We start from the raw sequence: 115343 nt of genomic DNA on the forward strand, positions 1-115343 counted from the left end.
AAATGCGCTCCAGCACCTGATCTACGGGCATGTTCACCACGTTGAGCGAGATGGTCTTGTCTGGCAGCAGGTCTGTATTATAGGCAATACCCAGTTTAGCCTGGGCGGCTACATCCGCCAGCGCCTGCCGGATAGTGACAGCCGGCTTATTGAGCGTAATGGGACGTTTATCCTGCGATTGCTGCAGTGGCGGCATAGCAAAGGCATACGCAGCCTGCTGCGGGTATAGCCACAGGTATGCGCATAACAGTCCGTAAAAGCAATACTGTTTAGTACGTTTTAATTGCATAGAAACCTTATTTCAAAAAAATGATGTTGGCCGGTAAGATTATTGGCGGGCGTTTATGATTGTTATTACTCCTTGTTGTTCTACATAGTCCAGGTCAAGGGATTGGCAGATAACGCGCAGCACATCATGCAGCGGCGCCCTGCGATACTGTAAGGTAAGGTGCAGTGTTTCCATTTCCCGTTGCTGCAACTTCACAGGTACATGATAGATGTTCTCCAGTTCCCTGGCCACCTGTTTTAAGGACGTGCCATCGAAAGCAATACGGCCACTGATCCAGCTCATGTAATTGGTAACATTGGAATGCGCATAGTGTAACGGCGCGCTGTTGTTGTTTAATTCGCCTGCTTCGCCGGCAGCCAGCAGCACCGCAGGGCCATTCTCCTGTAGTTTGTTGCGTAAGGAGATTAAACCATCCCGTACGGCTACTATCACGCTGAAATCCGGACGATGCACCGCTACGTTAAAACTGGTGCCCAGTACGGTAATAGCGGCTTTCCCGGCATTCACGATAAAGGGATGCGCCGCGTTTTTGGTTACTTCAAAAAAGGCCTCCCCTTCGAGCATTACTTCGCGGCGCGGTCCTGTTTCATACCTGCTGGTATAGGTAAGGGACGAGTTCTCATTCAGGCGGACCACGGAGCCATCTGTGAGTTTCACCATTTTTGATTCTCCCCGTTCAGTGGCAATAGTGAAGTGTTGCACCGGGCGGTACCAGATAGCGAATATCCCGATCAATAATACGGCTGCGGCAGCAGCTGCGGGCACTGCCCAATGCAGGCGCCTGCGTTTGCCGGTTTTCTGTGGCATTACATGATGGTGCAGGCGTTCCCCAATACGGCCCATGGCTTCGCTGATCTCTTCTTTAGAGAGGTCTGGCGTGTTGCCTGGCTGATACGTATTAAACCATGCATCAAACCGTTCTTTGGCGGCAGGATCATTGTTCCCTGCCAGGTATTCTTCCATTAAACGGCGCATGCGGTCCTTCTCCTGCTGATCCATATATTGTTTAACAAGTGTTTTAACCCGTGTCCCAGATATAGGATGCAGTTTTTTTCAGGTGGTACTACGCGGGATAAAAAAAATGCTAAAAAAAGAAGTAGGTGATGTGTTTTAGTTCCTTGCGAATGATGGTGAGGGCTTTGGTGAGCTGGTTCTTAACGGTTTGGTCTGCAATATCGAGACGGCCGGCGATCTCTTTTACGGAGAGGTCCTGCTGGCGGCTCATAATAAAGATCTCCCTGCATTTTTCCGGGAGTGCGTCAATAGTGGCAGAGAGCCTGGTTTCCAGGTCCTTGGCATATAAATGATCTGCTGTTCCGGCCTTGTCGCCTACTTCCACCGCCATCATTTCTTCTATAAATACGGTTTTGGATGTGGCCGAAGAGCGGAAATACTGCAAGATCTCATTGCGGAGCATTTTAAATAAGTAACCGGCTACATTTGACTGGATCTCTATCTGTTCCCGTTTTTCCCAGAACTTAATAAATACATCGTGTACCAGCTCCTCCGCAATTTCTTTACTCTGTAGTTTGTTGGCCGCTAACAGGTATAGCTGTGCAGCGTACCTGTTATATAAGGTCTCGTAGGCCTTGTGCTGGTGTAATTTCATCTCAGCAACAAGTTGCAGATCACTTACCTCTGAGTGTGATTCCATGACAGCGGGCTAATTTTCCGTAAAACTATCAGGTGGTTTTAATTTGAAGGGAATATTTGGGTTAACGTATTGTTACGTTTTGGGAGAGGGGGAATGAGGAGGGTTTGGGAGGGTTTGGGAGGATTAAAAAAGGCCGCCCGATGAGCGGCCTTTCAAATCTTTATGAAGAGATCTCATTAGCACCAACCAGAAAATTGTTTTGAATATTTATGGCTGTTATGCAAATATTATAAGCCATCCGGTTGATGGAAACTGTTTTTATTGCTATGAATTATTCCATGCGCAGGCTTTTCACCGGGTTGGCTATAGCGGCTTTGATGGCCTGCATGCTTACCGTCATTAATGTGATCATCACAGCTGCTACTGCGGCCAGCAGGAACATCCACCAGGAAAGTGCAATACGATATTCAAAATCCTGCAGCCAACGATCCATCACATACCAGGCAATAGGCGCGGCGGCGATAAAGGCGATACCCACCAGCTTCAGGAAATCTTTTGACAACAACGATACTATACCGGTTACGGAGGCGCCCAATACTTTGCGGATACCGATCTCCTTATGACGTTGCCGCGCTGTGAAAGTGGCCAGGCCAAACAGCCCCAGGCAGGCGATAAAGATCGTGAGCCCTGCAAAGATACCGAGGATACGGCCGGTGCTTTGTTCCGCGCGATAAGTGGCGGTGAAACGCTCGTTCAGGAAGGAATAGGTGAAAGGCGCATCCGGGTTTAATTTGCGCCAGCTGTGCTCCAGATCCGTGAGCAGGCCCGGGATATTTTTGGTCTTTGTTTTCATGATGAGCGCTCCGTAACCATTGTTAAAAGTCATCATTAACGGGGAGATACGCTCATGCAAAGACCTGAAATGAAAGTCCTTTACTACACCGATGATGTGATAAGTAGTGCTTACTCCCTCGTTATCTCTATGGGTGAGTGTTTTACCAATGGCCCCACTCCCCCAGCCCATGGCTTTGACAGCGGTTTCATTCACAATGGCGGCGGAGGAATCTGTGGCAAATTCCTTTGAGAAGTTACGCCCGGCTGCGAGCTGCATACCCAGCGTGGGAATGTAATTATTGTCTACCTCATAACGAAGGGTTTTTACCTGCTCCGCCATATCATCCTCATACACAGAAAAGTTATTGCCAAAGCTGGGTCCCGCGGGCAGGTAACCAGAGGAAGTAACGTTGGCGATGCGGGCATCCTGCTCCAGCTGTTGCCGCAGTACGGCTACATTCTTATCCCCCAATAGCCAGGTTTCCGGGAGCACCAGTACCTGGTCCTTATCATAGCCTAGCTTTTTATGCTGGATATAGGACAGCTGTTTGTATACCACCGTGGTGCTTACCATCAATATAATAGAGATAAAGAACTGGAACACTACCAGGCTGCTGCGCAGGCCAAAACTGCCTTTAGCGGCGGGCGTTCTGCCTTTTAATACGTTGATGGGCTTGAAAGAAGACAGGAAAAACGCGGGATACGCGCCGGCTAGTAATCCCGTGCCTATGGCTAATATTATCAGGGCCGGCGCCAACCAGGTACGGAGCGCCAGACCCAGGGATAAGGTTTTACCTGCCAGCTGATTGAACAAAGGCAACGCGCATTGTACCAGCAAGATGGCGAGCAACATAGCCATCAACGTAAGCAGCAAAGATTCCATCAGGAACTGGCCCATGAGCTGGCCTTTTACTACGCCCATCACTTTGCGGATGCCTACTTCTTTTGAACGATTACCTGCAGCAGCGGTACTAAGGTTCATAAAATTAATGCAGGCAATGAGCAGCATGAACACAGCAATGGCGCTGAAGATATATACATAGCGGATGTCTCCGCCCGGTTCGATATCGTTGGTAGAACTGGAATGCAGGTGGATGTCTGTAAGCGGCTCCAGGAAAATCCCTACATCATTACCACCCGCGCGGAACTGCTGGATACTTACCCCCATGGCACGCTGGATCTGCGGGCCCATGTATTTGTCTACCGCGCCGGGGAGTTTGGCTTCCAATTTATGATAGTCGTATCCCTCCGGTAACACCAGGTAAGTATTATAGTTGGAGGTCATCCAGGAATCTGAACGGGCATCTGCCACCCCCGTCATGGAAGCGAACAGGTCAAAATGGAAATGGGAGTTTTCCGGAACCTTGTCAATAACGCCGGTTACCTTGTAGGCGGTATGCCAGTTCTTGAACTGGAGTACCTTGCCAATGGGGTCTTCATTACCGAAGTACTTTTGTGCGATGGCTTTGGTGATGACCAGTGTATTGGGCGCAGTGAGCGCGGTCTTCACATCACCCCGGATCAATGGCAGGGTGAAGACCTGGAAGAAGTTAGGATCTGCATAGGCGAAACCATCTTCCTTGAATGTTTTCCCATTATAGGTGATGATGGGCGAGCCGCCGCCGGAAAGGCGGGTAGCTTCCTGTACTTCGGGATAATCGCGTAGCAATGCCTGGGCCACGGGCGGGAAGACATTGGCTTCGTTCATTTGTTCCCCCTTTATGTGGCCGCGGAAGACCACACGGACCATGCGGTTGGCTTTTTCGTTGAAACGGTCGTAGCTGAGCTCGTGTTGGACGAAGAGCAGGATAATGAGACAGGTGGCAATACCGATGGCGAGCCCGGAGATGTTAATGGCGGTAAAGACCTTGTTCCGCCATAGGTTACGGAGCGCGATGCGGATGTAATTCTTTAGCACGTGCGTTTGTTTTTGCTGTTACAAGATAACGGTATTGCAAGGATGGATGCGGGAGGAGGTGCAAATGGGATGCCGGAGATGGGGAGGGTTGGGGATCAATGGGTTGCGGGAGGGGGAGTGTCCGGAATGGGACGGTTGGTGTGCGGTTTTGGAGGGGATGGTGTGAGGCGATGGCAGAATGGCTTAGAATTGTCTACAGTTAGCATCATGCAAATATCATCCATAGTCTGTTGCGGGGTAGCCTGGTGTTATTCTTCTCATTACAGGTATCGTGTGGTGGTTTATTGGAGAAAATGGCCTGTTAGCGGCATTCTCCGAAGACATTAAAAAAAATTTAGGGGCAAAAGTTTGTTATTTACAAACAATTCCTATCTTTGCAATCCCAACAAAAAACAGCTCTTTAAAAATAACAAGCGGAAGTAGCTCATTTGGTAGAGCACGACCTTGCCAAGGTCGGGGTGGCCGGTTCGAGCCCGGTCTTCCGCTCATAAGCAGGGTTCCAAATTGCGCAAGCGGTTTGGAATTTTTGTTTAAGGTTCTTTTAGATTGATTATCTTTAATTGATCTAGGTACACCCGGGTGGTGGAACTGGTAGACACGCGGGACTTAAAATCCCGTTCCCCGCAACGGGAGTGTGGGTTCAACTCCCATCCCGGGTACGAAATGAAGCTGGCGCTTCGAATTAATTGAAAAGGCATCGCGAGCGCGGTGCCTTTTTTAATTATAGTCGTTTATTAGACTAACAACCACCTGCACAATAACCTCCTTTTCATCCGGATTGCTTTCCGCAATCATAAGTGTAAGCGCTACAAGCGCATTATCAGCAATTCGCTTGGTTCCATCCAAGCGATATAGAATATTATTCTTTTCAAGGAACCAAACGAATAGGAAAGCAGCAATTCGCTTGTTCCCATCTGAAAATGAATGGTTTTTAACAACAAAGTATAAAAGATTTGCAGCCTTTTCCTCAACGCTGGGGTATAGCTCCTGACCTCCAAAAGTTTGATAAATTGTAGCTATAGAACTGCGGAATGATTCATCTTTTTCATTTCCAAATAAACCGCTTCCTCCAAACTTATTTGCTAATCCATGAATTGCTTTCATTGCATCTTCATAGGTAGCAATGAAAATTTGCCGAATATGGATCGCCTCAATTATGAGTGTGCGATGATCATATTTATCCAATATGTCCAGAGCATAAGTGTAATCAGTAAGTACCTTAAGCAGTCCATTTGCTTCATCAGACGACAACTCACTATTATCCAGCACGTTGCCCATTAATCGCACGGTTTGTTTAAGTATCTCAAACCGGCCATTTTTTTCCTGCAGGCGTTTTTCATTCAGGGAGTATCCTTTGATGAGGTATTCTTTTAAAACCTTGTTAGCCCAAATGCGAAATTGCGTTCCCCGGATGGAATTGACACGGTAGCCAACAGAAATAATCATATCAAGATTATAATGTTCTAACTCCCTCGTAACAATTCTCCTACCCTCTTTTTGAACTGTTCGGAAAATCCGAACAGTTGCTTCCTTATTTAACTCATTTGAATTAAATATATGTTTAATATGCTCACTTATATTAGCCTTGCTACTTTGAAAAAGCGCTACTATCTGCGCTTGTGTAAGCCAGATAGTATCGCTATCAACTGTAACATCAATTGCTGTTTCCCCATCTGCAGTTTGGTAAATTACAATCTGACTATTTTCCATTAAAACTTCTTATTATTCAGCGTTAACTTATCAATAAACACAAGGTCGTTAAAAGTTAGTAAATCAGAACTAATTTGGTTAGATAATTCTCCCATCCCGGGTACAAAATGAAGCTAGCGCTTCAAATTAATTAAAAGGCATCGCGAGAGCGGCGCCTTTTTGTTTTATCCTATACCTGGGATATATTACTTAATCTCAATTCTACAACTTTCCCACCGGCACCACCCCTCTTTTCATCGCATTTACCTGTTCCTGTTTAAAAGCTGGTTGAAACATTTGTTCATCGAACTGATAACAGCGGAAAAGTTCTGTAATAAAATGCATACGGTCGGTAAGATCAGACCAATCTTCCGCGCCGCTTTCCTTTAAGCTATCAGGAGTTGCATCAATTCTTGCCATCAATTCAACCAGGTCTTTACAGGAAAGGTGGGTTAACGCCGCAGGGTAGGCATGCTGCAAATCTTTGGATAACAGCAGGTTTTCATGTGGCAGATTCAGTGTCATCAGACAGGCAGTAATCTGTTTTCTTACAAGGTGCTGTAACCCGGTTATCAATTTATCAATTGCAGCTTCCAGGCGGGATGTTCTTCCGATAATTTTCAGATAGATAAACCTGAGCTGGGAAAGCAAGCTTCCGGGAGGAAATAAGAAGTCAATAACTCCCTTGCGAAAAGCTTCTTTTCCGGTAAAAGCAGCATTAAGGGAGGCCAAAATCTCAGGTTGCAGCCTGGTTTGTTCGTGAAATCCGATCTCCAGGTTAGCCAACAGCAATCTTTCCAGACGCAATTGCTCATCCTGTTCGAAAAAGGCCATATAGTAATTTGTGAAAGCTCTTCTTAAGTATTGCTGTCCATCAGGCGGATCACCAGCACGCATTTCCTGGCAGAACAATTCACAATGTTGTAATTCAAATTTAGTATTCCCAAAACAGGTAGCGATAAACCGGGAAAACTCCAGGCCTATTTCTTCAAACACTTTTTTATTTCCCTTAGCAACGGCTTCGCTTGTTTGATCAACCACTCTTGTAAGCAGACTATTTTTTACAAGTGTATGAAGCCTGGTTTTAATGGAGGAGTCCATACCCAATTGTATGGCAATTGCAATAAGTGCCTGAAATTCCTCCAACAACTCAATATCAAGCTTTGCTTCAAGTGCCCGTTGAAGGTCTTCTTTCCGGATACTCTGCCCGGCCTGCCTGGATGCCCAGGTAGCGAAGGTGCACCAATTCGCAACCGGTCCCGTACGAGCCATGATGACTTGCGAGAGTTCATAATAAGATTGTGTTATGGTCAGATTGCGCAGTACAGGATCATTAATTAACGCTATCCTTTGAATATCGGTTGTAGTTGGGGCTTGCATAATTTGCTTTTAAGGAACAAAAATAATATTATTTATAGCGTCTTTAGGCTGCCGAATGGATTATTGCGGCAAGTGAATTTTAATATCAACTGTTCATAAAATAGCTGTTTAAATAAGTTATCAATTCATCCACAAAATTATACGGAGCAATGGTACCAATGTAACCGTCAGGTCTTATGGCATACATATGCTGGTCGCTTCCGAAAAGACTGGCAAATTCGTTGTTTAATAATATAGTCTCCATCCTGACCAAAGCTTGTCAGTTCAGTGCCGGTTTCCACTTCAATCCCAAATGTTCTCAATTTAGTTCGCAGTATGTCTTCTACCTTCCATTGCGGTAATATCAGCCCCTGTGGAAAGCGGGTGTCGGGTCTTAAAAACACTTCCCGCTTAATGTCCCCTATCAGTTCAGTGCCGTTATATTGCCGGATGACCAGGTCACTTATTCCAGCTTCCGCGAATGCTTCCGCCAGGCCCAGGTCATTATAATTTCCAGGCTGCGGGGTTGTATTCCCTTGGCTCTCGAGCCGTGGTAATACTCAGGAGATTTATCTATTATCCTGATGCGAACGCTCCTGCGCGCGAGCTCACACGCCAGGGTTAACCCGGTTGGGCCGGCGCCGGCAATCAATACCGGCAAAGTCTCCATCTCAGTCATTCGAAGATCCTTTGGTTTGATCACCTGTTTTCTCCCTATGCAGATCTCCCCAATTTGACATTGCTTCCAGCATCGGTCCCATGGTTCTTCCCAGGTCCGTCAGACGATATTCAACACGCGGCGGCACCTCAGGGTAAACGATGCGCTCGATCACCTTATCTTCTTCCAATTCCCGGAGCTGCGCTACCAGCATACGTTCAGAAATACCGTCGATGGATTTTTTTAATTCGCCGTAGCGCATCGTGGTACGGTATAATTTGTATAGGATCGCAGGCTTCCAGCGGCCTCCCACAATGTTTAAAGCCCGCCCCATACCACAGGTGTCATTTATAAACTTCTCATTAAGGGCGTTGGTTGACGTGTCCTTTCTCATTTCTTACCTTTTTGTTAGTACTAACAATTTCCTCAGTACCCACAAAATTACTAACTACTATCTAATTTTGTGATAGAAAATTTATTCAACCAATTTAATAGAACAGTGTCATGAAAACTTTCAAAAACGTAGTTTACTGGCTTTTACTCGCCTACTACATTTATGTGTTCGGTTATGCATCACTTGAAAAAGTATTTCACACCAAATCAATGATGGACGGGATGAATTTCCTGGGCTTTAACTATGTCTGGACCACGCTGATCGGTTATGGAGAATTGGGCGGCTGGCTTGTTGTGCTTTTCGGTTTGTATAAACCGGAGTTCAGGAACCTGGGTATGTTGTTGTTGTTCCCCTTTGCTGTTGGCGCTTTTACTGCCCATATGGCGCATCATGAATACAGCCACTATTTTAATGCGCTGTATGTTACGGTGACTACGCCGATCATGCTGTATCTTGATAAAAATTTCAGGATCAGTATTAAGTAGTTCATACGCAGCGCAGCTATCTGTCTGCAGACACAATGAAGCTGGCGCTTCAAAGTTTATAGGGTTGTTCATTAGCGGGCAACCCTTTTTCTTTTATTCTATTTAGCTATCATTATACTGCAACATGAAATAACCTGTATTTTTGGATAGCATTTTTATCATAACCCATATAGTTCATATTCCTCAAAACCATTTTTCACTCCAAAACCCAGTATTATGAAAAAGAAAACATCAAAATCCCTCAAATTGCAGAAAATCAGAATCGCGTCCCTTTCAAAGTCTCCACAGAATTATCCCATGGCTACGGAAGACGTAGGCTGTTGGAGCAACCGGCAGACCTGCGGCTCCTGCGTGCTAACCTGCACCACTAATTTGTGTTGATCAGCATAAAAAAAGTTGCAGGGGGTTCCTGCAACTTTTTTGTTTACGACGTGTATCCTCAATACCCCGGATTCTGCACAATCTTCGGGTTCCGGTCTATCACATCCTGCGGTACCGGGTTCAGGTACATTTTTGAACTGAACACATGCGGATGGTTGAGCGGTACAATTTCATATTTCCACACTCCTGAGTTGTTGTCAGGTACTGTGTTTGAGATCTTCATCGCGTGTTTATCCACGTTCATCACCGTACTGGCCGTTTTCCAGCGGATAATATCATAAAAGCGTTTGTTCTCAAAACAAAGCTCTACCCTTCTTTCATGGTAAATAGCGGTCCGCATATCTGCCTGGGATAGTCCTGGTGCAAGATCTGGCAGGCCAGCTCTTTTGCGGACCTGGTTGATGGCATTGTATACGGTAGCATCCGGCCCTACGGCCTCGTTCTGTGCTTCTGCGTAGCCCAACAATACTTCCGCGTAGCGGTAATAGATAAAGTTAGCGCCGCTTACTGCGCCGCCACCGGGCCGTACCAACGGGTTGAGGCGCTTTTTAAAATAGTAGCCGGTGTTGCCTACGTCATCGGTGCCAAAATCGATCTGGTTTTTGGAGGGACGTACTTTATCGATGCGGGTGTATATGGTGTCCATTTTATCCATCCAGGTCATTTTATAGGGCGCGCCGTCATATACGATCCAGTCGTAGAAACGTTTCTCGCGGCCTATGTAGGGGTGCTGCGGATCATAACCGGATGTGGGGTCTGTGATGGGCTTTCCGTTTGCCATATAAAATTGGTCTACCAGCTCCTGCGTGGGGCAGTAGTTGCCCCAGGTATAGTAGGCGCCATTGATCCACACGGGACCGCCATATTGTTCAAAGGAGGAGCCCATTATAATGGCTACTACCTGCCGGTCCCATACTACTTCTGAGTTGTATTCATTGGCTTCATACCAGATAGAGGAGGTTTCGGGAAACAGTTCGTATGCTTTGCCATTACCATACAGGTCAATGAACTGTTTGAATGTAGCGGCGGCCTTCACCCAACGTTGGGCATCGTAGTTATTGTAACCGGCTATTTTGTGGGGATCGCTGCCTGCGGCGGGTTGTGCGGCGTTGAATGCAGGGCTGGCGGCATACAGCTCCACCCATCCTTTTAAAGCCAGCGCGGCGCCAAGAGTAGCCCGGCCGGCATCCGCATCGCCTTTATTATATTTAGGCGGCAGGTAACCATTTTTCGAGATAGAATCCAGCTGCGTGGTAATGAAATCCGCTGTTTCCGCAAAAGTGTTCCTGGGCGTATAGATGGCGGAACTGTCCATAGTGCGCCTGTCTGCGGGAATGGTGATAATAGGCAGCCCGCCGATGTGCATCCACAATTCACTATAAAAAAAAGCGCGGATAAAGCGGGCCTCATCGAGCCGTTTGTTGAGCCATTCCGTGGAAAAGTTGCCAGCATTATTACGTACTTCTGTAATGAAGGTGTTGCATTTGCGGATGTTGGTATAGGTAGCTGTCCAGTTGGTGAGATCCCCGGAACCGGTGATGCCTCCCCATACGGTATAGTCATTGGAGGAGGGCTCTACTATACCTTGTTTCCAGTTATAAGAGGTATAATAAAAACCCGCATCGTTATCGTCCGTGAAGTTATCCAGGTTTTCCGGCTGGTTCCAGTAGTTGGGCAAGGCACTGTAGATATCGTTGAGGAAAAGGTCGGCATTGCCTTCTGTGCTCCACTGGATCTGATCGGTCAGTTTTGCCTTATCGGTATTTTCCAGGAATTCCTTTTTGCACGACAGAATACTGAGCAGCAGTACGGCAGCGGGCAATAGCTTTATGAATCTGGTCATAATATTTTTGTTTAACAGGATGATCTAAAAAGTGACATTTAGTCCAAACACAAATACCTTCTGGTTAGGATAGGCTGTTTCCAGATCGGTATAGCCTACTTCCGGGTCCATGAATTTCATCTTGCTGAAAGTGAGCAGATTTTGTCCGGAGAAATAACAACGGAGGCTCTGCATCCTCATCGCTTTTGAAATATGGGAGGGAAGGGTGTATCCCAGCACAGCTGTTTTTAAGCGGAGATAACCTGTTTTCATCATCCAGAAATCAGAATTCTGCGTGTTATTGGCGTAGGGCGACTGGTTAGCACGGGGATATTTTGCATCTGGCGTGTTGGGCGTCCAGCGATTGTTATAGTATTCATAGGCTGAATTACTATTGTTGTTGTTGAAAGGCACCGTTTGAAAACCGCGGAAGTTCAGGCTGGCCAATGCAGACCCCTGGAAGAATAAGCTGAGGTCAAATCCTTTCCAGGAGGCGCTGGGCGTAAAGCCGTAGGTGATGAAAGGATATACCGGGTTACCGATCACTGTTTCATCATTGGAGTCTATTTTCCCATCGGGCTTACCATCGGGGCCGCTGATGTCCGCATAGCGGATGTCGCCGGGATGCAGGACGCCAAACTGGGTAACATTGTATCCGTCATCGCCGTTGATAACACCATCATTATTCTTATCATCTGCCAGGGAAAATAATCCCAGCGCATGATAGCCGAATTGTGTGCCTGTGGGCCTGTCTGTTCTTCTGCGATTGGGGTTATCAAATGTGGCGGCGGTTTCAAATACCTGGATCATTTTATTTTTAGCATAGCTGAAATTGCCGTTCAGACTTAATTGCAAACCATTGTTGAAACGGTGGCTGGTACCGGCAGAAATGTCGATACCATGGTTTTGCATGATACCCTGGTTTTCATCAGAGAGATTCAGCCCGTATTCTACCGGCACTGTTACTGCCGGTGGCAGCAGCATGCCTGTTCTTCTTTCATGAAAATAATCCAGCTCCAGTGTCAGCAAACCATTCCACAAGGTAACATCCATCCCTACGTCTGTTTTAGTGGATATTTCCCAGGTGATGCTGGGATTGGCTTCTGTAGTGATGTTAGAGCCCTGTACCATACTGCCGTTGCCGAAAGCATAAGCATTACCGTACAAATTATAGCCGTTCAGGTACTGGAATGCGGCCCCGGCCAGGTTACCTGATTTTCCCCAGGAACCCCTTAATTTAAGATAGTTGAGTGCAGAGGGATGATCCTTCAGAAAGTTCTCTTCGGAGATCACCCATCCTGCGGAGAAGGCAGGGAAATAGCCCCAGCGTTTGCCGGGAGCGAAGTAGTAGTGACCGTCGTACCGGCCGGAGGCTTCAAAAAGGTATTTATGATCATAGATATAGCCAACACGGTATACAAATCCAAGCTGGCTGCCGGTAACGGTGGTGCCGTTATTGTCGAAATCATTTTTGTTAGAGCTGCCCATGCCCAACTCATCGATGTTTACCGCAAAATTATTGCGCCGGGCGGAGAAGCCAGTGGAATCATTCTTACGGGCTTCTGCTACCAGCAGCCCGGTGAAGTCGTGTTTACCAAAGGTGTTATGATAGTTCAGAAACCCCTGATATGTGTAATACTGGTTTTTGGAATACTCCTGGTTCAGCCAGGTGTATGGCGCGGCGCTTCCTTCCGAAGTGGAGATCTGCTTCGTATATGAGTAAGGGGTGGTAGATGTGTTCTGTGAATAGAAGTAAAATGGCGTATGCCATCCTTTCACCGTAAACTCATTAGGGTCGTAACTAAAGGTTCCTTTAACACTAAGCCCTTTGATGAAAGGCAGTTGCTGTTCCACGGCGAGGGTAGTCAAGAGGGAAGTGGCGTCACGATCGGAGTAACCTGCTTTGAGGATACCAACCGGCGAGTTACCTGCAAACTCACCCCAGAGGCCATTGCTGTAATAAAGATTGGTGATAGGAATTAGCTTGTATGCGCTACGGAACAACTGTCCCGGCGTAGTAGCCGCATCCACGCTGTTGGTATTTTCGATGGCGCCAATAACGGACAACGATACTTTAGTAGTATGCGTGGCGTTTACCTCCATATTTACGTTATAATCGTATCGTTTGTAATTTATCGGGTCAAACATACCATCCTGCCTAAGGAAACCGAGACCGGCATAATACTTTATTACCTCGTTGCCACCGCTTAACTGCAGGTTATAGTTCTGAATGGGCGCATGCATGCGTACCAGGTCCTTGGTATTGCTAATAGGATACCTGTCCGGATCCTTAGCGTTCAGATCTGCATACGTATTGATGAGATCTTCTGCGAAAGGCTGTTGCGTGCCACCTGGATTTTCATTCATATAGGCCTCATTACGCAGGCGCATATAGTCCTGTGCATTCAGCATTTTAGGGTAATAGGTAGGCGTTTGCAAACCGTAGTACGCATTGAGCGACAACGTTGGCATTCCAGTCTGCCCGCGTTTGGTAGTGATCAGGATAACACCGTTGGCGCCCCCTAATCCATAGGGGGCTACAGCAGCAGCATCTTTCAATACGGTAACGGAAGCGATGGAACTGGGCGCAATCTGGTTGATGTTGTTGCGGATGATACCATCTACTACTATCAGCGGTGCGTTGTTACCGGTGGTGGCAATCCCCCTTATATGTATATCCGGGTTATCCCGGCCGGGCTGTCCGCCATTAGGGCGCATGCTGATGCCGGAAACATTTCCTGCCAGGGAATTGGAGATGTTGGTAACCGGCGATTTTGCCAGCTCCTTCCCTTGCACAGCCGCTACAGATGCGGTAGAGGAAGTTTTCTTCTGTGTGCCGTACCCCACCACCACTACTTCATTTAAGCCACTGGCGCTTTCTTTGAGGATAATGTTGAGGGGATCCGCGGTGCTTACTATTTCGATCTGTTCATAGCCCACATAACTGAACACCAGCGTAGCACCGATGGCAGCCTGTAGTTCAAAATGGCCGTTTTCATTGGTCATGGCGCCAATATTGGTGCCTTTTATTTTTATGGATACCCCAATGAGCGGGTCTCCATGTTCGTTTTTTACGATGCCGCTGATCTTAGCAACATTTACATGCCCGGATGCGATCACAATAGCGTTGTTCTCCATTACTGTGTAACGGAGTGTGGTACCGGTAAAGGTTTGGGTGAGCAGTTGCTCTACCGTGGCATTTTCTGCATGAATGGATACCGGTGGTTTTTCCGGCAGGATGTCATCGTTGTAGATAAGCCGGTAATGACTTTTTTGTTGAATAGTTTTCAGCACTGTTTTAATGCTGACTTTTTCCAGGGAGATACTGATCTTTTCCTGGATGGCAGAGGTGGCATATAAGGGCGTGATACCGCTAAACAGCAAGGCCAGGAACAATATACCCTGTAGCCCGCCATGCAGACTTTTATTTAAAGTCCATAGGAACATTATTTTCATAACATGGAATATAAGAGGTGAAGAAAGTAAAGTGTGTGGATGTGTAAGGCTTTTATGTCATAGTATTTATTTTTAAAGATTAAAAATGTGGTATCAGTTGCTTATGCGCACTTCCTTCCCGTTGATCTGATAATTAAAGGGACGTGACATTTGCAACATTTTCAACGCCTCCTCTATTGATTCTGTATCGATGATACCAGAAAATCGCAATTGCTCCAAGCTGGCAGATTCAAAATGAAAACTAACACCGTACCATTGGCTCATTTTAGCTGCCAGTTCGCCAAAGGTATTATTGTCAAATGCCAGTTTATTATTCAACCAGGATATTTCAGCCAGCTGGCCGCTGCTATCCTTTTGCAGCCGCTTCTGTTGAAAAGCAGTTGCCAGCGGGCGTACGGGGACGGTTAGCTTCTCTTCGGGCTGCAGCACCACGGTCTTTTCCTGGAATGATACGGCAATTTTTCCCCGGACCAGTGTAGTGAACACTGCACTGTCACCCTCATAGGCTTTCACATTAAAAGCAGTGCCGAGCACACGGATGTTCACTTTTCCTGCATGGATGATAAACGGAATGCCGTCATTCTTTGCGATATCGAAAAAAGCTTCCCCCGTGAGGGTGATCTCGCGGTGTTGTTTACCGAAGCTGTTCTTTTCATATTTAAGCTGTGTATTGGCATTGAGCCATACTATAGAGCCATCCGGAAGCACTATCCGGGATTTTCCCCCAGGCGCCGAGCTTAGTTGCTGCAACACAGGCGCAGTTGGGCCCATTAACTGCCACCCGGTCCATGCCGCCGCCAATACCGCTGCGGCCGCAGCTGCCGCCACCAATCTGCGTATAATAGCGCGATGGCGGCGCGGATGGAGCTGCTGATCCACTGCCTCCCAGATGCGTTCCTTACTGCTACCGGTAGCGGCTACCTCTTGTACAGGCGTTTGCCAGATGGAGCCAGCCAATTCCCGGGAAGCGGCCGCCTCCGGATCATCTTTCAGCAGCGCTTCCAGTTCCAGCAGCTCCGCGGGCGATATATCGCCGCTGAGCTGTTTTCCGAGTAATATCCATATACGGTCGTTGCTCATATTATCATTGCAAATGGTTGAATAAGGGGTGCATCGGGGTAGAAGACACCAGGAAGGAGAAAATACCCCCAAAAGAGGGAAGGATTTTTTTTTTGCGTGAAGATCAGTGATTACCGGTGAGAGGGATGGTCAGGATCCCTTTCATCTGGGTGAGCTTTTTTAAGGCAATGCCCACCTGGTTTTCCACGGTTTTTATGGAGATATTCAGCAGAACGGCTACCTCGCGGTATTTGAGCCCATCTTCTTTTACCAGTTTAAAGATAAGACGGCACTGCGGCGGCAGCTCACCGATGGCTTTATTAATATGCCGCACCATTTCATTACTAATGAGTTGCGCCTCGGGGTTTATTTCATAGTCTGGCAAATACGATTCATCGAGCTGCAGTGTTTTTTTATGCGCATATTTACGGAGGTAGTTAAGCGCAATATTGCGGGTAGCAGCATAAAGATACCATTTCAGGTTTGTTACCTGGGGGAGGCTTTTCCTCTTATTCCATACGGCAATAAACACATCTGCTACTATCTCTTCCGCCATTTCCCTGTTATGAACCATGGCCATGGCTAACTGCAGCAATGAAGCGCAGAAGCAATCATATAATTCTTTAAATGCTTGTGTATCACCGTTATATACTTTGTTTTGCAATTCGGGGATATCGTCGCGCATGATAGTAAAAATACCCAAATTATGTAAAATTGCAAATGCTTAAAATATTGAGTGTCTAATTGACAAAACAGCTATCTACTAACGCTTTATGCTTAAAAATAAGGAAATATACGCTTAGTCAAAGGCTAATACACCTCGAGGATCTCTGTTTCCATTTTATTAAAAAGGAAATGGCCGCCTTTTTTCTTGCCAAACAACAGCCCTGCAAGCGGCGCCTGTGGTGAAAGAAAAAATACCGGTTGTCCATCCACCAGCTGCTTACCCAACCCGGCGGCAATAAAGAAAGAATACCCGGAACATCTTATAAAAGCGCCGGTTTGAACAGTGGTATAAACGATATCTGTATTTACTTTTAAAAGTTGCTCGAGCTCCTTTGTATTCTCTGCCTGTTGTTTTGCAAACATATCCTTTTGCAGGTGTCCCATTGCGCGCCCTGTTTCATATTTATCTCCGGCTGAACTTTTCTCTTCACTATTAGCGGCCTCCTGGGCGTTATCAATAGCCTGTTTGGCTGCCGCAATCCGCTCTCTGATGATAGACGCTCCTGTTTTTTTAAGACTGGTTTTAAAGTCAATCATTTCCTGGCTTGTCATGATCAGTACGATTTAGGCTTATTGGAAATCGGTGCATTTTTTGTTTATTCGTGTTTAAAATCATTAAGATATGTCAGTCTTCGAGGATCTGCAATTAAAATTAGAACAAAATAATGCCCCTATCTTACAATTCTTAAACCCCGGGCTGACAAGAGCGGATATCGAGGCTTCTCTGGCACGATTTAAATTCACTATATCAGCAGAGTTGTTCAGTTTATACGAATGGCACGATGGAGCAAAATTAGACGAGACCGTTATGGTGCGTGAGCAGTGGCTTTTTGATACTTACCTGTTTCCATCATTAGACCGTATGAAGGAATTATACAATGATACTGCCACAGATAAATATATTAAGCTAAGCCATTTGCCCATAATGGATGATATAGGAGGGCCCATGCTGCTGTTAGAATGCAATGAAAAATCCAAGCAGTATGGAATGATATTGGAATATGATGTTGAAGCTCTTGAGTACGATACAATTATTACCAAATACGATTCCATTACAACTTTGCTGCAAACGATCTCCGAACGATACCGCAGTAATCTTATAAATATCAAAAATGCAGATGATTACCTGGAGGTAGAAAAAATAGGAAAAGCCTTAAACCCCAAATCGAAGTTCTGGAAGCTGGCATAAGGCCGGTCTGCAATTGCCACGCTGCGTTAAATATCTGAAAGCTTTCCAAATTCTGTTGCAATATCGTCAGCAGCACTATCTGATTGTTTCTGCGTTATCAGGCCGGATGCCTTCTCTATTAGCATTTGGCTTTTGCCATTGTTTAATGAATAAGCCGTGAGCAGACCAGGGCTCAACTGTTCATCCTTGGGAACGATTTTGGCGATATCTTTAGCTTGCGCCGGCTTCGATCCGGTCAATCTTCCCGCCTCCAGTAAATTATTAAAAGCAGACAATATGTATGGGCTCTGCGTAGTTATAATAATTTGCAGATTATCTTCGCTTTTGTAGTTGAACGTTCTTGCAAGCAATTGTGCGATTGCTTTTTGTGCTACCGGAGATAGATACGCTTCCGGATCTTCAATATATACCACAGCATTGGGAAGGAAGGGAACGCTATTCAGCATATTTACCGCCACTATCAGCGGGAGTGCTTGTTGCTGGGCTGAGGAAGCATTTGACAGATTCACTTTGTAGTTATCATCGTGAATCAGGATGTCTTTATCTTTTTCTCTTTTATAAGTAACGCCGCCCAGAATTTCAGAAATAATCCTGCCAAACTTTTTGTCAGCTGTCTTTTCAAATGGCGCTTCGCTATAAAAGTATTTGTAATTCTCATAATTCTTACCAAATGCAACAAGAAATGGATCCAGCGATCCGTTCCCGTTTAAGATGGCGTATACATTAGTTGGTATATTGGCGAGCACACTTCTGCCAGCCGGCACAAAATATTGGTTATAGGTGTAAACGCCGGGAGCTTCATCGCTTAAATATTGTGCTACTTTGTCTTTGAGCTCCAGTTCTGCAAGATATGTATCGTCCTCTTCGCTGTTGCTCAATTTGCGCTTCTCTTCTGCATATGTTTTCTTTACTTTAGCCAGCGCCTTTTTTAGATTTTCCGAATAATCAAACCGGATCCGGCCATTTAGTTTTTCAACAACAATCCGGATATCATTAATGGTATATGTTACCTGGAAGTCGCCTTTTGGCCATGAATCTTTTGGAAAGAATTCCAGGAATTTCTCCTTTTGTTTATTGTCCAGTTCCTGCTTTGACGCTTGTGTTTCTATATTAGCCCTGATATCCGGGAAAATACTCTTGAAAAAGTAGAGCAATTTTGCTGTAACGCTTTTTCCGGATCCCTGGGGGCCGGTCAAAATATTAATGGCCTTAAACTCAAAATCCATGGCCTTTATGCCTGCAAAATTCTTAATGCTGATGTGTTCCATCTTAGGTTTGTTATATAGGGTTATGCCTGGTTTGCCGAAAACAGGGGTCTCAGGCTGCCGGCCCGCAAATTATAAAAAACCAAATGGGTTTTACAGCAAATCTGCACGCCCCTGTGTTATTTTTTTATGAAATGAACGAAGATCTCCTGTCTTGCTGTAAATCCCATTGATCCGTACAGTTTGATAGCCCGTTCATTTGTTTTTGCCACGTGCAAAAAGGGGGTCTCCCCTTTTTCCCGGATGCGGTTGATCTGACTCCACATAAGCTGTGCGGCATAACCTCTGCCGGCGTAGTCAGGATGGGTACATACCGCGCTTATTTCAGCATAAGGGACAGCATACATACGCTGCCCGGCCATGGCTACCAACCGGTCTCCGTCAAAGATACCCTGGTAGTGGCCCAGTTCTATGGTCCGCTCCCTGAATGGCCCTGGGTTGGTTAGTTTTGTTAACGCGAGCATTTGCGGGATGTGCTCATCTGTAAGGTTTACTAATGGTTCAGCAGCGGCTTTATTCGGCGCCGGCTGTTCGCAAATCATCTGTAGTACGGGTACAGCGGCCACCAGTGTCCAGGGCTGGGGGATATCTATCCTATTAACGCCATTTACGCTAAAAACGTCGTCTATATCAGGTGTGATCTCATAAAGGGTTTGCAAGTTGCCGGTTGTGTTCTCTTCCAGACCGGCAAATGGCGCTATATCCGTCCGGTAATATTTAACATGCCCGGTTCCCTGTGCTACGTTGTGATTCCCACTATTAAGTGCATTCCAGACCGCATTATCAAGCAGATGTGTCATTAGTTACGATGTTTTGGCTGAATTTCCGGCACAAAAATATACCAATAATCCTCCATAACAATAATTAACAAAGGAGAACAGTAGTTAACGCAGTTGCATATACCTGGCGTGTATATTTGTATCAACAACAACCAAGCAACTCACGTAAATATTCAACCTATGAAGCAGTTATTATTCGGCGCCCTGGCCGCTATGTTAATCACCGCCTGCCACAAAGACGCTCCTGTATACCCCAGTTCAGATGGCTCCTTCAGTGTTAACGGGGATAGCTACCGCGCAGACCACGCCTCCTGGAATACAGAAGGCCATTACCTCCTGATCGAAAACGAACCGCCAATGGATATTGATTCTGCCGGCGCCGCGGATTTCCTGTATAATTTTGTGTTCATTCAAATGGATGATTTTCAGCAAGGGGAATACACCGCTCAACCCCACCGCGGTAATAAAGGCGTTTTTGGCGAAGCTACTGTCATTACTGATAGATTAGCTAACAGCCATAATCCTGAAGAGGTGATGTATACAGGTGTGAAGCATGGTCAGTTATCTATAACCAGTGATAATGATGGCGGGACTTATACCATTGAATACAATCTTAATTTCCCCAATGGTGTTAATGTAAATGGCAGCTACACCGGCACGGTGGAACAGCAATGATGTGTTATTTATACTATCTAAAATTCAGTTTTAATGGATAATAAGGCCAGGATAATAAGTGATAGGGATAAGCGTGTCATTCTGTCTTTTTTACGTTACTTTTTTAACTCCGGGTGTAAAGTGATGTAAATATCTGTTACTTTTTTGCCTGGTTCATGCACGATCATGCTGGTACAGATCCGCTGTTCGCCAGCCTCCGCCACTTCAAAGGCAATGCCCTGGGAGGTTGCGTCATACAGGAGGATCGTCCTGCCTCCCTTTTCTTTGTATTTGCCTTCAAAACTGATTTCAGGATACACCTGCTGAATGCGGGCAAGATCGTTGTATACCTGCAGACTGTCAGTTGTCAGATAAAACGGAGAGGTTACCCGTATCTGCTTTACTACCCGGGCACGCATGGTACTGTCCGCATAGGTAGTATAGATATTCAATTCATTCCGGTTATTGTGTTCATCCATCCGCTTACTGTACCAGGTGAGCCATGCCTTGCCCATAGCGGCATCGGAGAAATCCGGCTTACCCAGTAATTTATCCAGTTCGTCTGCATTGCTACCCAGGTTTATCTTCCCAATGCCTTTTCCAGCGCTTGCCAGCTTTTCCGGCGGTATAGCTGCGGCGCTGGCAGCTACCGTATCATGAACGGGTTGGCTGGCGGGTTGCTGGTTAACCGTTACGGTTGTATCTGCTGCGGAGGAGGCACTGGGTTGTTGTTGACAACAGGTGAAGGCTAACAGGACACCGGCAGCAACGAATAGTTTTTTCATGGCAATCTTATTTAAAAGAGATCATTTCAATGCATTACTGTTTCAAAGATCGTATTTTAATTTAAACTGTCAATACTGCGAAACAGCTACCGAAAAGAGGAGAATTGTTTATATTTAGCGGCTATGGCTCGTTCAACAACTATTTTTCGTGCGGCCCTGATCGTTGCGGGGCTGATATCCGGCATAAAAAGCGCTGCTCAGCAGCCAACTATCTTCCTGGCAGATCCCACCATCTTTGCAGATAAGGGAATGTATTACCTATATGGCACCAGCAGCAACCGGGGATTTCTGGTATATGAATCTACAGACCTGAAAACCTGGCATCAGCCACAGGACAGCACCCGGCGTCTTGCCTTACAGCGTGGCCAGTCATTTGGCAGCAAGGGTTTCTGGGCGCCACAGGTAGTTCAATACAAGGGTAGCTATTATATGGCCTATACGGCGGATGAGCAGATAGCGATCGCTAAGGCCTCCAGTCCCGCAGGGCCATTCAAACAAGATCAGTTTGGCCCCCTGAGCGGTACCGGAAAACAGATCGACCCGTTCCTATTCTTTGATGAAGACGGCAAAATATACCTCTATCATGTTAAGCTGCAGGAGGGCAACCGGATCTTTGTAACGGAAATGAAGCCAGATCTGTCTGATGTGGTGACTGGCACGGAGAAGGAATGTATAACCAGCACTGGAGGATGGGAGAATACAGCCGGCGCTACGTGGCCGGTGGCGGAAGGGCCGACCGTACTGAAGCATAAAAAAACATACTACCTGCTCTATTCCGCCAATGATTTCCGTAATAAGGATTATGCAGTGGGGTATGCTACTTCCTCTTCTCCGCTTGGCCCCTGGAAAAAATATGCGGGTAGCCCCATCATTAGCCGGCATACTGTTGAACAGAACGGAACCGGCCATGGGGATGTATTCACTGATAAAAAGGGTCAGCTGAAATATGTGCTGCATAGCCATCGTTCGGAGGACCGCGTTTCGCCGCGTGCGACAGCGGTCATTGGGTTGCATTTTAAGTCTGTGAAGGATGGTCCTGATTTGCTGGAGGCGGATGCCGGCTCGTTCGAGTGGTTACAGGCGGGCGAGGTCCGATAAGCGCCTATATCGATAACAGCGGATGTAGCTATACACTACATCCGCTACTACCTATCCCTCCTACAATTTTACTACAATCTTTCCATGGCTGTTACCGGCTTCCTGCTGCTGGTGCGCTTTGGGCAAGTCAGTAAAGCTATAGCTGGTATTGATATGAGAGCGGAGCGCTCCTGTAGCCATCAGGGAGGCGATCTGCCGCATATCTTTCCCATTGGAGCTTACGCCCATATGATAGCCTTTTATGTCTTTGGCTTTTGCCTTTTCGCCAATGGCGCCGGTAAAATCCATTAGAAGGCTTATTATCCTGCCGCCTTTTTTGGTGGCATCTATGGAACGGAGCAAGTGATCGCCGTAGATGGGATCCAATACAACATCCGCATCGTTTACCAGCTGTTCAAATTGCTGCTGCTTGTAGTCTATGTACTCATCTGCCCCCAGGGACAATATGAAATCCTTATTAGCGGCGGAGCCTGTACCTATAACGTGCGCGCCCAGGTGTTTTGCTATCTGCACGGCATAGTGCCCTACTCCCCCTGCTGCGGCATGGATGAGGATCTTTTGGCCCTGTTGCAAGTTGGCATGCGTTACCAGGGCTTGCCAGGCAGTAAGCGCGGCCAGGCAGGCGGCAGCTGCTTCTTCAAACGAGGTATGCTCCGGTTTGAGCGCCAGTTGATCCGCCGGGGCGGCCACATATTCCGCATAGACGTTACCGGCGCCGCGGAAATTCACCATACCGAATACTGCATCGCCTTTTTTGAAATCTTTTACATCCGCGCCTACTTCTTCTATAATTCCTGCAAGATCCCAACCCAGGATAAATGTATCCTGTCCATCCGCCGGTTGCAAAAAGGCTTTTAGCGCGTTACTATCCTTTCTTACAAATACGTCTATTGGGTTAATGGCGATCGCCTGTGCTTTTACCAATACTTCACCGGGTTGTATGGCGGGCTTAGCCAGCTCTTCCAGTTTGAGTTGTTCAGCGCCTCCCGTTTGTCTTAATATGAATGCTTTCATGACGATAGTTTTTATTCCTTTTGCTTAAATTTATGCTACAAAAGTACCTGACTACGCTTGTACGATCCAAGATGGCGGGGAATTGTGAGGACCTTACAAAAATGTAAGTATGAAGAAGACAAAGCTTAGCTCTACTAACCAACTCAATAAGACTTACCTGGAAGACACCTGTATGGGCGCCTATGCGCTGGGAATAATAGGTAACCGCTGGAAGCTTTCAATATTCTTTTATCTGAATAAGGGGCCTATGCGCTTTACGGAGATCAAACAATCCCTTCAGGGTATTACTGAACGTATGCTGGCGCTAAACCTGAAGGAAATGGAAAGGGACCAATTAATCAGCCGTACCGTATTTGCAGAGGTGCCTGCCAGGGTGATCTATGAGCTTACCCCTATTGGCAGGGAGCTAACGCCTGTATGGGAAATGCTGGGGCTATGGGGCCGGAAACATAAACAGGCTGTGGAAGCGGAGGTAACGGTGAAAGCCGCTGTCGTTTAATTACCGGTCTTTACTTAACAATCCATCACCCTGCGCGTGCATTTTCAACTGTACAGGCTCCGCCACTGCATGGTCTGCCTGGAACTCCTCCCCCAATAGCATTGAAATAGTAGCGGCGATCTGTTGCTGCCACATTTGCTGCTCTTCCTTTATCTCTCCTGCGGGATAGATATCCGGTCCTATCACCGCCATCCACATTTCGCCTGAGCCTTTAGCCCAAAAGCCATGCGTTTGCCAGTTGCCGGGGTTCTGCCCCCTCCCATGGTCTGTAGTGATGATAAAGGTAGTATTGTCTTTATAGAAGGGATCTGTTTGTACATAATACCATAATTCGCCTATCATACGGTCCACATCTACCGCCTTTTGCAGGTAAAGGTCATAACGGCCTTTATGGGCGCACTCATCTGTTTCGCCCAGCCCCAGGAAGACCACTTTGGGATGATTCCGCTCCACATACTGTTGCATACTTAACCAGGTTAACATATCATAGCGGGTATGTCCTTTATCCGTAATATAGTCCTGCAGGCTGTTCACCACTGTGGCGGTGTCGCCGGTACCTGAAAGGGACTCATAGCCGGCATTAACGGAAAAACCGCCTGAGCGCTCATTCAGGATATAGGGTAAGACATTCCAGGAGCTGAATGCCACTACTTTGCCCTGATAGTCTTTTTGCTGGTTCAGGAATTGCAGTACGTTGGCACTCTTGTTCACCACCGGTATGTTTGCTACAAAGCGCCTGGTTGCATAACCGGTGAACATCTCGCTATAGCCGGGGTAAGATATTTTATAGAAATTCCGCACGTTCACCTTATTGTTCCACTGCCTGTTACCATACAGGCAGCCCTGTTTCGCGATCACATTCCAGAAAAAGGGCATCAGTTTCTGGCGGCGGACGTTAGTGGAGTCGTCCCAATATAATTGCCGCATGATAGCGGTATCCTTTACAAATTCCGGGTCCGACAGCAGGCGGGCATCTGCCCCGTTAAATACTTCCTGCCAGCGGAAGCCATCCGTAGTGATAATAAAGATATTCCGCTTCTTTTCGGGCTGTGCAGTAGCCACCAGTGACGAAAACAGGACAATTGCCCAGAGCCAGTATCTCATTTGTACGGAGTTTTTCAAAAGAACGTACAAAGTATGATCCAGATATTAACAGCAGGTTAAATTATTATTGTCTGTTACTGCTGCCCCAGTAGCATCAGGAGGTATTTATTCAGCTCTTTTAACCCGGCGCCGGGCAGGGAGAAGAATTTCGTATCAAATTGTTCGACGGTCACCACCGCTTTTTTTATGATCTTTTTCCCCTCTTCGGTCAACGCCACTTTTTTAGCCCGGGTATCGCCCGCATGTTCCTGCCGCTGTATCAGGCCTTTTTGCTCCAATGTTCTCAGGACAGTGGAGGTTGTCATGGGGTCAATTTTTGTATGGCCGGACAGGAGTACCTGTGTGACATCCTGTTTGTGGAGCATTAGCCAATGAATGCTGGCCATCAACACAAACTGAGAATGGGTTAAGCCGTATTTTTCCAATGCTTTTTTTATTTCCCTTTGCCAGAGGTTGGTTACCTGCCATAACAGGAAACCCGGGCTGTCCTCTGCTTTTTCTACACCAAATGTGTTGTCTTCTGATCTCATAGTTTTGCTGCTGCTTTTATCTGTTCCTGCATATCTGCCGGTAACGCATCTGCCAGCTTTTGGGCCACTATCTTTATCCAAAGAAAACCCAGTAGCCCTTTCATGCTGAGGGTATTTGTAATTTTCAGCCCATCCGGCGTGTCTTCAAAGGTATGGCGGTCATACATCTTTGCCAATGGGAAATGGGTACAGTCTAAAAAGCTTTGGTTCTCAACGGTTTCGAGCAGGGTTATTTTCACATTGGGGCCGCCTTGGGGCCGTAAAGTAAAGTGATTGCCTTTTTCGAACCTGCCTTCCATTTTGGCAAATTCAATACCGGCGTCCCAGGTATGCCAGTTGTTTACATCTGAAAAGAGTTTCCACATTTGTTCTTTGGTGACGGTGTTTGTCAGGATTGAATGAGATCTTGTCCACATAGCGTTATTATATTATAAGCGCAAATATAATAAGTGTACTTATTAAATAAAAGCTTGCTGGTAAAATAAAAAGGCATGATAGACTGTAGACGTATTTTATTTAAAGCTTATAAATGCTATCTTAGCACGAGAAAGCTATTGTAACTCAACGCTATGCATGCCACCATTATACAGGAATTCAAAAAGCATATTCAACTGACAGTTGAAGAAGAAGCACTTATAACAGCGTCATTCCGGTATAAGAAAGTGAGGCGGAACCAGGTTTTGGTACAACCGCCGGATATTGCCCTGTATGAGCATTTTGTTATTAGCGGCTGCCTGGTTGAATATTACCTGGATGATAATGGTACGCAGCATACGCTGTCTTTTGCGCCCCAGGGATGGTGGATGACGGATCTGCGGAGCTTTTTAATGAAGCAGGAATCCAGGTACTTTGTGGAAACGGTGGAGGATAGCGAGTTGCTGATCGTAACCAGGGAGCAGTATGATGAATTGCTGCGTAAAATCCCCTTACTCAATAACTATTTCAGGATACTGTATCAGAATGCCATTATAGGACAGGAGGAACGCCTGTTAAATGTATTAAGCACCAAGGTGGATGAACGTTATCTCCGCTTTTTAAAAAAGTATCCGCAGCTGGAGAACAGGTTACCACAGTACCTGATCGCCTCTTACCTGGGAGTGACGCCCGAGTTCTTTAGCCGGGTTAAGTCGAAAATAAGCCGGTAGCATTTTCTTAAACTAGATCAATTTTCTTTCTTAAGTTAGGTCATTGCCGGGTATGCCGTAAAGTCTCAATTTTGTTCTCATAAAAATCAAATAAAAAAATGAGAACACTGATCAACCGCATTACGGCAACCGAACCTAACACTGTACCTTTTATTTTAAGGATTGTATTTGCCATTGTTTTATGGCCGCATGGCGCGCAGCTATTATTAGGACTTTTTGGCGGATATGGGTTCTCCGGTACCATGCAGTATTTCACCACACAGGCTGGTTTACCTTCACTGATCGCATTCCTTGTGATTTTCATTGAGTTCTTCGGCAGTTTATTTATCCTGTTTGGATTATTTACAAGACTTGTTGCAGTGGCATCCATCATCCTGTTCCTGGGTATGATCTTTACTGTACATCAGCAATTTGGTTTCTTTATGAACTGGTATGGCAGCATGAAAGGCGAAGGTTATGAATATCACCTGCTCGTGATCGGTATACTAGTGTGCCTGGTTATCTCAGGTGCAGGAAAGATAAGCCTGGACGGGATATTACATAAAAACACAAAATAACATACCATGTCAGATCTAAAATATTCACGGATTGTAAAAATACCTGGGGTAGAGCATGGCGATTTCTCTGCTTTTCAGGCCCGGCATAATGCCTTTAGCGGGTTAATGAGCCCGGTGATCGGATTTGATCATTTTAAGATGAAAGAGGATGTTTTTGGCGCGCATAAACATATGCATATGTCAGCCGTCAGTTACCTGTTTGAAGATTCAATACCTTACCGTAACGAGGATTCCATGGGAACAGACCTGATCATTACGCCCGGCAGCCTGTTGTGGACCTGGGCCGGCAGCGGGGTTGTTCATCATGAAACCCCTACTGTGCCGGGTGAAGCGGTACATGGCCTGCAATTATTTTTGGATATACCTCCTGCAAACAGGGCAATGCCTCCCAAGAGTATTTATATTCCGATAGAGACTATGCCGGTGGTTGCAACAGAAGGCGCATCTGTAAAAGTGGTGATGGGCGCAGCAGGCGATACGGTGAATGGTATTCATACACCAGAACCGGTAACCTTGCTGGATATTAAGCTGGACGCGGGGAAAACTACTGAGTATTTGCTGCCGGCCGGATGGAATGGCACTGTGTATGTGCTTTCAGGAGCACTGCAGGTTAATAGTGAGGCGCTGCATAAAAATGACGCTATTTCTTTTGGGGCTGCAGGTGGAGATGAGCAGGTGATAATTGCCGCGGATGCTGCGAGCCGGTTACTGTTGATCAGTGGCCCGCCGGTTGGGGTAAATTGAGATTGTTTGTTTGTTATAAAAAGATAGCCGTTGAAGTATCAACGGCTTTTCTGTATTATATAATAACGATCAAAGTTTACCGGAGGTAAAACGTTTGGCTGAAAGCGCCATTGGCGGCCACATCCCAGGCTTCTACGCGAACCCATTTCCGGCCGGCCAGCTGCGTTTTGATGGTGAACGTCTTTTGTCCAAATGCCTGCGTGTTGGTGAGATCTATTTTCTCCCGGTATACTTTGGCGCCATCCCCTGAGATGATCTCTATGAAATTCATGGGGAAGGTCCAGTTAAGTGTAAGGGCGATCTCCGCAGCGCCGTTGGATGGAAGCTGCAGGCTATCGCCTGAAATATGGCCATTGATCTTTAGCGAAGGCATCAGCACCTCCCCTGTGGTACCAAAGAACCGGCCATGCTGCATAGCATTGAGGACGGGCAGCCAGCCGTTTTTGTAGGCGGGCAATGTATCCAGCATGAGGTAGTTTACGTTCATATGCGCGTACATCTCGTTCTGCGGGGTGACGGTGAACAGGTCCGCTTCACAGATGACCGTCTTTTTTGTTCCCCAGTTGTTCATGTCGTCCAGCAGGTCCAGGACCCTTTTGCCCAGCCGTGGCTGAGACAGGTCTGCGGGCATGGCTTTCCAGGCGGCGCCCATAAAACGATCCGATAGAAAGAAGGCTTCGTTCTTATAGGCGTCTGGCGTATTCACGGAGCCTTTTGTGCGGGGATGGGCTGTCCAGGCGAGGCCTTGTTCATCCTGCAGCAGGCGCAGCATATCCTGTTTATCGCCGATATGGTATACTTTACCGTAGCCGGGTTTTTCTTCTACATATGGCGTGCCTGGCTTACGGGACATTACCCAATAGACCGGGCGGGGAAACAGCTCGAGCCAGTGGCCGCCGAAGAATTCATTGGGCTCTTCGCCGGGTAAGAGCAGAAAGTCGTTGTCTGATTGTTTTTCACATAGGTCAAGGAGTGCCTTTAGCTGAGGCAGCCTTTTTTCGTCCGGACCTTTAGGATCAGCGGTGTAATGGAACTCTGCCAGGTGAACAATGTCAAGCCCCATCTGTTTGAAGACGTTTACGAATTCCGGATGTTCCGGTACCGGTTTACCTGCCATCACTACGCTCATGATAAACTCATTATGGAAGTGGCTGGACATGGTCTTGAAACCAGGTAACGGGACGTAGCGGTCATTATGTGTGAACTGTTTTACAGCCGAAAAGGCTTCCGCATTATTTTCCGCGTTCAGTAAGCAAAAGAAATTAAGGCGTTGTTTTGTAGCCGGCGGCGCATTAAACCATGGAACAAAACGTTTATCGCCCTGCAATTCTTGTCTGATACCGATCCCATACCCATCCATCATCTGACGATAGTGGCTGCCATACCAGGTAAACTGCAGGTTAAAGGCTTCGTCTAAAGGATAGAAATACTGGTGTGGCGGCGGGAACAGTACCAGGGCGCCCTGTTTACCTGTTGCGGCTATGGCGCGGTATTTAACCGCCAGGTTACGGGCGGTGTCTTTTACAGCGACCTGCGTTTGGGACAGGCTATCGCCCGTAGTTATCCATGAAACCTGCTGCCAGTCAGGCGAACTGCTTATCATACCCGCATCAAAAACAATCGCTTTAGCATCTGTCTGGGTGGCCAGCACAGCGGCTATGTTGAATAACGGGCTGCCGCTATAAAAGGTGATCTCAAGTGCGCCGGTGAAGGTTTCAGCGGAGAGCTGGCCGATGGTAACAACGGTATGGCTGCCTACTGTTTTTACCGATGCAGCGTTTTTCTTTATTGTAACCGGGTATGACTGGTGAGGTTTGTTGGGTACTTTATCAAAAAAGATATTCCATCCGTTTTGTGAAACCAGGTCCCTTTGGCCGACTGTCAGCACAAATGCGGGATCGAGATTAGTGGTGATCAGTTTTTTATCGAGGGAGATCTCTTTAAAGAGCGGGTGGCCCGGTTCCAGGTCGAATACAATATTACCGGTGTGTGCATTGCCGGACGGCCAGCTGATCTCCAGTAATTGACCATGTTGGCGGACCATTGCCCCATTAGCGGGTTTAAAGTCTTTCAGATCTGTTTTTACCTGGGCTGTAGCAGCAACGGCAACGAATAGTGGAATAGTGAACAACAAAGCCAATTTCATAACATGGATTTTGATCGCTTAATATATATTTTTCTGTTGGGAAATAAAAGCGGAGGGCTTTGCCGGAGGGGACAGATAGAGAAAATTTGTATATTAGTGTAAATGGCCGGTTAAGTCAAGGACGGAAAAAAGACTATCATGCAACCATACATAATCACATTATTAACAATCCTGACATTTAGTTGTTATGCTCAGACTGGAGAAGTAAAAACTTTTAAGAAGAAAACTTATATAAATGGCAACCTTTACCAGCAAACAAGTGGGGCTATTAAAATAGAAAATGAACCAATCGATGTTTATTTTTTTCAACGTCACTTTTCCTCACCAGCTCATCTGCCCAAAAAGTTTACTGACAAACAATACAGCGGACAGACAATCTCATTCTGGAGCAACCCAAACGGCAAAAAAGACTTTCAATCTAACTGGACAAACACCTACTCTTATGACAGCCTTGGACGGGTGATCAATTATGCCTATTCCGCCTGCGTTGCGTGCTCCAGTGTTCCTTATAACTATTCTGTTACATATAATGCTAAAGGACAAGTAACTCTTATTGCCGATAAGAGCAAAGACCGGTTTAGATTTTACTACAATGACAAAGGCGATATTATAAAATTTGAAAAGTATTTATTGGACAAGTTAGAAACGGAGATAACATTTGTTGAAGGATGATCAGGGCGCAACTTTTTTCGTAATCCTCTCCGCTAATTCCATTTTTCGTTCCCGTATAGCCGCCAGCACCAACTCTGCGATACGCCTGGCGCCGTATTCGTTAAAATGTGTATTATCCTTTCTGCCTGCGGGATAGTGCGGGTTTTCCAGGGAATCTACCTGCATGTATAATACTTTGGCATATTTGGGACCGAAGTAATCTGCCAGCTGGCGGCTTTTTGTATCCAGATCGATGACCGGAACATTGTACTGCCGGCCTATTTCCCACACGGCCGCGCTGTATTCTCTGTGGGTTTCCTTTACATGGCCGGTGGAGTCAAAAGACAGGCGAGTTACGGGTGTTATTAAAACGGGTTGCGCTTTTTTGCCTCTGGCTTCGCGTATGAACCTGGCGAGGTTGTTCTTGTAGTCGGGAACAGGTGTATACCGGTCGCGGTACCGGGGCTCTTTTGCCTCGTCGTTATGGCCAAACTGTATGAGTACATAATCGCCTTCCTGCAGGCTGTCTGCCACTTCCTGCCAGCGGCCTTCGCTGATAAAGGTGCGCGTGCTTCTTCCGCCGCGGGCTTTGTTGATCACGGCCACGGAGGAGTCGAAAAAACCAGCAAAGGGCGTGCCCCAGCCCGTAACGGGCGATCTGTCGAGGGGTTGGTCACATACGGTGGAATCGCCGATCAGCCATACATGGATCTTTTGTGGCGGCGCTATAAAAGCGGTAGTCATGCAAAACAGGACCACCAGGAGGATCTTTTTATCTGTGATTTTCATATGTTGTTGTTTGATGTTATGGCTGTGTTACTCTCAGCCAGTCGAAATCTGCCCAACCGCTGTCGTTGGTTTGTTCTGGCCTTACACAGAAGAGCCCAAACCGGGCGCCGATCCAACGGCCTACTTCCGCGTTGAAGGCCTGCCCTGCTTCCTGAAATGATTGTCCGTCCAGGCTGTAGGAGAATTTGCATACGGCCCCCTTGCCTACCGTCACCCGTAAATAGAGATCAGGCGTGGTTAGTTTGGTGATCATTTGCTCGTTCTCTGCGGTTCCTTTGGCGGCATCTTTACAGTTGATGGCTACCAGGTAGGTATCCTGTTTCGTGTATTTTACGGCAAGGCCTGCATAGCTAAGACCCATGATAGCTAGTCCCGCTCTTTCGTTCTCGATCTTTTTGGAGGGACTAAAACTGAGTTTGGTGGTCACCATAAATTCTTCTGCGGGGAATTTCTGCAGGAGGATATTAGGCGCGCCCCAGAGGTTTTTAGCGCTATCAGGAAGTTTGTCTGAGAACAGGCGTAAGCAGCCGCTGCCAGGGTTCATGAATGCCCAGGCAGGCCTGGGGTTGGCTGCCCATTGCCATTGCAGGCCCAGGGAGGTGCCATTGAACTCATCACTTTCAATTGGCGTTTGCACCGGATAGACCTTTCCTACATTGGGCTTTTTGAAGCGTAATACGGGCTCCCCTTTACCGTCGCCGTCTTTGTCCGTTCCGATCACGGGCCAGCCGCCGGACCATTTCATGGGTTGCAGATGTACGATCCTGCCATATGCTTCTTTATCCTGGAAGTGCAAAAACCAATCTTCGCCTGTTTGGGTGGTGACCCAGGCGCCCTGGTGAGGACCGTTTACGGGGGAAGCCCCCTGGTCCATCACTACTTTTCTTTCGTAGGGACCATAGATATTTTTGGAGCGGAGGACCAGCTGCCAACCGGTAGACACGCCCCCTGCCGGGGCGAAGATGTAGTAGTAGCCATCCCGTTTGTAAAATTTAGGACCTTCGATGGTGGGATCCAATGTATGACCATCGTAGACAAGCACGCCCTCGTCTATTACTTTTGTTCCTTCGTTATTAAGCCGGTTAACTATGATCACACTTTTGATACCGGCCCTGCTGCCTGCGTAGGCATGTACCAGGTAGACCTGGCCGTCATCATCCCAAAGCGGACAGGGATCGATCAATCCTTTTCCGCCGGCTACCAATATGGGATCGCTCCAGGGGCCTGCCGGATCCTTTGCTTTGGTGAGGTAAATACCGAAGTCCGGATCGGGATAGTAAATGTAATACTCGCCGTTATGGTAGCGGATGGCCGGCGCCCATACCCCTTCGCCATGGCGGGGCACGGAGAAGTGCTCAAAAGGAGGCTGGCGTTTTAAGGCATAGCCGATGATATGCCAGTTCACCAGGTCTTTTGAATGTAAAACAGGCAGGCCGGGGATGTCCTCAAAAGAGGAAGCGGTGAGATAGTAGTCGTCTCCCACCCGGATAGCATCCGGGTCAGAGTAGTCTGCATGGAGAATTGGGTTTTTATATGTGCCGTCGCCGTTATCGGCTACCCACACTTTGGAAATGTACCGGTCTTGTGCGGATACGGTAAGGCAACATGCCAGCCCTATCATGGTAATAATTCCTTTCATTGTGTCTTTGTTATGGTTTCCATCCGCTAAGGATATTGGCGGTTGTATAGTTGTTTGCCTCCGCTGCGGTTAGTTGATGCGCCCAGGGGACACGGCCGGTAGAGGCAGCGCCGTCTCCGCTGTTGGCGTATTCCGCGTAAAATGCGGTGCGTTCGTTATCCGTTTTTCCCCAGTTGTGCCATCCTTCCGGTTTTACCGTATTGCCAAGCTGGCAATGGATGTATACTACTTTAGCGGTTGGCCGCCAGGGGCGCCCTAAGTAATAGGAACCGGCAGGCGCATCGCCATCCAGGCGGCAATTGATAAATACATAACCGAATTGTTTGCCTTCTGTGGTGGATGCAGCTGTGTAGTAACCGCCTTTTTTTCCGTGGATGGTACAACTATCAAATAGCGCGGTGGAGGCCCCGAAGATAAAGTCTACGGTACCTTCAATGTAGCATTTAGAGTAATATTGCCGGCTATCTGGCCCGTGGGTATACAGGGTATCCTGAAAACCGAGGAAACAGCAGTTGACAAATTTTGCTTTGTCGCCGGTTACCCTGACGGCCACGGCCTGGCCTACCGGGCCTGCAGCGTTCTCGAAAGTAATATTTTCAGCGCTGAAATTTGCGCCATAAATACTGAAGCTGGCCGATCCGGAGGTGCCTATATTATTACCGGCGCTGTCTTTCCGGGAGGCATAATCGTCGTATGTTAAAATGGTCTGCTCTACGCTTTCGCCAATGAAATGTACGTTGATCTTGGTGGCGGGTAGGGTGAGCTTTTCCTTGTATGTGCCGTTCTTTATAAAAACGATGGTGGTTTCCGGGTTATCGTCCTTAATGGCGTTGATGGCTGCCTGTACGGTGTTGTAATCGCCCGAGCCATCTTTTGCCACGGTTATCTTCCTGGTTTGGCAAAAGGCCGCTGGTAACAGGAAAAAGAGCAACAGGAATAGTGAAGCATGTTTTCTCATTGCTTTGTTATTATTGATTGTTGGCAAGGCTGTTCAGGTAGTTTTCCAGGTTGGTGTACCCATTGGCGGCATAAACATTCCTGTCTGCCGCATTGGCCGGAGATAAGCCATGCGCGGTCTCGTAGCTATCCGGCATGCCATCGTGATCGCTATCCACCGGCGCGGATGTAGCCTTGAGCGTGGGCCAGGCCGTAACGGTTTGCGCATAAGGCGTAGCATGCGGGTAATTGCCTTGCACATCTATGATATGACCAGTCCTGTTGCGTACGTTGTCTATAATGCGTTGATCCAGGGTGTCGCGGCGGGGTAAAGAGCAGCCGGCCTTTGCCAATACGGCCGTAAAAGCATCGGGGGCTGTTTGGGTTTGTGTTGTATGACCAACATTAAAGGGCATGGTTACTTTTACCAGTGCGGTATCTTCCACGCTTACCCCAGACCAGTTGTTGGCGGTGTTAGCGGCGGATCCATCCACATAGTTACCATCCACATACCATTTTCCGAAAGGGAAGGCAGCGCTTTTGCCTGGGTTACAGATGCGGTATTTGACGCCGTTGCCGGTGTTGGGGCCAAACTTGTAATAGTTGTTTACCACGTTGTAATTACCGCCCTCGCCACCGTATACGGTGTTAATGCCCCAGTTATAGATCACGTTATTGCGGAAATCTACGTTCTCAATACCTATGGTAGCAGGTTTATACGTGCTAACGCCGGAAAACCTGGGGTTGCGGTTACGGCAATGCGCAAAAAGGTTATGGTGCATGCTACCGTGTTTGGCGCCCCATATACCGCCATAACCATGCTGTTCATAATTGCTGTCGCCGGCCTCGAAGTGATATGAGTAGTTAAGCGGTTCTGAGATCAGGCACCATTGGATGGTGAGGTTGTCTCCCCGGTAGATGGTCAGCGCTTCGTCTGTGCTCCAGCTAACGGTAATGTGGTCTACGATGATGTTGTTGGGACCTGTTCCGCCAAAGGCGTCGTCCCCGCCGCTGCCATCCACCGGCTTGCCGTTGCTATCCAGTTTCTGCTGGTTCTTGTCGCCCATTCTGAAACGCATATACCGTACGATCACATTATTGCCGCTGATGCGCACCGGCCAATCCGCCACGCAGATGCCATCTCCGGGAGCGGTCTGTCCGGCGATGGTGGTATTGTCTTTAATGCTCAGTTGTGCATTGAGATGAATGGTGCCTGATACCCGGAATACGACCGTACGATAGTTAGCGGCGGCTGTTAATGCATAACGCAGGCAGCCGGGCTGTCCGTCATCCAGGAGATTGGTCACTTCAAAGACAGTGGTAGGGCTTGCCGGTGTGCCCCTGCCGCCGGCCGTATACATACCGGCGCCTTCTGCCCCGGGGAAAGCGGGCTGCTGGGCAAACAGGGGGGTGATACCTGCAGTGCCGCAGATGATCAACATAATTAGTTTGTTCCTTAGATATAGCATAGTGTCTTATTTCTCATTTAAATTTTAACGTGTAGGTTTGACCGGGACGTGTGGTCAGATCATACTCAAATACTTTTTTGATGTTCTCCGGCTTGCTTAGCGGCTTTACCGACAGCGGGGCTTTAATATCCGCCGTGATGAAAAAAGGATTGGGATTACCGCCTTTAGCTACGGATATACCGTTGCCTGTTACCAACTGCTGATAAGACCTGATGCGGCAATTACCGCCTAAGGCGGAGGTGATGGTAGCCGATACCAGGCGATGGTTTTCCCATTCCATATTTATGGCGTAACCTCCTCTTGCCATAAGGCCTTTCACTTTACCAGCTGGCCAGTTGTCTGGCAAGGCGGGCAGCAGCTGCACAGCGCCATCATGTGATTGCAGCAGCATTTCCACAATGCCGGAGGTACATCCAAAGTTGCCATCTATCTGGAAAGGCGGATGCGCATCCAGCAGGTTGGGATAGGTGCCGCCCTGCTGACCTTTGGTTTCTTTGGGCGCGGGATTGAGCTGGTCTGCAATTAACTTATAGGCCTTGTTACCATCCTGCAGTCTTGCCCATAGATTTACTTTCCAGCCCATGGACCATCCCGTTGATTTGTCCCCGCGGTTCAACAAAGCGGTGCGGGCGGCTGCAAACAGTTCCGGGGACTGATAGGGAGATACCTGGTTGCTGGGAAATAATCCATAGAGATGTGATACATGGCGGTGTGTGCTTCTGGGAAGGTCCAAATCCTGCAACCATTCCTGGAGCTGGCCATATTGGCCAATCTGCATGGGCGGCAGCCTGTTCCGCATAGCCGTTACGGTATCTGCCAGGCTTTTGTCTGTATGGAGGATGGCCGCAGCGTTGATCAGGTTGGAGAACACATCAAACACCAGCTGGTTGTCCATGGTGGTACCGGCTGTTATGCCTTCGCCGCGGCGGAAGCTATTTTCCGGCGACATAGAGGGCGCTACTACCATCCATTTGTGTGCAGGTTCTTCCTGGAGCGCATCCACATAAAAGAGCGTAACATAAGCATGCTTTCTTATCGGTTGTTAACTATCAATAACCCGGGTTTTGCGGACTTAAGTTCGGGTTTACGTCACGCTGGGTTTGCGGCAGCGGCATGAGCTCACTTTTATTGGGCGTAAAACCCTGCGCAAAAGCGTTGGTAAGCGTTTGGCTGGAGGATACGCCTGATCCGCCCAACCACCAGTTTACCCTTGTCTGGTCTGTTGGCGCCGCTTCTATAGGGCCTGGCTTATAGAATGAGTTGAGGAAAGGGTTAAAGCCATCTATATCAGAATGCGGCGGTTTCTTTAAGAAATAGAGGTAGCTAGGCAGCTGTGATGGATCGCGGGCGTAAACGGGACCGTTCTCCATATAGGAATAAGCCGGTAGCGCAGGATGATTGTCTACCGTACTGCTGGCCCATGCCTGCAGCCTGGCCCTGGTTTCCGTGATGGCAGTAGCCAACAGATTCCAGCGGATCAGATCATATTTGCGGACGCCTTCGTTACCAAATTCAAGCATACGTTCTTTTACCAGGAACTTGAAGAAGCCGGTTTTGTCTGTGGGGATAACCGGCGCATCTTCCGTATAACTGCCACCATGCCCACGCAGGTTTACTTTTCTTACGGCATCTATTGCAGCTGCTGTTGGGCCGTTGTTGATCTCATTGTCTGCCTCTGCGAACCACAATAACACATCTGCAAAGCGGATCAGCGGCCAGCTGAGCTGCATGTTCTGCAGACTGTTATTGATAGCAGGCCGGCTGGATGTGGACGCGTTACCGGCGCTGAAAACATAACCGGGGTTGCTTACCCATTCCTTTCTGAATTTACCGTCATACACGGCGTTCATGGCATGGCCGGTCTTGATGGTATCAAATGTTATTTCATAAGGCACGCAGGTAACATCCCGCCGGAGGTCTGTAGAATCGAACATGTAGAAATAGGTAGGCAATATGTTTATGCCGCCTCCGCCAACACCATTCACGCGGGTGCCGGTCTGAATGCCCAGTTTACTATCGGCCCCAGACCCAAAAGCCATGGAAGCCACCATCATAAATTCGCCGGATGGGTCATTGAGGTTATGCGCCAGCAGGTAGTCTTTGAACAGGCCCTTGTAAGAAGGGAACAGGGTGTGCTGGGCGGGATTGGCAATAATTGATGCGCATTCATCCCTTGCTATCTTGTAATAATTGAGATAGTCTGATGGCCGGGTCATGGTTTGGCTGGATACTGATAAGGAATAACCACCTCTTGTGAGGGCGATCTTTGCGCGTAATGCCTTTGCCGTTCCTTTTGTAAAACGTTGATCCGGCTGATCGCCGATATTGGGCACATCTGTACGCCAGGGCAGCATCTCCTCTGCCTGCTGCAGATCATTTAAGAGATGATCGTAGATGGTATCGAGGCTGGTGCGCGGTTTGTACAGATCGGTCTCGTATTGCGATGGCGACCATTGCGCCGGCACATCGCCAAAATTGCGGCATAGTTCGTAATAATATTGCGCCCTCAGGACCAGCGCTTCTCCATGCATCCGTTTTAACTGCGCCTGCTCTATGGATGTACCGCCGTTGTATTGCAACATTTTAGGGATGTTGTAAATACATTGGTTGGCGCGTTCGATGCCCTGGTACATCTGGTTAAACGGGTTGGTGATCTGCAGGTTGGATGGGATGCCCAGGTATTTTGCCAGCAACTGGCCTTCGTCGCTGGTGGGTGGATTAGTGCCTTTGAGCATTTCGTCAGAGTCGTATGGCCAGTAGCCGCTTATACGAATGCCGTAGCCATAGTCGCCTGCCATGGCCATGTAAGCGCCTAAGAGCGCTTTTCTTGCATTCTGTGTATTATCAAAGATATATTCTGTGTCAAAGGATGATACGGCCTCCGGCTCCAGGAATTTTTTACAGGCGCCCAGAACGATCACCAGGAGGACGAGGATACAGATATGCGCCTGCTTATTCTTTATTGCATGCATATGATAAACAGTTAAAAGTTAACATTAAGGCCCACTACATAAGTTCTGGCCCTTGGATACGCCGCGTAATCAACGCCTGAGGTAGTTGGATCAGAGCGCCGGGTGTTGGCGTCCGGATCGTAGCCCGTATACCCGGTAATGGTAGCCAGGTTGTTGGCTGTTATGTAGGCCCGCAGGCTGCTGATCCCGATCCTTGAGAGCAGGCTTTTAGGAAAATTGTAACCCAGCGTTACGTTGTTGATCCTGATATAAGATCCGTTTTCTACGGCGTAGCTCTGCGAGTAGAAACCGTTTACGCTGGAAGAGGGAAACCACAGGCTGGCGCCGCGGTTAATGCCACTCAACGTTGAAGAATCCGCGCCAACAATAATGGTATTACCGCCTGAGCTCACTGTACGCTGGATCAGCCGGCCTTTATCATCCACCATTTTCCAACGGCCGTTGGCGCTGGTAAGCAGGTTCACTTCTGAACCATAGGCGCTACCGTATTCCAGTTTATTGGCATTAAATACCTGGTTGCCGTATACGAAATTGACGAATACGTTGAGATCGAAATTCTTATAGCGCAATGTTTGATTAAGGCCACCGTAGAATTTTGGTTGCGAACGGCCGATGATGGCGCGGTCATTATCCGCATCTACCACGTTATCGCCATTCAGGTCCTTAAACTTGGGGGATCCCGGTTGCAGCGGGTCTGCGAGTATCTTGGCGTTTGACGCAACGTTCTTTTTTAAAGTATACTGCGTAGTGAGGCCGGGATTCAGCGGATCGCTATAGGGCGCCGTTGTAAAATCGTCGAGGGTGTAGAAACCGTCGTTTATATAACCATACATGGTACCTACCTCCTCGCCTACTTTCAGGATATAGTCCGCGGGAAAATTGCTGCCACTGAACCAACCTGAATTACGCAGGATGATGTTATTGCCCCCCAGGCTGGTGATACGGTTTTTGTTGAAGGAGATATTAAAGCTAGCCGAATAATTGATATCCTGTTTCCTGATGATATCCGCCGACAGCTGCAGTTCGATGCCTTTATTGCTGGTGGCGCCGATGTTCTGGAACTGGGTAATGTACCCGGTTGAAGAAGGGATGGCCTGGTTTAGCAACAGGTTTTCTGAGCTATTATAATAGAGGTCTGCTGTTAAACTGATCCTGTCATGAAATGCGGCCAGGTCAAAACCCAGGTTACGGGCGATCTGCGATTCCCATTTCAGTTTTTCATTACCCAGGTTGGATGGGTTGTATACGCCGTTCAGCACACCATTCAGGCCATATCCTCCACTGGAAGGGCTTACGTACTGGGTGCGGTAAGAGAAGGGCGTGATACGGTTGTTGCCGGCAATACCGTATGAAAAACGGGCGCGCAGGTCATCTACCCATTTGCTTTCAAAGAAAGGTTCTCCGCTGATCCTCCAGGATACTATGCCAGAGGGGAAATATCCCCATTTGTTCTCTTCGCCAAATAAGGAAGAGCCATCTGCCCGCACAGTAATTTTTGCATAATACCGGTGATCGTAGTTATAGTCCATCGTTGAAAAAAACGAAGCCAGCGTAACGGGCACCTGTGAGCTGACAGGCTGCAACTGCGGATAAGCGGTGGTAGAAGCAGCCGCTAGTTGCAGGTTATTAAATGCCCTGTCTGCCGTAATGCCCAGCGGAAAATAGCGGATGGTCTGGCTATTGGCTGTATTTGTTGTTTTCTGGATCTCCTGTCCTACCAGTACAGAAAGGCTGTGCACGGACCCCCTCAATGATGGGTTGACATAAGACAACACATTTGAATTTACGATCTGTATAGACTGGTTGTTGCCCAGGGATACGACGGGTTGTTTGTTATAACTCTTGGCGTTGTTGGTGAGCGTATCGTCAAATGATCTGTTCTCTGTAGAAGTTACATTATAGGCCACCTGCGAACGGAAAGTCAATTTCTTCACCAGCTCTACGGAAAAGTATCCATTCAGATTTAACTGGTTGATATATCTCTTCCGGACTTCCGCATTTGCCAGCAAAATGGGGTTGAGTATATTAAAGCCGTTGCCCGCGTTGTTGAGATCGAGCGTAGGATCGTAGGTATCCTCTTCCTCGCCGGGCAGTATCACCGGTTTATACCTGGTATATTGCCGGAGGCGGTTGGAGCCAGCGCCGCCTGCATCTGAAGTACCCGCGCCCAGGATCAGCTGGTTGGTATAGCGGGTGTTGAAGCCAAAGCGGAAGCGGCCTGTTGTTTTATGATCCAGCCTGAAGTTGAGGTTTTTCCGGTCGAGGCTGGAGTTGATCAAGATACCTTCCTGCTTTACCGCTGTGAGGCTGAGGTTATAAGTTGTTTGCTGGTTGCCGCCCGTAACGCTGACGTTATGGGAGGATTGCAGCGCATTAGCGCCCATGGTCCTATCCTGCCAGTCAAAACCTTCTCCATAGGCAGCGATGGTATCAAAATTGGTGGGGATACGGATGTAGCGTTTTAATAGCGCCGGCGGTATCTCCGCGCCACCAGGCACGTTCGTACTGGTAGTTCACGAAATCGTGCGCATTCATCATGTCTATCTTTTTTGCCAGCTTTTGTATGCCATAGAACATGTTGTAAGAGACGATAGTGCGGCCGTTGGTGTTACGTCCGCCTTTGGTGGTGATCACCACTACGCCGTTAGCGCCCCTGGACCCGTAGATGGCGGTGGAGGCCGCATCCTTCAATACGTTGATCGACTCTATATCCTGTGGATTGAGGACGGTCAATGCATTATCCATGGGGATACCGTCCACCACATACAAAGGCTCGCTGCTTTGGGTGATAGAGCCCCTGCCGCGTATATTAATGACCGGATCTGCGCCCGGCGCGCCCTCAGACATGGTGATCTGTACGCCGGCCAGTCTTCCCTGCAATACTTCCGCCGCGTTATTGAGCGGATTTGTTTTCAGATCTGCAGCTGTTACGCCGGAGGAAGCCGCGAGCAGATCGCCTTTCGGGTATTGCTGATATCCTATAATAACAATATCATCCAGTTTGGAGGATTGTGGAACAATGTTGGCCACCAGGGAAGTGGTGGTATTGGGGCGGATGGAATATCCTTCCATTACTTTTCCTGCGAAACCTATGCTGCTGAATGTAAACCGGTAAGCATCACCGGCGGGGAGACGGGGGAATACAAAGATGCCGGCGGTGTCTGTTTGTGTGCCGGTCTTAAAATTCGTTTGGCCATTCACAGCCATTACGGAAACCCCTGGAACGGGTTTACCATTTTCGTCCCTAACCATCCCCTTTACGGTACCGTAGTTAGTTTGTCCCATTACTACTGACGGGCATAGGCCGCAAAATATCAGTGCAGCACAAATGCCTGCAATCAATTTTGTCATATTGAAGCAATCTGGTATTAAGAAATAAGGTTTAATAAAGGGTAAGTGGCTACCTCTTTTTTGCTACGTAATAGTGGTTGTCAGACCCGGTGGTTATTTCCAGATCGTTCAACAGCGCAATTGTGTTTAATACATAATCGATGGAATCTCCTGGCCCAAAACGGCCGATAAAAAATAGCTTTTCTAACGTGGTCTTATGATAATGAATATGAACGCCATACAATACTTCCAGGGTAGTGAATACGTCCGCCAATGGCTGGTTGGTAAATTCATACCAACCGGTGGGCTGTACGGTGAGCATTTCCCCTTTTCTTTTCTTTCCGACTACGACCTGTTTGTGCTGGCCCTGCAGAAACCAGGTGACCTGTGGCGCATCATAAGCCGGCGAAATGGTCAGTTCCTGTCCCGGTAACAGGAAGCTGTCAAAATCGCGCGTTCTATGCTCTCCTTTCCCTCTGACCGGCCTTACCACTACTTTCCCTTCATATAAGCGTACATTTACCTGTTTGGCCGTCCGCTGCTCCTTTACGGAGAAAACGGTACCCAGCGCCTGTACGGAGAGGTTGTTGCAGTAGGCGATGAACGGCCTTTTGGGGTCTTGCGCCACATGAAATACGATCTCGCCTTCTACCTGTACCTGTCTTGCGGTATCCCACTGCGGAAGGCTGAGGCGGATGACGCTGTGGGGCAGCAGTTTAACGATGGTGCCATCTGACAAGGTACGGTCTATTGACGTGTCGCTATCATTCCTGATGATGACACTGTCAGCAGGCAGTCTGGCGGCCAGCTGGTGATCCGGCTTTTTGCCCGGTAAAAAAAACCAGAGGCTGCCTAACAGCAGGCAAACTGCAGCGGCGATACTGGATCCCCAATGTAAAACCGGCGTTTTTTTAGACGTGCTGCGGGAGAGCTCATTCCACATAACGTCCCAGCCCTCCCGGGGCAGCTCCGCCCCCGGTTCGTTTATCCAGTCGCTTTCCTTATAGTACCGCTCAGCCTCGTGAGGATGCTGTTTTAGCCAGTCAGCGACCAGCTTTGCCTCTTCTTCGTTGCATTCCCGGCCAAAAAACTTCCGGACCAGTTCATCATCAATATGCATAGAAACGCCGTTATAAGTAAATACGCGCGAGTATGAAAAATACCTCCGCCTGTTTTAAAAAAAGTTAGAAAAAAATTGGAGAGAGCAGTAAAATGATCATTATCACCATCTTTTTAATGAGGCGCATGGCTTTCGAGATGTGGTTATCCACGGATTTGACGGTAATGGACAGGTGCGCGGCTATTTCGGAATATGACAATCCATGAAAGCGGTGGAGCTCAAATACTTTTTTACGCATGCGGGGCATGGCGTCCAGGACAGTATATACCTGCTGCCGGATGTCGAAGTCCTCGGAGATATAACAAACTTTTTCCTTTTGGGAGGCGCTTTTCCTTTTTATTTCTGTTTGCTGCTTGCGCAGGTAATCTATAAATACGGTCCTGGAAATACTGAAGATATGCTGTTCAATGGAGAACTCCTCATCGAGGGTATGGCGGTATTGCCAGAGTTTTAGAAAAGTCAGCTGCACCAGGTCGCGCGCATCTTCCTGGCATTGTGTTTTACGCAGGAAAAACCCGTACAGCCTGTGCCGGAGCAGTAAGAAAGCCTGCTCATACGCAAAGTGATCCCCTTTCTTTATTGCGCCAATCATAACGTTCGCTTTTTATAATCGTGGAAACAGGAAACATGCAGAAGGGAGCGGCCCGGCGCAAGCATAATCCGATGTTTTGGCGCTCATTCTTTACATGCAACACGTAACATATTTACGCATTAATCGGGATTTCGTTTACAAAAATTACGCAAACGTTCCCGAAATGCGAACGGTTATGATCAGCAGTAAGGTGTTGTTATTATTACTTCATGTACTTGTGTATAAAGGTTATAAACACATCATAATCTCCTGGCAGTACGGCATGTCCGCCGGCGTGCATATAGTATCCCAGCGGGTGCAGCAGGCTGGTATCACCGGCTGCAGGCATCACGTCTGTACCCGGGCCTTGTTTACCGAAAAGACGGTACACTGGTTCTGCGGCTACGGCGGCCAGGAACTCGCCTTTAGGATCAGACCAGTAATCGGTATTACCTGTTTGCAGCAACAGGGGGCGTGGCGCCACGAGGGAGATGAGCATATGGCCATCCATTGGGAGGCTGCTCACCTTATCGCTATAGCCGTGGTAGTTAGGCGCAAACTGATAAAAGTAGCGGGAGGTATCTGTGATATGTTTTACGGTTTCGCCATAGTTGCGGCGGCTTAATGCAGCGCCGCCTTCGCCGGAGATGCTGGCAATCACGAGGGCGAAGCGCGTATCGTGCGCGCCTGTCCACAGGGCCGTTTTCCCCAGGCGGGAGGCGCCTGTTACGGCTATACGGCGGTCATCCACTGATCTATCTGTTTGCAGGTAGTCCATGGCCCGGCTGAGGCCCCAAGCCCAGGCGGATATGGCGCCCCATTCATCATCTGCCGGTTGTTCCGCGCCAGGTTTGAGGTACAGGCCGCGGATACCATACCGGATACCTTCTTTGAAATCCGGTTCTATATCACCATAATATACTGTTGCGATGCCGATACCGTTAGCGATAAAACGCTCTACCGGCAGTGTGGCGGGCCTGGTTTTTACGGCGGGCACCTTATGCCCGGTCTTATCCCACATAAAGCCTGGTTTTACGCCAGGATCTTCTACCGCCAGGGAGTTGGGGAAAAATGAGACCTGGAGCAATAACGGCGAGGGCTTTACGGCTTTTGCAGGCAGGTAGATCAACAGGTCCATTTTATGCAGGGTATCTTTTGAGAGGTAGATAGTGACCTGTTTACGGATAGCTGCGCCGCCGAATACGGGCGTGCCTTTATCAAATACTTCGAAGCGCATACCGGCGGGTTTGCCGGGGGCTTTGCCAAACTGTAACGCTTCAAACATCTTTACAATTTCTGGCCGGCGTTTATGCAGCCAGGCGTCAGTATCGGTCACCTTAGTGCCATCCTGTGCGGTTAAGGGATCAGGCAGGGAGTAGGCGCCTACCTGCTGCTCATCGTAGTTTACGGGAATGCCGGCTACCACGGCAGGCGGCGTTTGTGCCTGGCCGTATGTGTGCAATTGGATAAGGGTAAGCAGGCAGCCTATGATATAATAGCGTTTCATCTTCCAGTATTTTTTATTGTAGTTGTGTTGTTATGATGGTTACGGGACCCAGGAGACCTGCCTCCTGCAGCTTGTAGGGGCGGCCGAAGGAACGTGGCGAGGATGCCAGTATTTTTTTGCCCGGCTGCGCCAGCCCATCCCCTACCAGGCGGTTGGTCCATTCATTGGTGACCCTGATCTCCAGCCGGTTTGCGCCGGGTTTTAGCACGCCTGTTATGTTGGCGCGGTAGGGCGGTTTCCAAAGGGTATCCAAGGGCTTATCGTTCAGATAGACCTGGGCAATATCTGCCACTTTGCCAAGGTCGAGCATGAGCGTTTTACCGGCTGCTGATAAGTCCTTGCTCACTTCGAATTGCTTATGGTAAACGGCTGTGCCGGAGAAATATTTTATGCCTTCATCCGGATGTGTTGTCCAGGGTATTAGCTTTTCGAAACGGGCTTTTTCCGGCGCGCCGGAGCCGGGAGCAAAACTTATGTCCCAGGGCCCTTCCAGGGTGGTTAGGGTTTGTGTGGCGGTTTGCGGCAGGTTGCGAGCGGTAGCGGTTGTTGGTTTGTCAAATACTACGAATACGGCTTCCCGCTCTTCCAGGTGCATGGGTATGGTAGTGAAGTCCTCGTCCATCTGGTAGGCGGCGGGTGCTGTATGCCCGTTATCCGGCGTCCAGTATTCCGGTTCGCGGCCGCTTATGCGGAACCTGAGCTGTAAGTCGCGGGGGGCATCTGTGTTGTTTGATATAAAATAGAGATCCTTATCGCCATCGCGGCGGTGGATCCAGGACAGGCGGGTATCCAGCGGTTTGCTATAGCTAACATCCGGCGCGGTGTGTAATGAATCCAGTACGCCATTCAAGGGCATGCCCCATATTACGCGGCCTTTACCGCAGGTGCGCATGGTCCTGCTTACGCCATCCAGATCGCCCCAGATATCGTTGGCCAGCCGGCTGATCTCTTCATCTGCTGCGGGGTAAGCAGATCTGCCGGGCGCCTGTGTTGGCCGGGGACCAACTACGGTAGCGCCGCTATCCACCAACGCTTTTATGCGGCGTAATACATGGGTGGTCATCTGTTGGGTAGCCGGCAGTATCAGCATGGCATAACTCATACCATCCGGCAGGGTAAGCCTGCCCGCCGCATTTACTGACATACGGCTTACCAGTGCGTCTGCATTAATATAGTCGTAAGCGTACCCTTCCGGTACTGAAGGTTGCAGGCCTGCGCCCCAGAAAGGCATGGTGGAAGGCGCGCCTTCGTTCAGCAGGTAAACAAGATCTGCCACATACTGTCCCTGTTGCAAGAGGTAAGCGATGCGGGAAAGATAAGTAGTGAAAGGTTTTGCCAGCTCTGCCCAGGTGATGTTGCGGTTGATATGTGTGCCTACCATGGTATTACCCGGTTTGGTATCCAGCGGCTGGTGTGCTGATGTGTGGAAGACCAGGCGGTTGATCCCCTGGGTGAACCAATAGTCACTTATTTTTTTGAGGGTGTAGGGAGATTCATAATTGCCGCCGGTGAATGCTTCCGCCGCTACCAGGTTTTTCCCGTACACGTGCGCAGCAGAGGCGGCGCCTCTTACATCCTGGTAGTACATGGATGAGGGGTGCAAATCGCGGACCCAGAACTCGCCCATGGGAATGTCTACATATTTTTTATTCAGCAGGGCGTCTTCCATGGATTCCAATGATACGCCGCCCGCCTCTCCGTAGGTGTGGATGCCTTGTTGATGGAGGAAGTCCGTGACTGTACCATAGTGCTCCTCTGCGAACAGATCTACCAGCGTACGGCGGAAGTCCCACAGGACGCGGTCGCTTTCTGTGGCGCTGTTGACCACATGGCCCGCCAGTGCTGGCAGGAATGGGAGCAGGTCGTAGCCGCGACGGCGCTGGAACTCTGCCGGCATTTCATCTGTCCAGTTCTGGATACCAGCCTCCCAGCTATCCATGATCATATATTGCAGGCTTGTGCCGTAGAGCGGTCCCAGGGCACGCATCAGCGGGGCAGTGTACTGTTGCATATAGGCTGTTACATGTTTGCGGCTTAGCTTATCCACTTCATATCCCAGTCCGGCGGGAACGGCGGGCCTGTTCTTAGCGCCGGTCAATGAATAGCCGAAGCGCATGACGGTCCAGTTACCTTTTGGTACGTTCCATTGCAGCGTACCGTCCGCCGACATTTTGGGTGTCAGCACGATGATATCGGAGGCTTTGATGACGGTATTTGCAGGCACGGCAGGTGTAGCGGTGGACTCATATTCGAAGAGGAAGTTAAACCCGGCTTTATCTTCCCAGCGGTGTATGCGTGCGCCGGTATGCAGTTGCAGCTCACTGAGGAGATAGGCGCTATCCGGCAGTGTAGTAACCTGGGAGATGACCTCTGCCGGTTTAAAGGGCGCGCCGGTAAATTCGAAACGGTAGTAGCGGGCCTGTGTTTCCGGGAAGGCAAATGTTCTTACTGTACCGCCCCGGTATCCCTGTTTGCCGGGCAGCTCTGCCAATACCTTAAATGTGGCGCCGTCATCGCTGGCCAGCAGGCGGCCGGCGGGAATACCTTTACGGCCGGCAATGGTAGCTGCCCTTGCGCTGAAGGGATGGTCATAGGTAAACTGGATCCATACCGGCCCGGGTTTGCCTGCGGGCCTAACGGTAATGAATGAATTAAGATCATCATCCAGTAATGGGCCAGCATCCAGTGTGCCTGTACCGGAGCTGATCTTTGGCTGTTCCGTATTGTTATTGTTTTCCGCCGGCGGTGTGGGAAAGGCAATAACGGCGCAATCCGCATAGTAACCATGGGCATTCGTATTGCCTGCGGACAGATTCCGGATAGGCCCGATATTGTCTGGCGGCAGCGGCAGTTTACCGGTGAAGGAGGTTCCACCGCGCAGCTTTGTTTCGCTCCATACGAGTTTCTTCATAGCCTGCTCCGGCTTTACCCAGGGGCCGCCGGTGAGGCTCCATCCGGCGGATGTGAACATGGTCATTTCGAGGCCAAGCCGTTTGGCCTCCGCCGCTGCGTATTGTACGGCATCTAACCATTCCGGAGAGCCGAACAGCGTTTTTTTGTCCATATCCTGGCCACCGCCTGACGCTACGTCAGAGAGTTGCATGCCCGCGATACCGGCACGTTTCATCCATTCCAGGTCTTTTGTGATACCTTCTTTGGATATGTTGCTTTGTGTCCAGTGCCACCAGGTGCGCGGCATAGCGGAGGCAGGTGGATGCAGGAATGCTTCCTTTGTCTGCGCCTGTGCGGCAACGGAGATGATCAGTAATAATATCAGCCTGTATGATAGTTTCGACATTTTATATGAATTAGTCTTTAATAGGGTCTTTGCTGTTTACGCATTATGTTATCCCTTTTTCCAGGCTAACAAGCAATGAATGGCGGCCGTTAATACCCTGTGTTCTGGATGATCTTACCCGGGTTAAGGTTTACCTGGTACCGCGGCACGGGAAATAAGAGCTCGTATTGCTCTACTGAGTTCCCTTTCCCGATCTCATCATCAGAGAGGTTGCTTTTAAAGTGTGCGTTCATGACGGTGATGAGCCGGCCTGTGCGCAGCAGGTCGAACCAGCGGTGTCCTTCGCAAGCCAGTTCCAGGCGGCGTTCTAATTCTATAGCGCTGCGCATAGCTGCCTGGTCTGTTTGCAGGTGCGTATCTGTTGTAAGCCCAGCCCGTTGCCGTACGGCTTGCAGGTAGGGGAATGCGGCGGTGGGGTTGCCCAGCTCATTCTGCACTTCCGCGTACATGAGGTCTATGTCTGCGTAACGTAGTACGATCCAGTCGTTCCCGGCATCCAGTTTGGTAGTCATACCGGCATCGAAGTATTTCCTGGTGAACACATAACTTCTGCGGGAGCCCTGTAAGCGCTTGTTCATCTGCAGGCGGAGATCATTGGCTGCATAAAGGGCGCTTAGTTCTTCTGTCATCAGAAAGGTACCGGTACCCCGCCGGAGGATGCCTGTGCCGATGTCTTCGTTGGCGAAGGCATCTTCCACGAAGGGGTTGCCCTGGGCGGGATCAAATCCACGGGCATACTGCACGGCGAAGATGACTTCTGCATTATTAGGGTTAGCCGCATCAAAAACACGGGCAAAATCCGGCAGCAGGTGGAAGCTGTTAGCGCCGGCGCCTACGGGGCTGGTAACCAGCTCCTGGAGCAAGGTATTGGCATCGGCGTACCTTTTTAAGGTGAGGTATACTTTGGCCAGCATGCCTTTAGCAGCCCAGCGGGTGGCGCGGCCTATATCCTGGTTATCCGCATACATGGCCGGCAGGTCCTGGGCCGCGGTCAGGTCTGTGATGATCTGCTCATAGACCTTATTCACCGGTTCCCGGCCGTAGGTGAATGCTTCTGCAGGCGTTTTCATGTCCTTCACTATCAGTGGCACATCACCATAAATACGTACCAGGTTAAAATACATCAAAGCACGCAGGAATTTTGCTTCATTTATATAGCGGGACTTTTTCTCATTGTCCATATCGATGTTACCGATATTATTCAGCACGAGGTTAGCGCGTGCGATGGTAGCGTAGGAGCTGTCCCAGGTAGCGCTGACGATCATATTATCCGCCACTACGTTGGATTCGTTGATGGTAATATGTGCGGATGAGTTATTGAACTTACTGTCATACACACCATCTGCCGCCAGATCGCCAAACACGAAATTATACCTGTAGGAGCCACGCAGAGAGTAATATGCATCATTGAGGACCTGCCGGATGCTTACTTCGTCTGTAAAGAAGTTATCTACCGCGGGGAGGTCTGTAGGATACCTGTCAAAATAGTCCTTACTACATGAGAGGACCAGGCAAGCAAAAAAACATACAATAGGTAACCAGGTCTTTTTCATTATATACGGATTAAGCTGATTAAAAAGTGATATTAACTGCCAGGGAAAGATTGCGGGATATGGGATAGGTGCCATTTTCCACGCCATTGTTAGTTGCATTGTCGCCAGCGCCGTTCCCCTGCGGGTTCTTAAAGCCGCCGTAGCTGGTAAAGGTGTAAATATTCTGCCCGGTAGCGTATACCCTTAGGCGTTGGATCTTCCACCGGCTGAGCATCCTGGCCGGGAAAGTATAACCAAGGGTAATGTTACGTATACGCAGGAAACTGCCGTTATCCAGGTAGCGGGTGCTGGCGGCGATATCTGAAGACAGGTTGGTGGTGCCCGCCCGGTGATACCTGCCGTTGCCGGGATCTGTTTCACTGCGCCATCTGCCCAGGGATTCCGCGGAGCCGTTCTCCAGCCAGCGGCTTAATGAAAGGGGCAGTTCCTGGCTGCGGTATACTTCTGCGCCATAAGCGCCATCCAGCAGGATGTTCAGATCAAAGTTCCCATAGGAGAAACTGTTGCCCAGGCCAAATACAAAATCCGGCTGGTAGTTGCCTGCATATACCTGGTCATCCGCGGTGATCCTTCCGTCCGGTTTGCCATTGGGGCCGGACACATCGCGGTAGCGCAGATCGCCGATGCCCTGAGAGCCCAGCTTAGGGTACTTTGACAGATCGTCTGCATTGTTAAACGTACCATCTACGATATAGAGGTAGAAATCACCCATAGGCCGGCCCACATAGTTGCGCACTACGCCCTGGTTGGCCAGCTGGTTCTGACGGGAGGCCAGGCTTACGATCTTGTTGCGGTTGAATGATATGTTGAAATTGGTATTCCAGTTGAAGGCAGACCTGATATTAGCGGTGTTAAGCGCTATTTCGAGGCCGCGGTTCTCTACGTTGCCTATATTCTGTATAACGGAGCTGGCCTTGCCGTTGATGCTGGGCAGATCAGCAGAGAGGATGATATTGCTGTTCCGTTTGTAGGCATCTATGGTGAGGCCTATACGTTCATCAAACAAGCCGATATCAATGCCGGCATCTGTTTGCCTGTTCTTCTCCCATCCCAGATCGAAGTTGGAAAAACCGCCGGGGCGGTATGCCACCACGGATGCATCTGCCGCGCCGAAGTTGTAGTACTCCCGTTGCATGGTAGCTATCCAGGGATAATAACCCGCCAGCTGGTCGTTGCCTGTTTCCCCATAGCTGGCCCTTATCTTCAAAGTAGAGATCACCGGATGATCCTGGAGGAAAGGCTCTTCTGAGATATTCCATCCGGCGGACACGGAGGGGAAGATACCTACCCTGTTATCCGGGCCAAAACGGCTGGAGCGGTCGCTCCGGAGGGAGGCGGACAGCAGGTATTTACTGTTGTAGTTATAATTGATCCTGCCGAAAACGGCGTCGAACACATATTCACTGTTGCCGGAAGTAGCTTTGGTGAGCACAGCGCCCTGTACATTCTTTACCTGCTGGTTCACAAAAGCCACCGGATTATCTTTATCTGTGCGGGGCTCTATCGTGACAAAGAAATCATTCTGCCGGGATACATCGTAGCCCAGCAGGGCGGTGAAATGGTGACCACTCTTTAATGAAAAATCGTAGGTAGCGGTGTTGGACCAGTACCAGTTTATTTTTGTAGTGTTGTTCCGGCGGGCCTTTATCTGGGCCAGGTTGGGCGTGGAGATGTTGCCGGTATTGCCATTGCCCCGGGCCAGGAAAGGCTCTACATACCATTCCTCTTTTTCATTCACCAGGCCAACGTTAAACCTTGTGGCCAGCTTAAGGCCTTTTAGCGGCGCATACTCCAGGTAGACATTACCGGTTTGCCGGAAGGTGTTAAAATAGTCTTTATTGGCATCCAGTTTTACCAGCGGGTTAGACAGCTCATCGTTGAAGATAGTCTTCATTTCCGGGTCCTGGGTGATGACGAAATAATCCCCATTGCTCCGCCATACGGGCAGGATGGGCGGCATGGTCAATGCTTCCGCTATGATACCGTCTACCCCGGTGGAGGTGTTGCCGCCGGTGGTTTGCTGTACACGGCGCTGGCTGAACGAAGGCTGGATATTGAAACCTACTTTCAGTTTGTCTGTAAGGTTGGCATCCAGTGCCGCGCGGATATTATACCGTTTCAGGAAGGTGTTTTTTAATGTACCCTGCTGATCTGTATAACCGCCGGAAATGGAAAATTGCACCCTTTCGCTTCCGCCAGAGGCGCTGAGCTGATAGTTCTGGTAAGGAGCGTTGCGGAAGATCACATCCTGCCAATCTGTGTTGGCCCAGCGTTCCGGCTGGTTGAGGAAACCAGGGATGGGCCTGTTCTGATAGGTAAGGCCTTCTTTTGCCATTTCGACGAACTGTTGTGCGTTCATCAGCTCGTACTTGTGCATCACTGTTTCGAAGCCAGAAGTAGCATCGAGGTTAAAGCGTGTTTTGCCGGCCTTGCCTCTTTTAGTGGTGACGATGATCACGCCATTGCCTGCCCGGGAGCCATAAATGGCAGCGGATGCCGCGTCCTTTAGTACGTCCATACTTTCTATATCCTGGGGTGGTAAGGCATTGAGCAATGAGGCATCATTGGTGGGGTAACCATCTATCACGTAGAGGGGACCGTTGCCGCTGGTAATGGAGCCATTACCGCGGATGCGGACATAAGGCGCTTCTCCCGGGGCGCCACTACCCTGTTGCAGGTATACGCCAGATACCTGGCCGACCAATGCCTGTGTTGCATTGGTCACGGGCAGGTCTGCGATCTTCTCTCCTTTTAATGTAGCGATGGCGGTTGTAACATCCCGCTTACTCTGCGTACCATAACCGACTACTACTACCTGGTTGAGGAGCTTTAGTTCCGCTTTCATTACTACTTCCAATGTGGTACGGCCGTTGATGGCGGTTTCCATCGTTTCGTAGCCTACGGATTTAAAGACAAGCGTATCGTTACCGCTACGCGCATTGAGGGAGAAATGCCCGTTCTCGTCCGTCGTAGTGGCCGTGTTGGTTGTTTTCACGATCACTACAATGCCGGGCAATGGCAGCCCCTGTGCATCTTTTACAATGCCAGATACCGGTTGTTGCTGCTGCACTGGCGGCGGCGATGATGGCGCGGTGACGGGCGATGGCGAAGGACCGGGATATTTGAGGATGATCGTATTGTTCACCACTTCGTATACCAGGCCATAAGGTTGCAGCAGCTTTTTTAATACTACCCGCAGCTCTTCATTACGGGCGGAGATCTGCACCTTCTCTGCAGCATCTACCCTCCCAGCAAAAACGAAGTTAACGCCGGAAACAGCGGACAGCTTATCCAATGCAAGATGGAGCGGTAAGTTGTTTAATGTTACCGTGATCTTTTTCTCCAGTACCTGGCTGTAAGTAGTTTTTGCCCATGCCAGGGACATGAAGAGCGCAATAAAGAGGCTGGTTAGCATACTAGTTTTCATAACAAGGGGGATATGACGCACCCGTACCTCGCACGCAGGCGATCTTTTTTTCATAACTTTGGAATTGAAAAGTTTTAGCAATGAAGTGTCCATTGCCTGTGGTGTGGAAATCCTGGCATGTACACTATTTTTATTATTACTTTTTATCCCGGCTTTATGCCGGGATCTTTGTTTTATGGCATTGGTCTTCTATTATCTGCATCCCGGGCCTGTTAGCCAATAAGCCCCATCTTTGTCACGGGACAGCTTACCGTTTAAGGAACGGGACACGAAATCAAGTATATCTTCTACTTTATCATCGCGGTTAAAATCAGCGAAGAGCTGGCAGTTCTTTAGGTTCTCCCGGTAGCTGATCTTTACGTTATACATATCGCTTAAAGCGGCGACCGCTTCCGGGAAAGGCGTATTGCGGAACCTGATCTTGCCTTCTTTCCAGGCGATGGCCAACGCGGGATCTGCAGTTGCCTTGCTGATGGTATGGGTGTTCTTTGTATAAATGGCTTCCTGTCCGGGGACGAGGAGCACGGGCGCTGCCTGGGTGGTTTGTACGCTCACTTTGCCGGTGACAACGGCGATCTTTATCCGCTCATCCCGCTCATAGGCGCGTATATTAAAGCTGGTACCGAGTACGCGGGTGATGGTGTTGCCGGCCTGGATAATGAATGGCGCTTGTTGCGGGGCCACGTCAAAGAAGGCTTCGCCGGTTAGGGTGATCTTCCGTTCGTTTGCCGCGAAGCGTTCCGGGTAGGTGATGGTGGTGCCTCTGTTTAGCACGACCTGTGTGCCGTCTGGCAGGCGGAGGCTGTCTGTACGGTTTGCGGGGGCTGCTTTTGTGAGCAGGTGCGTTTCTTCTCCTTTGTGGCGGGAGAATAGCAGCCAGGTTGCGAGGCTTATTAGTACCGCAATGCTGGCGGCGATGCGGGTTATGTTTATTATTTTGTTTTTCTTTTGGTTGATCTCGTTTGTAATTTTATTATGTAGCCGGGTTTTTATTTGATCTTGCTCTCCCATCAGGGCTGCGTTCCAGGCGGTGTTTGCCTGGTGGTCTTCGTAATATTGGAAGAGCGCGGCGATCTCGTCCCGGGAGGCGTGGCCGTCGAGGTATTTATTGATGAGTTGTTTTAGTTGATCCTGGTTCATAAGGGTGGTTACGGGTATATGTCGTATGAGAAGCGATTAACCCCCAAAGGGAGGGGATTTTTTTTTGTTTATGGATGGTTGGGGATTGTTGTGGATTTAAGGATCGTTGTGAAAATCTCCATGCCGGCAGGGTCCATTCGTGGGCTGCGCCTGCCGCGGGTTGGTTGATTAGGGAGTTGGCTGTAGGAGCCGCGCCAGCCAAGGCCCACGACTGAACCTGCCGGCAAGGCAGGTAGTACGTAAGGCGATAACTTTTCTTCGGTAGGACTGGTGTATATAAGCGTTCATTGGCTTATGGGATTGTTATGGAAAACCTCCATGCCGGCAGGGTCCATTCGTGGGCTGCGCCTGCCGCGGGTTGGCTGCGTACGGAGTTGGCTCTAGGAGCCGCGCCAGCCAAGGCCCACGACTGAACCTGCCGGCAAGGCAGGTAGTACGTAAGGCGATAACTTTTCTTCGGTAGGAATGGTGTATATAAGCGTTCATTGGCTTATGGGATTGTTATGGAAAACCTCCATGCCGGCAGGGTCCATTCGTGGGCTGCGCCTGCCGCGGGTTGGCTGTGTAGGGAGTTGGCTGTAGGAGCCGCGCCAGCCAAGGCCCACGACTGAACCTGCCGGCAAGGCAGTAGTACGTAAGGTGATAACTTTAGGCGGTAGGATAGTATACATACGAGATGCGGGTGGGGTGGTACTGATTGCAGATGATCATCTTAATAAAAGAGATAGGAGTATTACCGCGATATGGAGATAATGCTCCAATGAGGCGCGGAGGCGGCGGATGGCGATGGTGAGCTGGTTTTCGACGGTTTTGGGCGCTAAGCCCAGTAGTTGGGCGATCTCACGGGTAGACAGCTGGGCGTCACGGCTGAGGATGAAGATCTGCCGGCATTTTTCCGGGAGGGAGGCAATGTGGTGTTGGAGTAATTGTCTGAGCTCTTTTTCGGCCAGGCGGTCTTCTGTGGCATTGGCGGCAGCTTCTGGGGTTGTGGGCATAGGCCTGGCGCCGGGGTTCTCCCTTAATTTGCCAGCGCGGATGGCGTCGAATACTTTGTATCGTATGGCGGCGTAGAGGAAGGCATTGAGATGAGCTATTTCAAGGTTCTCCCTTTTGAGCCATAGCTGCACGAGCACTTCCTGCACGATGTCTTCCGCGGCTTCGCGGTTGTTGAGCAGGTTGAAAGCGGCGATGTAGAGCCTGGACCAGTACTTGTTGAATATGTTGTCGAACGCGGGCCGGTGACCGGCTTTGAGTAATCTGACCAGTTCTTCGTCGGTGATGGTGGAATTTATATTGTCCGGCATATCAAAACAATATTGATGGCGGCAACCGGTTGTTGGCCGGCTGCTGTCTTCTGGCTGTCCAATATAAACTATTTGGTAAAAAGGGGTGTCCTGTGGTGTCCTTGTCGGGGGTTGGGGTATGCTGCCGCATTCCTATACGGAGCGGGCGGCTTTACCTACTTTTTGCCGATACCTCAGCAGGCGGGGTCTTAGGCTTGCGGAAAACCTTGATCCTGGACAGTACCACGTTCTGGCCGGCATTCCATAGATCATAGTTAGTTTGCAGGTTCATCCAGAGCTCCGGGGTGGTATTGAACGCCTTTGCCAGGCGTAATGCCATTTCTGCGCTGATGCCCTGGCGCTCATTGAGTAACATGGATAATGTTTTGCGGGTAATGCCCAGGTTATCTGCGGCATCACCAATAGCAAGCCCTAAAGGCTCCATGTAGAGGTTTTTTAAGATCTTGCCCGGATGGCTGGGCGGCATTGCTTTTTTTAACATAATACGGCTTTTTAATGGTAATCAATATAATCAACCAGATAGGCTTTACCCTTTTCAAACCGGAAAATAATACGCCAATTAGTCTTGACGGTTACTGCCCAGTAATTATCCAGGTCTCCTTTAAGCGGATGCAGGCAGGAGCCGGGAAAAGCCATATCGCTCACTTTATCGGCTGCGTCGAGTAAACTTAGGATGTCTCTAATCTTTTCGACCTGATCGGCGGGCAGCCTGGAAGCATCGTTTTTTGTCCAGAGCCTTCTGAGGCCTCTGTGCTGTATGCTAACGATCATAATGTAAAGGTAACATGTAACGTTACAGGTTACAAATCTTTTTTTTTAGGGTGGTGTAATGATTGGTTTTTATTGTGGAGAAACAAAGCGGATGCGCAATATATAAATAATTGCAAAACAAGCAATAAAAAAATCATTGTCAACAGGATCATGTTTATGCCTGTCTGCATCATCCGTGAATAAGTGATACTGGTATTAAAAGAGAGGCAATACTATAAAGGGTATTTCTTTACGTGGCTAGCTATCATCCCTGGGGAAAGAATTGGGGCCGTTACAAAAAGGAAAAGGCGGTAAGAATACCGCCCAATTTCTTTTTAACCATATCCTATGAAAAACCTATAACAAAGGTATTACCTGGTTGATTTCCAATGTGAGGGGATTTCGTAAAACGTTCATTTTTCTCCGTGAGTGTATGGAATTGGCGGGTGTTAACCACCCCTTAACATCCATGTGGTTGTAAATCAATCAAATAAAAGGGTAAAATCTACTAAAACAAGTAGTAATTACGAGATAACGGGCGCGGCCATTTGACTGGGAGTCATCTATTTATGAAAGCCGCCGGGCAGCTTGTTTTCCTGCAACCGGGAGACTGGGGGGACGTATGGATCATTGTAGCTGCAGCAGATAGTCAACCTGATAAACGGTGTAACCTTCCACCAAAATAACTTCCCAGTTTTCCCGAAATTCCTGCATCTTGTGAAGATATCCAGTTATACACCGTGAAAACAACAGCAACCAACCCGGAAGCGCAGCAGCTTAAACGGGGATTACAGAACAGGCATATTCAACTGATCGCCCTGGGTGGGGCCATAGGCACCGGGTTGTTCCTGGGCATAGGACCTGCCGCCGTAATGGCCGGTCCGTCCGTTATTTTAGGCTACGCCATGGCTGGCCTGATCGCTTTCTTTATTATGCGGCAGCTAGGCGAGATGGTGGTAGAGGAACCGGTTTCCGGTAGTTTTAGTCATTTCGCCTATCGCTACTGGGGCAGCTTTGCCGGCTTTGCGGCAGGCTGGAACTACTGGGTGCTGTATATCCTGGTGAGCATGTCGGAACTAACGGCTATCGGTATCTATGTACATTTCTGGTGGCCGGAGATCCCCTTATGGTGCTCCAGCCTATTCTTTTTTATTGCCATCAATGCCTTAAACCTGAGCGCGGTGAAGGTATATGGAGAGGCGGAGTTCTGGTTCTCCATTATTAAGGTAGTGGCTATTATAGCCATGATCGTTTTTGGTATCTACCTGTTGCTGAGCGGCAGCGGCGGGGCACAGGCCAACGTAGGGAACCTGTGGAATGACGGCGGCTTTTTCCCTAAAGGCCTGTTGCAGGCAGATGGGAAAGGCGGTTACCAGGGATTGTTTGCCGCTATTGCGCTGATCATGTTCTCGTTTGGGGGGTTGGAGCTGATCGGGATCACGGCCGCAGAAGCCGACCAGCCGGAGCGTACCATTCCCAAAGCCACCAACCAGGTGATCTACCGGATCCTGATCTTTTATGTAGGCGCGCTGGTGATCCTTTTCTCCTTATCTCCCTGGAAACAGATCACGACCGATAGCAGCCCTTTTGTGATGGTATTTGAGAGCCTGAAAGGATTCCAATTCACATTCCTGGGGAAGACGGTCTATTTTACCAGCCTGATCGCGAATGTGCTGAACCTGATCGTATTGACAGCGGCGCTGTCTGTTTATAACAGCTGTGTATATAGTAACAGCCGGATGCTGTTTGGCCTGGCGGAACAGGGCAATGCGCCGGCTTTTCTCTCGAAGCTGAATAAGAACCATGTACCGGTGAAGGCGATATTGGTGTCCGGGCTGTTTGCCGCCATCTGTATCGTGGTGAACAAGCTGATACCGGAAAAGGCGCTGGAAGTGCTGATGTCGCTGGTGGTGTCTTCGCTGATCATTAACTGGCTGATGATCTCTGTGGTGCATCTGCGGTTTAAGAAAAACAAACAGGACGCGGGGATGCAGACTAAATTCCCTTCGTTTATTTACCCGGTGTCTAATTATATATGCCTGGTGTTCCTGTTGGGTATTCTGGCGCTGATGTGTATTACGGGTATGTGGTTGCCGGTGGCGCTGATCCCGGGATGGCTGGTGTTTTTGTATTTTTGTTATTGGATGGTGAAGCGGAGGCGTGTGGAGGTATAAATTATTTTAAAAGGCCCTGGTGCCAGGGCCTTTTTGTTTATGGCGTCTAGGACCTTTTACCAATAGCGCTGCGTAGATCAGTGGCAAAGGAAATACTATCCGGTTTGATACCGATATCTATAAACTTCTTCCTCCATGCGTCTTTTATATCTGAGTACAGGACTCCTGCCCATGGAGAATTTACCAATACAGTTACCCGGAGGCCAAGGTTAGATGCATCCAACTCGCCTATATTCACTTTATCGAAAAGGGAAAGGGCGTTCCGGAGCTGTGCCGGATCTGTTACAGACATATTAATCTTACCGGAGGCTGGTACCTTGCAGCATTCTATCATATCCGAAATAATAACCAGTTCATTGGAATATTCTCCTGTCTGATTTTTCCCGAGCTCATTGAAACGCTCAATTGCCCTTTTTACGGATAATAATATACAGGAACTGGGATCCCTTTGCGCCAGATCATCTATTGCAACACATATCTTAGTCGTTTCAGTATCGATCCGATTCCGCTGCGCTGTTAGTTCACTTCTTCTTTGGGCACGTAGCGCTATTTCTTCGCCCAACTGAGGGGATACCAGGTTATTACTTACCGGATAGTAAAATAACTCCGATCCCGGCGGGAAGTAGCCTGGTATTTCTTTCACATACTCCTTAAGCTTTATAAGCTTCCCGCTTTCTTTATTTGGCGAGCCAGTCAGCAACACGCTGTTTGACACGTCTGAAAGTATGATCACCCTTTTCTTTGGAGTGGTGATATAACATCCCTGAATGAATGGAACGGCCAGGAGGATATATAAAGCCTGTTTAACTGTTATCATATGCTTAGTAATTGGAATTAAGATGATCAACATATACGGCATGCGCGGTCCTGTAAATATTCTCTCCATATTTTGTTTTAAACCCACGTTTATAGCCTTGATTATAGGATTTAGTGAGCAGCTGCGCCAGCGCATCTATTTTACTTTCTTTGTTCCATTGCGTCTGCAATGACCCTAACATGTTACCTACTGTATCCACCCTGATCTTTTTAGCATGCAGGCCGTCCTTCTCTTTTTGCAGCTTTTGCAGGGCTGCATTGCTTTTGCTGAAGTTCCGGATATTAGACAGGATGCTGAACCCTTTGGACAAGCATACACCGCTTATCAATGGCAGTAGTATCGTGGCGCCTACAAAACTCCACAGCTTGAATCCTTTCATCTGCGGCGTCATCCTAATATTTTTTGGATCAATACCATCAGTAGTGTCGAGAAAACTTCTTATTTGCCCAATATTATAGAGCAGGATTATCAAGCCCAACAGGATCGCCAGCTTTACTGATATCCTGCCTGCCATCTTGAACCTGGCGTACGGGGTGTCGTCATCCTTTCCGGTATCAAGGTTATCAGGAATAATACCTTTATCAATAAATTCATCAAAGAACACTTTGAAGAAAAGCCCCAGGAAAGTGATACCCAAAGAAAACATTAATATTTCCGGGCAAAGGAGCTTGGCTCTAAAAGTATCTGCCAGGTCTGCCGGCGGGTCAATAAAGTGATGGGAGATGGCCATTGATACCGGGAAGTCTGCTATCATCAGGGAAAAACCTGCGATGATATAAAGCCGGAGGGCCCACCGGCCAAATAAACCTGGTTTTTCCCGGCTGATCTTCAGGATGGTCTTATTGAATATACTTTCTGTGGTCATCCGGGCATCAATTGCCTCTATCTTGCTTGCCTCTGCCTCGGATGCAATCCTCAAACCTGCTATCTTACCTTCCAGTATAGCATTTGTGTGTTCCACCACAAAGCTGGCCCTTGCTCTTGCCGGGGTACTGATGGCCGCATCCCGTATGCCTTTAACTCCGTCGTCATAGCCCTGTTTCTCGAAGGTCTTTTCTTCGTGACACTGGTAGCTATTGATGGCATCTGAGAGTTTATCTTCATTCACATTCAGGCTGGTCTGCCCGCTAAATACATTGATCGCCCTGTCCAGCTCTTCGCGGTTTTCCCGGATCTCCCGTTCCTGGCTGCTTTCTTTTGTAGCGGCGGTTGTTCCATCACCCTTAAATAATTCGCGTAGCCATTTCAGGAACCTATTCCCTAGTTTTCTGAACCAATTGATATTTTGTGGTGTAATCATGTTGCTGCTTATCTATTAATTGGCGCTTTGTTGATTAGGTTGATTATCCCAGTGATGACGGCCGACCTGGTATCCCTGGGAGATGTTATTCACCCTGAAGTCCAGCGCATCCAGCTTTTTCTCTTTTTCTTTTATCATATTGTCTTCTATCAGCGCAATCTTTAGGGATAACACCTCCTTATCGCGCACTATCTGCGTTATTTGCTGGTTAAGGAGACCGTATGTTTTTGTATTGCTATAATATCCGTCCAATTCTTCTTTCAGCTCATCGCGGCTTTTCTCCAGCTCTTTTATACAGGCCTTCAACTCTTCTATTTTAGCGGCCGGACCGGGGTAGTAGGTCCATTCATCCACGCTGACGGTCTCTTTCTTTAGTTCTTCGATCTTTCTTTCGAGCTCTTTTATCTTATCCTCCTTCATCTTTACTTTCCACTTCCAACCTTGTACTACCCTTGTCAGTACGTCTGAAAAGAGGTTCATCAATCTTTTAACAGGGTTTGCTTTTTCAGTTTCCTTTTCCGGCGAAGCCTCCTCCTGTTCATTATCGTTGTTTTTCTCCGCTTCCGTGGGCGACGCTATAGTGATCTTCAACTCAGGGCTCAACAGATGAATAGCGCGGTAGTTGCGGTGGGCCATCAGATCCAACAGTGATTTATACAGCTCGTGCGTTTTGCCGATCACCTCATTGCTTTTGGAATAAGATATTTCCCGCGGATAGAATGTCCAGTCAATGAACTGGTTGACATGATGTATCCTGTTGATCAACTCCTCATAAGACTCATATAAGGAGATGATGCGGTAGCCGTATCCCAGGGCAAGACCAGTACAAATGCTGCCAATGAAAAAGCCCCAGGGGTGTATCAGGTTAAGCGTACTTGTATCGACAAAACGGCTGGCCATCAGCAGTCCTATCAGTCCAACTATAGACAACATAAACACGGCAATCTCCCAATTACGTTTGGGAACCGCATTAGCATCCTGCCTGGGGCGCAGCACCCTTGATTCCATCACGTGCGTGATATAAAAGAAAACGATCACAGAGAATGCCACCGGTAACAGGAAACCTATTACCTGTAAGGCCAATGATTCACTGAGCGCCTGATAGCTATCGCCATAACCCGTTTGAGGCGTGGCGAATGCCAGGATCCCTACCAGCAATACCACCGCCGCAATAAATGGCGTTATCTTTAACCAGAGCTCATACCAGTTCTTTGCTTTAAACTGGCCTTTGATCAGGGAATCTGACTCAGTGTTAAACTCAATGTTATCCTTCTGTCCGGCCCCGGCCTTATCATCCTCCCTTGTTATAAACTTCTCTGCCATTGAGCGCATGTAACAATACCTGGCGATCAGCATGACCGTTAAGAGGTAACCGGACAGGGTTAATGCGCTTACCCACCAGGAATGGCCGGCAGCAAACAGGCGAAGATGATCCAGGATGTATGTCAGTAAGCCGGTAGCCTGCTGTCCCTGTCCCCGGGCCGCCATTGTCTCCCGCCACGATTCAAAGAACCAGCTGCAGCAGAAAGCGGCAATCCACCCGATGGTGGTTAAAAAGCCGGCAATAATGTTGTTCAGTCCTTCCCTTTCGTACATACTGATCCTTTTCTGTACAAATTCAAAGGATTGCTGTAGTTTGGTGCGATAGTCCTCATAGAACTGTTTGTCCTCCGGGCGGACCTTTTTAGTAGCGAGGTCTGTCCTGAATTTGGTGTTGTTCTTATCTTCTATACCGTGGTAGACCTGGGTCAATTTCTCAATCTCCTGGCCGAACCTCTCTATGCGTTTGGAAACGAGATCTTCTTTCAGCTCTCCCATCTTCGTTACTTCGGCCCGTAGCTCGAGGCGGTAGGCTTTGATCTCTGCCTTTAGATCTTCATACTCCTTGCGTAATGCAGGCAGGTTGGCAGCAAACGCCTGTTTCTGCAAATCCTTTTCCTGGAGCTGGTCATCCAGGAAGATGTATTGCGCCCGCAGGACATCCAGCTGACGCTGATATTTTTCTGCGTTTAACGTTATGATATCCTGCGCCCGTGTGGTCTCTTCTTTTATGACCGCATCTACATGGCCGCCCAGCAATGCATAGTTGAATCCCTTCTTGTATTGCTCATCTATCTGTACATCATCAGCGTCTTTATCTTCCGGCTGCGCAGCGGATGCCTGTGGCGTTTCCGTTTCCGGCTTTTCTTCCTGAGTGTTTTGTCCGGCCGAACTGCTTTGTTTCAGCTCCCATATTGTTTCGTGATTGTGGAAATGACAGGAGGGAAAATGCTGGTCCCTGGCGAAATCAGATTCTATTGCCGGATGATCCTGACAGTAATAGCGGCCAGTTATGAGGACGTTCTCATTGGTTTTGCCTGTTACCTTCATATAGGGGTATATTTGTTTATCAACATGTATACGTACGGGTCTTTCTTTTGGGGATATGGCGGCTTATTTGCAGCGCGGAGTACTCTCTATGGGAGCAGGACTATCTAATACTGACAGGTATAAGTTATATGTAAATCACTGATCGTTCCCTGTACGCTTGTATATGGGGATAAACACAATGCATCCACAAATATTGACTTTGATTACGACAGATTAAATCATTCCCGAAAAAATAAACTTGCGACAAATAGTATAAGCTCTTGTGAAATCTTTAAGTACTCTACGTGGTAATGGTTATGCTGAAACAGTAGTTTCTTGCCCGATTATTGTCCTGGTTGCCAATTGAGTAGGCCAAAAGTAGCGTTTTTTTGAAAGTGCCAAAATTATTTTTTAAGAATACCGATTAAAAAAGGAGTTTTCCCTCTGAAGAATAAATATGCCAGTAGTATTAATATGGGCGCCTTACCTGCTTTGAAACCATTTCTTCACGAAATTAAATCCGTTATTGTAAAACAGGTCTTCTACAAACTGTGTTAGATCCAGTTGATTGGCCCATAACTTTGAATCCTCCAGGTCTTCCAGGAAAAAGCGGAGGTTATTACCGATGTATTTCTTTAGCATCTTCATATCTTCTACGGTAGCTACGTTGACGAAGGGGTTGATAAGGCCGTCAAAATCAGAACCGATGGTAATATGTAACTGCGCCGTTGCTACCGGGATACCGGCGTTTACGCACACCTGGAAATAGTGTTTGATATGAAATAAAATGTGATCGTAGAAGAACTCCTGGGGATTGCCCTGCTCTGTGCTTTCTATTACCTCTTCGAAGGAGATGCAGTTATTAGTATTCACTTTCTTGCCGATATTCTCACCTGAGATGCCGAGGGAAATCCATTCTGCTTTTGAGATATATTCTTTATCTACCATGAGGCCTACATCTTTTATACCGGTGGGCTCGTGATCGAAACGGCTGACGTATCCCAGGATACGCCGGTCCATGGACAGGCCGATCATGCCGCCATGCTGTACGATCCAGGCGATCTCCTCATCGAAAAGGTTAATAGTGGTCATGTTGAACGCAGGCGCACCCGGCCGGCGCGGCATGTTATGCGTTTGCATCGTTTTGGCGGTTTCTACATACATCACTTTCTCTAAAGGCCTGGCCAGCCGGATATAGGCCGGCCATTCTTCAAATGGTACGCCGGTAAAGCCTGCATGTGTGCATAAAAGCGGCATCGCGTCCGGGTAATTGCCGGCGTCTATTTCGTTGCGCAACTCCCGGCGGGACTGGTAGCTCATGTGCTTCAGGTCTACATGTACTTTACGGCTAAACAGCGCGCGGGCTACCTGGCGGCCATCGTCTGTGAGGCCATCGCCTAATGGGTAGAAAGGTTCGTTTTTGGTGAGCTGGATACCGAAGGCATGGTTGCACAGGCTGGACTGCTGCATGTGCGTGAGATTGACGGCTAACACCGGCGCTTTGGTTAAGAGCAGATCCAAGTTGCGGATGATCTCTTCCGGATTGTAACGCTGATCCGGGAGTATGACCTCATTAACAGTGTCTACGAAAGAGTGGCAGCCTTCTACTACGAAGAAGATGTTGGCCATGTTCTTGCGGATGGGAGCGTCGAAGCTTTGCGTGGATAATACGTTGAAAGAAAGCGGCGCTTGCAGGTAGCTGTCTAAGGTTCTGTTGAGGATAAAGTCTGTGAATGATTTGCAGGTGTTGTTGCCGATGTTGTTCAATAACGTGAGGGAGAGCTTGTGCTCTGCTGTTTTCCGGAGAAATTGGCGCAGGGGGATGACTTCCCTGGCGAGGTTGCTTTCTACAGCGTATAATGCGACGCCTATGATCACTTCGTCCTCCATCTCGGCTAGCTGGCTTTGATGGATCTGTGCGCGGATGATCTGTGGGAGGTCGCTGCAATTTTTGGGCACGCCGGCGATGTCGTTGGGGCTGATCCGGGTGTCGATGTTGGGATGATCGTCGAAAAGTTGTTTAAGGATGATGTGCGTGTGGAAGTCGAAGTATTTCATATGTGGTGATTTGGGGTGGTAATGGGGTGAGGAGAAGGTACGAAATTTTGAGGGGATTTGGGGTATTCTTATTAGCTATTTTTTGGTGGGAGGTGATGGTTGCATTTACAATATTCCTATATTCGCGGCTATCAAAATCTAATAGCTCAAACTTTTTATTATATGAGAAGATCTGTAATAAATTTCCCTGATGCTATTTATCCCACGTATGATCCTTTGAAAACGGCCTTTAGGTTACAACTGCCAATATTACACCCGGCAGTATCAACAACCAGTTATCTGTTTATTTCCTGAACACTTTGTGTACGAGACCTGCTTAGACACGCTTGATCATTTATTTCATTAACCATGTTATTAACCAACCAATAAAACCATAATTATGAGAAACCACTACACATTTACCTGGCTCTTATTGATTTGCCTGGCGATTATCGCAGGCTGTACAAAAACCGAAAGCCCTCATTTGGGTAATAATACCATTTCTGCTACAAACTCCTGGAAGGACACCGCAGCTATCCGGCGATCGGCAGCGTACGCGCAGATCGGCGCTAGTTTGCCCCAAGTTGGATACCTATTGCAGGAACATGGGCTTAGCTATGAGCAGGCGATCAGGGCGGTGATAGCAGACAGCATACCGGTGGCTGTTAGCGCCGATAATATTGACAACTATGTGGATTGGATCATTTTAAAACAGGCGGTGATAACATGTGAGACTAACTGGTATGCGCTTACCCGCAATTATCCTGCGCTTGGTGTGGATACGGAGCTATCGAAGGCGATACGGCATGAGCTGCATTACTATAATGGGGATGCAGCTGCGGTATTGTCCAAAGCTAGTGGCGACCCTGTCAATGTAACGTTTGGCGTGGCGCCGGATGGCTCTATTGGCGCTATTATGGGCACCGGAGAGCCGATTACATTGCCAGAGGTGGTGGTGCATGCGGTGATCTATGATACGTTCTTTAGTGGAAGTGATGCGCCAGGGAGAGGCGGTCCTAATTATCATCCGGGAGCAGCGCTGGCACGGGCGAGGGAGGAGCTAAGGAGGAAGGCGCTTAAGGCGAGGGCGGATTTTGAGGCGACGGCGAGGCAGGATCAGGGGCGGCGGCCAGCACAGGTGAAGGGGGCGGATATTGTGAAGTGTTTTAGCGATGGGAAGACTGCGAAGGAGTACCGGCTTACGGTGTATGTTGATCAGCCGGTAGGTGGGCAGAGTGATGCGATAAATATCGCTAATGGCGATGTAGGGCATACTTTTATAGGGCTTGAGAAGGTGAATACGGATGCGAGCAGGGTTTCGAGGACGTTTGGGTTTTATCCAATGGGAGAAGACAAAGATGGCATCTATTCTAAAGGCGTACTAAGAGACAATCAGTTGTATCAATATGACTTATCAATAACTCGCGTATTTAAAGATCAAACATCACTTAATGTATTAATACAGAAAATCAAAGATTTAGATAACAGATATTACCAGTTGTACAGCAAAACAGTAAATGGTAGCTTTAAACAAAGCTTCAATTGTACCGACGCAGCTATAGAAATGGCAGTGGCAGGCGGAATGGTCGTACCCAGCGGTTTTGGAATGTTCTTTGGCCCTTTTCTACCTGGAAGCTGTCCTGGGAAGTTCGGAGAAGAAATACGTAAGGTCGCAAGCAATCCTGCCGCCGATATTCTAGGACAAAAAAGTCAAACATATAACACCAAAGGCGGTGTTACTCCGCAAGACCAAGGATGTAAATAAAAGTTAACTTAATAAGTTTAGACAATGGTATTAAGAAGAGGAATAAAGTGGATAGCTATCATCTATATTATATTTTCTGGCATTGCAATCTTTCTTAAACCTTTACCCGCACTAATCGGTTTAGATAGCTTTGCCCATATCTACAACTACACTACTAAAAACAACGAGTTTCAGTATTCGGAAACAGTTGGCAAAGACCACCTTTCCGACATGCGGCGGCAGTATCAATCATTCTTGACTGAGCATAAAATTCCCGACACTACACTCTATAGGGACTTTACCCCTCAGTACTGGAAATTATGGCGATGGCCGGAATATTATACCCGCATTAAACAATTTCCTCCTTTACCCAAATAAGAGAAAAGAAATATCTCTGCTTCGTGGATTATGATGGGTCATCATATTAAAAATGACAAATGCAGGCAGGTCAATAGACTTCAGGCAGGCACACTATAGTTCAATTGATAAATTCTTAATGAGAGGGATGGTTTGCCACATGATGCAGACTATCCCTCTCATTAGGGATCCTTATTGCAGTCATGGTCGGTTATTCGTGGCTATAGACGGCGCGAGCAGCGTAATGGTTTGCCAGATGCCGATGCCTGTCAATGAAGGCTGATGCTTGTGAGGAGAGCCAATACCTATACAGCATACTACCCTTAAAATATCCCCTCCCCTACCTCTTATACGTCCCCATTAGCCTATCCCAAATAGATGTATAAAACCCAAAGTTATACCCCACATCCTGGTGATGATCATGATGAAACGTAGAAGTACCGATATATTTCATCAGCGGCAACCTGCGCAATGACGCCGGTAATGGCTCTATCCCTAAATGCCCCGCCAGGCCGAATACTACATTAATGACCAGATAGATAACAATGGCATAGATATTAAATCCCCGGAACATCAGCAGCACCAGCCATAGCCCTCCAAAGGCCAGGGTTTCAAGGGGATGAAGGATAAACAGGTCCAGCGGGCGGGGATCGACAGATTGATGATGCAACTGATGGATAGCTTTATACAGGAATGTTTTGTGAATGATGTAGTGAAACACGAACATTAACAGGTCCATGCCGAAGAATAACAGCAGGAAATCGGTCAGGATATTCCAGGATAAGCCGGTAGTAATGGTAATGAAGCCATGCTTCCAGAGCCAGTAACCGGCGTAGGTAACTACCGTGTTCAGGATATTGGTGATGCCGATGATCCATATTTCGGAGCGCGTGTAGGCATTAGCGATGGAATATTGACGGAGGATGAGCCGGCCAAAGAAAAGCACCATGCCTGTGATCATCAGGTTTTCCACGAGGAAGATGAGCCAGCAAAGGGCTGGCGGAAGATGCAGGAGATAGTCAAGCAGGTGGCTCATGGTTGTTTAAAAGACTTGTATAATAGGTTGTAAAGATAAGTATATAAAATTCCGGGGACCGGAGATACGGGGATACGGCGCGGGCATTTTATTATCCGATGTCTGTATGATTATAAAAATCCATGATACATATATTGCCTTTTGAGTATATTTATAGGTCGAACCTGAATATAACGGGTTAGCCTATCTGAGATCATAGCTTAAAACACTGATAATCAGTTATTGTAAAGAAAACCCGTTGACTATTTGGGCTTTGATGTTTAGGATATTTAGACGTTATACACGATAGACCGGATTTAAAGAAATAACCATGCAAGCCCAGGCCAACAAAACGCAGGAGAACGGGAGCCGGTCGGTGGCGGATAAAGCTGCCCAGCTAAAGAGCACGGATGCTCCTTTTCAAGACGCTCCTTTTCAGTTTGAGGATCATCGTCCGGAAGCCGTAGCGCAAAGGAAGTTGCAGGAGATGGCGAATCAATATGCCGCCCAGCGGCAACCGATACAAAAGAAAGATGATCATACAGGACTATCCGTCAGCAAGACGGGGCTGCCAGCCAGCTTACACGCGGTAAATGGCGGGACACGCGCCGCTCAGGCAAGCGTGCCGGTGATACAGCAGCAATCAGCAAAGCCGGGTAGACCTATTGCCAACGTTCCATCGGATGCACCGGTGCAACGGGTCGCTTTTAACCAATACATTGCCCACCTGGTACCCAAGTCCTATTATTACATTAAAATAGATAAAAAAGACGTTATTGCTCAGTATCTGGGTACCGACGACACACAGCACGGGCTTGGCTACTGGTTCAACGATTTCGGCAGGGGCGATAGAGCAAAATGGCTCTGGGAGCAGCCGATAGGACAAAGCAGGTTCTATTTGCTCGCATCAGATGTGGATGATATCAGTCCGCTGGAGTCTCCGCAGCAGTATTTAGCCAACCAGGGGTTCGCGGCGCTGGCTGTTGACTGGACCGCACAGTTAGCGAGCGCCAGCGGGGCGTATGAGACATGGGCATACACAAAGGTAAATGACGCCAGTATTCAATGGCATCCTGTAAAGGGCTGGATGCCAATAATGAAGCATAACAGAAATGTGAACATCTTCCCTCCCCTGGAAACGGACCTGATAGTAGAAGATTCTGTTGCCTATGTACATAAAGACGGCACCAGCATCTGCTTCCTGTTTAGTCCCGATCAGACGAGCGGGTTCCAGTTTATCGGTAAACCGCAAGAGGTAATTGCTTTACTGGCCTTACATTATGCGCATATCAACAAAGCGGCCGTACCGCGATCCGGTAAGGCCCGTGCAGCAGCCGACACTGACCAGGGCAGCCAGCGCTTACCCTCCGCGGATGAGGCAGCGTATGGCAGTACTACCAAAGCTGCCGCCACCTCTGTTGGTAAAACAGATATAGATGCGAACTCCTCTATTGATATCAAGAGCAGCTCCACCGGGTCTGAAGTAACCGTCATCCATAAAGGGCCCTGGAAAAAAGGAGACCGGGGCTCTGGCCAGGCAGACGCGATGGGTGGACAGAATGCCAAAAACTATGTTGTAGACCGGCTTGCCAATCCTCAGAATAAAACCAAAGACGCACTAAGGACAGCGCTTTCCGGACGTTATGAGTGGTTACACGTTGTGGGCAGCAGCCTTGGGGGTATTAATGTGAAAGAAAACCTGGTGGCAGGAAGTTATGACGCCAACACGAAAATGATCGCCCTGGAGCACCGGGTAGCCCGCTGGGGAACGCGCGACTATAGCGGAGATCATGCGCCCACTGCTTTTAAGCCCATTACTATCAAGGGTAAGGCCGTTACGCATGCGGATAACCGCGTGGGCAAATCTATTAGCCTGGAAGTATCGCATGGCGGCACCAAAGTAGCCAGCGGGGATTATAATGTAGAAGATCAGACCGTGATCACCAAATCTGAATACGCGGCCGAAGAAAAACGGGTGGATGATGAAATTAAGGCCAATAGTTAAATGAGCTGGCTAGCGGCATCGATTACAGAGATCCTTAAAACACAGCGAACACGCTTTCGAAATGGCGCATTTAACCCGTTAAGATAATAACAAACATTCATCCCAGGCTAAAAGCTGCTCATGCAGCTGGGACAGTAAGGACAACCCTACGCCGCAGCTGCCGTTCAGCAGGTCCCAGGCGTACATCCATTCCTCCTCCGTGCCCTGCCAAACCTTAGTACCATATATGCCCGGTGTTGGGGCAAAGGAAAGCTGGTCCAGGGCCACCTGATGCCAGTGCTCAGCACCCTGATAGAAGGCACGGTCATTGGTCTCAAACCAAAACTTACGATAGAAGGCCGCCACTCCGGCGGAGCCATGACAGAGGCAGTTATCAACAATACCGGCCGCCTCCGGGGTATTGCGGTGGAGGTTATACAACATGATATCCAGGGCTTCGGTTTGCCAACGTTCTTCTGATAAGGCCTTGCCGCAGTGCCATAGCGCCATGGCTACATTGAGATCGCCATAACACCAGGCCAGGCGGCTGTCGAAGTACTTACCGTCCAGGATGCCGGGATATAGTGCCTGGGCGCTGTTTCCTTTGTTCCGGTGAAACATGATAAAGGTGATGCTTTCAGTGATCAGAGCGCGGCAAAGGGATTGGGCAATGCCGGCCTGGTAGATCTTTGCCAGTATGATCAATACTGCGCAGGAGCCATGGGCCAGGCTGAAGGCGTTCAGATAGCGGCCGGGCGCGTCTTCCTGTGTATAAAACAAGGGCAGGCTGCGACCGTTGGCGGTAGTTTCGCTGATAGATTGGATGCCTTGTGCAAAGCGCTGGAGGTGACTGGCGACATCCGGCCGTTGGGGGAAATTGAGCAGGAAATGGCACATACCCGTGCTGCCGTACAGGAAATCGAAATGACGGTGCGTGATGTGCTGATCGCTATGGCGGATAACGGTGGGGATCACCTCTACCAGCTGATCCAGGTCAATGCCGAAAAGATCGTGTTTGCTACCATGTGCCAGCAGCCAGAAGGGGCCGGTATGGCCTTCGCAGAGGGAGTAGTCGCCGGTTGCTGATGGCGTATAGGCGGCGTATATTTCTTCGAGGAGGTCTGCAGCGTGATCAGCTTGTGTGTTTGTATATTGTTCGTAGTAAAACAGGAACAGTAAGGCGCCCCAGGGGCCTTTGAACAGGCTGTTGGCGTGCTCCTGGTTGTAACTGTGTGTGCGCAGCATGTTGACGGTATCCTGGTAGATGCGTTGCAGTTGGGTGGTGGCGCTATCCATTGTATGTAATTGAAAGTGCGCAACCGGGAAAGCGGCGCTTCCCCGGTTGGATGTAATGCAATGTGACCGTGATACCTGATCAAGGTATCTGGCAGCAGGGGCGGCCGGGAGCCGGCGAAGTGGCGCGGCACAGAGAGATCTGTACTGTCTGCAGGGAGCAGTTTACGAGCACGGTGGCGAAGCCGCCTACCAGTGCTGCCTGTTGGGTGTTGCTAAGGCTGGCTACTTTTTCCTTGTTGAGCAATAATTTTTTGCCCAGATCAAGCTTCCTTTTTTTCATAGTAGTAAAATAAAGAAGTGAGGATCCTCCCCTGTCTATAGCCATGGGGCGGTTGTTCAGCTACTGTAGCAGCGGGGGGCTGCCCAATGATATGCGGTGTTGCTGAGGGCAACGGCGGTTATTCTTGAGGATGTATATTTTATAACATACGTTTGCTGCCGACGTGGGCAGCGGGGCATATGGGTTGACGAGGCTGCGGTTATGTAAGTTGGGCCATAGTATCAGGGTATTTTTTGTGCTACTGAAGATAAGTAAACCGGGGGTGAAAACAAAATTGATTTTGAGGAGATGTGTGGCTTCCGGATGTGTAAAACAATGGCGGTTGCCGGTAAGGATAATTATCAATACATTTAGTACGGCGTACACTACCCGGACAAGCATACATTGGAAGTGAGCACGGATAATGACACGTTTACTGTACATTTAACACTACAACTGTGAACCACTTAACCTATGCCATGAAAACACTGCCTTCCATTCCTGATACAGATAAAAGTCGTGACTATACGATGTTCATCCGCGTATTGGCCGCGGTGGTGATGGTATTGGGCGTAACGCCGCTTTTTTTACCTGTTTTACGCCCATGGATATTAAGCCTGTTGTTGTTATGTCCGCCGGGGTGTTTTATGCTCCTGCGCCGGCTTAAACTGCAGCTGGCCCTTAAAGACGGCGAAGAGTATGACCTGCCCATTACGTTTGTATTGTTGATAACGGGGCTGATCCATTTCCTGTATCCTTTTTTTAATGTGCGTGTAAGCAGTTATGGCGCTTTCTGGGTGCTGGTGGTGATTGCCATGGCCGGTTATATATGGGCCGGCCTGGCGGCTGCGGGGCCGGAGGGCCGGTACAAGATCCTGCGTTCCCCTTCTATAGGCCTGTTGATCGCCGGCGCTTTTGGCAGCTGCTTTGGCGGTATTCATTTAATTAACCAGTTTAGCTGTTTTAATCCGCCTGCTCATTATGCGGTGCGGGTTTTCCACAAGAACCTTATCACCCGCGAGGGCAGCAGCGCCACCAGCTTATCCTTTGAGCTGGAGCTGGCGCCATGGGGACCTAAAACCTCCGAGAGCATTGAGGAAGTGCCCCGTTCTGTATTTTTTAGCGTGCTGCCGCCGGATACTGTAGGTATCAACCTATATAAAGGCGGTCTGGGTCTTTCGTGGTATAAGATCAATGGCGAATAGTTTATGCCGCTACGGTGATGATATACACGCATCCATCGCAGCTATATAGTATCACTAGCCAAGGTGAAAGCCATCAATAATAAAAAAGTACAGTTACCGGGAGTTGAATTCCCTATTGGCGATGGCTACCTGGTGATGGTACATGCGTGGATAAAAAGATAGGGGCTTTACTAACTGTTATTATATGCAGCCGCCGGATGTAATGTCCGGCGGCTGTTTTTTATGATGTTATCATGGATTCTGGAAGGCCCATTGCTGGTTATTGAGATTGTTGTTGGTCCATTGCTGGACCACTGCGCCGGTGACGGTGCTGCTGCCCACCACTTCCATATAACTGCCGCTGTGGAGGGCCTGTACGGTGTAGTATCCACCGGAAGTGGGCGTAATGATCCAGTTCTGGTTCTCATTAGCGCTGGTCTTATAATCATAGAGCTGGATGGCGGCGCCGTTGGCGGTGGATTTAGCGGTTACATCCAGCGAGCGGCCGCTTTGTACGCCGATGATCTTATAAGTACCATTGCTCAGGGCCGTAACGGTCCATTGCTGGTTGGTAGCGCCGCTGGAGGTCCATTGCTGGATGGGCGTACCGTTGGCCGTGAGCTTATCCTTTGCATCCAGGACCATACCGCTGTTCCGGTTTACGATCTTATAGGTACCATTGGGCAAGGGCTGTGTGGTACCGGTAAGGTAAGGCTGCAGGATAGGCTTTAAGAGATTAGCCGCTTTGATGTTGCCGGCTACGCTGGGATGGAGGCCATCGTTATAATCCGCGGTGGTGAGCCAGCCGTTGGTATCGATATAGTGCAGCTTTGCATCGCCGGCGGCTATGCGGGCATTTACGGCAGCCAGCGTAGGCGTAGCTTTTACGCCCAGGAAGGTACGCATCACAAAGATCTCCGCATTGGGAAATTTAGCGCGCACGTTTGTAAGGAAAGTAGTGTAGGTGCTTTGCAGCTGGGCATCCGGCACGCGCTGGTTGTTATCGTTGGTACCCAGGTTGATCACCACCAGTTTAGGCGTGTAGCGGGTAAAGTCCCAATCCGGCGAGTTAGCGATGGAAGGGTTTTGCAGCTTGAAGTACTGCACATCCATCCCTACCGTTGTAGCCGCCGGGAAACCGCTGGCCAGACAGATGCCGGGATAGGCGATCTGCGTATGCTCTGTGCCCAGCATTTCTGAGCATACCCAGGGATAACCGGATACGCTTACCAGGGAATCTGTATAACCGGCGGTGATGGAATCGCCTATCCACTCTATGAGGGTACCGGATGAAGGGGCGGGACTGGTGGTTGCGCCGGCATCGAGGACCAGGCCCTGGAAATTGAACAGGTAGTTATAATCCTTGCCCTGAGCAATGCTGATAGTGTGCGTACCATTGGCCAGCGGCGTAGGCGTGAGATTAACGGTACCGGCAGCGGTGGTGGTATATTTTGTCCAGGGGCCGTTGTCGATCTTCACAAAATAAAAGGTAGCGTTACCTACTTTCATTTTTACCGTAGTACCTGTGAAATTAACGCGCAGGTAGGCGCCGCCCCAGTAACTCAGGTATTGGGCGGGGTTGGTAAAATCCCAGCGGCCAAAGTATTTGATGTTGGTATCTGCCAGATCGCCGGTACCTGCGATGGCCACATTGGCTGCGACTGTGCCAGGAGGGTCTGCATGCAGCGCAGGGATCTCCGACGAATTGGGCTTGGCGCAACATAGCTGGAGGCAGGCCATGGCTGCCCAGCCAAAAAGTTTGAGCTTTTTCATTGTATATATGGTTTAGAAAACATGGAATTGGCCACAAGGTAGCGGGGCGGGGTATAACGGGGGGATTAATAAAGGATTAATGGGGCGGGGATTAGTTGATGCACAATGTTATTAATCTATTCTTGTGAGAATATCTTCCTTATCATCACCCAATACAACTTCCCTCCTTCTATGAAATGTACTTTTGCCTTTAAGTAAAATACCATGGTTTCAGTTCATTGTACTCAGCATTATCATCGGTTTTTTCCATATTTTCTTAGAAATGGACTTATCTCTTTGAGGTGGATAAGCTTTTTCCGCTTTAGGCCAATTCGTGGGTGTCACCTTTACGGGCTATGACAACTCTATTTTTATTTACTCTCTGTATCTTATCGTTATTGTTCCAATTAAACACATCAAATTGGCGTTTTGAAACATATATCCTAGTGATTTCATTCAATTTCTCAACTATAGCGTTATCGTCACCGTTATTGCAACTTGCGACCAGGGCAGCTAAGAATCTTTTTCACTGATAACACATATATTAATTTCAAAAAAATATCTGTTTCCCGATGATTAAATGGCCCTCATTCTTCATTCCTAAGTTAATCATTTCAGAACCTTTAACCTCATTCTGCCGATGGGCACACCAGGAGTCATTATATAGATATTCCAAACTAATTGCAAAGAAATCATAATTTCCTATGTTTGCCATGAATAACGATTGTTCATATAATCTTCACTCATAATATGGAAATTGCAATCGGGATAGCGGGTTTAATTATTGCTTGGTTAACATTCAGAAAAACATTTTACTCCAAGCCCCAAGAAGAAATGGAAAATCTGTTGGCCCTGTTTTTGGCTACTCAAACTCTGTCAAAAGAGCTAACTCTCATTATGATCGAATATGCTACAAGACGACAAGCATTAGACATCGAGTTATATTCTGGAATCACTTATAGATCTTATATTCACGCTTTACAACAATCTCAAAAAACAAATTTATCAGATGAGTTATTTCGAAAAATAAAAAACTCTCAATTAACAAGAAGTAACATTACCACAATGCAGAAAAGTTTAGAATTGCAGTTTGAAGACCTTCAAAAGATGAAAAACATGTTTGCATTAACTGATAGGCAAGCCTAATAAATTTTAGGAAGCAAAATTGAGTTGGATCATCTCCTAACCTGACTGCCAAGAACATCACAACTTATAAATTTATGATAACAATCTATCTAGATAAGCAACTTCTTAGTTATTTAAGAAACAAAGATTCACAGCCTGCTAACGATGAACATCAAAGACAATTACATTTAGCCCATAAGCTTTCAACTTTTCTGGAAAAGAATAAGGATTCATTACTTCTTTTCTATTCCCATGCACATATTCTAGATCTACAGAATGATAAAAGTGAAAAAAAGTATGAAGATTTGGTATTCATGGATAAATTGATAGGGCGAAACTATTTAACTAAGTCTGATCAGGATGAGACTAGCTATAGAAACATTCTCCCTAGTGAAGCATTTCGACAACATCAGGGGCACTACAGCCTAATGAGTTCCATAGCATCCTTGGATAACTTATTTGACCTCGAAGGGATAAGAGATTTCATCTCTCCTGATCAGCTATCACAACTTCAAAAACAGCTAGATATTTTGAAACTACCAGGCTTTCCGTTGCTTGGTCAGGCTCTAAATAATATTCCGGAGGAACACAAAGCTGTATTTAGTCAAATGTTTCCAACGGATGAACATACAAGCTTCTTCGACGTAATATCGACATTTTCTAAATACATGGACGATTTTCAAAATTCCCCCGTGGTTTACAAAGGCTTAAGAAAAGTTGTTAATGATGGAATTAGTGCAGCTAAATTTGTCATTAATCTTGACGACTACAACATACCAGATCCCAGTAAAAAACAGCTAATAGGAAAGAATTTACTTGAATTTGTAAAGAACGTTTTAGAACAGATAGGGAATCAAAATCCAAGCCAATTCGACCTTCATTATCAAGCATATTTCCATTTAGACTTGCTTGGCATTGAGCCGGAAAAATCGAAGAAGCTAAAAACTAGCAACCTTCTAGCTGATGCTCAACATAGTTTTTACGGAGCACACTGCGACTATATAGTATCTGAAGATTTAAAATTTCGCGAAAAATCTAAAATGATAAATGCCATATTTGGTGTTGAGACAAAAGTTCTAAGCGTAGAAGAATTTATGGCGGATCTTTTTTGGTTGAACGTAGAAAAACAAGTGAATGAATCAGACTTTTGGTCTAGCATACTCTATGATCTTAAAAATGGGCTAGTGATGCACACCCATACATCCTCAATTGATGGGACCGTCGTAACGATAAAACCATTTATCAACTACTTTAATTATTTCAATAGAATACAACAGGTGATTACACCTCAGAAGAGGTATTGGTGTTTATATCATTCTCTAAAATCCTATTCTCATTGGACTGCTTATGCAACAATTGAAAAAATAACCAACATAGCATTTAATGTTTTTGGATTTGATATTTATGGGAAGGGTAAATTTGACTGGGAAAAGGACAAAAATGTGATGAAGGTCGACGACTGCGCCATCAGAACATGGATAAGAGAAAACTTACAGATCCTTTTAGTACTTCAAGAAATTGATCTTCAACTATTTGTTGAAGAAATTGATTAATTCACATTGAACACGATATCCTTCTATTTTTTGGAGGGTTACATGGCATCGTCCCACTGCGTCCGGATAAGTTGTCTATGCTAGCCGATAGGGTCCGGGGACCGTATCGGAACTAGGTACACGCCTTACGGGCGAAGCTGTTAGTGCATGTCTCCATTAATATATAGCGTATAAGTACATTATCTAAATATCTACAATAACAAAATAGCAACCTCCTGCAAGCGTTTATACCGGCGGGAGGTGCCCTATTGATTTACATTGTATGGCCTGATCTATAATCCGGAAAAAGTCCTATCTTAGTTGCAACGACTGATGACCGGTTGTCCATACCCCATATCACACTATTGGAACTCCTCCAATACCGGAACAGATCATTTACAATAAAATCTTTTATCAATGAGCACGTAAATCAATTTGCAGGAGCACTCCATCCTTTTGTTTATAAAAACAGCACCACCGCCTTTTACCAGGTAATATTACACCCTTCAAAATAATTCCATTTATGACCACTACCCCCTTACCCGTTACTGATTTCAGCCAGATCCATATAGGCACTGGCGGCACGTTCAGCCCTTCCGGTAAATTTTCTTCTGTTGCGGCAGATATTGACGCTCTTTTTGCGTACCTATCCGAAAAGGATACTGATACCCTGATCCTGTATTTCCATGGCGGCCTGGTTCCCGAGGCCAGCGGTATGGCGGCCACCGCTGTGATTACGCAGCATTTTTCGCGGATGGAGGAGAAAAGGCATGCTGTCAGCTTCGTATGGGAAACCGGTCCAGCAGAGATCCTACTCGAACAGCTGGACAAGGCCGCTATGCAGGTCAAAAGCGGCCTTTATAAAGAGCTTATAAATTTTGTGATCAAGCTGGTAGCCGGTAAGCTGGGAAAAGTACCGGATGCAAAGGGTAACGGCGTTTATCTTTCGGATGAGGCCATTGAGGAGGAAAAGACGAAGGAGGCGCCGTTTGAAGAGCTGGATACCCATGATGGCACCAAGGGGGGCAGCCCGCTGGCGGATGCCGAAGCAGACGAGGATGTTGAGCGCGCCCAACTTGAAATGGAGAGCCGGATACTGGTCATGTCATCCGCATCGGACGAGCTGCTGGCTGCATTGGAGGAGGAAGCGGCCATGGAGGAGGGCAAGGGTTTTCTATCACTTGGACTGATCAAACTGGTGGCGGAAACTGCTTTCCAGGTACTTAGACGTTTCCGGCGCCATACCCACCATGACTTCTACCCTACCATTACGGAGGAGCTCTTCCGCAAACTTGGCGTGGGCGCAGCAGGCACCTGGGGTTGGAATGCCATCAAACAAAAAGCCGCGGACATGTTTGCCGATAACACCGGTTTAAGCGGGACGGGCCTGCATGCCGGCCGGTATTTCCTGGAACGGTTACAGGCGCATTATGCAGCAAGCATGCAGCAAAATAAACCTTTCTCGATACACCTGATCGGGCATAGCGCGGGCTCTATTGTTATCTGTCATCTGCTTCGCCAGGCAATGCGCTCCTACCCTGACCTGCGGTTTAAGCTGGTGGCCCTGCTGGCGCCGGCCTGTAGAACAGACCTTTTTATGGAGACGATACCCGCCGCCAGGGAGCAGGGCTGTTATCAACAACTACGGCTTTTTACTATGCGGGAAGAGAATGAAAAGAAAGATCATTGTATCCCCTATGTATATACACATTCCCTGTTATACCTGGTATCTGGATTGTTTGAGGCGGATACATCCGGGGAGCCGGCCCCTGATACCCGGATCCTTGGCTTGCATGAGCAATTCAGATCTGAGGGGCGTTATGCTGATGACCCGCTGTTGCAATCGCTGAAAACGTTCCTGCAGGAACATTGTACAGTTATCCTTTCCGATGATATAGACAACCCGGAGATAAACCGGCGTTGTTCCGCGCTAAAACACGGCGATTTTGACGATAATGAGCTTACCCTGACATCGATCCTCCTATCAATCTAATATATGAATTACGCATTAATTGTGGGCATAGACCACTACGAAAAGAAGGGCCTCAAGGGGGCCGTAAACGATGCACAGGCATTTGCGGCTTGGCTTAAGGACAGTGGGCAGATCAGCGCATCGCAGCAGGATGACCATATGCGTGTGCTGCTATCCACCCCAGATAACCGTTATGTCCTGGATAATGATATAGACCGGGCGGCGCATGAGATCATAGCGCATGCGCAAAAACATAAGAGCGAGCCCCACCGCCTCTATTTTTATTTTTCCGGTCATGGTATAGGCATTAGTTTCAGCAAGACAGCCTTGTGCCTGCGGGACTGGTACCAGTTGCCCAACTGCTGTATCTCCAGTATGGAATATAAGGACGGCTTTATCAATACCGGGCTGTTTCATGAAGTGATCTTTATACTGGATTGCTGCCGGCAATATGATTTCCTGACAGAGACCAAGAAGCCAGGATTTAATTATAAAACAAAAGTGGAGGGCCGGCATGCCGGCAACACCAAAGTATTTATTGCCTATTCCACCCGGTATGGCAAACTAAGTTATGAGATCAACGAAAAAGACGATGATAACAATGACCTGGACAAACACCATGGGGCCTTTACCACTTTTCTGCTGGAAGGATTGAAGGGGGACGCCGATGAGGACGGGGATGGCAAGATCAATGCAAAGGATCTGCAGACCTATATACACAGGAATTTCTCTTCCTATGCGACGAGCCGGAATAAGGTACAGGATGCGGACACTGATATGAACGGCGCCTCCTGTGAACTGGTGATCTGTGATGTTCCGGCAAAATCACAACCAGAAAATTTCATTATCACCTTTAGCAATAACCGGCAGGTGCAGCTTACAGATGGTAATCTGTATACGGTCATTCAAAGCGGTTCCGTAATGGCCGGCGACCAGTGGGCCTTGTGCCTGGAAGCCGGGATGTATCTATTGAAGGACCTGCAGACAGGAGACTGGAAGATATTAACTAACCTGAACCCCAATACCCTTAGCTATGCAACCTTCTGAGCAATTGCTAACAGTGTCCATCCGGCTTAACCAGCCTATAGACGGCGTTACGTTTTCCCTGACCGATTTTAAGCTGCGGGAAATTGTAACCGGAGTTACGGGTAACAGGCTGGATCTGCAGGTGGTGCAAGGAATTTATCTGCTAAAGATGCACTTTAATAATTACCGGCAGGAGACTCACCTACTTATTGAAAAGGATGGCCCGATCTATATCGATTTCAATTATTATTGTGCGCCTCCGGTGTCAGGTTTCCGGTCTTCGCATGCGCATTATTCCGCGGTAGCGGAACAGTATAGCGCTACCAGTACCTATATCACGCCGGATACTGCTACGCACTTACCCAATTTCTTTCTGTTCATTGCGCCATATGATCTTCCTGTTAATAAAGAAAGCGGCCCTTTAACAGATTATATGGGCGTTTATTCCTTCTACAATCTTGACCGCAGTGTTATGTTCGGGATAACGGAAGAGGGCAGGTATTACAGCGATGAGCAATCTGCCTTCTGTTTTTCCGGCAGTTTCAAAGAGGGGCTGTATTTCCTGGAATATACCAAGGATGGCGAAGCGCGTATTTTCCCCATCTATATCTATAAAGACTACCAGACCCAGTTCTTTATCCGCTATAATAAGCTGCCGGATTTCTTCAACAGCAGGTTATACTTTACAAAACAGTGGGGGATCCAGCGGAACGAAAAGGCCTATCTTATCCTGGAAAAGATACTCTTAGCCTATGCGGATTATGCCAATTACCCGTTGCTTACCACGGCGGAGCTGGTCATTGCCGGCGAGCAACCCTATCTGACGGCATTATTACAGATCCTGCATGAAGTGCTGGATAAGGAGGCGCCTTTTAAGGACCAGGACGTGCTGGAGATACCGGATCTGTATTTTGTAAGCGGGATGCGCGGACGATATCCTTTCACGGATATGCCGCCGGTGACCTCGTTTGTTATGAACAATTATTTCCGGCAGGCGGCGATAGGCAGCAGTGATGAGCTTTATAAGACAAAATTCCTGATCATACCCGGTTCCATTATTGACCGTGTTAATGATACTGTGAACTATGATATTTTCTGGAATTCTTTTTCGGAGATGGAGAATTTGATAGACTGGCGGAGCTTTATGAGCGAGGCGGCTATCCGGCAGCTGTTTGATCTTTCTGTACGGCAGGAGCCTGCGGTACTTGAAATGGAAGCGATCAATGCAGGCATTAACCGTCAAACTTCTGGCAATGCAAAGTTCACGCTAAAAACATTTATCCACGAAACTCATTTATTGCCCCCGGCATCGAAGAACGCATATGAAACTTCAGCAACTGATCCTGTGACTTTGCCAGTAACCAGCAAATCACCGTATGAAATACAGCACAAAAAAACAGAATCAACGCTAAACCGATTCCATTTCAATTTCAGTAAATTTGCGCCTATTTTAGGGCTACCTCCCAATGCAGATGCTCTACTTTCAGAGTTCGGCACTGTCAACAACAAATCAATTCCTCCTGACATAAAAATCCCGGCTGCTGATCCTGTGACTTTGCCAGTAACCAGTAAATCACCGTATGAAGCACAGCACAAAAAAACGGGGTCAACGCTAAAACGATTCCATTTCAATCTCAGTGATTTTGCGGCTATTGTAGGTCTACCTCCCAATGTAGATCTCCTATTTTCACGTCTCGGTGCTGTCAACAACAAATCAACCCCTCCAGACATAAGATACAATCTACTGAGAGTCATTGAATTAACCCTTTCTAGACTCAAAACTCACCAGACATTTGATACGTTAACAGCAGCTGAAAGGGATATAGCGAAAAATTATATGGACTCCATACAAAATAAAATGGTCTTTGGTAAATATTCTAAAACTTCCCAGCATCTCGATGCTCTCAACCTTATAGCTATTAACATGTCTAACTTTCCCGAACCGCTGCGTCCTAACTTGCTTATTGGGCAAATGCACTACTTTAAGGAGTCCGGAAATAATCAAGATATGATCGCGTATTCCAATGAGCAGGCGCCTATGAAAGTGCATGAAAAACTTCCGCGTGTAGTACAGCGGCTGCCTTTAAATGCCAATCGGGTAAGCATGAAAGTACTGAATGATACCCGGTGGCATATGTATACTCGGGAAGATGTGAGGGGCAGGATAAAAAAGCTGCTGGATTACCCCGAACGCGTTGGTACCATTTCTTCCAAATTCGGCATACCACCTACTATGGTACTCAAACATTATGACACCTATAACAATCTCTATAAACAATACCTGGAACGGGAGCAGCCGCAGAAGTGACCCCCGCGGCTGCTATCATTATCTCCTTACGGTTATGTTATCAAGGAGCCTGGAAAGCCCATTGCTGGTTAGCTGCGTTGGTAGGCGCCCATTGTTGTACCAATGCGCCATTGGCCGTGCTGCCGCCGGCTACTTCCACAAACTTGTTGCTGGATGCGGACTGGATGGTATAGTATCCACTGGTAGTGGGCGTAACGATCCAGCTTTGGTTGGTGTAATCATACAGTACGATGCCCGTTCCATCTGCGGTAGCATTATTCTTTACCTGCAAAGAACGACCACTCTGTACGCCAGTGATCTTGTAACGGCCGTTGCCCAGCTGCGTTACCGTCCATTCCTGGTTGGCGCCGCCGCCGTATGCCCATTGCTGCAGGGGCGTATTGTTGGCCGTGAGCAGGTCTTTTGCATCCAGGGAAAGGCCGCTGTTGCGGTTGATGACCTTATAGGTACCGGTGGTTAATTGCTGAGACGGCGTACCATCCAGGTAAGGCGCGATGACAGGCTGCAGCAGGCCCGCGGCTTTTATGTTGCCAGCTACGCTGGGGTGCAGTCCATCTGTATAATCTGCGTTCGTGAGCCAGCCATTGGTATCAATGTAATGCACTTTAGTATCGCCGGCAGCGATGCGGGCATTTACCGCCGCGATGGTAGGGTTGGTCATTACGTTGATGAAAGTGCGCATCACAAAGATCTCTACGTTGGGGAACTTAGCGCGGATATTAGCCAGGAAGCTGGTGTAAGTATCGCGGAACTGATCTTCCGGTACATGCCCGTTATCGTTAGTACCCAGGTTAATGACGATGACCTTTGGCGTGTAGCGCGTAAAATCCCAGGCGGGAGCTGTGGTATAGGCAGGATTCTGCAGTTTAAAATACTGCACGTCCATACCGGGGCCGTTATCGCTGCCGCTTACGAGGCGTACGCCGGGATAAGCGATCTGTGTATGCTCTGTATGCAGCAGGGTTTCTGAGCATACCCAGGGATAACCGGAGACGTTCACCTGTTCATCTGTATAACCGGCGGTGATAGAGTCGCCTATCCACTCAATGAGCTGGGAGAATACCGGGGGCGGGCTGGTTACGGCGCCGGCATCGAGGATGAGGCCCTGGAATTTGAACTGGTAGTCATAGTCCTTGCCCTGGGCAACGCTAAGGGTATGCGTGCCGTTAGCTAAAGGCACCGGCGTAAGGTTGATGGTACCGTTGGCATTATAATAACTTACCCAGGGACCATTATCGATCTTAGCAAAATAATGGGTAGGGTAACCGACCTTGATCTTTACGGTAGTACCGGTAAAGTTAACGCGGATGTAGGCGCCGCCCCAGTAGCTGGCATATTCCGCCGGGTTGGAAAAATCCCAGCGGCCGAAGTATTTGATGTTGGTATCGGCCAGATCACCGGGAATGGCGGCGGCATTGGGCGTAGCGGCGCCTGTTTTAAGGGCTTTGCCAGTGTCTGCGTCCGGATCCATCATATGGGATTTTACACAGCATAGGTTAAGCAGGGCCAGGGCGGCCAGGCTGAAGAGTTTGAGCGTTTTCATTGTTACGATCGTTTCTATGTTTAAGTGATAAAGGCGGTTTTTCAATGCGTATGAAAATACAATTTAGCGGAGGCGGGTTGTTAGCTGCAACGTAAATTATACCGAATGGTATAAGTAGGATATGATAAAAAGCGGCTGTCTGTGGATATACCCGGTTTAATTATCGGGAAACACCGGGGCCGGTCAACGATCAATCCACGGACAGCTGCAGCAGGATCATACGGGTAAACGTTTGATTATCTTCTACTGTACCTCCTTCTTCTTCCAGCCGGCGGTCTCCGGCGTGCTTTATTTTTAGCTGCGCGCTTCTTGCGGATCTTCTTCTCCGGCGGGGGCTGTTTTATCCGGAAGCTGCCATAGAAGGGGGTATGGTCCGTGCCCTTGTCCTTCCAGGTGGAGAGCTCCTCTTTGGTAGCAGGTATGCCCATATAGTCCTCCATGGTAAAGAACTTGTCCGAAGGCGGCGCCAGCGCTGCGCCAGGGCCTTCGGGCGTCATGGTATGCGCGCCTCCTATCAGGATATCTGCCACCTGTCCGTCGCCTTTGCCTGGATAGTTGGTGTTCTGCTGTGAGTGCACCAGGTCCCAGTCGGGGCTTTGCTTTGTTTCCTTCCATACGGTTTTGGCAGATTTTTGCATATATGCGTCGCCGCCCAGTACTACCACCTCTCCTTTTTCCTGGCTTTCGTTGGCCAGCCTCATATGTTCCTTCATCTGTTCAGAGATGGACGAGATAGAGGGCGCGGTATGGATATTGTGAAAGGTGAGCTGCGTATAATCTTTTTTATAATTCTTCTCCTTAAAGCGATGGGTCAGGTTAGCATGTGCCTCTGCATATTCGGCATCCCGTTCACTGTTCTGATAGTTTTTTACCGGCGGGCGTAGCGTATGGGGGCTATTGGAGAGCGGTATACGCCAACGGGTAACCTGCCTGGCTGTTTGCGCCTTTTTTTTGGATTTGCCCGATATACCATCTGCTTCCTTACCAAAGATCAGGGGACCTTTGTCTTCATCATATTCTCTGAACCTTTTTTTGCCCCGGTCATAATACTCGAGCTTAGGCACCTCGTGGATCCTGGCAGTATCATATGCAAGCGGATAAGATTCCCTATACCCGCCTGAACGGAAAGCAGGGCCATCCATCATCTTCAATTCGCTACCCAGGGAAGGTTCTTCCTCCTCCTCTTCCGTTTGTCCGGGCTTAAATTTACGGAGGCCGGTGACAGCCGGGCTTCTGCGGGTGCCAGGCTCACCAGACAAAAAAAGTTGCGGGTTCGTTACCTCCTGGAAAGTAGTGAGGGTGGGATGCATTATATCCATGACCGTGCCAATGGTATCTATTTTCTGTTTCTTTGCCGCGCGGCTGGTTCTCGTACCTATCTTTGCTATATTGGAAGTCATAGCGGAGAACCAGGGCTGGTTGCGCTCTTTATTTACGGCCTCCCGTTTTTCCCGCTGCGCCTTTGTTTCTTCGAACAAAAAATCAGGATCTGCTTTTTCCTCTTCGGTCTCTTCTTCCACTTGTTTTTCCTTGCCTTTCCGTTTTTTCTTTCTCCTGCCATTTTCCTCTTTCTTCTCCACCTCCGGAAATTTGTGCCCCAAAAATTTACCCCAATCCACCTCTAACATACCGTTATTCTCCAGTTCCCAGTCTTCCTTTTTACCGGCAGGCACGGGCGTTTCTTCTTCCTCCGCTTCCTTTGAGATAGCCGCCGGCTTCCCTTTGGGGCGGCCTCGCGCCAATTGCGCTACCATCGAGGATAAGGGCGTTACGGCTGGCAGCGCCGCCGCCCGGGGCCCAGGCTCGCCCGCTACAGCAAGACGGCCTGGTTGCAAGGATTGTTTTTCTTTAGGATCGGTCATATTTGAGGGATATTCCGGTTACAATTTGAGGGGCACCTTTTTGCCGGTGCGGCAGGCTTCGTAGATAGCGTCGATGATCTTGAGGTCCTTTACGGCTTCCTCGCCATCTACCGGCACTATGGGTTGTTTGTTGTCAAAGATCAACGCTGCCATCTCATCCATCTGCACGGCCTGATGGATGGTATGGGGGCCTGTGAGCTCGCCTTTATTCGTACGGCCTTTGATGGGGCCGTAACCGGTAGAGGGCTGGAGCTCTGCAAAACCTTTATCGCCATTGAGGAAGAAGCGGTCGAGGTTGTTCATGCTATAGGTAGACAGGCAGGAGGCCACGGCACCGCTAGGGAAACCGAACTGGAACTGGATGGTCTCATCCACCCCTTCTTTAAACTTAACGGGATCTGTTTTGGTTTCCTGTGCGGTGACCCAGATGGGATCCTCGCCTGTCATGTAGCGGGCGCCGTTGATGGAATAGATGCCAATATCCATCATAGACCCGCCGCCGGCCAGCTGTTTGTTGAGGCGCCACTGGGTGGGATCGCCAATCTTAAAACCGCTGAGGCCCTGGAAGAACATGATCTTTCCGAGCTCGCCATCCTTACGCATGCGGATGATCTCGAGGGTATTGGGCTCGAAGTGCATGCGGTAGCCTACGAGGAGTTTTACGCCGGCTTTTTTGCAGGCGTCTACCATTTCCTGGCCCTGTTTTGCATTGATGGACATGGGCTTCTCGCTGATGGCGTGTTTGCCTGCTTTTGCCACGCGGATGACCTGATCGTGGTGGAGGGCATTGGGCGTGATGACGTACACTGCGTCGATATCCGGGTTATCCCTGATAGCGTCGAAGTTCTCGTAGTTATAACAGTTCTTTTCCGGAATATTGTATTTAGCCTGCCATGCTTTTACTTTGGCCGGCGTGCCACTGATGACACCCACCAGTTTGGCGCGTTTACAGGTCTGCATGGCTTCCGCCACGCGGGTACCATATCCGCCCAGACCACAGATGGCCACGCGGAGGATCTTACCATCCTGGGGCTTATCTACTACGGGATTGCCAAAGGACTTGTACAATGGCAGGAAAGGAACGGCCACGGAGGCCGCGGCGAGTTTCTGCAAAAAGATACGACGTGAATTCATATAAAAGCGGTTGTGTTGTTTTAAGATAGTGTGTTTATGTAAAAGCACAGACCGGTTCCCTGCTGTTTAAAAAGATAGTTACTCAATATAAGGAATTTATTTTCTTGGAGGAGCGGGAGCGGGCAACGCCGGATCTCCGCAGCTGCAGGCCGCTTTCATTTCCCAGATACGGTTCTGTTGGTTAACCAGCGGATCCGGCCTATTTGATGTATCTTTTAATTGCAGGCTTTTAATGCCGTTGCTGATCTCCGCGGTATCCGGCCTGACCGATGCACCTTCTAACTGCAGGCTTTTTATACGGTTGATGATCTCTGCGGTTTCCGCCGCTTCCAGTTTTACGGTGAGGGATAAGTTATTTGCCGTGGTAAATTGCCGCTGGCCGTAATATGACCGCTTTCCATTATCATCTTCGGAAATGACCATTATATATCCTTTTACGCCCATTGGCAGGGGCACTTCCCCGTCTGTAGTTTTAAAGCCATACGATTTGCCATCTTTTAGCGGGCCGCCTTCCACAAAGATCTTATAGTCCGGGATGATGAGGAAGACACTGGGCGTGGGGGCTTTACCGCTCACGGATACGCTGAGCCGGGCCGGTTCGTATTTCTTAAAATCCTTTGCGAGGATATCGAGGTTGTGCCAGCCGAAGGCGGTTACCTGGAAGGAGTAGTAAGCGCGCTGGCGGGCGTAGGGGTCTACATAGTCCGGCGTTAGCGCGACCGCTGTGCCGCGGGTGGCGGAGGTTGTTTTGCGTATGGACGTGGGCGCGTCATCCTGTGGCAGGGTGTCGTCCTGATATTGGGAGACGTCTATATAGTCTGAGGAAGCGCCCGCAATTGTGTCTTCGCCCTGGAGGTTATTTTCATAATTCAGGTAGATCTCATTGTTTGAAAGTTCCATGCTATCCCAGGCTGCCAGGTACGATTCACAACTATCACATTTGCCCGTCATTAATTGGGCGGGCACCTGGCCGAAGATCTGCTTTCCTTGCTGGTCTATATAGGCGTAGAGATCCCGCAGGTCCTGCTGCGTTAATGCAGGAAAGGCCGGCATGGGCTGCTTATTGTATGCTTTAAATAAACAGCAGGCGTATGTATTTTCCTTGAACACCATTTCCCTGGCGTCTTTTGTAAATGCGAATACGGCAGCGGTATCATGGCCCCAGCGCTGCATAGCACCGTAGAGCGCCGGGCCAGTCACCGGTTTAGCCACTGCATGGCAGGAGGCGCAGTTCTGCTGGAAGAGGTCTTTGCCATTATGCACGTCTGTTTTTGGCAGCTGCTCCGGCAGCGGCTGGGGATCTATCCAGTTGATACCGTTGGGCGTTTCCTGGCCTTTGAACTGCATCATACCAGGTAGCCTGTCCATGGCGGGCATCTTTATTTCTATAGAGCGTTGGATGGTGATCTCCTGCCCGGGGGCATTTATGTAGATCATACCGGCGCTTTGCAGCGGCAGGCCATCGCTTTGCGTGCGGAGGCCGGCGAGGAGGATGTCTGTTATGGTGATGGCTTCTTTTATTTCGATACGGGCCGTGGCGCCGGCAGCCGGTTTAAGGGCCCTGGCGGGGATGGAGATCACCGTGCCGCCTTTGAGGTTGAGCGTGGTATCTTTTTCTGTGTTGATGGTGAAAGTTTGTGTTGGGAGGCTGTCTGTACTAAGCATGGCCGGCAACGGGCGTAACTGTGATGATGGGTTGCATGCCGCGACCAATAGCAAAATCAGACAGGCAAAGGATAGTATTTGCAGTTTCACGGGTAGAGGTATTTGGGGGATAAAGATAATTTTTATTCCGGGTTGGAGGTACTGCGTAAGTAGTTCAGTCAGGCGTTGTAAATTTGGGTAGTAGCCCGGCTGTAGCCCTCAAATTGATAACCCTGTCTGTCTTCCGTAACACACCGACTATGACCACGAAGAGAAACGAGATCCTGCTTGAAATTACCTGTTATCTGCTGGTACTGCTGTTCCTGTATACGGGGTTTAGTAAGTTACTGACGCAGGAGGCATTTGAGTTTGACTTACTCTCTACACAGATCAACCAGTTCCTGACGCCGGTATTGGCGGTGGGGGTACCGGTGGTTGAATTACTGGTGGCTGGGTTGTTGCTGATCACGCGGTTCCGGAGGATAGGACTGTACAGCGCTTTTGTTCTAATGGTGGTTTTTACTTTGTATGTGGGCTATATACTGGCGTTTGCCGGGCATAAACCCTGCTCCTGCGGTGGGGTGATCAGGACGATGAGCTGGCGGGCGCATTTGGTGTTCAATATTGTTTTTACCCTGATCGCGTTTACCGGGATGGTGTTGCATAAGCGGAAATATATTGTTGAGGAGACTCCCCTATTCATTTAAATATATTTTTATGAAAAGAGCAAGAATTTTACTGGGTGTTCTTTGTGTGGTGATAGCTGGCGCCGCGGCCGCGGCGACCAGGATCACGACGGTCAGACAGATCTATTGGTACCAGGATACAGTAGTTGGCGCCTGTAATCCTATATCGATCTTTGAAGAATGTAACGGCCCTGGCACTGGTTGTGTGACTACGGTTGCGCAGCATGGTACGGTTCAATTGTATGACGACATAGATCATAATGATCAATCGAAGTGTATTATTCCGTTGTCGCCTGAACCGTGAGTGATGCCAGTTCCTCTTCTGAATGGGCGTTTGTTATTGCTGCGGGGATACTGTGGTGGTAGCAAATGCCTTTTTTAATTGTAGATGTGTTATGGTGGGAACGGTAATGAAGGGAGAAAGCCGTGGGTGTTTATCCACGGCTTTCTTTGAGGGATTTATCAGGCAGATCGAAACAGACGCCTATCGGGATAAATAGGCAATACATTTAATTTTTCTCATATATTTTAATTCGTCTGATATTCCAGGGGGCATTTCGTGGTAGGGTGTAACGTTTACATGCAGTTGCAGTAACGTTGCTAAGCAGTTGCATAGCAATACCGACCCAATATTAAGGTTGCAGGTATGGCTGAATTTTTTCTTCACTAAGTCCCATACAGGCGCAAAACTCCGCTATAGTTACCAGGTCATCCTGACCTTTTCCAAGACGTTTCCTGACTTTATTAAGCATTCTCCTGGCCGCCTGATTGCTTTTTCCGGTGATGTTCTCGATATCCTGGGTGTGAATTATCAGTCTTTGTGGAATTTTCTTACTCATCTCTTTTTTGGTGTTTTCGGTTAAAAAGTAGCTATCAAAACGATCGTTTTGTATCAAATATGATCGAAACGTCCGTTTCATTTTTTTGCGTTAGCGATCATTTTTAGTATTGCACTATCAAACACAAAAATAAAGAAAATGTTACAGAATGAAAGCGCTGAAATCGAGTTCTGGACAGCATTTCACCATGGTGAGGGCTTAAACGGTATGTGCCCCATAACATACTGCCAAATACATAATTTTTTAAGCAAATTTCTTATGGCAAGTAACATAAGTAAACGTATCGACAACGATCCCGCATTTGAGCGTACCCGGGAAAACATGGCCGAATTTGAGCGGGCGGCCAATGCCGGCAAACTGTTAAACGACTCCTTCCGTGTGCTATCTGGGCGGTCCGGCGACCGCAAGCTGACGCAACGGCTGTCTGCCAAGATGTACAAGGTGCTCAAGGAAGACAAGGTGAATGACCGCGGCATGCGAACCGTAGCTGAAGGCAATCTGCAGCTGCTGCGCGGATTTGAGTTCAACAACATCGGAAAGCTGTCTACTGTGCTTTTTACCCCTTACACGGCGAGCATAGACCGCGTCGCTGGCACGCTGAACATCAGCATTCCCGATTTTGTTCCTCAAACGGTGATGAAAGCCCCACAGGGCACTACGCATTTCGCCATTGTGTCTGCTGCCTCCGAGTTGGATTTCGCCAATGGCCTCCAAAACGGCGTTAATACCGAGACAGCGCCCCTTGTCTATGGATCCCAAACTGAGCCTGCCATCACCCTGAACAACGCGCTTACAGCGAATAGTACCCGGCCGTTGTTCCTGGCACTGGGCGTGAAATACTTCCAGGAGACAAATGGCAAGTATTATCCGCTGAACACAGGGAGATTTAATCCCCTGTCGATTGTCCAGGTTGATGTAGCAGCCTAATGGCGCCGCGCGTGATGTGTTTTTCCTAGTTTGTTTCATAGCATCAGGTTAAACGGTAGAACGTTCTCTTTCCGCCGAAATGAAAAAAAGTAGGGCTGTAGTTTTACAGCCCTGCCTTTATCACTTCCTCAAGTCAGGGCTGGATGCCGGGAAAGCGATGATATTAAACATCTCGCGCATGCAGCTGCGAATACGGTAGCCATACCGCTCTTCTATCTCCGCTGGGTCTAAATTCGTGGTAATATGGGTTAACATCCCATATTTTATGAATAGATCGTACCGAACTGAGAGTATCATACGCATTAGATCCGTTTTATCGCCATAGTGAGACAGATTTCCTTCATGTCCCAGGTTCTCGAAGCATCTGGCAAGCGGCCTATCGTTGACTGAAAATGATCTGGTCGTCAGCTGTTCGATGGCCACTGCACCATGCTTCGCAAAGTCCAAGGAGACCTGATCACAAGATATCATCGCAAAAGGCAGCACCTCACTAGCTAAAGATCGAAAGATACGCATCAGCGCGCTTTTGCCGCATCCTATTGGACCGGCAAGCAGGATGCCTTTATTTAGCGATATACCTTCTTTTGCAGCCCGTGCCTCATCCAGCAAAAACCAGGTGAGCAATTTCAGAATAACTGGCTCAGTTTCACTAGTTATTTTATACCCGGGGCCATAGATCTCCTTTCCCTTAATACAGATGGCCTCCAACGCAAGATCATAGCTAGTAGGCTCCATAATCTTTCCCTCCGTGTTTGTTATTATTTTTTGCGGGTGCATAGTTGCTATTTTTCTTTAGGTTATTGTTTCCTGACATCCATTTACGCGCAACGGCTTCCCATATGTTGACAGGCTTACCGTCCGATGTATGCCAGTACTTGTTCTCATAATGGAAAAAGAAGGCTTCCGCTTCGTTTGCCGGATAGTTCATTGACTTGAAATAATCCTTTACTTCCTGGAGCGTTGGCGGCGGAGGGGGTACTTTGCGGAAGGATCTTGAGCGGGATTGTTTGCCCGACCGTGAATCATTGGATAAGTTAGTTCTGACAGAAATTTTGAAATGTTTCCTACCTGAACCTTTAGCATGTGATTTCCGAGCGCGCGCCCGTCTCCCCTTGTGTACCCTGTTTGAACATTGTTTATAATTGGACTCATCTGTTGGGGGGGCAGATTGCGTTCCTTTACCAGGGTTACCCGGCGTTTCATGCGGGGTACCAGCGCACTGGTTGCCCCCTGCATTATCTGGGGACGTTTCCTTTGGTCCCCCATTTGTTGAAGGGGTAGGCTGTAATGGTATCATTGTAACCTGAGCAAAATTGACACCGGGATCATACTTGAAGTAGCCTTTGTCACGCAGCGATCTGAGGTATTTTCGATAGGTATTCTCCGAATGGATACCACTTACGGTCATCAGTCGCTGGCAATCCAGGAAGAAAGGGTTTTCGAACCGCCTGGTATTCCATAGGTCGAAAATTGCCATATACAAGCAGAACTCATATGGCGCCAGATTGTCGCCATTGCGTTGACGCTGGAAAAAGGCGTTTAAATGTGCGATGTAGTTCATTCATTCTAATTTTTAGTTAGTAATAGGTCTAATATGTCCATCGGATTGTAATGATGAACGCCTTTCCGTTTTACGGTGGAAATAACTCCGTTTTCACGCATGAAACATAGTTCGCTGGGTGATACGCGGAAGATTCCGACAATTTGCTTGCTCCTAAGTAACAGCGGTGTCAGGCTGTTTTGCAGAAGCAGCGCGGAGAGAATGTCGTTCAGGACGGCATCTTTGATGGCTTCCTCCTGGGAGGAGAGCGGTGGTCGTTTCATAGTTTTCCTTGTTTGGGTTATAAAATGTTTGTTTAATAAGGTGCAGCAAGGCATGCAGAAGAATTGAAGCTTCTGTTGCCTGGCATGCGCAAGTTAATTTGGGTAAGATTCCAGAGAAGGCGTTGGGGAAGTGTAACTAGTAAGAACGAAAGCGACGCGAAGATAAGGAATGGATTGATTTGATAATTTATGGATGCTAAAAAAAATTTAGACTGTGGAGATTAAAAATGATTGGGGACTATCTCAGTGACTGTGTAAATTTCAAAAATTGAAGTTCGAAGCAGGGCCTATATCTTGATTATTAAAAGATTCAGCTTGGGGGTTAAGATCAATTAGTCCCTCTCCTTTGCCAATGACATTTTAACACAGCACTATTTGTCAAGGCACCTGTACGCAAATGTACGATATGATAACAATCATATGGTTATTATTCAAGTTTAACTTCAAATATTCACCGTATTCGAAAAATATAACCGACAAAATAGCGCTCGTCACGTCTTCTTGAAATTACTTAGCTGGACAATATAACTTAAAATAAGCAGCGAAAATGTCAATGTGAAAATTTGCGGAAATACCTGATACCGCAGCACCACTGGAGACGAAAATACGCCAAATAATAAATTGCATATCCAAACGAATGCCACTAGATTAATAGCAGTTTTGAAGAACGAACTTTCCAATCCTGACCTAAAAAGGAGAATAAGAATAACATATGACGACACAAACACCCAGTTGACCATTGCAAGAAATAATGGAAATACCTTTACTATTTTAATCTCCCTTCCGCTCGAAGAAGAATGGACTTTATTACTTTTGAGTCTGAACCAACTTACAGCTATATTATCCAACGTATCTCGTCCCATGTTATACACGATCAAAAATTCAGTTGGTGGCACATAATAGTGAATCATATTGGGAATCAAATAATATCTCATAAAGGCCCCCGGATGTCGTTTGATGAGAAATGCCCCATATTTCCCATATAGCGGAGAAACAGCTGCCCATCTTTTAAAAATCTCCGTTGAATCATCCTCTTTAAACCTTTCATGCATGTATGTCTTAAGCGGCGCCCGGTTATCCCACAAATAGTAAATACTCAATTCCATATCGGGTCGCTGAAGCACACTATCCATGTACCTCATATGTCGATTAGTAACTGCATGCAACTCTTTAAGTTCATGAGGAACAGTCTCTATAGGATCAAGCGGAACCACATGCGAATACGCAAACAACGCATTACTCGCCAGTTGCCAACCACCAAATATTGAAAACTGGGCGAAACCTGTGACTTTATAATGCAGATACATTGTTCTCACTACATATCCTCCCATCAATAGGACGACAACCATCACACCCACCAACCGCTTCCATACACCATTTTTTGACACGGCAATGACCAGCAGGCTAATAACCGGGTAATAAAGCGCGTTATAGCGTACTGAAAAGGCTACCAACAATGCTATTGCATGAAATAAAAATAAATAAACGGAAGGTCGAAACAGTATCCATAGCAATTGTGTAATCCAAATTAAGCTGACCCCGGTAAATACTGCATCACTAGAAACAAAGTTTGCCACGTACAATAATAAAGGGTTAAAGAGATTGCCGATCAGCAATACATGAAGCGTCACTCTCCCTACACCTAATAAAAAACTAACAGAAAGAATAAAATAGAGTATGCCCGCTTGCAAAAACAGATACTGAAAAACGACAAGTGATACATGGGAGGTAGAGAAGTAATTGAATATCGCTAAAAAACTGGAATACCCGGTGGCCCAGATATTAACATCCCAATCTTTAGCGGCCGCTTCTATATACGAGTAAGAGTCAGGAAAAAAACTAGGATACGGGTAATGATACTTATAAAAGATTATCTGCAAAACAATAGCTATGCCGTATAAAGTACACATCCATACTTTAGCTTTAGCACTCCAAAGCCAGTCAATAAAAGGGGAACTCACTGGAACATGCCGGGCTATTCTAAACCATTTAATATCAATTTTTAGGGTCTTCATAAATAAATTAATAAATATCAAAGCAGATCGTATTTTATATCGTCACCCTAATATTTACTCTACTACAAATATGGTAGTAAAGTCACACTCAATACTAACAGGTGCAATAGAACATCTTACGACCTGCATGTGTGCTGAGCCTTGATTCCCGAAATTCCTATAAGGAACTGGCACTGTGCAAAACGGCCTTTCGGGAGCGGTACAATAAGCCTTACCTGCAGGGCTTTGAATCCTAAGTGCAAACGCACCACCTACCAATCCAAGTATTACGATGAGCGTAAACAAAACTTTTGCCTTCATCATACATAAATCCTTTCAAGGTTAATAATATCTTCTTCGGCACTATACATGTCTAATGATTAATTATAGTTGTCGTACAGTCATAGAAATCTGATGGAAGATAATCTTTCTTACTGCAGTGTAATTATCATTCAATCTTTGAAGACTAACAACCAATAAAGAATTGTCAAAACTAGCAAAAGTATGGCACTGCGATCTAGTTTACGGTGATTTACCATAAATTACCCTACTATACAACGATTCTTCTTGTCTTAACCCTCAAAATTCGATTTGGGTCTATGAAACTCCATTCCATACAATTTCTTCGCTCCATTGCTGCGTTGCTAGTCGTTTATGTACATGCTATCGACTTACAAATGCAGTTTTCTGTATCGAAACAACAAAATTTCTTTTATTTACAAAATTTCGGTGCCATCGGGGTTGATATCTTCTTCGCAATCTCAGGTTTCATCATCACATTTGTGGCGAACAAATATACCGGAACAAAAAGCGGATTTAACTTTCTAGTGAAGCGCTTTATCAGGATCAATCCTATATACTATGTTGGAAGTGCCTTATTAGCACTATCAATGTTAACCTACGCCTGGATAAGAGGATCTCAAATATTCTGGCCACAGCTACTAAGCAGCCTCGCCGACACCTTGCTTATAGTACCTGTCACGGGTGACACCAATCAATACAACCCAATACTATTAATTGGATGGACTTTAAGCTTTGAATGGTTTTTTTACCTCGTTTTCATTCTACTAATTATATTCAGAAGCACTAATAAGCCTTTGCATCTCGTACTATTAATTACAACGCTTGTTATTCTTGGGAAAATTGCCGCTCCAAGTGACTACCGCCTAATATTCATCACCAACCCCGTCCAATTAGAATTTTTATTAGGTGTTATCACTTGCTGGGTGTATTTAAACTTTCACGTAAACAACCGGATCGCGGCCTTACTGGTGATATCAGGCATAGTTGGTTTCATCTATTCAATATTCTGGGGCTATGGGGAAATTTCAGAAGCGGGCCATACACTCTCAGGGCAACTGAGCATGCAACGTTTTCTTCTATGGGGCGTACCGAGTGGCCTCCTGACAGCAGGTTGTATTCTACTCGAAAAAAATGGCACATTGAATTGGATATGGAATAATAAGCTATCTAGAATTACAGGTGATGCATCCTACTCTATTTACCTAGTGCATTTGACAGTATTTTATATTTGCTCTATTTTATACAGTAAAATAGGCTTTCCATTCAATCCGGACCTCAGCATTTTCATGCATGTGGGTATTGCAACACTGATCGGAATCATCTTTTATAAACTAGTGGAATCACCCTTACTAAATTATCTTCAGTACAAGCATTTACAACGTTCTGCACCCACTTACCTTTCAGGGAATTTGGCTTAATAAAAGGATCGCACATACCTTCAGCGCCTCACCGGCTTGTAACGCAAACAGCAATAGTACAAACTAACCGCTTTTGCGTTTTCATATTCAAGACCTTTTCAACGATGAAAAAAATATATTTAGTCATTCTATTCCTTAAGTTCCTGCCAATATGCTCTTTCGGACAAAAACCGAATATCGATACGAGTACCTTTAACAAGTGGCCAAGCATTGGTGACGCCGTGATAAGCAATGATGGTAATTACGCAATGTATGTGATCGATAACCAACCTGCAGGCTCCAGTTTTCTAACGTTACAGTCCACTAAAAACAGCTGGAAAATGCAACTCGAAAACATTAAGACATTTCAGGCAAAATTCACAGAAGATAATCGATATGTCATATATCCTTACAGCGAAGATAGCCTGGCTATCGTTACTCTCGGCACGTCCTCTGTCTCTTATATACCCGATGCAAACAATTTCCAACTATCAACCAATACTGGTAACACATGGTTGGCCTATAATCAAAAAAGTAGTCCAGAAAAGTTCATTGCAATGAACATTGAAACGGGAGAAAAGAAAACTTTCTCCGCTGTTAGAAGTTTTTTATTTGCTCCCAAAAGTGATGATCTTCTTCTACAGAGAGAAAGAAAACAGGGGAATATAGTGGAACAATCTCTGGAATGGCTTACACTTAACAACGGTAAAATAAAAACGATATGGACGGCCGACATTAACCGGCAAAAAATAGTAGATGGCAGTTTCCTTTTTGACCAGGAACATAGTCAACTAGCGTTCATGGCATCTCAACCCCATAATATTAACAAATCTATCCCCCAAAAAACGATATGGCACTATAAAAAGGATAATGATAAAGCCATTCTATTGCTGAATGAAGACACGTTGCTTACTAATAATAAGTTAGAAATAGATAGATTGGCATATGATGGTTTTAATAGGGATGGAAGCAAATTATTCTTTACTTTAAGGGATACAGACATTCCCCGTTCAAGAACCAGCAGTGTGCAAGTAGACGTCTGGAGCTATCAGGATCCTGTCCTTCAATCACAACAGCTCTATGAGCTAAATAATGGGTGGAAAGGTGCGGCCCACTACTATACAGCAGTTATTAATATTAATAACCGTCACGTGACCAGGTTAACGCATAGGAACGAAGAGTTTGTAGAAATCAGGACTGGAGATGAAAAAACCAACAATTATGTCATTCTAAGTGAGCCGCCTGAAATAAACTTAATTAGCAGACAAACTCCTTACCGCTATTACCTACAATCCGTCAGTAGCGGAGAAAAGAGAAAAATAGAGGGCCAGTATAATATAAGTTTATCGCCATCTGAAAAGTATATCATCTACTATAATCCAAAAGACAGTACCTATTATAGTTACGAAATTTCCTCCAGCATCACGCGTAACCTCACCAAGGGGCTTTCTATTAACTGGTTAAAAGAAAACCATGATCATGTTCATAACAGGAATACCAGTCCAATTGGCATCGCGGCCTGGCTTGGTAACGACACCGCCGTTCTTATATATGACCATTTTGACATATGGCAGATAGACCCCAAAGGAATAAATGCACCAGTCAATATAACTAACGGATATGGCCGGGAACATAATATTATTTTTAACCTCGCATTATACAGTGCATCCGGCCGCAGCGTAATTTATGATCCCAGGGAAGAAATTATACTCACCGCCTTTAATACATTAAACAAAAAAAATGGCTTTTACAGCAAAAAGCTTGGAGATAAAGGAGACCCCGATCTTTTAAGTATGACCGATAATATATACTATTCACCTCGTTTCTTTATTGGTTCTCAACCATTATATTCAACAAATAAAAATGCTTTTATTCTCAAGCGGGAGAGTGCTGCAGAGTCCCCCAACTATTTCTTTACAACTAATTTCACGACCTATCAATGTCTAACCAATATACATCCGGAAACCCAATACAACTGGTTAACAAGTGAATTACATACGTTTCAAGTATCAAAAAAATTTCCTACACAAGGCACTTTATACAAACCCGACAATTTCGATCCGAACAAAAAATACCCCGTCATATTCTACTACTATCAAAAACTTACTCCCGAGTTAAACCGCTACCACTTCCCATCGGCTTCCGTTGGCCCAATTAATATTCCCTGGTTTGTTAGTAATGGCTACTTAGTCTTCACACCCGATATATATTTTCAGGAAAATGTGTCTGTCGGAGAAAGCGCCCTGGCAACTCTTACATCTGCAGCACAATACCTATCAACATTCCCGTTCATTGATCCGCAAAGAATGGGCATCCAAGGTTGCAGCTTTGGTGGCTATGAAACGAACTATATTGTAACGCACACAAACCTGTTTGCGGCGGCATGTTCTCAATCCGGAGTTTCAGATTGCACAAGCGCTTACCTAAGCCTGACGGAATATGGAAATATTAGCGGAACCTATGGGTTCATCTTCAATGATGCCCCATGGCAAAACCCCAACCTTTTTATGAGCGCCTCTCCGATACTACGGGTAAATGATGTTACTACACCTTTTCTTATAGCCCATAATAAAGGAGACAAAACCGTACCCTTTTCACAAAGCCTGGAATTCTTTCTAGCATTGCGAGAAGCACGCAAAAAAGTTTGGCTTTTACAATATGATGACGGGGGACATACAATTGACGGCGAAAGCTCCGCAATTGACTATAGCATTCGCTTAATGCAATTCTTTGATCATTATCTTAAGGATAAACCAGCCCCAAAGTGGATGACGCATGGAATACCCGCCAGGGAAAAAGGGGTTGTTGACGGGCTATCTTCTGATGACAAAGCTCAACCATCCAATTAGATGGGATTTGAATATCTTTAAACCTGTAAACTGATCTTATTATATACAGGAGGACCTCTTAGCACTAGCTGACTTATCAGCAACATGCTGAGCTCTTTCACAGTCGCTATAGGGCTAAGTATATGGTAGTAAGAGGACATACGGCGTTCGGAGCCAGGCTACAGAATGTATACGGAATAGTCCCCATACCTTGATCTACAAAAGTGCGGGGCAGTACAGGAGTTTGTACACTGCTGTCCGTTTTTGCAACGAACAAAATAATCGGCAGGTGGGGCACCGAAGCTTTAATGCTAATACTCCTCCTACAATTGTAAATACAACCATCATCATCAACATTATTCTAGCCATTTTATAAAATTTACACTTCAACTCAAAGTAAATAATTTATATAACCCACAGGACCTGTATGGTCCTGTGGGTGAAAGTTAATACGTATTCAAACAACGATTATTGAGCTACGTATATAGTGGTAAGCGGACATGTAGCGCTCGGAGCCAGGCTGCAGAATGTATTGGGAATAGTACCCAAATTGTCATTTACAAAAGTGCGAGGCTGCACGGGAATAGTACACTGCTGTCCCTGTTGCAGTGAACAGAATAACCGAGACTGAGGATTATTTGCTTTCAGGGCTAATGCTCCACCTACCACTGCCAATACGCCGATAGCGGTTAACATAATTTTTGCCTTTTTCATGATTACAGCGCTTTTTTAAATCAAAAAGCTAAACTTTAGGTTTCAAATTGTGCTTACTCTTTTATGATGGTTTTCAGCTACCCCATTTCTCAAATTACCGGTAATTGTTATTTAGATCACTGCGCAATTCTGATCAATTGTCCACAACTCTTTTGATATGTTTCGCAGAGACTTTTCCAACAAAGGCTTCCTTTAATCTTTTATCCTTTCCATAAATGGCCAAATAGGGGACACCTTGCGCCTTAAAATAAGTTGGGAAGAATATAGCGGTGTCAATTCCAGTCACAATGTTCGGATATTTACCTAAAGAATAGTGTTCATAGAACTCTTTCATCTCTGGGAACACCGTAGTAGTAAAAATGTAAAAATTTACGTCTTTAAACATCTTCATATTACTTAAGATGTCTTCCATCTGGGCTTTCGAATATGGACAATGCGGCCCAAAATAAAACAACACGGTTGGCATTCCTGAGCTAATTTTTCCCGTATTAAAATACGTTGAACTATCTGCAAGCCACAAGTCGAAATCCGGCATAGGTTTCCCTTCCAATCCTGTCTTTTCTGTTGGCCGCGCATAACATCCTACAAGGAAGATCAGCAGTGATAATAATATGCTTCTTTTCATATTGTTTCCTTTAATTTTGAAGTTTGAGTTTGACATCCACCAATTCCCGTTCTAAATTCTTTAGGTTAGGATTTAATTCCGCCATTTGCTGTCCTCTTGCTTCCCTAATAACATACTCAATAAACAGTATGGTGAACGACATGGAAACAAGTGCAGGAAACAATTGAAATCTCAGTGCAATTGGTGATGCGAACACGCTAAATCCCAAATTTGTCATCCATAGGGGAATAATAAGCCACAGCCCTTTATAGAGACAACGGTTATTCCGAAGGCCATCCAACAATATAAATGAAATGAATCCCAATAGAAACACTACATTCATTACACCTATTAATACGGGATAAAAGTTTAATACACCAACCTTAAAGTCCCTAAATTGAGTTGTCAATTTATTACTCTTATAACCAAACCATGCAAGTGCAATACGAGGCACCGAATCTACCCCCGTGCTATATGTCTGTAGAAATTCAACAGGAGGCGCGTAATACTTTAACGCATTTGGCCACAAATAATATTCCGCGAATTCAGCAGGGTATTTCTTAATAAGATATGCGCCATATTCAGCGTATAACGGAGCGACCGTAGCCCACTGTTTAAGTTTCCCAATGCTAGTATCATTAGGTATTTTTCTTTTCATATATTCCTGCAAGGGAGATATTGGCGCCCACATATAAACCGTACTGGCCTGTAACATCTCTTGCGGATGTTTTTTTGTATCGCGAGTAGTATCAAAATAAGTCCTTACCATACGATCTAACTCCTTAAATTCTGCTGGTACCGGTTTGACATCTGCACTATCTATGTATCGATAGGCATATAGTGCATTATTGGCTAGCTGCCATCCCGTAAAGGGAGAAAACTGCCTCTTTCCTGTTAAGATATTATATTTATTACTAGTATGTTGTACAAACCCACCGATTAATATCAATCCAAGCGCAAAAGCCGCTACTTTTGTTCCCACATGCGCTCTGGATAGCAAAAAAGCTATCGCCATGATAATTGGATAATACAATGCATTATATCGGATAGTGAACAGGATAAATAGTAACACAACATTTTGTAAAATCATACGATTGGTTGGGCGATATACAATCCAAAATAACTGGGTCAACCATATCAGACTAAGCGAGAGAAATACCGCGTCACTGGACACATAATTACTTAAATATAAAAACACGGGGTTAAACAACATAAAGTAAAACAAAATGGCTTTAACAACTCTTCTTGGGTTATAAAAGTAAAACAGCGTAAACAAAAAATACATTATTCCCCCCTGAAGCAACAGATACTGAAACGTCACCAACGCTAGATCTGATTTTGTAAAAACGCTGAAGAGTCTTAATAATCTGGAATAACCAATCGGATAGAAATAGATATCAAGATTATGATAGGCTGCTTCCAGGTACGCATATGAATCGCCGTTAATAAACCCCGCGAACGGATATAGCCATTTGAAAATAATAAACTGTATCAAAATTCCAAATATACCTGTCCATACGAAAAGCCTATTATTCGCATTTTTAAATATATAGTCCTTTAAATTAGATTCTAATCTTCCACTACTCGTGCCTGACGCCTTCACGAGTACATTTTCATCCCCTTGCCTGGATTCCTGTTTTTCTTCATGATACTCCTGTTCTGTATTAATAGCCCATATATTCTTCTTAGATTTAATGCCCGCCGCAATATTATCCACCGCCACCATTGCTGTAAGCATGGAGTGGTCAGAATTATTGTATTTATGCATACCATTTCTACCAACCAAGAAGAGATTCTCGAACTTATCAATATAATTCTGTATAACATCGAAGCGATCATAGGTTCCAAAATACGCCGGATATGTTTTTTCCATTCTTAACACAGTGGCGTCCAACACATTTGCTTCTGAAGCCAATCCAATCTTTTCCAATTCTCCGATAGCCAACTGCTTAATTCTGGCATCCGGTAACTTCCAAAAATCGTCTTCGGTGTTACAAAAAAATTCCATTCCGACCCATGTTGTCTCCGGATCCTTTACCATATAGGGGCTCCAATTATTAAATATCTGCAGCCGTCCCACCTTTACATCCTTTTCCTGTATGTAAATCCAGGTATCATTTAGGTCCAATGGTTTCCACTCCCCTGTTTTCTTATCTCTAAAAGAAAGCTTTTTAAGTAATACCCCAACAGTAATAAAGTCCCGGTATTGGAGACCAGACGCCACATGCTTCACATCTTCAGGTATGGAGCCGTTCAGGCCTCCAATTAGTTCCTGAATGGGCATAGTCGAAAAAAAATAATCGCCTTCCAGGTAACTCGTTTCACCGGTAACACTGTTAATAGCCGACACTGCAGTCACGCACTCTCCGGATTCCTCGGTATAAATGCATTTAACATCTTGGTGCATCAAAATTACGCCTCCCATTTCTTCTACCTGCCTGGCCACTTCCTCCCACAACTGCCCCGGGCCAAGTTTGGGATACAAAAATTGTTCAATCAAGCTGGTTTCTGTATCCTTCTGACCTAAATCAACACCCTCCTTACTTTTTTTACTCTTCCTTGCCAGGTGTAGTGCATGTTGAATAGCTTTGGTAATAGATACTCCTTTTATGCGCTGCGCACCCCACTCTGCTGATATTTTATTACACGCGACGCCCCATACTTTTTCCGTGTAATCCTTAAAAAATAACTTGTACAAAACCTCTCCAAACCGGTTGATCATAAAATCTTCCAAATTCATCTCAGGCTTGCGAGGAACTATTTGGGCTTTCAAATAGGAAAACATGATGGCCATAGTAGTCCATATACCGAGTTTGGTAAGAGTGTCCAGCGACAGTTGAATTGGGTAGGTAAAAAACTTACGCAGGAAATAAATTCTTGACAAACGCTTACGTATCAACATTACCTTATCAGATTCATCGCCCGAAAAGTTATTCACTGATGTTGTCGCATTTACTTCCCGTGACTTATTCTGATAACTGATACTAAAGATGTCTTTCCCGTCGGTCTGCACGGGCATTATATTCAGCCACCAATCCATTACCCTGTCTGACTTAGAAAAAAAACGATGTCCTCCAATATCTATACGATTCCCTTTATAATTAACCGTTTTTGAAATACCACCTATATCCCCAGACTTCTCCAGTATAACGGGAATAATGTCAGTTTTCTTCAACAATTCATATGCGGCTGTAAGCCCTGCTGGTCCAGCACCTATAATAATTGCCTTTTTATTCATATTTGCATATATTAATGACCATACGTAGACTAACCGTTGCAAGGGGGATTCGCAACGAGAGAGCAAAAGAATAGCAACATTTTAAACTTGTTACATCTCTGTCATGGGCAACCTCTGTCACCACACCGAAATAACCGGAACTTTTTTGGGTTTATCTGTTGATAAGCGAACTTTTTGTGGCATAGAACAATGCTTTAAGGGTTCAGATCATCGTAAGTTCATAACGCGATTCACCTTCCATAACTAACACACTAAATACATAGATAACACATTTATTATCAAATAGTTGATGCTTCGACTTCCCTTTATGCATAGCTGTTATTTTGAGTTCTTCAAATATGGGCTAAAATGTGTTGTGTCTTTTAACTTTTTTGTGGATAAATTACTAACTCGAATTTAGATAACTCTAATGGAAACAGCATTATCACTTTTGGCATTTTTTTTTGGGTCATTTTGGACAGTTGTCAACTATCTATTCGGGCACAGGCAGAAACACGTAAGGCTGCTAAATAGCAGCCTTACAAGTCAGTCATACCATAAAGTAAACTCCTAAGTTGATAACACACAAACTAATGTTGCGCTAGCATATAGACAACATTATCTAATTTGTTTCTTTTATTGACGAATCTACATCTTCCAAAACAGTATCAGATATATTGTTCATTTTAACAATTCCTTCTTTCGCAAGAAACAATAATATTGGATCCAACCACTCATTTATCGGCAATCGTTGAATGAATCCATGATCTCCTTTGGGAAACAAATGTAATTGAGCATCAACTCCATTTCGTTGCAGAGCTTTATAAAATTCAATACTATTGGCTACATCCACAATCCCATCATCTCCCGTATGCGTTAAATAAGTAGGAGGGGTATTAGCATCCACTTGCTCTTCATTGGAAAAGAACAGGACCTTGTCCATAGATGGCCCATCACCCAATAAGCTAACTCTGGATCCCCGGTGGGTCAAACTATTGTCCATACTAATAACAGGATAGAGCAATATCATAAAGTCAGGTCTCAAATTAGTCTTCTCTTTATTGGGGATATAATTGGTTGCAAAATGTGTACCGAGCGTCGAGGCTAAATGGCCGCCAGCAGAAAAACCGACTAATCCTATTTTATTGGTGTCCAAGCCCCATTCTCCTGCACGTTGCCGCACCAATTTTATGGCCTGCTGCGCATCCTGCAAAGGGGCCATACTTTTATCGCGCATTGTGGTTTCATTTGGCAACCGATATTTAACTACAAAGGCAGCAAATCCTTTTTTCGTAAATGCTTCAGCAATAGGAGTACCTTCGGTTGAGGTCGCAAGAAAACTATAAGCCCCACCGGGAAAAATGATCACGGCTGAATGATTTATTTTTGCCTTAGGTGGCAGATACAGCGTTATTACCGGTTCATCACTGATATCCTTCGTCCCAATGCTATTTATTATAGAATCTCCATACAGTGGTATCTTTACCTGACTGTATAGCTGAAGCATTGACAACAACATTAAACCCAATACTCCTAAAATTCTGAGCATTATTCCGAAGTTTAAATATAACGTACTATAAAAGTATTATTTTTTTATCGCCAGGTTGGAACCGTGGCTTTCATCTTTCCTATTATCTCCTGAAACTCCCGAACTCTATCAGGGTCTTTATCATCCACTGACAACTGAACTGCTTTTTCCTCCCATTCAATTGCCTCCTTTGTTCTACCTGCTTTATATAAGAGATTTGCATAAGTATCTATTACCGAGGCCATATTAAATCCTTTTAACCCCTCCTTTTCCAAGGCATCAACTATTGACCTGGCATAAACAATTCCCTTATCGATCACATCTTTGTCATCACTATTCACAAAAATTATATACCATATCGCTTCATTTACGTCAAGAGCTCCCATCCCAGTTTTAGCAAAACCGTAGCGTTCATTTCTTTTTATAAAGTATTGAGCCGCCATACGCCAATCCTTTCGATAGTTATAATACCAGATCACCTGCGAGTCTAAAATAACCTCATCAGCCAATTCTGCATCATACTTTGTTCTAATAACGTCAGTCATCTTCTTCCAATCTGGCCGATCTGATATCGGCTCACTTTTCGTCCAGTGTTCCGGATCCTTCCATAACTTTGGATATATGTCCTCTTTTGACACTATATACTTCACCATGGAATGTGCAAACCCTTTTGAATGCACCATCGTATCTATGTCGCCCTGCCTGTGGTATAACAAACTGAATAGCTTACTCTTTGATGTGACTAACTTGGGATAAGAAGCAAGAAACTGAATTGTTTCCCGAGTATACAACTTATCGTCGCTCATTGTCTCCAGGTAGTTGACCAAATAATCCCGGGCAATAGAGTCGACCTGATCTTTTTCACCTATTCCTGTTGCTATATTCATTAAATAGTTCGCTACCTTGTAATCCCTTTTGCCTTCGTTATACTCATTAAGTAAAGTGTAATACTGTCTTTGAGGGTTAGTGGCGTCTTCTGCCAGCGCAATAAAATCGTCGATGTTTTTATATCCTATTGCCCTGTGAACGATTTTTCCATCCGGCGAAAAAAAAAGAAAAGTGGGAAATGCGCTTATGCTAAATTCCTTCATTATCGCCCTCGCATCATCATACCAAAATTTCACACGTGAGTCATCTATTTTCGACGTGTCCATCTGAACCTTCACAGAAATAAATTTACTATTAAGGGAGTTGCCAACCTTTTCATTGGGATAAACTTCCCTATCCATAGCCCTACAAGGTCCGCACCATGTGGTATATGCATCTACAAATATGTACTTATTTTCGGCTCTTGCTCTTTCCTTTATCTGTTGCCAGTTCAATTGCTTTTCGAAACTCACGCCTCTCCCGGTAACCTTATACGCCGGACCTACCTTATAATTAGAATATACAATACCAGGTAGCAATGTCAATAAAACGAATATTAGAAGTTTCATGTTCCTCATAATAATTGTAAACGTTCATTCTATAAACGCACTTGAGCATAACATGTACTACCTCAACTAAGTATTTCCACTTGCACCAACTAAGTATTTCTATTTTATAAATACTTACAAAAACATAAACGGCCTCCATTAGTAGATGGAGGCCGTTTTATCTATTTTCCATGAGCTTAGTAGCCCTGGGTTTGATCTAAATTTTGAGCACGCTGTAATTCTAATACCGATACGGGGTAAAACTGCCAACTAGATTTCCATACACCTCCCTTCCTGGGTGTTATTGCGTTCATAATATCGTCCACCTTTTTGGCTCTCTTTATATCAAGCCAACGATGCCCACACTCCGTGAATAACTCAACTTGTCTTTCGTGAAGGATATCACCTAACAGTAATTCGGGATTGCTATCATTTATATCAGCCAATCCAGCCCTTCGTCTAATTTCGTTTAAATCAGCCTTCGCTCCTGGTACGTTTCCATTCTTTACCCTGGCCTCCGCTCTGATGAGGTACTGTTCCGCCAATCTCAGCATTGTAGAATATTCCGTAACCGGTTCATTTAGCTTCTCAACCTTATACTTATAAGGAAAAAAATAGGCGATATTGTCTGCCATTACACTATCTACCCAATCGATCTTGCGAAGATCTCCCTTTTCAAAGCTATTAAGCAACGTATCACTTAAAAAAACAGGCCATCTATCAGCATTGGGGCCTGTCTCCGGAATTATAAACATTCTCGCCTCCTGCGTATTTTCACCCAATGCAGTAGGTTGCAATTGCCAGATTGATTCCGCACTACCCTTTTTAAAAACATCATTAAGTTCAACCAATTTATACATCGCAACATTTTCAATTAAGTTTGTTGCCATTTTTTCAGCATTTGGAAAATCTCCTTTATATAGATATACTCTTGCCAATAATGCTGTGGCCGACCATTTGTTGGGTCTGCTTCTATCGGCGGTTTCACTCCTTATATCCCCGGACAAATAAATATCGGCCAATGATTGTCGGGCATCATCCAAATCCTGAATAATTTGATTATATACTTCCTCTTTGGATGCACGAGACAATAAAGCATTTTCTTCCCAATTTGTTGTTAATGGCAGCGGTACATCACCGTATAAGTTAACGAGATAAAAGAAAGAGAAAGCCCTTAGAAATTTCGCTTCCCCTAATAATCGTTGTTTTACAACTGGAGACAGTGTTCCAGAGCTGGTCAATCCTTCAACGGCGGAATTACAACTGTATATTATACTATAAAATACTCCCCAAAAATCAACAACTACTGTTTCAGACAAAGAATTTCTATATGTAGATAAATAAGTAGTGTTTGTTACACTGGAGTAGAGAGAGAGTTCATCGGCGGATAGCGCGGGAATGACTGACAGTGAAAGAACTGATCCATTTGCTATAATAGAATTGTTGCTCATCTTCGAGTAAATCCCAGTTAAAACAGATGCTGCAGTTACGTCACTAGCATATATATTACCTTCATTAATACTAGTAATCGGTGGTTCAACCGTTATAAACTTTTTACAGGAAGTATGAAACAGAAGTATTAAAATAACTCCTGCAAATCTACTGACAAGCCCAAACCTTCCATATATTATCTTAAATTTATTATCCATTGTTACGTGTTTTAATTTAAATCAAAAGAATATCTATTAAATTAATCACAATGTTGCCTGAATTCCAACTGTAATCATTCTTAGCGGAGGCAAACTAATTGTGTTTCCATTCTCCGGATTTAATCCTGTATACTTCGTTATAGTAAATAAATTTTGCGCCTGGGCATATATCCTACAATTTCTTAAATGCATTTTCTTCTTTAAACCGTAAGGCAACTCATAAGATAATGACACGTTTTTCACTCTAATAAAGGAGGCATCTGCATATGCCGCATTACTTACATTCGATGCATAGTAAAAAGGTAAAAACAGAGCATAGTTTGAATTATATCTTTGGCTCTTCGCGACATCCCCTGGCTTCTGCCACCGATCCACTAGCGCTACTGGTTGATTCGCATTCAAGACTCCCGGCACATCCCCCAATCCTAATGAGTAATCCCGACCTGTTTGCTTTACAAACTGCAAAAGAACATCTAACTCAATTCCTTTGTAACTTAGGCTATTTCTAATGCCACCGTAATATTTTGGATCAACATTTATCAACTGTGTCTGATCAGTTGAAAAATCGGGATATGTGGTTGGTTCCTCTTTGGCATTTCGAAACTGATACTCTCCCGTTGCAGGATTCACACCTGATAAATTATATGCACGAATAATGGAGACAGGTTTTCCTATAACTAGAACGTCCGCCAGCGTAGATGTTTCTAAATTTGGAAATTCAATCAATTTATTTCTGGGTATAGTTAAGTTAAAACCAGTTGACCAATTGAAATTATTTGCCTTTATATTCACAGTATTTATGGAGAACTCCCAGCCAAAATTCCCCACAGTTGCAGGAAAGTTGATTGCAGAAATAGAGCCAAACCCTGTGATAGCCGGCAAGCTATAAGACAATAATTGATTGGAAGAGCGGTTCTGATAATAATTTGCAATTAACATAATACGATCTCCGATCAATCCCAGGTCGAGGCCAAACTGCACCTTTTTTGTCTCCTCCCATTGTAAATGAGGATTAGGAATACTAGTAACCTCCATACCTGTAAATCCCTGGTAAGGTACTCCTAAAGTTATTGTTCGATATAAGTTAAGATACTGATAATCACCTATTTGATCATTACCACTGGTACCATAACTGCCTCTCAATTTACCAAAGCTAACAAATGGCAGGTGATCACGTATCAGGCGTTCACCTGAAAAAACCCACCCTAGTCCAACAGATCCAAAATTGTGCAGCTGGTTTTCCGATCCAAAACGGCTGCTCCCATCTCTGCGGGCCGTCAAATTCAGCAAATATTTATCCTTCCAATTATAAGTCAGTCGTCCGAATGCTGCACTATATTTGTAAACAGATGTAAGGGTTGCAGCAACAGTTACGTTCGAGGCGGACTTAATATCTTCAAGTACCGCATCGCTGTTAAAACCGGCAGCACTGAATTCTTGTCTGTTATTACTATTCTGCTGAAACGTTGCTCCAAGTAAAACCTCCAGTTGTCCTTTTCCTATCTTACGCTTATAAACGCCCTGGGGCTCAATAATCCAAGAATTAATGTACCCATCACCATAGCTGGCACTTCTTTGAGCAGTGGGTCTTATTTCTGGCGCCGACACCTCTAATGTCTGAGTGGAAATTTCGTCTGATCTAAGAGTTGTGTAATTAAAACTTGATCTGATTTCAAAATCGGGTAATAATTGATAACTTAACGTAAGACTACTTATTAAATTAGTAGTTCTATTCCTATACTTCCGGTTTAACTGCGCAAGTGGATTGAAGAACGTAGAAGAACCAGAAGCATTCGGCATCCAATTTATACTACCATCCTGATTATAAAGATTTGGTGCATTTGGAGCAAGCGATAAAGCCGTGGAAGTATAATCTGTGCCCATCAACTTATTGTTATCTATAAGATAGTTACCTGTGAAGAGCACCTGAAATTTCTGATTAATTGAGGTATTTCGGATATTAATATGAAAACTTCCTTTTTCATCGGCAAAATCACCTGGAAAAACTGTTGTTTCCCTATGATATCCACTTCCGATCAAAAACTGAGTATTCACAGTACCACCGGCAACTGATGCTTGTACATCTGTATATTTTGCTGTTCCTCCAATTAGCTCCTTCTGCCAATCTGTATAACGCGTTGTATCCCAGAGACCATTAATATCATAATCGGTAGCGAAAATGGGATCATTATCATTTTTTTTTGCCTCTCTGCGCATAGTCAGATATTGCTGGGTATTCATCAAGTCCAATTTTCTTGTAACTTTTCCCCAGCCTGTTTGCATATTTACACTTACAGTTGTTTCCCCTGACTTTCCCTTTTTTGTAGTAATAAGTATCGCTCCGTTGGCAGCACGCGAGCCATAGATTGCCGTCGCATCAGCATCCTTTAATACATCTATTGATTCAATATCCGCTGGGTTAATGAAGCTTAGGGGATTTCCACTTCCGCTATTCACACCGTTTAGCAGAGCCCCTCCAGAGCTTCCTAAAATATTGGTAGCTAGTGTAGGCAACAGTTGAGAAGTATAAGGAACACCATCAATTACATATAGCGGGTCATTACCTTTTGTTATACTGTTCTGCCCTTGTATGCGAACAGTAACTCCACTATTAGGCAACCCGGTTGATTGAGTAATAAATAAGCCCGGCACCCTTCCCTGTAGAGCCAGTAAAGGATTTCCCACTGGCTGTTTTTCGATCTCCGACGCTTTAATGGTTACAGTATTACTTGTACTTAACCGTTTAGTGGTTGTCCCATAAGGAATAACCACTTGCTCATCAAGAATATTTATCATCACATTCAACTGCGCCAATATCGTCTTTCCCCTCACCGGCACCTCTCTCGTCTGAAACCCAATGGAACTAATCACCAACGCCGCATTCCCCTTCACATTCGCCAAACTAAAATTCCCCTCCGGATCCGTTGTCGCACCATTAGTCGTCCCCTTCACAACCACCGTCGCCCCAATTATCGGCTTCCCATCCGCATCCGTCACCTTCCCCGTCAACGATTGCCTCACAATCGTACTATCTCCCTCGCTGGGACTTTTTTTTGGCCTGTCCGATTCCTTCTTAATAAAGATGAGTATACTCTCATCATCCAGCTGCCATTCCAGATTCTTCCCACGAAGAATAATATCCATTACCTGTCCCAACGGTGTACTATTAAAGTTCACCGTCACTTTTTCCTTCGTATCTATCTTAGTTGCGGCTACATTATACATAGCAATGTAACCGGTCTGTTTCTGAATAGCCTTGAACACCTGGCCAAGTGGTACATTAGTTCCGGAATAAGTTACCGTAAGATCTTGTGAAGTTGGCTGCCGGGCGGCTTGAAGATGGTTGGCGAAAGGAGAGCAGGCTAAAACAAGTGCAGTTAAAAGAAGCTTGTAAAAAATACAGCTCCTGCGATGTAGCGTTGGTTGCATATAACTCTTTTAATTTAAGAGATGATCGACAAAATGTGTTTCGTACGCCTGTAAGCGGTATAGGTCCCAATAAATGTTCACATGACGTTCTGATCATAAAACGCAGGTAAAATTCCCACGTACCACCTTTGCGTAAGTTATTTTTTTGAATTCATCATTAAGTATTTGTTAATTGTTCATTAACATTTAAACGAAAGAGGAGTTTCATTGAATAACATTCAAAAAAAGAGCAACACATTAAAATATCGCGAATCTGAAAGCTTGTTTTTATATGAGATATAAAATTTATCTAAAACGGGTCTTATGCTTATTTTACTCGTTTGTAGTCGTGCAGACTATCCCGTTAACGAACCGTTCACAAATTTGTTAACGAAAAATTCACTTAAACGTGTATTTTGTGCGCTAACTTTAACCAGCAACGGTTTTTATAGTGTGTTGGCTAATGGTTACGGCGAGAATATTTGGGGATTGTCATAACTATCTCGGGGGACGAAAGAACACAAACATCCATTTAATCTAAGTTTAACTTCCTGCTCATTCGAACGCTAGTGCTAAGGCAGAACAGCCATAGCAGCGGCATTAGTAATAATGCGGGAAAATTGTTTTGTGAATGAAAGACGATCAACCAATCTGTTACTCCTCTCCTATGCCTTTGGTTAGCTATGCTGTGAAACCCGCATTATGTGTCAATCATGTCAAAGATGCCAGGTAACGAACAGGATAGACTCTTACTAGAACAGCTAAAAGCAGGCGACTCCAGCGCTTTTACTACCTTGTATAACACGCACCGCAAATGGCTTGCCATTGCTGCGATGACCATACTCGAAGACGAAGAAGAAGTGCAGGATCTAATCCAGGATTTCTTCATCGATTTCTGGTCTAACCAACGCTTCCGCCAGATAGGCCCTCCCTACAACATAAAAGCATATCTGCACCTGAGCATACGCAACCGCTGCTTTGATAAAGTACGGCGGAAAAAAGTACGTCAGAAAAGGATGGAACGCATCTCCATGATATACGAGCCCCTGTACCTGCCGGAAGACAGGCTTGCCAACCAGGAGCTAAGGCTGCAATTGAACAATGCCATTGATCAAGTCCCGCCCATGAGCGCCCAGGTTTTCCGGCTTACCTACCTGGAGCAGAAATCACGCAATGAAATAGCTTCCCAGATGGGCATCAGCCCCAACACCGTGCGTAACCAGCTGGTACGCGCCGTAAAGATCCTGCGGCAACGCTTACAAAATATTTGATACTGAGATAGTCCGGAAGCGGTCTGAAATGCGTTTATTGAGTTAACATGCGATTAAGCGAGGAATATATACACCAGTTGATCACAGGCAAACTTGCGGGCACCCTTAGCGAGGAAGAAGACATTTGCCTGGAACAACTGATCAGCGAAGATGAAGCCGTGAAGAGAGAATTTGAGCGCATCAAAAGTTTATTCAACTCTCACGATATTGCCACCAACTTTAGCCGAGTGGAAAGTTGGGACTGGGCGGAAGGTGAAGACCTGCTGGCCCGATCCCAACACGTCCGCCGGAATAACAGGCGGGTACTGGTATACGCCTCCGCCGCAGTGCTCAGCTGCCTATGTGTTGGCATTTATTTCCTGAATAATAAAGACAAGGCGCCGGCGCCCATGGCCCGCCTGGCCACCAATAAGGACGCTATTGAGCTGAAACTGTCCAGCGGTGACGTGATCAACCTCTCCCAGGCTACAGATAGCAATATTAACATAGGCAGCACCCAGCTGCTGAACCGTAATAAAACGCTGTCCCTGACGGCGGATGCCAATACCGCTACTCATTCAAATAGCGTGAGCATGAACAGCCTTACCGTACCCATAGGTAAGGATTACCGCATTGTGCTCTCCGACGGCAGCAAGGTGTGGCTGAACGCCGCTACCAAACTGCAATTCCCCTTCTCTTTTAGCGGCAATACCCGCGAAATAAGCGTAAACGGGGAAGCTTTTATAGAGGTAGCCCAGAATGCGGCTAAACCCTTTATCGTACACATACCCGGCGGCGCCGTGCGCGTACTGGGCACCACCTTTAACGTAAACAGCTACGACTCCAGCCAGGTACGCGTAGCGCTGGTAGACGGGGCCGTGAACTTTAAGACCCCCACCGGCGAAACGCCTATCAAACCCGGCATGGAGGCCCTATACACCCGCAACGACAATGCCCCTACCCTTCATAAGTTCGATGAGAACGAAGTGCTGGGCTGGCGCATGGGCAAATACTATTTTACAGAAGCCACCTTTGACGATATCGTAAAAGTGCTGCCGCGCTGGTTTGGCGTAAAAGTAGTAATAGAAAATGCCGCCATGCGGGAACAACGCTTCTCAGGAATGGTGAACCGGAATAAACCCATTACCGTATTCCTGCAGAAGATGAAGAAGATCATGAACGTAGACTATTATTTTGACGAAGAAGGGGTATTGCATTTTAAATAATGCAGCCCCAATGACCTGTATCCGTTTGTTTTAGCAAAATACCTCCCCAAATGAGTCTCTCCGGACTATTTCCCTATCATATCATTATCAGAATAGTACGCGTTTTTTTAGAATGCGTTTTTGGGATTGATTATCATTCATCACATCGAAACAATACAATAACCTCATGCTCCCTCAAGTAACAATGCTCCCATTTGATGCCGACGAATTCCTGGAACTCTTACTTCGCCAGCAGGCAGGTTTTACTTCCAGATGGGAAAACGACTATATCCGGCGCACCTTACAGGATAATCCCATGGCCCAGCAACTGCTGGCAGCCGCCCGGGAAACCTTTCCAAACGAAGAATTTGCAATAGTCCCCAAACAGTCCAACCGGAAAATGATCTGCTACGCCTCGATCTTTATGCTGCTGGTAGTAAGCAGCGGCCTGTTCTCTATGTGGTACCAAAACTACCGCACCAGCACCGTGCAGCCGGCCACCAAAGAATACC

At 46.8% G+C, this 115343-nt stretch carries 89 protein-coding genes, 2 tRNA genes and 1 pseudogene (2 of these 92 running past the window's edge); 30 read left to right on the plus strand and 62 right to left on the minus strand.

All coding sequences use genetic code 11. The annotated features are described in order from the left end of the window. From F0L74_RS26830 to F0L74_RS26845, 4 genes are all read right to left on the minus strand, one after another. On the minus strand, positions 1–289 hold the 5' end (the start) of the coding sequence (locus tag F0L74_RS26830) for a TonB-dependent receptor (RefSeq protein WP_149840985.1). 3158 nt of this gene lie to the left of the window's left edge; the window shows 289 of its 3447 coding nt (coding positions 1–289); it begins with the start codon at positions 287–289; the stop codon falls past the left edge of the window. 39 nt (positions 290–328) lie between these two features. Next, positions 329–1288 carry a FecR family protein gene (locus F0L74_RS26835; RefSeq protein ID WP_149840986.1) on the minus strand — a complete coding sequence of 320 codons (960 nt, stop codon included), beginning with the start codon at positions 1286–1288 and terminating at the stop codon, positions 329–331. Between the two features lie 85 nt (positions 1289–1373). Continuing rightward, entirely contained in the window at positions 1374–1943 is a 570-nt protein-coding gene (locus F0L74_RS26840; protein WP_149840987.1) for an RNA polymerase sigma-70 factor, read from the minus strand. A 271-nt stretch (positions 1944–2214) separates the two neighbouring features. Further along, positions 2215–4635, minus strand: a complete 2421-nt coding sequence (locus F0L74_RS26845; RefSeq protein ID WP_149840988.1) for an ABC transporter permease — start codon at positions 4633–4635, stop codon at positions 2215–2217. A gap of 413 nt (positions 4636–5048) precedes the next feature. On the opposite strand from F0L74_RS26845, the gene F0L74_RS26850 reads away from it, so the two are divergent. Together F0L74_RS26850 and F0L74_RS26855 are read left to right on the plus strand one after the other, a co-directional pair. Beyond that, positions 5049–5121: transfer RNA gene (locus F0L74_RS26850), tRNA-Gly, on the plus strand. An 87-nt stretch (positions 5122–5208) separates the two neighbouring features. Then, a tRNA-Leu gene (locus F0L74_RS26855) sits at positions 5209–5294 on the plus strand. Positions 5295–5352: 58 nt separating this feature from the next. On the opposite strand, the gene F0L74_RS26860 is transcribed toward F0L74_RS26855, so the two are convergent. The 4 genes and pseudogenes from F0L74_RS26860 to F0L74_RS26875 all read right to left on the minus strand — a co-directional run bounded on the left by F0L74_RS26860 (position 5353) and on the right by F0L74_RS26875 (position 8735). Beyond that, on the minus strand, positions 5353–6345 hold the full coding sequence (locus F0L74_RS26860) for a virulence RhuM family protein/type II toxin-antitoxin system death-on-curing family toxin (protein WP_149840989.1): 993 nt from the start codon (positions 6343–6345) through the stop codon (positions 5353–5355). Between the two features lie 201 nt (positions 6346–6546). Further along, entirely contained in the window at positions 6547–7704 is a 1158-nt protein-coding gene (locus tag F0L74_RS26865; RefSeq protein WP_149840990.1) for a hypothetical protein, read from the minus strand. Positions 7705–7871: 167 nt separating this feature from the next. Continuing rightward, positions 7872–8362, minus strand: a pseudogene (locus tag F0L74_RS34170) (FAD-dependent monooxygenase). Further along, a complete protein-coding gene (locus F0L74_RS26875; RefSeq protein ID WP_149840991.1) occupies positions 8355–8735 on the minus strand; it encodes a winged helix-turn-helix transcriptional regulator in 381 nt (126 codons plus the stop codon). Before F0L74_RS26875 ends, F0L74_RS34170 begins: the two are co-directional and overlap by 8 nt. Positions 8736–8845: 110 nt before the next feature. Between F0L74_RS26875 and F0L74_RS26880 the strand changes: the two genes are divergently transcribed. Next, complete coding sequence (locus F0L74_RS26880; RefSeq protein WP_149840992.1) at positions 8846–9220, plus strand: DoxX family protein; 375 nt, start codon at positions 8846–8848, stop codon at positions 9218–9220. A 439-nt stretch (positions 9221–9659) separates the two neighbouring features. Here the strand turns inward: F0L74_RS26880 and F0L74_RS26885 are convergent, their stop codons facing one another. From F0L74_RS26885 to F0L74_RS26905, 5 genes are all read right to left on the minus strand, one after another. Next, positions 9660–11444, minus strand: coding sequence for a RagB/SusD family nutrient uptake outer membrane protein (locus tag F0L74_RS26885; protein WP_149840993.1), 1785 nt, complete (start codon positions 11442–11444; stop codon positions 9660–9662). A gap of 24 nt (positions 11445–11468) precedes the next feature. Next, a complete protein-coding gene (locus F0L74_RS26890) occupies positions 11469–14879 on the minus strand; it encodes a SusC/RagA family TonB-linked outer membrane protein (protein ID WP_246197823.1) in 3411 nt (1136 codons plus the stop codon). Between the two features lie 93 nt (positions 14880–14972). Continuing rightward, the gene (locus F0L74_RS26895; protein WP_149840994.1) at positions 14973–15959 is read right to left on the minus strand and encodes a FecR family protein; all 987 of its coding nucleotides are present in this window, start codon (positions 15957–15959) and stop codon (positions 14973–14975) included. 103 nt (positions 15960–16062) lie between these two features. Then, positions 16063–16623, minus strand: a complete 561-nt coding sequence (locus tag F0L74_RS26900; protein ID WP_149840995.1) for an RNA polymerase sigma-70 factor — start codon at positions 16621–16623, stop codon at positions 16063–16065. Positions 16624–16748: 125 nt separating this feature from the next. Further along, positions 16749–17216, minus strand: a complete 468-nt coding sequence (locus tag F0L74_RS26905; RefSeq protein WP_149840996.1) for a hypothetical protein — start codon at positions 17214–17216, stop codon at positions 16749–16751. A 70-nt stretch (positions 17217–17286) separates the two neighbouring features. Here F0L74_RS26905 and F0L74_RS26910 point away from each other — a divergent pair, with 70 nt between their 5' ends. Continuing rightward, complete coding sequence (locus F0L74_RS26910; protein WP_149840997.1) at positions 17287–17853, plus strand: SMI1/KNR4 family protein; 567 nt, start codon at positions 17287–17289, stop codon at positions 17851–17853. A 26-nt stretch (positions 17854–17879) separates the two neighbouring features. Here the strand turns inward: F0L74_RS26910 and F0L74_RS26915 are convergent, their stop codons facing one another. Together F0L74_RS26915 and F0L74_RS26920 are read right to left on the minus strand one after the other, a co-directional pair. Then, a complete protein-coding gene (locus tag F0L74_RS26915) occupies positions 17880–19121 on the minus strand; it encodes an ATP-binding protein (RefSeq protein WP_149840998.1) in 1242 nt (413 codons plus the stop codon). A gap of 116 nt (positions 19122–19237) precedes the next feature. Next, the gene (locus tag F0L74_RS26920) at positions 19238–19918 is read right to left on the minus strand and encodes a GNAT family N-acetyltransferase (RefSeq protein ID WP_149840999.1); all 681 of its coding nucleotides are present in this window, start codon (positions 19916–19918) and stop codon (positions 19238–19240) included. A gap of 159 nt (positions 19919–20077) precedes the next feature. On the opposite strand from F0L74_RS26920, the gene F0L74_RS26925 reads away from it, so the two are divergent. Then, complete coding sequence (locus tag F0L74_RS26925) at positions 20078–20572, plus strand: hypothetical protein (protein ID WP_149841000.1); 495 nt, start codon at positions 20078–20080, stop codon at positions 20570–20572. A gap of 95 nt (positions 20573–20667) precedes the next feature. On the opposite strand, the gene F0L74_RS26930 is transcribed toward F0L74_RS26925, so the two are convergent. Further along, complete coding sequence (locus F0L74_RS26930) at positions 20668–21336, minus strand: hypothetical protein (protein ID WP_149841001.1); 669 nt, start codon at positions 21334–21336, stop codon at positions 20668–20670. A gap of 123 nt (positions 21337–21459) precedes the next feature. On the opposite strand from F0L74_RS26930, the gene F0L74_RS26935 reads away from it, so the two are divergent. Continuing rightward, complete coding sequence (locus F0L74_RS26935) at positions 21460–22434, plus strand: glycoside hydrolase family 43 protein (protein WP_149841002.1); 975 nt, start codon at positions 21460–21462, stop codon at positions 22432–22434. A gap of 60 nt (positions 22435–22494) precedes the next feature. Here F0L74_RS26935 and F0L74_RS26940 read toward each other — a convergent pair whose 3' ends face one another. Further along, positions 22495–23448, minus strand: a complete 954-nt coding sequence (locus tag F0L74_RS26940) for an NADP-dependent oxidoreductase (RefSeq protein ID WP_149841003.1) — start codon at positions 23446–23448, stop codon at positions 22495–22497. A 109-nt stretch (positions 23449–23557) separates the two neighbouring features. On the opposite strand from F0L74_RS26940, the gene F0L74_RS26945 reads away from it, so the two are divergent. Further along, positions 23558–23947, plus strand: a complete 390-nt coding sequence (locus F0L74_RS26945; RefSeq protein WP_149841004.1) for a winged helix-turn-helix transcriptional regulator — start codon at positions 23558–23560, stop codon at positions 23945–23947. Here the strand turns inward: F0L74_RS26945 and F0L74_RS26950 are convergent, their stop codons facing one another. The 3 genes from F0L74_RS26950 to F0L74_RS26960 all read right to left on the minus strand — a co-directional run bounded on the left by F0L74_RS26950 (position 23948) and on the right by F0L74_RS26960 (position 25997). Further along, positions 23948–25051 (minus strand): alkaline phosphatase family protein, encoded by a 1104-nt coding sequence (locus F0L74_RS26950; protein WP_149841005.1) that lies wholly within the window; start codon positions 25049–25051, stop codon positions 23948–23950. Positions 25052–25125: 74 nt separating this feature from the next. Next, positions 25126–25581 (minus strand): MarR family winged helix-turn-helix transcriptional regulator, encoded by a 456-nt coding sequence (locus tag F0L74_RS26955; protein WP_149841006.1) that lies wholly within the window; start codon positions 25579–25581, stop codon positions 25126–25128. Continuing rightward, the gene (locus tag F0L74_RS26960) at positions 25578–25997 is read right to left on the minus strand and encodes an SRPBCC family protein (RefSeq protein ID WP_149841007.1); all 420 of its coding nucleotides are present in this window, start codon (positions 25995–25997) and stop codon (positions 25578–25580) included. The genes F0L74_RS26955 and F0L74_RS26960 overlap by 4 nt, the downstream gene beginning before the upstream one ends. Before the next feature lie 153 nt (positions 25998–26150). Here F0L74_RS26960 and F0L74_RS26965 point away from each other — a divergent pair, with 153 nt between their 5' ends. From F0L74_RS26965 to F0L74_RS26975, 3 genes are all read left to right on the plus strand, one after another. Then, positions 26151–26726 carry a Crp/Fnr family transcriptional regulator gene (locus F0L74_RS26965; protein ID WP_149841008.1) on the plus strand — a complete coding sequence of 192 codons (576 nt, stop codon included), beginning with the start codon at positions 26151–26153 and terminating at the stop codon, positions 26724–26726. 98 nt (positions 26727–26824) lie between these two features. Continuing rightward, a complete protein-coding gene (locus F0L74_RS26970) occupies positions 26825–27283 on the plus strand; it encodes a DoxX family protein (protein WP_188316186.1) in 459 nt (152 codons plus the stop codon). A gap of 6 nt (positions 27284–27289) precedes the next feature. Further along, positions 27290–28027, plus strand: coding sequence for a pirin family protein (locus F0L74_RS26975; RefSeq protein WP_149841009.1), 738 nt, complete (start codon positions 27290–27292; stop codon positions 28025–28027). A gap of 76 nt (positions 28028–28103) precedes the next feature. Here F0L74_RS26975 and F0L74_RS26980 read toward each other — a convergent pair whose 3' ends face one another. After that, complete coding sequence (locus F0L74_RS26980) at positions 28104–30173, minus strand: CehA/McbA family metallohydrolase domain-containing protein (RefSeq protein ID WP_149841010.1); 2070 nt, start codon at positions 30171–30173, stop codon at positions 28104–28106. A gap of 138 nt (positions 30174–30311) precedes the next feature. Here F0L74_RS26980 and F0L74_RS26985 point away from each other — a divergent pair, with 138 nt between their 5' ends. Further along, a complete protein-coding gene (locus F0L74_RS26985; RefSeq protein ID WP_149841011.1) occupies positions 30312–30845 on the plus strand; it encodes a hypothetical protein in 534 nt (177 codons plus the stop codon). Here F0L74_RS26985 and F0L74_RS26990 read toward each other — a convergent pair whose 3' ends face one another. The 18 genes from F0L74_RS26990 to F0L74_RS27075 form a co-directional block, all read right to left on the minus strand. Then, positions 30846–31613 (minus strand): rhamnogalacturonan acetylesterase, encoded by a 768-nt coding sequence (locus tag F0L74_RS26990; RefSeq protein WP_149841012.1) that lies wholly within the window; start codon positions 31611–31613, stop codon positions 30846–30848. Positions 31614–31629: 16 nt separating this feature from the next. Continuing rightward, a complete protein-coding gene (locus tag F0L74_RS26995; protein WP_149841013.1) occupies positions 31630–33252 on the minus strand; it encodes a glycoside hydrolase family 43 protein in 1623 nt (540 codons plus the stop codon). A 10-nt stretch (positions 33253–33262) separates the two neighbouring features. Further along, positions 33263–34210 (minus strand): pectinesterase family protein, encoded by a 948-nt coding sequence (locus F0L74_RS27000; protein WP_149841014.1) that lies wholly within the window; start codon positions 34208–34210, stop codon positions 33263–33265. Positions 34211–34220: 10 nt separating this feature from the next. Next, positions 34221–35630 (minus strand): pectate lyase family protein, encoded by a 1410-nt coding sequence (locus F0L74_RS27005; protein ID WP_149841015.1) that lies wholly within the window; start codon positions 35628–35630, stop codon positions 34221–34223. 40 nt (positions 35631–35670) lie between these two features. Further along, positions 35671–36660, minus strand: a complete 990-nt coding sequence (locus tag F0L74_RS27010) for a glycosyl hydrolase family 95 catalytic domain-containing protein (protein WP_149841016.1) — start codon at positions 36658–36660, stop codon at positions 35671–35673. Positions 36661–36706: 46 nt separating this feature from the next. Beyond that, positions 36707–38629, minus strand: coding sequence for a RagB/SusD family nutrient uptake outer membrane protein (locus F0L74_RS27015; protein ID WP_149841017.1), 1923 nt, complete (start codon positions 38627–38629; stop codon positions 36707–36709). A gap of 11 nt (positions 38630–38640) precedes the next feature. After that, the gene (locus tag F0L74_RS27020; RefSeq protein ID WP_149841018.1) at positions 38641–41127 is read right to left on the minus strand and encodes a SusC/RagA family TonB-linked outer membrane protein; all 2487 of its coding nucleotides are present in this window, start codon (positions 41125–41127) and stop codon (positions 38641–38643) included. Then, the gene (locus F0L74_RS27025; RefSeq protein ID WP_149841019.1) at positions 41060–41980 is read right to left on the minus strand and encodes a TonB-dependent receptor plug domain-containing protein; all 921 of its coding nucleotides are present in this window, start codon (positions 41978–41980) and stop codon (positions 41060–41062) included. Before F0L74_RS27025 ends, F0L74_RS27020 begins: the two co-directional genes overlap by 68 nt. Positions 41981–42029: 49 nt before the next feature. Continuing rightward, positions 42030–43079, minus strand: a complete 1050-nt coding sequence (locus tag F0L74_RS27030; RefSeq protein WP_149841020.1) for a FecR family protein — start codon at positions 43077–43079, stop codon at positions 42030–42032. A gap of 64 nt (positions 43080–43143) precedes the next feature. Beyond that, positions 43144–43671, minus strand: coding sequence for an RNA polymerase sigma factor (locus F0L74_RS27035; RefSeq protein ID WP_149841021.1), 528 nt, complete (start codon positions 43669–43671; stop codon positions 43144–43146). 202 nt (positions 43672–43873) lie between these two features. After that, positions 43874–45157 (minus strand): glucuronyl esterase domain-containing protein, encoded by a 1284-nt coding sequence (locus F0L74_RS27040; RefSeq protein ID WP_149841022.1) that lies wholly within the window; start codon positions 45155–45157, stop codon positions 43874–43876. Between the two features lie 13 nt (positions 45158–45170). Further along, complete coding sequence (locus F0L74_RS27045; protein WP_149841023.1) at positions 45171–48455, minus strand: glycosyl hydrolase; 3285 nt, start codon at positions 48453–48455, stop codon at positions 45171–45173. Between the two features lie 89 nt (positions 48456–48544). Next, a complete protein-coding gene (locus F0L74_RS27050; RefSeq protein ID WP_188316187.1) occupies positions 48545–50008 on the minus strand; it encodes a RagB/SusD family nutrient uptake outer membrane protein in 1464 nt (487 codons plus the stop codon). 19 nt (positions 50009–50027) lie between these two features. Beyond that, on the minus strand, positions 50028–53435 hold the full coding sequence (locus tag F0L74_RS27055; protein ID WP_188316188.1) for a TonB-dependent receptor: 3408 nt from the start codon (positions 53433–53435) through the stop codon (positions 50028–50030). Between the two features lie 192 nt (positions 53436–53627). Further along, positions 53628–54575: a FecR family protein gene (locus F0L74_RS27060; protein WP_149841026.1), complete on the minus strand. Its 948-nt coding sequence runs from the start codon at positions 54573–54575 to the stop codon at positions 53628–53630. 707 nt (positions 54576–55282) lie between these two features. After that, positions 55283–55879 carry an RNA polymerase sigma factor gene (locus tag F0L74_RS27065; RefSeq protein ID WP_149841027.1) on the minus strand — a complete coding sequence of 199 codons (597 nt, stop codon included), beginning with the start codon at positions 55877–55879 and terminating at the stop codon, positions 55283–55285. A 151-nt stretch (positions 55880–56030) separates the two neighbouring features. Next, the gene (locus F0L74_RS27070; protein ID WP_149841028.1) at positions 56031–56360 is read right to left on the minus strand and encodes a HigA family addiction module antitoxin; all 330 of its coding nucleotides are present in this window, start codon (positions 56358–56360) and stop codon (positions 56031–56033) included. 11 nt (positions 56361–56371) lie between these two features. Then, on the minus strand, positions 56372–56650 hold the full coding sequence (locus F0L74_RS27075; protein ID WP_149841029.1) for a type II toxin-antitoxin system RelE/ParE family toxin: 279 nt from the start codon (positions 56648–56650) through the stop codon (positions 56372–56374). 719 nt (positions 56651–57369) lie between these two features. Here F0L74_RS27075 and F0L74_RS27080 point away from each other — a divergent pair. Further along, positions 57370–58803, plus strand: a complete 1434-nt coding sequence (locus F0L74_RS27080) for an amino acid permease (RefSeq protein WP_149841030.1) — start codon at positions 57370–57372, stop codon at positions 58801–58803. A 46-nt stretch (positions 58804–58849) separates the two neighbouring features. Here the strand turns inward: F0L74_RS27080 and F0L74_RS27085 are convergent, their stop codons facing one another. The 4 genes from F0L74_RS27085 to F0L74_RS27100 form a co-directional block, all read right to left on the minus strand. Further along, on the minus strand, positions 58850–59620 hold the full coding sequence (locus F0L74_RS27085; protein WP_149841031.1) for a hypothetical protein: 771 nt from the start codon (positions 59618–59620) through the stop codon (positions 58850–58852). Between the two features lie 4 nt (positions 59621–59624). Then, entirely contained in the window at positions 59625–60920 is a 1296-nt protein-coding gene (locus tag F0L74_RS27090) for a hypothetical protein (protein ID WP_149841032.1), read from the minus strand. Positions 60921–60935: 15 nt separating this feature from the next. Then, positions 60936–63290: a Clp protease/crotonase-like domain-containing protein gene (locus F0L74_RS27095; RefSeq protein ID WP_149841033.1), complete on the minus strand. Its 2355-nt coding sequence runs from the start codon at positions 63288–63290 to the stop codon at positions 60936–60938. 462 nt (positions 63291–63752) lie between these two features. After that, positions 63753–65327, minus strand: coding sequence for an amidohydrolase family protein (locus tag F0L74_RS27100; protein WP_149841034.1), 1575 nt, complete (start codon positions 65325–65327; stop codon positions 63753–63755). A gap of 379 nt (positions 65328–65706) precedes the next feature. On the opposite strand from F0L74_RS27100, the gene F0L74_RS27105 reads away from it, so the two are divergent. Both F0L74_RS27105 and F0L74_RS33690 read left to right on the plus strand, forming a co-directional pair. Continuing rightward, positions 65707–67071, plus strand: a complete 1365-nt coding sequence (locus tag F0L74_RS27105) for a hypothetical protein (protein ID WP_149841035.1) — start codon at positions 65707–65709, stop codon at positions 67069–67071. Positions 67072–67095: 24 nt separating this feature from the next. Then, positions 67096–67428, plus strand: coding sequence for a hypothetical protein (locus F0L74_RS33690; RefSeq protein WP_213087089.1), 333 nt, complete (start codon positions 67096–67098; stop codon positions 67426–67428). A 319-nt stretch (positions 67429–67747) separates the two neighbouring features. On the opposite strand, the gene F0L74_RS27110 is transcribed toward F0L74_RS33690, so the two are convergent. Continuing rightward, positions 67748–68443 carry a sterol desaturase family protein gene (locus F0L74_RS27110; RefSeq protein ID WP_149841036.1) on the minus strand — a complete coding sequence of 232 codons (696 nt, stop codon included), beginning with the start codon at positions 68441–68443 and terminating at the stop codon, positions 67748–67750. Between the two features lie 310 nt (positions 68444–68753). Here F0L74_RS27110 and F0L74_RS27115 point away from each other — a divergent pair, with 310 nt between their 5' ends. Further along, the gene (locus F0L74_RS27115) at positions 68754–70427 is read left to right on the plus strand and encodes a hypothetical protein (protein WP_149841037.1); all 1674 of its coding nucleotides are present in this window, start codon (positions 68754–68756) and stop codon (positions 70425–70427) included. Between the two features lie 78 nt (positions 70428–70505). Here F0L74_RS27115 and F0L74_RS27120 read toward each other — a convergent pair whose 3' ends face one another. After that, positions 70506–71702: a lanthionine synthetase LanC family protein gene (locus F0L74_RS27120; RefSeq protein ID WP_149841038.1), complete on the minus strand. Its 1197-nt coding sequence runs from the start codon at positions 71700–71702 to the stop codon at positions 70506–70508. 79 nt (positions 71703–71781) lie between these two features. Beyond that, on the minus strand, positions 71782–71982 hold the full coding sequence (locus tag F0L74_RS27125) for a class I lanthipeptide (RefSeq protein ID WP_149841039.1): 201 nt from the start codon (positions 71980–71982) through the stop codon (positions 71782–71784). Positions 71983–72419: 437 nt separating this feature from the next. Between F0L74_RS27125 and F0L74_RS27130 the strand changes: the two genes are divergently transcribed. Beyond that, entirely contained in the window at positions 72420–73166 is a 747-nt protein-coding gene (locus tag F0L74_RS27130) for a hypothetical protein (RefSeq protein WP_149841040.1), read from the plus strand. Positions 73167–73196: 30 nt separating this feature from the next. Next, positions 73197–73328, plus strand: coding sequence for a hypothetical protein (locus F0L74_RS34175; protein ID WP_149842138.1), 132 nt, complete (start codon positions 73197–73199; stop codon positions 73326–73328). Positions 73329–73397: 69 nt separating this feature from the next. Here F0L74_RS34175 and F0L74_RS27140 read toward each other — a convergent pair whose 3' ends face one another. Further along, positions 73398–74918 carry an RICIN domain-containing protein gene (locus tag F0L74_RS27140; protein WP_149841041.1) on the minus strand — a complete coding sequence of 507 codons (1521 nt, stop codon included), beginning with the start codon at positions 74916–74918 and terminating at the stop codon, positions 73398–73400. Between the two features lie 729 nt (positions 74919–75647). On the opposite strand from F0L74_RS27140, the gene F0L74_RS27145 reads away from it, so the two are divergent. The 5 genes from F0L74_RS27145 (at position 75648) to F0L74_RS27165 (ending at position 82860) form a co-directional block, all read left to right on the plus strand. After that, complete coding sequence (locus F0L74_RS27145; RefSeq protein ID WP_149841042.1) at positions 75648–76043, plus strand: hypothetical protein; 396 nt, start codon at positions 75648–75650, stop codon at positions 76041–76043. A gap of 74 nt (positions 76044–76117) precedes the next feature. Beyond that, complete coding sequence (locus tag F0L74_RS27150; RefSeq protein ID WP_149841043.1) at positions 76118–77575, plus strand: hypothetical protein; 1458 nt, start codon at positions 76118–76120, stop codon at positions 77573–77575. 502 nt (positions 77576–78077) lie between these two features. Beyond that, positions 78078–79547 carry a hypothetical protein gene (locus F0L74_RS27155; protein ID WP_149841044.1) on the plus strand — a complete coding sequence of 490 codons (1470 nt, stop codon included), beginning with the start codon at positions 78078–78080 and terminating at the stop codon, positions 79545–79547. Between the two features lie 3 nt (positions 79548–79550). Then, complete coding sequence (locus F0L74_RS27160) at positions 79551–80573, plus strand: caspase family protein (protein WP_149841045.1); 1023 nt, start codon at positions 79551–79553, stop codon at positions 80571–80573. Beyond that, positions 80560–82860, plus strand: a complete 2301-nt coding sequence (locus tag F0L74_RS27165; RefSeq protein ID WP_149841046.1) for a hypothetical protein — start codon at positions 80560–80562, stop codon at positions 82858–82860. The genes F0L74_RS27160 and F0L74_RS27165 overlap by 14 nt, the downstream gene beginning before the upstream one ends. Before the next feature lie 40 nt (positions 82861–82900). Here the strand turns inward: F0L74_RS27165 and F0L74_RS27170 are convergent, their stop codons facing one another. The 4 genes from F0L74_RS27170 to F0L74_RS27185 all read right to left on the minus strand — a co-directional run bounded on the left by F0L74_RS27170 (position 82901) and on the right by F0L74_RS27185 (position 89154). Then, on the minus strand, positions 82901–84403 hold the full coding sequence (locus tag F0L74_RS27170) for an RICIN domain-containing protein (protein WP_149841047.1): 1503 nt from the start codon (positions 84401–84403) through the stop codon (positions 82901–82903). Positions 84404–84639: 236 nt separating this feature from the next. Beyond that, entirely contained in the window at positions 84640–86265 is a 1626-nt protein-coding gene (locus tag F0L74_RS27175; RefSeq protein WP_149841048.1) for a hypothetical protein, read from the minus strand. A gap of 18 nt (positions 86266–86283) precedes the next feature. Beyond that, positions 86284–87399, minus strand: coding sequence for a Gfo/Idh/MocA family protein (locus tag F0L74_RS27180; RefSeq protein WP_149841049.1), 1116 nt, complete (start codon positions 87397–87399; stop codon positions 86284–86286). A 96-nt stretch (positions 87400–87495) separates the two neighbouring features. Then, positions 87496–89154, minus strand: coding sequence for a c-type cytochrome (locus F0L74_RS27185; protein WP_149841050.1), 1659 nt, complete (start codon positions 89152–89154; stop codon positions 87496–87498). 149 nt (positions 89155–89303) lie between these two features. On the opposite strand from F0L74_RS27185, the gene F0L74_RS27190 reads away from it, so the two are divergent. Together F0L74_RS27190 and F0L74_RS27195 are read left to right on the plus strand one after the other, a co-directional pair. Beyond that, the gene (locus F0L74_RS27190) at positions 89304–89750 is read left to right on the plus strand and encodes a MauE/DoxX family redox-associated membrane protein (RefSeq protein ID WP_149841051.1); all 447 of its coding nucleotides are present in this window, start codon (positions 89304–89306) and stop codon (positions 89748–89750) included. Positions 89751–89760: 10 nt separating this feature from the next. Further along, positions 89761–90033 carry a hypothetical protein gene (locus F0L74_RS27195; RefSeq protein ID WP_149841052.1) on the plus strand — a complete coding sequence of 91 codons (273 nt, stop codon included), beginning with the start codon at positions 89761–89763 and terminating at the stop codon, positions 90031–90033. 328 nt (positions 90034–90361) lie between these two features. Here the strand turns inward: F0L74_RS27195 and F0L74_RS27200 are convergent, their stop codons facing one another. Then, entirely contained in the window at positions 90362–90649 is a 288-nt protein-coding gene (locus F0L74_RS27200; RefSeq protein ID WP_149841053.1) for a hypothetical protein, read from the minus strand. Positions 90650–90826: 177 nt separating this feature from the next. On the opposite strand from F0L74_RS27200, the gene F0L74_RS27205 reads away from it, so the two are divergent. After that, on the plus strand, positions 90827–91495 hold the full coding sequence (locus F0L74_RS27205; RefSeq protein WP_149841054.1) for a hypothetical protein: 669 nt from the start codon (positions 90827–90829) through the stop codon (positions 91493–91495). A 120-nt stretch (positions 91496–91615) separates the two neighbouring features. Here the strand turns inward: F0L74_RS27205 and F0L74_RS27210 are convergent, their stop codons facing one another. From F0L74_RS27210 to F0L74_RS27225, 4 genes are all read right to left on the minus strand, one after another. Next, positions 91616–92230 carry a P-loop NTPase family protein gene (locus tag F0L74_RS27210; RefSeq protein ID WP_188316189.1) on the minus strand — a complete coding sequence of 205 codons (615 nt, stop codon included), beginning with the start codon at positions 92228–92230 and terminating at the stop codon, positions 91616–91618. Then, positions 92217–93056, minus strand: a complete 840-nt coding sequence (locus F0L74_RS27215) for a hypothetical protein (protein WP_149841056.1) — start codon at positions 93054–93056, stop codon at positions 92217–92219. Before F0L74_RS27215 ends, F0L74_RS27210 begins: the two co-directional genes overlap by 14 nt. Positions 93057–93061: 5 nt before the next feature. Beyond that, the gene (locus F0L74_RS27220; RefSeq protein WP_149841057.1) at positions 93062–93319 is read right to left on the minus strand and encodes a hypothetical protein; all 258 of its coding nucleotides are present in this window, start codon (positions 93317–93319) and stop codon (positions 93062–93064) included. 491 nt (positions 93320–93810) lie between these two features. Continuing rightward, on the minus strand, positions 93811–95334 hold the full coding sequence (locus F0L74_RS27225) for a hypothetical protein (RefSeq protein ID WP_149841058.1): 1524 nt from the start codon (positions 95332–95334) through the stop codon (positions 93811–93813). Between the two features lie 578 nt (positions 95335–95912). Between F0L74_RS27225 and F0L74_RS27230 the strand changes: the two genes are divergently transcribed. Both F0L74_RS27230 and F0L74_RS27235 read left to right on the plus strand, forming a co-directional pair. Beyond that, positions 95913–97034, plus strand: coding sequence for an acyltransferase family protein (locus F0L74_RS27230; RefSeq protein WP_149841059.1), 1122 nt, complete (start codon positions 95913–95915; stop codon positions 97032–97034). 320 nt (positions 97035–97354) lie between these two features. After that, a complete protein-coding gene (locus tag F0L74_RS27235; RefSeq protein ID WP_188316190.1) occupies positions 97355–99862 on the plus strand; it encodes an alpha/beta hydrolase family protein in 2508 nt (835 codons plus the stop codon). A gap of 826 nt (positions 99863–100688) precedes the next feature. Here the strand turns inward: F0L74_RS27235 and F0L74_RS27240 are convergent. From F0L74_RS27240 to F0L74_RS27265, 6 genes are all read right to left on the minus strand, one after another. After that, positions 100689–101180 (minus strand): TlpA family protein disulfide reductase, encoded by a 492-nt coding sequence (locus F0L74_RS27240; protein WP_188316191.1) that lies wholly within the window; start codon positions 101178–101180, stop codon positions 100689–100691. A 10-nt stretch (positions 101181–101190) separates the two neighbouring features. Then, the gene (locus F0L74_RS27245) at positions 101191–104397 is read right to left on the minus strand and encodes an NAD(P)/FAD-dependent oxidoreductase (RefSeq protein ID WP_149841062.1); all 3207 of its coding nucleotides are present in this window, start codon (positions 104395–104397) and stop codon (positions 101191–101193) included. Between the two features lie 601 nt (positions 104398–104998). Continuing rightward, a complete protein-coding gene (locus tag F0L74_RS27250) occupies positions 104999–105925 on the minus strand; it encodes an alpha/beta hydrolase (RefSeq protein WP_149841063.1) in 927 nt (308 codons plus the stop codon). A 44-nt stretch (positions 105926–105969) separates the two neighbouring features. Beyond that, complete coding sequence (locus F0L74_RS27255) at positions 105970–107340, minus strand: thioredoxin family protein (RefSeq protein ID WP_188316192.1); 1371 nt, start codon at positions 107338–107340, stop codon at positions 105970–105972. Between the two features lie 176 nt (positions 107341–107516). Continuing rightward, a complete protein-coding gene (locus F0L74_RS27260) occupies positions 107517–108968 on the minus strand; it encodes a RagB/SusD family nutrient uptake outer membrane protein (protein WP_149841065.1) in 1452 nt (483 codons plus the stop codon). A gap of 45 nt (positions 108969–109013) precedes the next feature. Further along, a complete protein-coding gene (locus F0L74_RS27265) occupies positions 109014–112397 on the minus strand; it encodes a SusC/RagA family TonB-linked outer membrane protein (protein WP_149841066.1) in 3384 nt (1127 codons plus the stop codon). Positions 112398–113089: 692 nt separating this feature from the next. Between F0L74_RS27265 and F0L74_RS27270 the strand changes: the two genes are divergently transcribed. The 3 genes from F0L74_RS27270 to F0L74_RS27280 form a co-directional block, all read left to right on the plus strand. Beyond that, the gene (locus F0L74_RS27270) at positions 113090–113647 is read left to right on the plus strand and encodes an RNA polymerase sigma factor (protein ID WP_149841067.1); all 558 of its coding nucleotides are present in this window, start codon (positions 113090–113092) and stop codon (positions 113645–113647) included. 47 nt (positions 113648–113694) lie between these two features. Then, entirely contained in the window at positions 113695–114852 is a 1158-nt protein-coding gene (locus tag F0L74_RS27275; RefSeq protein WP_149841068.1) for a FecR domain-containing protein, read from the plus strand. A gap of 166 nt (positions 114853–115018) precedes the next feature. Further along, positions 115019–115343: the 5' portion of a DUF4974 domain-containing protein gene (locus F0L74_RS27280; protein WP_149841069.1), read on the plus strand. Its footprint extends 212 nt past the window's final position; 325 of the gene's 537 nt are visible here — the first part of the coding sequence; its start codon is at positions 115019–115021; its stop codon lies off the right edge, out of view.

The sequence above is a fragment of the Chitinophaga agrisoli genome, assembly GCF_008386695.1.
GTDB classification, from domain to species: domain Bacteria; phylum Bacteroidota; class Bacteroidia; order Chitinophagales; family Chitinophagaceae; genus Chitinophaga; species Chitinophaga agrisoli.

Bases quoted from the DNA above. Each gene is read 5' to 3' on its own strand.
- F0L74_RS27105 (WP_149841035.1), top strand. From the start codon at position 65,707: ATGAGAAACCACTACACATTTACCTGGCTCTTATTGATTTGCCTGGCG.
- F0L74_RS27220 (WP_149841057.1), bottom strand. From the start codon at position 93,319: ATGAAACGACCACCGCTCTCCTCCCAGGAGGAAGCCATCAAAGATGCC.
- F0L74_RS26990 (WP_149841012.1), bottom strand. From the start codon at position 31,613: ATGAAAATCACAGATAAAAAGATCCTCCTGGTGGTCCTGTTTTGCATG.
- F0L74_RS27075 (WP_149841029.1), bottom strand. From the start codon at position 56,650: ATGATCGTTAGCATACAGCACAGAGGCCTCAGAAGGCTCTGGACAAAA.
- F0L74_RS27015 (WP_149841017.1), bottom strand. From the start codon at position 38,629: ATGCATGCAATAAAGAATAAGCAGGCGCATATCTGTATCCTCGTCCTC.
- F0L74_RS26885 (WP_149840993.1), bottom strand. From the start codon at position 11,444: ATGACCAGATTCATAAAGCTATTGCCCGCTGCCGTACTGCTGCTCAGT.
- F0L74_RS27145 (WP_149841042.1), top strand. From the start codon at position 75,648: ATGGAAATTGCAATCGGGATAGCGGGTTTAATTATTGCTTGGTTAACA.
- F0L74_RS27050 (WP_188316187.1), bottom strand. From the start codon at position 50,008: ATGAAAAAGACCTGGTTACCTATTGTATGTTTTTTTGCTTGCCTGGTC.
- F0L74_RS26980 (WP_149841010.1), bottom strand. From the start codon at position 30,173: ATGAAATTGGCTTTGTTGTTCACTATTCCACTATTCGTTGCCGTTGCT.
- F0L74_RS26975 (WP_149841009.1), top strand. From the start codon at position 27,290: ATGTCAGATCTAAAATATTCACGGATTGTAAAAATACCTGGGGTAGAG.
- F0L74_RS26910 (WP_149840997.1), top strand. From the start codon at position 17,287: ATGTCAGTCTTCGAGGATCTGCAATTAAAATTAGAACAAAATAATGCC.
- F0L74_RS26935 (WP_149841002.1), top strand. From the start codon at position 21,460: ATGGCTCGTTCAACAACTATTTTTCGTGCGGCCCTGATCGTTGCGGGG.
- F0L74_RS27265 (WP_149841066.1), bottom strand. From the start codon at position 112,397: ATGCAACCAACGCTACATCGCAGGAGCTGTATTTTTTACAAGCTTCTT.
- F0L74_RS27230 (WP_149841059.1), top strand. From the start codon at position 95,913: ATGAAACTCCATTCCATACAATTTCTTCGCTCCATTGCTGCGTTGCTA.
- F0L74_RS26915 (WP_149840998.1), bottom strand. From the start codon at position 19,121: ATGGAACACATCAGCATTAAGAATTTTGCAGGCATAAAGGCCATGGAT.
- F0L74_RS26965 (WP_149841008.1), top strand. From the start codon at position 26,151: ATGCATGCCACCATTATACAGGAATTCAAAAAGCATATTCAACTGACA.
- F0L74_RS26995 (WP_149841013.1), bottom strand. From the start codon at position 33,252: ATGAAAGGAATTATTACCATGATAGGGCTGGCATGTTGCCTTACCGTA.
- F0L74_RS27090 (WP_149841032.1), bottom strand. From the start codon at position 60,920: ATGATTACACCACAAAATATCAATTGGTTCAGAAAACTAGGGAATAGG.
- F0L74_RS26930 (WP_149841001.1), bottom strand. From the start codon at position 21,336: ATGAAAAAACTATTCGTTGCTGCCGGTGTCCTGTTAGCCTTCACCTGT.
- F0L74_RS26890 (WP_246197823.1), bottom strand. From the start codon at position 14,879: ATGAAAATAATGTTCCTATGGACTTTAAATAAAAGTCTGCATGGCGGG.
- F0L74_RS27240 (WP_188316191.1), bottom strand. From the start codon at position 101,180: ATGAAAAGAAGCATATTATTATCACTGCTGATCTTCCTTGTAGGATGT.
- F0L74_RS27125 (WP_149841039.1), bottom strand. From the start codon at position 71,982: ATGAAAAAAAGGAAGCTTGATCTGGGCAAAAAATTATTGCTCAACAAG.
- F0L74_RS27070 (WP_149841028.1), bottom strand. From the start codon at position 56,360: ATGTTAAAAAAAGCAATGCCGCCCAGCCATCCGGGCAAGATCTTAAAA.
- F0L74_RS27000 (WP_149841014.1), bottom strand. From the start codon at position 34,210: ATGAGAAAACATGCTTCACTATTCCTGTTGCTCTTTTTCCTGTTACCA.
- F0L74_RS27170 (WP_149841047.1), bottom strand. From the start codon at position 84,403: ATGAAAACGCTCAAACTCTTCAGCCTGGCCGCCCTGGCCCTGCTTAAC.
- F0L74_RS27140 (WP_149841041.1), bottom strand. From the start codon at position 74,918: ATGAAAAAGCTCAAACTTTTTGGCTGGGCAGCCATGGCCTGCCTCCAG.
- F0L74_RS27200 (WP_149841053.1), bottom strand. From the start codon at position 90,649: ATGAAACGGACGTTTCGATCATATTTGATACAAAACGATCGTTTTGAT.
- F0L74_RS27180 (WP_149841049.1), bottom strand. From the start codon at position 87,399: ATGAATTCACGTCGTATCTTTTTGCAGAAACTCGCCGCGGCCTCCGTG.
- F0L74_RS27120 (WP_149841038.1), bottom strand. From the start codon at position 71,702: ATGGATAGCGCCACCACCCAACTGCAACGCATCTACCAGGATACCGTC.
- F0L74_RS27225 (WP_149841058.1), bottom strand. From the start codon at position 95,334: ATGAAGACCCTAAAAATTGATATTAAATGGTTTAGAATAGCCCGGCAT.
- F0L74_RS27115 (WP_149841037.1), top strand. From the start codon at position 68,754: ATGCAAGCCCAGGCCAACAAAACGCAGGAGAACGGGAGCCGGTCGGTG.
- F0L74_RS26880 (WP_149840992.1), top strand. From the start codon at position 8,846: ATGAAAACTTTCAAAAACGTAGTTTACTGGCTTTTACTCGCCTACTAC.
- F0L74_RS27195 (WP_149841052.1), top strand. From the start codon at position 89,761: ATGAAAAGAGCAAGAATTTTACTGGGTGTTCTTTGTGTGGTGATAGCT.
- F0L74_RS27030 (WP_149841020.1), bottom strand. From the start codon at position 43,079: ATGCATATTGATGATGAACTGGTCCGGAAGTTTTTTGGCCGGGAATGC.
- F0L74_RS27275 (WP_149841068.1), top strand. From the start codon at position 113,695: ATGCGATTAAGCGAGGAATATATACACCAGTTGATCACAGGCAAACTT.
- F0L74_RS27260 (WP_149841065.1), bottom strand. From the start codon at position 108,968: ATGGATAATAAATTTAAGATAATATATGGAAGGTTTGGGCTTGTCAGT.
- F0L74_RS27160 (WP_149841045.1), top strand. From the start codon at position 79,551: ATGAATTACGCATTAATTGTGGGCATAGACCACTACGAAAAGAAGGGC.
- F0L74_RS27150 (WP_149841043.1), top strand. From the start codon at position 76,118: ATGATAACAATCTATCTAGATAAGCAACTTCTTAGTTATTTAAGAAAC.
- F0L74_RS27055 (WP_188316188.1), bottom strand. From the start codon at position 53,435: ATGAAAACTAGTATGCTAACCAGCCTCTTTATTGCGCTCTTCATGTCC.
- F0L74_RS26940 (WP_149841003.1), bottom strand. From the start codon at position 23,448: ATGAAAGCATTCATATTAAGACAAACGGGAGGCGCTGAACAACTCAAA.
- F0L74_RS27065 (WP_149841027.1), bottom strand. From the start codon at position 55,879: ATGCCGGACAATATAAATTCCACCATCACCGACGAAGAACTGGTCAGA.
- F0L74_RS26925 (WP_149841000.1), top strand. From the start codon at position 20,078: ATGAAGCAGTTATTATTCGGCGCCCTGGCCGCTATGTTAATCACCGCC.
- F0L74_RS27255 (WP_188316192.1), bottom strand. From the start codon at position 107,340: ATGAAACTTCTAATATTCGTTTTATTGACATTGCTACCTGGTATTGTA.
- F0L74_RS27110 (WP_149841036.1), bottom strand. From the start codon at position 68,443: ATGAGCCACCTGCTTGACTATCTCCTGCATCTTCCGCCAGCCCTTTGC.
- F0L74_RS27165 (WP_149841046.1), top strand. From the start codon at position 80,560: ATGCAACCTTCTGAGCAATTGCTAACAGTGTCCATCCGGCTTAACCAG.
- F0L74_RS26920 (WP_149840999.1), bottom strand. From the start codon at position 19,918: ATGACACATCTGCTTGATAATGCGGTCTGGAATGCACTTAATAGTGGG.
- F0L74_RS27235 (WP_188316190.1), top strand. From the start codon at position 97,355: ATGCAACTCGAAAACATTAAGACATTTCAGGCAAAATTCACAGAAGAT.
- F0L74_RS27025 (WP_149841019.1), bottom strand. From the start codon at position 41,980: ATGACAAAATTGATTGCAGGCATTTGTGCTGCACTGATATTTTGCGGC.
- F0L74_RS27045 (WP_149841023.1), bottom strand. From the start codon at position 48,455: ATGTCGAAACTATCATACAGGCTGATATTATTACTGATCATCTCCGTT.
- F0L74_RS27040 (WP_149841022.1), bottom strand. From the start codon at position 45,157: ATGAAACGCTATTATATCATAGGCTGCCTGCTTACCCTTATCCAATTG.
- F0L74_RS27215 (WP_149841056.1), bottom strand. From the start codon at position 93,056: ATGAACTACATCGCACATTTAAACGCCTTTTTCCAGCGTCAACGCAAT.
- F0L74_RS27270 (WP_149841067.1), top strand. From the start codon at position 113,090: ATGTCAAAGATGCCAGGTAACGAACAGGATAGACTCTTACTAGAACAG.
- F0L74_RS26955 (WP_149841006.1), bottom strand. From the start codon at position 25,581: ATGAGATCAGAAGACAACACATTTGGTGTAGAAAAAGCAGAGGACAGC.
- F0L74_RS27175 (WP_149841048.1), bottom strand. From the start codon at position 86,265: ATGACCGATCCTAAAGAAAAACAATCCTTGCAACCAGGCCGTCTTGCT.
- F0L74_RS26960 (WP_149841007.1), bottom strand. From the start codon at position 25,997: ATGTGGACAAGATCTCATTCAATCCTGACAAACACCGTCACCAAAGAA.
- F0L74_RS27250 (WP_149841063.1), bottom strand. From the start codon at position 105,925: ATGCTCAGAATTTTAGGAGTATTGGGTTTAATGTTGTTGTCAATGCTT.
- F0L74_RS26985 (WP_149841011.1), top strand. From the start codon at position 30,312: ATGCAACCATACATAATCACATTATTAACAATCCTGACATTTAGTTGT.
- F0L74_RS27005 (WP_149841015.1), bottom strand. From the start codon at position 35,630: ATGTTGATCATCTGCGGCACTGCAGGTATCACCCCCCTGTTTGCCCAG.
- F0L74_RS26835 (WP_149840986.1), bottom strand. From the start codon at position 1,288: ATGGATCAGCAGGAGAAGGACCGCATGCGCCGTTTAATGGAAGAATAC.
- F0L74_RS27190 (WP_149841051.1), top strand. From the start codon at position 89,304: ATGACCACGAAGAGAAACGAGATCCTGCTTGAAATTACCTGTTATCTG.
- F0L74_RS26895 (WP_149840994.1), bottom strand. From the start codon at position 15,959: ATGAGCAACGACCGTATATGGATATTACTCGGAAAACAGCTCAGCGGC.
- F0L74_RS27060 (WP_149841026.1), bottom strand. From the start codon at position 54,575: ATGAACCAGGATCAACTAAAACAACTCATCAATAAATACCTCGACGGC.
- F0L74_RS26945 (WP_149841004.1), top strand. From the start codon at position 23,558: ATGAAGAAGACAAAGCTTAGCTCTACTAACCAACTCAATAAGACTTAC.
- F0L74_RS27245 (WP_149841062.1), bottom strand. From the start codon at position 104,397: ATGAATAAAAAGGCAATTATTATAGGTGCTGGACCAGCAGGGCTTACA.
- F0L74_RS26950 (WP_149841005.1), bottom strand. From the start codon at position 25,051: ATGAGATACTGGCTCTGGGCAATTGTCCTGTTTTCGTCACTGGTGGCT.
- F0L74_RS27095 (WP_149841033.1), bottom strand. From the start codon at position 63,290: ATGAAGGTAACAGGCAAAACCAATGAGAACGTCCTCATAACTGGCCGC.
- F0L74_RS27210 (WP_188316189.1), bottom strand. From the start codon at position 92,230: ATGGAGCCTACTAGCTATGATCTTGCGTTGGAGGCCATCTGTATTAAG.
- F0L74_RS26865 (WP_149840990.1), bottom strand. From the start codon at position 7,704: ATGCAAGCCCCAACTACAACCGATATTCAAAGGATAGCGTTAATTAAT.
- F0L74_RS26970 (WP_188316186.1), top strand. From the start codon at position 26,825: ATGAGAACACTGATCAACCGCATTACGGCAACCGAACCTAACACTGTA.
- F0L74_RS27205 (WP_149841054.1), top strand. From the start codon at position 90,827: ATGGCAAGTAACATAAGTAAACGTATCGACAACGATCCCGCATTTGAG.
- F0L74_RS26875 (WP_149840991.1), bottom strand. From the start codon at position 8,735: ATGAGAAAGGACACGTCAACCAACGCCCTTAATGAGAAGTTTATAAAT.
- F0L74_RS26860 (WP_149840989.1), bottom strand. From the start codon at position 6,345: ATGGAAAATAGTCAGATTGTAATTTACCAAACTGCAGATGGGGAAACA.
- F0L74_RS26900 (WP_149840995.1), bottom strand. From the start codon at position 16,623: ATGCGCGACGATATCCCCGAATTGCAAAACAAAGTATATAACGGTGAT.
- F0L74_RS27100 (WP_149841034.1), bottom strand. From the start codon at position 65,327: ATGAAATACTTCGACTTCCACACGCACATCATCCTTAAACAACTTTTC.
- F0L74_RS26905 (WP_149840996.1), bottom strand. From the start codon at position 17,216: ATGACAAGCCAGGAAATGATTGACTTTAAAACCAGTCTTAAAAAAACA.
- F0L74_RS27085 (WP_149841031.1), bottom strand. From the start codon at position 59,620: ATGATAACAGTTAAACAGGCTTTATATATCCTCCTGGCCGTTCCATTC.
- F0L74_RS26840 (WP_149840987.1), bottom strand. From the start codon at position 1,943: ATGGAATCACACTCAGAGGTAAGTGATCTGCAACTTGTTGCTGAGATG.
- F0L74_RS33690 (WP_213087089.1), top strand. From the start codon at position 67,096: ATGGTATTAAGAAGAGGAATAAAGTGGATAGCTATCATCTATATTATA.
- F0L74_RS27155 (WP_149841044.1), top strand. From the start codon at position 78,078: ATGACCACTACCCCCTTACCCGTTACTGATTTCAGCCAGATCCATATA.
- F0L74_RS27035 (WP_149841021.1), bottom strand. From the start codon at position 43,671: ATGATTGGCGCAATAAAGAAAGGGGATCACTTTGCGTATGAGCAGGCT.